Below are 115,343 nucleotides of genomic sequence, written 5' to 3' on the forward strand. Positions count from 1 at the left end.
TGGCGCAGGGTGAAATTTTGCTGCGCAATAGCGATACTGCCGGGCGCTTGCTGACGCGCCATGATGGCGTCGTACTGATTTCCCAGCAGGCCTTTTTAGCCATGGGGACCATTGCCGATGGCTTGCGTCTGGCGGCCCCACAAGCCAGTGATGAACAGCTGTGGCAAGCCTTGGAACAAGCCTGTGCAGCCGAATTTGTACGGACCCTGCCCGATGGTTTGCAAACGGCGCTGGGCGAGGGTGGTTTTGGCCTTTCCGGTGGTCAGATTCAGCGCTTGGCACTGGCCCGCCTGTTTTTGACAGACCCGCATGTGGTTTTGCTGGACGAACCCAGCTCCCGCCTGGATGCGGCGACCCGGGATCGTGTCATGCGCAATATTCTGCGCTTCTGTCAGGGGCGTTGTCTGGTCGTGGCCACGCATGACCAGCAACTGGCGGCCATGTGCTCGAACCAACTGCACATTGCCCAAGGAGTTCTGACGGCATGAAAGCGTGGTTTCGTCTCTTAGGTTCCAGCCTGCGCGCACGACGTGGGGCCGTATTGTTTACAGTTCTGCTGGCGATCAGCACGGTGGCCGCGGGTGTCGGCCTTTTGGGTGTGGCTGGTTGGTTTCTAAGCAGCGCTTTTCTGGCTACGTTGGGCATCGTATTCAATCTGTTTGGCCCTTCGGCCATGATTCGCGGCCTGTCTTTTTGGCGTATCGCTTCCCGGTATCTGGAGCGCGTCGTCGGTCATGCCCTGACGCTGGATTTGCAAGTACGCATTCGCAGCCTGGTTTTCGGACGCTTGAGCCGATTCAGTCAGTCTCGCTTGGCCCAGTTTCGGGATGGGGAGCTGGCTTCCAGCCTGACCTCTGACGTGGCTGTGCTGGATCTGGTGCTTTTGCTGATTTTGGTGCCGCTGACTACGGCTGTGGTGGCTGGTCTGGTGTTTAGCGCTGTGCTGCAAACCTGGCTGTCCTGGTGGGCCTGGCTGATTCTGGCTTGTTTGCTGATTGCCGCTTGTCTGATTCCGTATATTTGCGCCCGTGGCGCCAGCCGTGCAGCCCAGCAAGTCCATCAACTGGAAAACCGCCAGCGTGTTCTGGTGCATCAGGCCATCCGCGCCTATGCTGATATTCAGGTGTTTGCCGCTGCGGATGCCGTGCAGGAACAAGTGGACAAGCTGGGCCTGGAACTGGGGCAAGCCCGTTTGCGCAGTAATGGCTGGGGCATTGTCGGGCAGTTTTCCCAGCAGGTCTTGATGGGCTTGGCCTTGATGACCTGCCTGCTGGTTGGAGCGCAGCAGGTCAATCTGCAAGCCATGAGCGGCCCCTTGTGGGTGGGGCTGGTGCTGGCTTTGCTGGGCTTGTTCGAGATCATGGCACCCATGATGCGCGGTGCGTCCCGCTTGGGAGAGGTTCAGGCAGCCAGCAATCGTTTGCTGACAATTCTGGATGAGCCCGAGGAAACCGATCAGGCGCAAGGGCAGGCGATTGCGTTGGACAAGCCAGCCTCCCTCGAAATCACAGATCTGAATTTTGCCTACGGTTCACAGCCTGTATTGGAGCAGTTGTCGCTGCAAGTCCAAGCTGGCGAGCACATTGCTATTTTTGGCCCCAGTGGTTCCGGCAAGTCCACCTTGCTGGGTGTGCTGATGCGCTTGTTGCCTGTTTCGGGAAAGCAGTATCTGGTTGAGGGTAAAGCAGCCCAGCATTGGAGCCGCGCCAGCTGGTTTGATCATTGCGCCTTGCTGGCACAGGACTCGCCACTGTTTCTGGGTTCGGTGCGAGATAACCTTTTGCTGGCAGAACCGACAGCTTCAGAGCAACAAATCTGGCAGGTGCTTCACGACGCCCAACTGGACAGTGTGGTACGTGAATTACCCCAAGGGCTGGATACCTGGCTGGGTGAGGGGGGGCAGCAATTGTCCCTGGGGCAGCAGCGCCGCCTGTGTCTGGCACGTGTGCTGTTGTCGCCTGCCCATATCTGGTTTCTGGACGAGCCTACGGCCAGTCTGGATGGCCCGACCAGCCAGGCCTTGATGTGGGATATTCTGGCTGCAGCGCAAGGAAAAACCGTGATTATGGCAACCCACGATACCCGTTTGCTGCCTTTGGTCGATCGTGTTTACCAGTTTGAAGCGGGGCGCTTGCAGGACAAATCAAGCCTGGAAATAAATGCTTTAGAACCAAACTAAAAGGACGCTTCGGGTCAAGTCTGTAGCGTTTTTTGCCCAGCCGCGTCGTATTAGTACAACTTACGGGCACAAGCCGGGCGAGCCCTTGTTGCTGCTGCCCAATTGTGTACACTTGCAACGTATCCAAGTGCGCCCTTCGCGCCCGGATTTTCTGTTGTAGAAGCTTTGACATGCAAATTGATCCCACCCAGTACATCCGTCAAATCATTCGCAATGTGCCGGACTGGCCCAAGCCAGGGGTGACTTTCCGCGATATCACCACCGTCTTGCAGGACCCGCGCTCCTTCCGCGTTCTGATTGACCTTTTTGTCTACCGTTACATGGGACAAAAACTGGATCTGGTGGCGGGTGTGGATGCACGTGGCTTTATTGTGGGCTCGGTTCTGGCTTACGAGCTGAACTTGGGTTTTGTGCCTGTGCGCAAGAAAGGCAAGCTGCCTTTCAATACCGTGGCCGAAGAGTATTCCCTGGAATATGGCAATGCCAGCGTCGAGATGCACACGGACTCCGTGCGTCCTGGTCAGCGCGTCCTGCTGATTGACGACCTGATCGCGACCGGCGGCACCTTGCTGGCGGCGGCTCGTTTGCTGCAGCGCCTGGGTGCCAACGTGGTGGAAGCCGCCGCGATTATTGATCTGCCTGAACTGGGTGGATCCAAGGCCGTGACAGATTCCGGCTTGTCGGTTTACACCGTCTGTAGCTTTAACGAATCTGACCGCTAATTGCCAGGACCGGCGTATTGCCGGTTTGGTTTTGTAGCCTGAATCCCTGCCATGCCCGGAGCATCGCAGGGATTTTTCATGTCTGTCTGCTTGAGAGCGGGACTGGGGTACTGCCAGCCCCGCGCTTGGTAGTATTGCTTAGAAACGGACCTTCATGAACAGGGAGCCAGCATGGTCCTGATTGCGGCCAAACTGACCCTGGTAGTTCAGACCAAAAGAAGTGCTCTTGCCTGCTTTGAGCTCTGCGCCCAGCTCGGCAACAGCGGCATTCTTGGCAATAGGAGCACCGCTGATACGGAAGTTGCTGCCGGGCAGGGCGGCAAAGGCCAGTTCACGTTCGGGTGTGGTGTCGCCCAGGGCATGACGCCAGCCTAAACCGGCGCTCAAGGACAGCGTGGTTTTGGACAAGTCCAGTTCCGTGGTGCCGCGTAGACCCAGCGTGACAGTGCTCAGGTTCTGGCGCTGCGAGTCGCCACGCAAGGCGGCTTGACCGCCCGATTCACTAAAGGAGCCGTGACGCAGTTGATGCCAGTTCACGCTGGCATAGGGTTCCACGCTGGAGCGTGGGCTGACCGGCATGCGGTAGCCCAGTTGGGCAAAGGCCTGGATGCTGTGCGCTTTGTAATCAGCCTTCAGTGTTTCGCTTTGATGAATCGAAATCGAGCGTTCGCTGTCCAGGCTGTGGCGGGTGTAAGCACCACCTGCCAGCAGGTTCAGACTACCCGAACCCATTTCCCAAGCTTGTGTTCCATACAGGGCCGCGCTGTAGCTGTTGCTGCGTGAGGTCTGGCGACGATCATCCAGCTTGATACGGTTTTCCAGATAGCCCAAGGAGGCACCCATGCGCCAGCCTTGTTCGCCGATGGCTGTATCGCCACCCAGGAACAGACCACCGACTTTATGGCGTACATCCTGGCTGTTGTCGTCGCCGTCCAGATCACGTTGTTGATGGATGACCTCAGCCCAGAGCACTGCCTCTTTGCCTACGGTATTACGCGCGCTTGAAGCCTGTTTGCCCAAAGTACGGGGCAACAGATCTCCGTTGCTTAGCAGGGCGGAAGTCGTACCTGCATGGATCTGGCCTTGTAGCTGTTCCATATAGCCTGCCACGCTACCGGATTGGGCATTGAGTACCGTGTCATACAGCTCAGCCATAGCCGCAGGGGGCTGCGTTGAGCCAGCATCCAAGGCCTGTGCGACAGATTTCTGATTGCCTGTATGAGCAAAAGCGGCAAAGGGGATGTCATTGCGTTCGACCATCACGGACAGACTGGAGCCGTAAAGCAGTGTGGGTGACAAGAAGGCCATGTCATAAGCGATGCTGCTGTATTGCCCGGTCACGCCATTGGCCGCATCCAGGAAGGAATAAGCGATGTTCTGGCGAAAAGGGCCACCGGCCAGTTTCAGTGTGCCGTCGATATGGGCGGCACCACCTACTACTAAACGATCGGTGGCACCTGCAGGGCCAACTTCCAGCTCATGCACCGAACCGGCATGGGCAGTGTAGTCTCCGCTGACGGTCAGAGTGCCAACAGAATTACCTGGAGCCAGGGTGCCGTAGTTATCGACTTGAGCGACTGTACCGGCCCCCCCCAAGGTGCCTTCGCGTTCCACTGTGACCGCAGAAGCCAGCGTGCCATTGACGGCCAGACGGCCCCCGCTGACGGTGGTGTCACCGGTATAGCTGTTATTGCCCGTCAGCTCCAGGGAGCCGGAACCGCGCTTGTGCAGCCCACCCGTGCCACTGATGTCATTGGCGAAGGTGGAGTGGTAGCCCAGCGTATCGACGTCGAACAGACGAGTAAATTGTGCTGGCCCTTGCACGGCCTTGCCCACATTCATCAGACCCCAGCCGTAAATGCTGGGGTCTCCCAGAGGGGTGGCGGTGGTCAGCAGGGTTTGTTGCAGATGATAGGCGGTGAAGTAGGGGAACGCTTCCTTCACCAGCGCCGCACCGCCCGCGACGTGCGGGGAGGCCATGGAGGTGCCACTTTTATAAATATAGCCTCCATCCGAGTTGACGGAGTTAATGCCAGGGGCCCACTGCCCCCCTGGCGCGGTCAAACACCACTCGGCGGCAACACCACATTTATTGGCGTAGACGGCCAAGGAACCATCTTCCCCGACTGCCGTCACGGCCAGCCAGTTGTCTTTCAGTTCGGGAAACCAGTAGGGAGAGCCGGCCAGAAAATCAGGGTGGTCTTGAGACTCATTGCCGGTAGCAAATACCATCAGGGAGCCAGCCTGCGCACTGTTCTTGAAGGACTCAATGATCAGAGGTTGAGCCTCTAGGGCGCTTTGAGCTGAGCCATAGTCCACAATATGGCAGGGTGGGTTATAGGACCTTGAGCAGTCATTGAGCCCCAGACTGCTATTGATAATGGGCAGCTTGAACTGGGCGAGATAGTTCCAGCCATTAGAAAGCATTCGATCTTGAAAGGCCCTTATATCGTCTGGAGTCGGGGTAGTGTCGTCACCACCATCATCATCGTCGTCATCGTCATCAGTATTGATGCCGTAGGCAACCGCAAAAAGCTGGCTATTGAAGGCGACGCCGTGCATGCCTGCTTCGTCGCGTCTCGCACCAATGATTCCGGCAACATGGCTCCCGTGTCCGGCAGGGGGCTGAGTATCGACTCCTTGGCCATTGGCGTAGGGGGTATTGTTGGCAAAGTCAAAGCCCCCAGCAATGGCGCCGGCAAACTCAGGGTGATTTGCCTGAATGCCCGAGTCCAGATAACCGACCGTGACGCCTTTGCCGGTAAAGCCCAGCGAATAGGCTTTGGCTGCATTGATCATGTCCAGGCCGGGTTGACGCTTATATTCTTTGGTGCGCCATTGCTCCAGTGAGCTCTCGGAATCGGCATGGACGATGCCAGGTAAAGTCAGGCTTAACAAAGCCATCTGCACCAGCATAGAGGTGTTGCGTTTCTTGTTCGACATGTCTTATCTACTTGGATCTTCTAAGGAGGGTGGCCACTCGTTGTGAAAACCTGCCTTGGAGGTCCTCAAGGCATCTTTAATTTAACGACATAGCCGTTTAATCCGGCAGTTATGGGCTGCTGTATTGTTGAGGTCGTGTTCTTGTGGGCCCCTGCCATGCACGCGCATCGCAGGGATTTTTGATGGCCGTCTGTTATGCCTGCCGCGGGCTTGGCGGAACGCCAAGCCCGCCTCGGGGCCTTAAATCAGAAACGTACCTTCATGAATAGCGAGCCAGCATGGTCCTGATTGCGGCCAAACTGACCCTGGTAGTTCAGACCGAAGGATGTGCTCTTGCCGGCTTTCAGCTCTGCGCCCAATTCGGCCACAGCGGCGTTCTTGGCAATCGGCGCGCCGCTGATGCGGAAGTTGCTACCGGGCAAGGCGGCAAAGGCCAGTTCACGCTCGGGTGTGGTGTCACCCAGGGCATGACGCCAGCCTAAACCGGCACTCAAGGACAGCGTGGTTTTGGACAGATCCAGTTCCGTGGTGCCACGCAGACCCAGCGTCACGGTGCTCAGGTTCTGGCGTTGCGAGTCTCCGCGCAAGGCTGCCTGACCACCCGATTCGCTAAAGGAGCCGTGACGCAACTGGTGCCAGTTCACGCTGGCATAGGGCTCGACGCTGGAGCGAGGGCTGACGGGCATGCGGTAACCCAGTTGGGCAAAGGCCTGGATGCTGTGCGCTTTGTAATCAGCCTTCAGTGTTTCGTATTGGTGAACGGAGAGAGAACGCTCGCTGTCCAGGCTATGGCGGGTGTAAGCACCACCAGCCAGTAGATTCAGACTACCCGAACCCATTTCCCAAGCTTGCGTTCCGTACAGGGCGGCGCTGTAGCTGTTGCTGCGTGAGGTTTGACGGCGGTCATCCAGCTTGATGCGGTTTTCCAGGTAGCCCAGAGAGGCACCCATGCGCCAGCCTTGTTCGCCGATGGCGGTATCGCCACCCAGGAACAGGCCGCCCACCTTATGGCGTACATCCTGGCTGTTATCGTCACCGTCCAGATCACGTTGTTGGTGAATCACTTCGGCCCACAATACAGTGTCTTTACCCGTTGCATTGCGAGCGCTTGAGGCTTGTTTGCCTAAAGTGCGGGGCAAAAGATCCCCGTTGCTTAGCAGGGCGGAGGTCGTACCCGCATGGATTTGGCCTTGCAATTGCTCCATGTAGCCTGCGACCTGTCCGGACTGGGCATTGAGCATCGTGTCATATAGTTCAGCCATCGCGGCTGGTGGCTGGTCCGAGCCGGTATCCAGCGCGTTGGCCACGGCTTTCTGGTTCCCCGTATTGGCAAAGGTGGCAAACGGCGTGTCATTGCGCTTGATCATCAAGGACAGGCTGGGGCCATAAAGCAGTGTGGGCGACAGGAAAGCCATGTCATAAGTGATGTGACTGTATTGACCAGTCACACCATTAGCCGCATCCAGAAAGGAATAAGCCACATTCTGGCGGTAGGGGCCACCGGCCAGTTTCAGCGTGCCGTCGATATGGGCTGCACCGCCAACCACCAGACGATCTGTTGCGCCTGCGGGGCCCACTTCCAGTTCATGCACCGAACCGGCATGAGCGGTGTAGTCGCCGCTGACGGTCAAGGTGCCAACCGAATTACCTGGAGCCAGGGTGCCGTAGTTATCGACTTGAGCGACTGTACCGGCCCCCCCCAAGGTGCCTTCGCGTTCCACTGTGACCGCAGAAGCCAGCGTGCCATTAACGGCCAGGCGACCGCCGCTGATGGTGGTGCCACCGGTATAGCTGTTATTGCCCGTCAGCTCCAGGGAGCCGGAACCGCGCTTATGCAGGCCGCCGGTGCCACTGATGTCATTGGCGAAGGTGGAGTTGTAGCCTAGCGTGTCTACATCGAACAGGCGGGTGAATTGCCCGGGTCCTTGTACGGCCTTGCCTACATTCATAAGGCCCCAGCCAAAAACGCTGGGGTCGCCCAGGTCAGTGGCGGTGGTCAGCAAGGTCTGCTGCAGGTGATATGCCGTGAAGTAGGGGAAGGCTTCCTTCACTAGCGCCGCACCGCCCGCGACGTGGGGGGAGGCCATGGAGGTGCCGCTAAAGGCGACGTAGCCGCCAGAGGATTGGACCGAATTAATCCCTGGATTGTCGTCACCACCGGGGGCGGCCAGACACCACTCGGCTGCTACGCCGCACTTGTTCGCATAGGAGGCTAAAGATCCATCCTCGCCCAGGGCTGTCACGGCCAGCCAGTTATCTTTCAGTTCAGGAAACCAGTAGGGGGAGCCTGCCAGCAGGTCAGGGTGGTCCTGCGATTCATTGCCGGTGGCAAAGACCATCAGGGAGCCTGCGTCTACGCTGTTGTGGAAAGCCTCGATCGCCAGTGGCTGCCAATCCAGTACGCCTTCGGGCGAGCCATAGTCCAGGACATTGCAAGGTGGTGGGGAGCTGGCATCGTTGCAACCATTGACGCCCAGGCTGCTGTTGATGATGGGCAGTTTGAACTGTGCCAGATAGTTCCAGCCTCGGGAGGCAACGCGGTCGAATGCGGCGGCTTGGTCGCGTGGGTCCGGTTCATAAGGATCGTTGCCAAGCATGTCATCATCATCGTCTTCTCTCGCATCGTAGGCGACCGCAAAGAGCTGACTGTTGAAGGCGACACCGTGCATGCCTTTGCCGTCGCGACGTGCGCCAATAATGCCCGCAACGTGGCTGCCATGACCTGCTGGAGGATCGGCATCTATGCCTTGGCCGTTGGCATAGGGGGTATCCGTGTTGAAGTCAAAGCCACCCGCAATGGCACCCGCAAACTCCGGGTGTTTGGCTTCAATTCCAGAGTCCAGATAGCCGACCGTCACGCCCTTGCCCGTAAAGCCCAGCGCATACGCTTGGGCGGCGTTGATCATGTCCAGGCCAGGCTGGCGTTTGTATTCTTTAGTACGCCATTGCTCCAATGAGCTGTCTGCTTGCGCATGGGCAAGGCCAGGTAAAGTCAGGCTCAGCAAGGCCATCTGCACCAGCACATAGGTGTTGCGTTTCTTGTTCGACATTTCTTCCTCTCCTGGGTGTTTTTCTCTGTGTGGCGGCAATGTGTTGCGAGGTCGTGTTGTCGAGTCCTTGCGTGCCATTTAACGTCGTAGCTGTTGAATCTTATAGCGGCCAAATTTACGTTTTGTCATGCTTGGCGTTTGAAACACACGAAAACGGACGACTGCACCGGAAGGGCAAGGAGAAGGAGTGGCGATTTCTCTGGTGAGAAAGGCGTTTAATCAGTGATCTGTTTTCTTTGTCAGGAAATCAGTTAGTGACGAATTTGTTGCAGAGTCTGCAACATTTTGGGTGCAGGTCGAGGCTTGTAAGGGGCGAAGGCTTACCTGTTTGTCGTTGTATTAAGGTGCTTTGACGTGGTGAACGCTGGAGCACAGTTCCCGCGCTTCCAAGGCTTGCTGCGATTGCGAACTCGGGGACTTCAATTGGCCACAGGCTCTGCCAGCAAGGCACGCACTAGCTCAGGTTTCAAGGTTCGTGCCGCCGCAAACCCGGCAATATGGCGCACCCTGACCAGATCCAGAGCGAAGAAATGAAAGTCCGTAAAGCTGCTTAGAAACTCCATATCGGGAAAACGGGCGGTATAGGCTCGTTTGGCCTGTTCCCAGTCGGGCTGCTCGCGCTCCAGTTTGCGGGCCTGCATTTGGAAGGTGACGCGGGGTAGGTCATGGACAGCATCCTGGCCATGCTCGCTTTGGCTGACCATCAGGCTGGCATCGGGACGTTGCAGCAAATAACGGGTGTGAGCCGCCATTTCGCTGATGTGGATAATGATGCTGGCTTGTTCGGGGCAGATCGCAAAAGGGACGCGAGAGACGACCGGCAAGCCCTGATTGCTGAGTGTGCCCAAAGACGCAGTGCGTTCGCTGCGGAGCAGGGCCTGCAGGCTGTTTAGCAATGGATCATCAACAGACATAAAGACACCTATTCTGAAAAAGCTTCCATACTGCGGTTGGGACTTCATTCGTCCCCAAGGGAATTTCCTTGGGCTGCTCCGCAGAAAAATCTCCGCGCAGCCGCTTTGCTTTATTGCTATCCGGGCGGCGCTTCTGGGGGAGGGCCTGGCGATGAATAGCGATCACGCTGCGCTTTCTCCCCACCCAGGGGCATTTTTATCCTGGAGCAGTCCAGCGGTAAAAGACACCTGCTCACCCCTTACAAAACAGGCCGACATAAAGCCGGCCTGTTCAGGGGGAGTGATGCGTTTGGTTTACACCAGAACGCGCTCAATACCACCGTCGTTGGCACGGCGTACGTAGTCCGCCATCCAGTTCTCGCCCAGCATGTGCTTGGCCATTTCCACCACGATGTAATCCGCATCCATCTTGGTTTCGTCCTCGTAGCGGGACAAACCTTGCAGGCAGGACGGACAGGAGGTCAGCACTTTGACTTCGCCCTGGAAACCATCGGCACGGACGGTGTCCTGGTTCTTTTGCAGTTCTTCGTGCTTGCGGAAACGGATTTGCGTGGAAATATCCGGGCGCGACACCGCCAGCGTGCCCGACTCGCCACAGCAGCGGTCTGCCTTGATGGTGCTGTCGCCCACCAGGGATTTGACCGTTTTCATGGGGTCTTGCAGCTTCATGGGGCTGTGGCAAGGGTCGTGGTACATGTAGCGCACGCCTTGCACGTCTTCCAGCTTCAAGCCTTTTTCCAGCAGGTACTCGTGGATGTCGATCAGGCGGCAGCCAGGGAAGATCTTGTCGAATTCATAGCCTGCCAGCTGGTCGTAACAGGTACCACAGCTGACCACCACGGTTTTGATATCCAGGTAGTTCAAGGTGGTGGCCATGCGGTGGAAAAGCACGCGGTTGTCGGTGATGATCTTCTCGGCCTTGTCGCTTTGACCGCTGCCGCGCTGCGGGTAGCCACAGCACAGGTAGCCAGGAGGCAGAACCGTCTGCACGCCGACATGCCAGAGCATGGCTTGAGTAGCCAGACCCACTTGCGAGAACAGACGCTCCGAACCACAGCCGGGGAAGTAGAACACGGCTTCCGAATCCACGGAGGTGGCTTCAGGGTTACGGATGATAGGTACGTAATCCGAGTTCTCGATATCTAGCAATTTACGGGCAGTCTGCTTGGGCAGGCCGCCGGGCATCTTGCGGTTGATGAAGTGGATGACCTGTTCGCGGATTGGTGCCTTGCCGATGGTGGCAGGGGGAGCGCTGACCTGTTTGCGAGCAGGGGCAGCCAGCAGATTGTGCACCGCACGCTGGGCCTTGTAGCCCACTTCAATCATGGCGGTACGAGTGGCCTTGATGACGCGCGGGTCCTTGGCGTTCAGGAAGAACATGGCCGCAGCCGAGCCCGGATTGAAGGACTTCTTGCCCATGCGGTTCAGCAAGGAACGCATTTCCATGGACACATCGCCAAAGTCGATGTCCACCGGACAGGGGTTGTAGCACTTGTGGCACAGGGTGCAGTGGTCGCCTACGTCTTCAAACTCTTCCCAATGCTTCAGGCTGATCCCGCGACGTGTTTGCTCTTCGTACAGGAAGGCTTCGATCAGCAGGGAGGTGGCCAGGATCTTGTTGCGGGGCGAGTACAGCAGGTTGGCGCGTGGCACGTGGGTGGCACAGACCGGTTTGCACTTGCCGCAACGCAAGCAATCCTTGATGGCATGGGAGATGGAGCCGATTTCGCTGCGTTGCATGATCAGCGATTCGTGGCCCAGCAGGTTGAAGCTGGGGGTCCAGGCGCGGCTCAAGTCCGCACCGGGCATCAGCTTGCCAGCGTTGAAGTGGTTGTTCGGGTCCACTTCGCGCTTGTAGTTCTGGAAGGGATCCAGCTCTTCCTGCGTCAGGAACTCGTACTTGGTCAGGCCAATACCGTGCTCACCGGAAATCACGCCGTCCAGACCACGCGCGATTTGCATGATGCGGGCTACGGTGACATTGGCTTGTTGCAGCATGCCGTAGTCATCCGAGTTCACGGGGATGTTGGTGTGTACGTTACCGTCACCGGCGTGCATGTGCAGCGCCACAAACACACGGCTTTTCAGCACACGATCGTGAATGGCTTGCAGTTCGGTCAGCACGGCTGCGCAGTCGGCACCCGGGAAAATATGTTCCAGGTTTTCGCGGATCTCGCTCTTCCAGGAGGTGCGGATCGTGTGATCTTGCAGCAGCTGGAAAATCGAGGTGTTCGGGTCTTCTTGCAGACGGGCCTCGATCGCGGCGCTATCCAGCGGCACACCAATCTCGGCTAGCTCAGCTTGCGAGTCTTTCAGCGGCTTGTCCAGATTGTCCTGCAGCCACTGCCAGCGCTGGCGCACATCGCGCACGATCTGCAGGGCGTCGTGACGGCGCTCGTCCAGAATCTCTTCGCGAGTGTGCTCGGCGTCGTTGTGATCTTCGATCTTGCCCACGGGCAGATCGCCTTGCAGGAAGTCTTCCAGTTCACGGGTCAAGCGCAGCTTGTTGTCCGTGGACAGCTCAATATTGATGCGTTCGATTTCTTCGGTGTACTCACCCATGCGGCGCAGGGGGATCACCACGTCTTCGTTGATCTTGAAGGCGTTGGTATGGCGGGCAATGGCAGCGGTGCGGGAGCGGTCGGCCCAGAACTTCTTGCGGGCTTCAGCGCTGACGGCTACAAAACCTTCACCGGAGCGGCCATTGGCCAGACGCACCACTTCAGAGGCAGCTGTGGCCACGGCATCGGGATCGTCGCCCACGATGTCGCCAATCAGGACCATCTTGGGCAGGCCGTCGCGCTTGCTCTTGGTGGCATAGCCCACCGCACGCAGATAGCGTTCGTCCAGGTGTTCCAGACCGGCCAGAATGGCGCCGATGCGTTTGCCTTCGCCGTTCAGGTAGTCAATGACTTCCACAATGGAGGGCACGGCCTGCTTGGCCTGGCCGAAAAACTCCATACAGACGGTGCGTGTATGCGCCGGCATGCGGTGCAGCACCCAGCGGGCCTGCGTGATCAGGCCATCACAGCCTTCTTTCTGAATACCGGGCAAACCTGCCAGGAATTTGTCGGTAACGTCTTTACCCAGGCCTTCCTTGCGAAAGCGCCGACCCTCAATGTGCAGGGTTTCGCTGCGCAGCAACTGGGCACCAGGGGCGTAACGGCCATCAAACCATTTGACTTCAAAATGAGCCATTTCCACGTCGTGGATCTTGCCCATATTGTGTTCAAGGCGGGTGACTTCCAACCAGTTGCCTTGGGCATCGACCATGCGCCACCAGGCGAGGTTATCCAGTGCAGTACCCCACAGCACGGCTTTCTTGCCGCCTGCGTTCATGGCGATATTGCCGCCCACACAGGAGGCATCGGCCGAGGTCGGGTCTACCGCAAACACGGCACCGGCGGCTTCGGCGGCGTCAGCCACACGACGAGTTACCACGCCAGCACCCGTCAGAATGGTGGTGACGGGCTCGGACATGCCGGGCAACGTGGTTTGTTCAGGCTTGCCAATGGCATCCAGCTTTTCGGTGTTGATGACAACCGAGCGCCAGCTAAGTGGAATGGCACCGCCGGTGTAACCGGTACCACCCCCACGCGGGATGATGGTCAGCTTCAGTTCGATGCAGGCGCGCACCAGTGCGGCCATCTCGTTTTCGTGATCGGGGGTGAGCACGACAAAGGGATATTCCACACGCCAGTCGGTGGCGTCAGTGACGTGCGAGACGCGCGACAGGCCATCAAACTTGATGTTGTCCTTGGCGGTCAGGCGCGACAGGGAGCGCACAATTTTCTGACGCAACTCGCGGGTATCGGTAAATTCTTGTTCAAACGCGGCTACTGCACCCCGAGCAGCGTGCAACAGGCGCAGAACCTTGGCATCGCGATCGGGCACGGCGCTGTCGCGGCGCTGGTCAATCTCGTTCAAGCGATGGTTCAGGGCTTCGATCAGTTGATGCTGGCGCTTGGGATTGTCCAGCAGATCGTCCTGCAGATAGGGGTTGCGCTTGACGACCCAGATATCACCCAGCACTTCAAACAACATGCGTGCGGAGCGGCCGGTGCGGCGTTCGGAGCGTAGCTCGGACAGCTTTTCCCAGGCCTCTTCACCCAGCAGTCGCAGGATAATTTCCCGGTCTGAGTACGAAGTGTAGTTGTAGGGGATTTCACGCAGGCGCGGCGTGTCGTTGTTGCGTGCCTGGGCAGCCAGGTGCTTGCTTGCAATGGGGGCGTTCATGGCGATAGTTGGCAAGGCCCGTCAAGGGCGGCTCAGCGAGGAGCAGATAGGCAAAAGACAAGTGTATACGAATCGTAGCCGGGCTGCCCCCTTACTACAGGGCCAAGTCAGGGTTAAGGGGGCGTTTGCGGCCAGTTTGCTGCAAATTACCAACCCAATTTGGGGAAAATCCACAGCAGACCAGCGGTCATGGTGATATAGCGCGCCAGTTTTCCCACCGCCATGTAAAACACGCTGGGCCAAAATGGCAGGCGTAGCCAACCGGCTACGGCACACAGGGGGTCGCCTACCACGGGTAGCCAGGACAAGAGCAGGGCGGGCGGTCCCATGCGGGTCAGCCAGCGCTGCCCCAGCTCGTGCCAGCGGCCTGCTGCCTTGTTCTTGGGAGTTGCGCCGTCTTCTGTGTGTTGCGGGTGCTTTTCGCGCCAGGCTTCGTAGGCTTTCTCGGCGCCCAGACCCATGGCATAGCTGATGGCCCCACCTGCCGTATTACCCACAGTGGCAACCAGCACGGCGGGCCAGAACATATGTGGAGCCAGATTGATATAGGCGAATACGGCGGGTTCCGAACCCAGGGGGAGCAGGGTAGCCGAGACCAGGCTGATGATGAAAATGGCGCTCAAGCCCACTTCGGGCAGAGATAGGGCGGCCAAGAGCCACGAAATAAGATCAGAGATCCAGGCTTGCATAAGTAAAGTGGACGGGTTTTGTAGGGAATAATGGACGCCAGTTAGGGCATCCGCCTATGGTATTCTGTTTTTCTTTTCCGGTGAGCGGTCTCAGGCAGGGGCCTGCGGCTGGCCTTGGTGGCAAAACCGGTTGTTATTAAAAGCTGAGTCATGTCGAACGATTACCTAAAGCGCATTCTGACCTCGAAAGTGTACGATGTTGCCATCGAAACACCACTTGAACCCGCTCCCCAGGTATCGGCACGAATTAGTAACACGGTCCTGCTCAAGCGCGAAGACTATCAACCTGTTTTTAGCTTCAAGCTGCGCGGTGCCTATAACAAGATGGCCAATCTGTCGGCCGCGGAATTAAAACGGGGTGTATTGGCCGCTTCGGCGGGTAACCACGCGCAAGGCGTGGCCATGGCAGCGCGCAAGCTGGGTTGCCGTGCCGTTATCGTCATGCCAACCACCACCCCGCAAGTGAAAATTGATGGTGTGCGTAATCTGGGCGGCGAAGTGGTCCTGGTGGGCGAGAGCTATTCGGATTCCTACCAGCACGCTCTGGAACTGCAAAAGAACGAAGGCCTGACCTTTGTGCACCCTTTTGACGATCCTGATGTGATCGCCGGGCAGGGTACGGTGGCCATGGAAATTTTGCAGCAGCACCCCGGCCCAATTGAAGCGGTCTTTGTCGCTATTGGCGGTGGTGGTCTGGCAGCGGGCGTAGCCACATACATCAAGTCCTTGCGTCCTGAAATCAAAGTGATCGGCGTACAGACCGAAGATTCCTGTGCCATGGTGCGCAGTATCAAGGCCGGGCGTCGTGTGAATTTGTCGGACGTGGGCCTGTTCTCTGACGGTACTGCCGTCAAGCAGGTGGGCTCCGAAACTTTCCGTCTGGTGCGTCAGTATGTGGATGATTTTGTCATCGTGGATACGGACGCGATTTGTGCGGCTATCAAAGATGTGTTCCAGGATTCGCGTAGCGTGCTGGAACCGGCGGGTGCCCTGGCTTTGGCCGGTGCCAAGCGCTACGCCGCTCAAAACAAGCTCAAGAACAAGACCCTGATTGCGGTCACGTCCGGCGCGAACATGAATTTTGACCGTATGCGCATGGTGGCGGACCGTGCGGATGTGGGGCAGGCTCGTGAAGCTTTGTTCGCCCTGACGATCCCCGAGGCAAAAGGCAGCTTCCGCCGCCTGTGCGATGCCCTGGGCACTCGCTCGGTGACGGAGTTCAACTACCGCATGTCCAATCCTGAAAAGGCGCATGTCTTTGTGGGTATGTCGATTTCCTCGGAAGCGGAGATCGAAAAGCTGGAAGAGCGTTTCGTCAAGAAAGGCTTTGGTACCTTGAACCTGACGGGCAACGAACTGGCCAAGACCCATGTGCGTCATATGGTGGGTGGAGTGTCCAGCCAGGCTACGGACGAAGTCCTGCTGCGGTTCGAGTTTCCAGAGCGTCCTGGTGCCTTGCGTAAATTCTTGTCCAGCATGAATCAGGATTGGAATATCAGCTTGTTTCATTACCGTAATCAGGGCGATGACTACGGTCGTATTCTGATCGGAATCCAGGTGCCGCCTTCCGATAAAAAGGAATTCAAGGCTTTCCTGGGCAATCTGGGCTACCCGTACTGGGACGAAACGGATAACCCGGCTTACAAGCTGTTTTTGTAAGTCTATGGAGGGCGCACGGCATTCGCTGTCTTGCGTCAGACCAAATGAAAACACCTCGCTTTTCCAAGCGAGGTGTTTTTTATTGGGGCTTGAATGTGGTGGCTGTCGTTGGAGCCGTATTGAGCCTGGGAGCCAGGAGCAGTGGGTGTTTGTTCCTGAGTTCGTCATGGGGGATTGGTTCAAGCCGCCTTACTGCCTTTGTGGCCTGATGGGCCGTTTGGCCATACGAATGTGCGATAAGGCCAGATGCCCGTTAGTACGGTGGCGACTTAACAAGCTCTATGTCACACACTGTTTTAGAGCCTGCCGCAAAGGTTCCAGGCTGTCATTCAGACGTGCGAAAGCCTGTTCCTGACGGGCAGCCAGTGCATGGGCCTGTTCTACCGTCACCACTTCAAAACTCAGATTCTGACCGGGCAAGCGCTGGGCAACTTGAGCCAGATCCACGCTGATGACTTGTCCGATGCGTGGATAGCCGCCTGTAGTTTGCCGGTCTGCCATCAACACAATGGGCTGGCCATCGTTGGGGACTTGAATCGTGCCAAAGCAGGTGGGGGCGGACAGCAGTTCTTTTGGCGACTTGCGCTGCAAGGGCTGGCCTTCCAGGCGATAGCCCATGCGCTCTGACGCTGGGCTGATGCGGTAGCTTTGGCTTTGGAACAGTTCCAGTGACTCCTCGGTAAACAAATCAGCTTGATCCAGAATGACGCGCAGGCGTTCACGTGGGGCCAGGGCCAGGGCGGCGGGCATGTAAATGCGCAGCTCGTCGAGTTCGGCTTGCAGCTTGTTTAGCGCCGCTTCCTGATTGGGCAGTGGGTAGGCCAGTTGAATCTGGTCGCCTTTCTTCAAGGCGCGGCCTTCAAAACCACCCAGGCCAACGCGCATGTGGGTGCTTTGACTGCCCAGCAGGGATTCGACCTGAAAACCGCCGTAAACAGACAGGTAGCTACGGGCACCTTGGCCGGGTTTGGCGGACTGCATCGTCAGGGTTTGTCCGGCACGCGCCAGAGTAGGGCGCAGGACCGCCACGGGCTGGCCGTCCAGGCTGGCGTTCATGTCCGCACCCGTCAGGACAAACAGGGCGGGTTCTGCAAAGCGCAGGCTGGGGCCTTGCACCGTGATTTCCAGGCTGGCCAGATCCTGCTCTGCGGCATTGCCTGCCAGCAAATGGGCCAGTCGGTGGGCACGTTCGTCCATGGCACCGCTGGGCGAAACCCCCAGGTGCTGGTGTCCATAACGGCCTCGGTCTTGCAGGCTGCTCATCATGCCTGGTTTGAGGATATGCACCGTCATGCGGGTGTCCAGTGATCAAACTGCTCGTGAGGCAGAGGCACAAAGCGCACTTGGTCGCCGGGGGCGAGCAGGGCGGCGGGCGAGCGCCGGGCATCGAATAAATTAACCGGCGAGCGGCCAATCAGATGCCAGCCGCCGGGGGATTCGTTGGGGTAAATAATGGTTTGCTGGTTCGCAATGGCGACCGAGCCTTTGGGCAGCACGGTACGTGGTGTGGCGCGGCGCGGCACATTCAGTTGCTCGGGCAAGATGCCCATATAGGGAGCGCCGGGGGCAAAGCCCACCATGAATACCAGTTGCACCTGGCTGCTGTGCAGTTCGATGACTTGTTCCTGGCTTAGCCCCAATTGCTCGGCAATGGCAGGCAGGTCCGGACCGAAGAGGCCGCCGTAGCACACGGGAACATCTACCAGTGCGCCGGGAGCGGCCTGGTCCTGGCTGGCATCCAGCTCGGCCAGGGCTTGATGAACATAGTCGTGCAAACGAGCAAGCTGGTCGCTGCTGCCATCCGGGTAAAAGTGGATGGCGACTGCGGTAAAGCTGGGGACCAGATCACGGACACAGGCGGGGGCGTGGTCGCGCAGCAAGCGGGCGGCGCGAGTACAGCGCAAACCGGTGTCCAGAGAAAGCGTGCAGCTGAACTGCACTAGCAGACAGCGGTCGCCTTGCTCGTTAAGTTGCCAGGATTTGTGCATCTTTATTTGGCGAAAAGCGAATCCAGGCTATTGAAGGCCTTGAACTCCAAGGCGTTGCCCGAAGGGTCCATGAAGAACATGGTGGCCTGTTCGCCGGGCTCGCCCTTGAAACGGATATAAGGTTCGATAACGAATTTGGTGCCAGCGGCAACCAGCTTGTCAGCCAGGGTCTGCCAGGTGGGCATGTCCAGCACGACGCCAAAGTGGCGCACGGGCACATTATGGGCATCCACCGCGCTGGTGGCGTTGCTGCCACACTCTGAAGGGGCCAGATGAGCCACGATCTGGTGGCCGTAGAAGTTGAAGTCAATCCACTGATCCGAGGATCGGCCTTCGGGACAGCCCAGTGTCTGTCCGTAGAACTGGCGTGCAACGGCCAGATCATGGACCGGAAAAGCCAGGTGGAAAGGGCGCAGCTCGTTGGTATGGGACATGCTTGGCTCCTGTGCGGCATAAGGCCGCCAACGTGGTCTTCAGAGCCGTTTATTGTAGGGCCAATATGGCCCCACATGTTCTAGCTGTCCTGGAGTCGAACCCGGCTCTTGGGGAAACGCAACATAAACACGCTGCCCACACCCAGACGGCTCTGGATTTGCAGGTCGGCGTTATGTCGCACGATGATGTGTTTGGTGATGGCCAGGCCCAGACCCGTACCGCCAGTGGAGCGGGAACGGCCCTTGTCTACGCGGTAAAAGCGTTCGGTCAGGCGGGGAATATCCTGGGCGGCAATACCGATGCCCGTGTCTTGCACCGAATAACAGGCCTCACCATTGTCATTCAGATACCAGCGCACGGTGATGGTGCCATCCTTTGGGGTATAGCGCACCGCGTTGGTAATCAGGTTGGAGACAGCCGAGCTCAGTTCGGTTTCCATGCCCTGAATGGCAATGCGAGGGTCCAGATCTGTGACAAAGCTATGCTGGCCGCCAGAAATAGCCTCGCCTTGTTTCAGCGCGCTTTCAATCAACTGGCTGACCTGTACTGTCTCCCCTTCCACTGTGGGTGAGGATTCCAGCGTGGATAAGGTCAGCAAGTCGGACACAATCGACTGCATGTGGCGGGTCTGCTCCAGCATCATCTGCTCGTAGCGTTGACGCTGTTCCAAAGGCAAGCTTTCGGGCGGCATGTCCTGCAGAGTTTCCAGAAAACCCAGCAAGACGGTAAGTGGTGTGCGCAGTTCATGGGAGACATTGGCCACAAAGTCCTTGCGGGTGGTCTCCAGCATTTCCACCTGGGTGACATCACGCGTCACGATCAGGAACTGGCCCAGGCCATAAGGGGTTAATTGCAGCAGCAAGGAGCGCTCACGTCCGTCTTTGCTCAGATGCAGCAGCAAAGGTCCATCCCATTGAGGCTGACGGGCGTAACGAGAAAACTCGGGTTCGCGCAGGATATTGAAGATGCTGTGATGGCGGTCCGTGGCCAGATTCAGGCCTATGTGCTCACAGGCGGTCTGGTTGCACCATTGCAGTTCCATCTCCCCATTCAGGGTAATGGCACCGTCGGGCAGGGCCTCGGCGGCCATCATGATGCCGTCTACGTAACGATTCAGATCCTGAATTTCCTGGCGATCACGGCGCAGTTGGCGGTAGATGGGAGCCAGAATGGCATCCCAGGGGCCAACCGCGGGGGGCGGAGGATCATTCAGGTTGCGGGTCCAGCGTTCAACGCGGGAAAGCTGCAGGGTGCTGATGACAACCAGCAATAACAGGCCACCACAAAACAAGGCCAGACCGGTGAATGGCCCTAGCCACCAGCCGATCAAGCTGCCCAACAGGGCCCAGATAACAATAGACGTAAATATGCTGAACATGGGATCAGGCGGTCGGCGCCTTTTCCAGTGGGGAAAGGGCAAAACGATAGCCCGAGCCACGAATCGTTTCAATATGTTTGTCGTGTCCGCTAGGCTCCAGCGCCTTGCGCAAGCGACGAATGTGCACGTCTACCGTACGTTCTTCCACAAATACATGGTCGCCCCACACCTGGTCCAGCAACTGGGAGCGGGTGAATACGCGTTCGGTGTGTGTCATGAAGAAATGCAGCAGACGGAACTCGGTAGGCCCGATGGTCAGCGCCATGCCCTGGCTGGACAGACGGTGCGTGCTGGGGTCCAGCTGCAGGTTGCCAATGGAGATCACATCGTCAGTTAGCTGGGGAGCGCGGCGGCGCAACACGGCCTTGATGCGGGCAATCAGTTCTTTGGGCGAGAAAGGCTTGGTGATGTAATCGTCCGCACCGGCTTCCAGGCCATCGACCTTGTCCTGTTCCGAGCCTTTGGCGGTCAGCATGATGACCGGAATATGACGGGTACGTTCGTCCGAGCGCAGTTTGCGGGCCAGATTGATGCCCGAGGAGCCGGGCAGCATCCAGTCCACCAGAATCAAATCAGGCAGTTCCGCGCGAATGAGGATCTGGGCTTGTTCGGCATCGAAGGCGCGCAGCACTTTATGGCCGGCAAAAGACAGATTGACAGAGATCAGTTCCTGGATCGCAGGCTCATCTTCCACGACTAATATGCTTGTACTCATTGTTAGCTTCAGACTGGTCCGATAAAAAATAATAGAGGGTCAGGCTGGCTGTCTGTATTGTGCTTGGGCGCGGGGCCTGCTGTTGCCATCAGGCGGCTCAAGGGCAATACGGCAGGCGCTTCAAATCCCTGACTGCACGTAATAGCGCCATCATATGGCGTTAATGTTTCAGGTTTGTGAACGTGTAAAAAAGGGGAGCACTCAGCGAGCCGGATTTTCGTTTCTGTACCGGGAAATCTGCGTTACGATTATGCACTATGGAAAAACAGCGTCCTCAAACCTCCTCCGCCCAAAACGCCGATACGCACTTCGGTTTTCAAACCGTGGCCGAAAACGAAAAAGCGGGCAAAGTAGCCCAGGTTTTTCATTCGGTGGCTAACAACTACGACATTATGAACGATCTGATGTCGGGCGGCCTGCACCGTATCTGGAAAGCCTTCACGATCGGTCGCGCAGCAGTGCGTCCCGGCATGAAAGTGCTGGATATTGCCGCGGGTACGGGTGATTTGACCAAGACTTTTGCGCGTCAGGCTGGTGCGGACGGCGAGGTCTGGCATACTGATATCAATAGTTCCATGTTGCGCGTGGGGCGTGATCGTCTGCAGGACAAGGGCATCATCACGCCCGTTACGGTCTGTGATGCCGAGCACCTGCCTTTTCCTGACGGCTATTTTGATCGCGTCTCGGTGGCCTTTGGCTTGCGCAATATGACGCACAAGGATCGCGCACTGGCTGAAATGAAGCGGGTGTTGCGTCCGGGCGGCAAATTGCTGGTGCTGGAGTTTTCCCGCGTGGCCAAGCCTTTGCAGGCCCCTTATGACTGGTATTCCTTCAATATCCTGCCCCGTATTGGCAAGTTTGTGGCCAAGGACGAGGAAAGCTACCGCTATCTGGCTGAATCCATTCGCATGCACCCCGATCAGGAAACCCTGGCCGACATGATGCGTGAAGTGGGCCTGGAGCGCGTGCAGTATTTCAATCTGACAGCCGGCGTGGCCGCGCTGCACGAAGGCATCCGCCTGGATTGATGCCGGGTGTATCCTCTTTCTAATAACAGCGGCACCTTCAGGTGCCGTTCGTTTTTTGTCTGTAATGAACGGTAAAAAAAACATGGTGCATGAGAACTTGTCATGTTAATGTTCAGCTTATCGTAAGTTTTCTTGAATAATCGACTGGGATGGCATGGCCGGGGGCGTCAAAACCCTGTGTGTTAAACGCTTGTTCTGGTCAGGAGTTTGTGACTATGTCTGGACGGCTTTCTCGTTATTTCATGGCCGCTGTATTGGCTTTTAGCACCGGCGCCTTGCTGACCGTTTCTTATGATGCGGAAGCACGACGCATGGGTGGTGGCTCCAGTTTTGGCCGCCAATCCTCCAACATCACCAGCAACCGCTCGGCAGCGACGCCTCCTGCTGCAGCGAATAACGCGACTCGCTCGGCTACGCCTGCTGCGGGTGCCGCTGCTGCCGGTACGGCTGCGGCTGGTACCGCTGCCAAGTCGGGCATGTCCCGCTTCCTGGGCCCGATCGCCGGCATCGCCGCTGGTCTGGGTATTGCCGCCTTGCTGTCCAGCATGGGTCTGGGCGGTGCTTTCCTGGAAATGATGTCCAGCCTCTTGCTGATCGGTCTGGTGATCTTCGCCGTTTTGTTCATCGTGCGTCGTCTGCGTGGCTCGGCCGCTCGTCCTGCCATGCAACAGGCCGGTGGTCAGTCCATGATGCGCAATGCTGATCCTGCTCCCAGCCCATGGAAGCAGCCCCAAGCTGCGCCAGCCCCTATGCCTGCTGCCGCTCCAGCTGCCCAGCCTGCTGCTGCCGCCGCTGTTCCAGCGCCGCCAGTAGACGAAAGCTGGTTCATCCCCGGTGATTTCGACACGCCTACGTTCCTGGCCAATGCCAAGACCCAGTTCGTGGAAATCCAGAAACTGTGGGACAAGGGCGACGTGGAACAACTGCGTACCTTCCTGACCGACGACCTGCTCAAGGAAGCCGCTCCTCAAATCGCTCAGCGCCAAGGCGAGAACGTGACTCAAGTGGTACTGCTCAATGCAGAGCTGCTGGGTATCGAAAAAGTAGCCGACGGCCACCTGGCCAGCGTGCGCTACTCCGGTATGCTGCGTGAGGAAGTGGGTGCAGAGGCTTTCCGCTTTGAGGAAGTCTGGAATCTGTTCAAGGCCGACGGCGCAGGCTGGCTGCTGGCTGGTATTCAGCAGATCCCGGTTGACCCCAACGCTTGATCTCTATCTATACAGACAGCCGCCTTCTTACCCAGGCGGCTGTTCTGTTATGAGCGCTCCCGTTTCGCTGTGATCCCATCTGCCCGTGTTCCTGTCGCCCTGTACATCCGGCCGTGTCTGTGTCGGGTTAAACTGGCTGTTTTAATTGGACTGGTTTACTCGCCCCGGCAGTAGACTTGCATGGACATGCTTGGTATCCCTTCATTCCTAGAACCTGGCGCCGTGGGCGTGCGTTTGCTCAATGCCTTGCTTGATCGCGAGGATTGGGCGCGTGAGCGTTTGCGCAGCCATGCAGGTAAAACCGTGTCGCTGATTGTGGGCCGTTTGCAACTGGTCTACACCATCAGTTCTCAAGGAAAGCTGGAGCAGGGCCATCCTGCCGTCGTGCCGGATGTCACGTTGACACTGCCTCAGGACAAGCTGCCTGAACTGCCACAAATTCTTCAAGATGGCGATTTCAGTCGTGTCGCCCAGTTAATGCATGTGCAAGGCGAGGCCGGGCTGGCCAATCTGGTGTCGGACCTGGCGGCCAATCTGCGCTGGGATGCCGAACACGATCTGGCCAAAATCGTGGGTGATGTCATGGCGGTGCGCCTGTTCAGCGGGGCGCGCCGGGCCTTTTCCGGGTTGAGGGATCTGGGCCAGCGTCTGGCTGGTAATGCCAGCGAATACCTGACTGAAGAAAGCGCCTTGCTGGTTACCCGCCCCGAACTGGAACGGATGCGCGAGCAATCGGATGGTTTGGTCCAACGCCTGGACGAACTGGACCAGCGTTTGAACCGTCTTGACGCGCGTCGGCGGGAGTCCTGAGCATGTTCTCCTTGTGTCGTCTGCTGACCATTTTGCTGGTTGTATTCCGTTATCGCCTGGACGAGCTGGTGCTATCGAGCATCCGCCACCCTTGGGCATCACGTATGTTGCGCATTGTGCGCCTGGGTCGCAAACCCAAGCTGCCACGTGGCGTACGTTTACGGCTGGCCCTGGAAAGTCTGGGGCCCATCTTCGTTAAATTCGGCCAGGTGCTCTCCACTCGCCGGGATTTGATCCCGCTGGATATTGCCGAGCAACTGGCGTTGCTGCAGGACCGCGTGCCGCCATTCCCTTCGGAGGTGGCGGAAGCCACAATTCAGAAGGCCCTGGGTGCTTCGCCTTACGAGCTGTTCCAGAAGTTTGATCGCGAACCCATCGCTTCGGCGTCGATTGCGCAGGTTCACTTTGCCGAGCTGCACAATGGCCGCGAAGTGGCGGTGAAGGTATTGCGTCCCGGTATGCGTGAAGTCATCCATAAAGACTTGCGTCTGATGCGCGTGCTGGCTGCGTTCATGGAACGGCTGGGCCCGGATGCCCGTCGCCTGAAACCGCGCGAAGTGGTGGCCGAGTTCGACAAGTACCTGAACGACGAGCTGGACCTGATACGCGAAGCCTCCAACTGCAGTCAGCTACGCCGCAACTTCACCAAAGATGTAGAGCGTACCCAGCTGTTGATCGTGCCTGAAGTGCATTGGGACTATTGCGCCTCGACCGTGTTCACCATGGACCGCATGAAGGGCATCCCGGTCAACCAGATTGATCGCCTGCGCGCCGCCAATGTGGATTTGAAGGATCTGGCCCGCAAAGGGGTAGAAATTTTCTTCACCCAGGTGTTTACCGACGGTTTTTTCCATGCCGACATGCACCCCGGCAATATTTATGTCTCGGATGCACCGGAGAGCTTGGGCCGTTATATTGCCCTGGACTTTGGCATTGTGGGTTCGCTGTCCGAGTTCGACAAAAACTATCTGGCGCAAAACTTCCTGGCTTTTTTCCGGCGCGATTACCGCCGGGTGGCTCAATTGCACATCGAGTCCGGCTGGGTGCCACCTGAAACCCGTGAAGAGGAGCTGGAAGGCTCGGTACGCGCGGTATGTGAACCGTATTTTGATCGGCCCTTGTCCGAGATCTCCCTGGGGCAAGTGCTGTTGCGCCTGTTCCAGACCTCGCGCCGGTTCAATGTAGAAATTCAGCCGCAGCTGGTGCTGCTGCAGAAAACCCTTCTGAATGTGGAAGGGATGGGGCGGGACCTGGATCCGGAGCTGGATCTGTGGGATACCGCCAAACCTTATCTGGAAAAGTGGATGTACCAGCGTATTGGTCCATCGGGCTTTTATTCGCGTTTGAAACAGGAAGCAGGGCAGTGGGCCCAGATCATGCCGCAGCTTCCGCGTCTGGTGTATTCCGCTTTGAATAGGCCAGAGACAGGGCAGGCGTTGAACCAGGAACTCAAGCTGCTGCGCCAGTCGCAGCAGCAGACCAACCGATTATTGACTGCCGTATGTGCTGTATTGGCGGTTGCGGTCGGGGTGGCCATCTGGGCTTTGGTGGGGCGATAAGTGTGACGACCCCGCAACGCGTCAGTTTTTTTGTGGCTGACATATTTCTGATAACTGCAGGTTCTACGATAGACGCAGGTCCGCCAGCTGATTGCTAAGCTGGCGCTTTCCGGCGCCTTCCGGACGGTGAATGGCCGCCCTCAAGGAACCGCTTGATTCTTTTTAGGAATCGTTATGCTTTACCATGACTTATTTAAATCCATGGAAGCGGTGCGCTGGAATTTTGCGCATGACATACCGTGGGATGACTTTGATGGCAGCAAGCTTACAGACGAGCAAGCCTACACCATCAAAATGAACGCCATTACCGAGTGGGCAGCCTTGCCTGCTACCGAAATGTTCCTGCGTGACAATAAAGATGACAGCGATTTTTGCGCTTTTATGTCCGTGTGGTTCTTTGAAGAACAAAAGCACTCGCTGGTTCTGATCGAATACCTGCGCCGTTTCCGCCCCGAGCTGATGCCCACCGAAGAAGAACTGCACAAGGTGCGTTTTGACTTCGATCCGGCCCCGGCTATGGAAACGCTGATGCTGCACTTTTGCGGCGAAGTGCGCCTGAACCACTGGTACCGCCGTGCTGCCGACTGGCATACCGAGCCGGTGATCAAGGCCATCTACAAGATCGTGGCTCAGGACGAGGCTCGTCACGCCGGTGCTTACTTGCGCTACATGAAGCGTGCCCTGGTGCACAAGGGCCAGGAATTTGGCCTGCAAGCCCGTCTGGCTTTCTCCAAGATTGGCGTTCTGATGGCTTCGGCCCATCGCACCGCTCAGGCGCTGCATCCCACCAACTTGCACGTGAACAAAGCCATGTTCCCGGAAGATACCGTGCAGTCCAAGCTGCCATCGCCCGGTTGGCTGGAAAACTGGCTGGATACGCAGATTCGTTTCGACAAGGAATGGGAGCACAAGGTCAGCTCGCGCATCTTGCACAATATGTCGTTGCTGATGGGGAGCTCGTTCGAGACCGTGCAGGAATTGAACCGCTACCGCAAGGATCTGGCACGTCAGGTCGGCTCTGATTCGACGCTGGTGCAGGCTTGATATGAGCGCACGTTTCGAGGCCAAGGTGATGGGTCTGGATGCCTTGCGTGAAGCGGTGGAGCAGGGGCGCCTGGCGCGCCCGCTGGTCTTTACCAACGGTGTGTTTGATATTTTGCACCGTGGGCATGTCAGCTACCTGGACGAGGCTGCCCAATTGGGTGCCTCGCTGATTGTCGGTGTGAATACCGATGCCTCGGTGCGCCGTCTGAACAAGGGGCCGGAGCGCCCCATCAATCCCGAGCAGGATCGCGCTGCCTTGCTGGCTGCGCTGGCCTGCGTGGATGCGGTGGTCTTGTTTGACGAGGACACGCCCGAAGCCCTGATCGCGGCGCTGCGTCCGGACTTGATCGTGAAGGGCGGCGACTACGATATGGAAGCCTTGCCTGAAACGGCTTTAGTGCGTAGCTGGGGTGGCGATGCAGTCGCGATTCCCTTCGAGTTCCAGCGTTCCACGACAGCACTGGTCAAGAAGCTGCGCGACTAAAAGCACAGGACAAATTGATGTGTTGAATCCCGGCTTGGTCCGGGATTTTTTTGCTTCTAAGTCGTGAGCTCGAGGTTCTGCTGATGCCCAGGATTGCTTGGCGTTTGAGATATGCCGGGGCATTGGGCCCAAGCCAGACTGGGTTGCTGATGCCACTGTCAGTGCCCGGACCAGGTTTGATGTGACCCTCTTGCTTGATCGGGCTTGCTTGGCGTGTCTGTCTCAGAGGCAGATATTGAGCACATTTCGGAGATATTAAATCTGGCTGGAGAGGTCTCGCTTTAAAGGCCAGATTGCGGTGCCTAGTCTGTATTTCTTGCCAGCGCAGGCTTCAGGATGCCGGTTCAAGCAGATCGTTGACAGCACGCAGATCGTTTTCGTTCAAGGTGCCGCTGGCTGCTTTCAGGCGCAGGCTGTTCATCAGAACTTCGTAACGCGCTTGGGCCAAGCTACGTTGCGCTTCGTACAACTGCTGCTGGGCATTGAGTACATCGATGTTTACACGTACACCGACCTCGTAAGCCAGCTTGTTGGCCTCCAGGGCGTCCTGACTGGATTTGGTGGCTGCTTCCAGTGCCTGCACACGGACCAGGCCTGTGGTGACGCCAGAGAAGTACTGGCGCGTCTGCTGGATGGATTGCTGAATAGCGAACTGATGATCGTAGCGGGCCTGTTGCAGGCGCGAGCTTTGTTCGCGTACTTGCGAGCTGGTTTCACCACCACGGAAAATCGGGATGCTTAACTCCAGACCCAGAGCGCTGTTCAGCGAACGTGGGCCACCGCCCGCTTGGCCAAACAGAGTCTGGTCGCTACCGCTGCCGGTTTGGGCTTTCAGGGCCAGGGTGGGCTCGTGCAGGGCCTGGGTGCTTTTCAACTGCTCTTCGGCAGCACGGGCCTTGATATCAGCCAGTGCCACGGTCAAGCCGGATTGGCTGGACTGATCCAGCCAGTCTTGCAAATTCGCAGGCTGCGGGGCGGGAAGACGCAAAGGCTCACGCAGGCGCGCCAGCGTGTCATAACGCTCCAGCGTCAGCGCAGCCAGCTTGTCCTGAGCCACTTGCAGGGCATTTTCAGCCTGCAAGACGCCAGCCCGGGTCAGGTCCAGGCGCGATTTGGCTTCGTAGGTATCGGTAATCGTGGTGCCACCCAGCTGAAAGTTCTGATCAGCAGCACGCAATTGCTCGTCAATGGCGGCTTGCTGGGCTTTCAGGGTAGACAGCGTATCTTGCGCAGCCAGCACATCAAAATAGCTTTGGCTGACGCGCAGCATCAAATCTTGCCGATCCAGCGTCAGTTGAATATCCGCGCCCTGCGCCAGTAATTGGGCGCGTTCGTAACGGGCCCAGGCATTACGGTTGTACACGGGTTGGCTCAGCGTCAAGGTCCAGGCAGCTCGGTCACTGGAATGCTGATTGGACAGCTTGCTGGTTTGACGACGCTCCTGCAGTTCGGCTGTGCCGATGGCGCTGATCTGTGGCAACAGTTGTGCCCGGCTTTGGGGTACTTGTTCCTGATCGGCTTGATGCGCAGCTTGCGCAGCGCCAAACTGCGGTTCATGTGCCAGGGCCTGGTTCCAGGCCTGCAGCAGATCTTGCGACTGGGCGGTGCTACTTAAGGCAAGCAGTGAAAGCAATGCCAGGCGCAAGGGAGTCATGAACCGCATATGTGCTTAAAAGCGGAATTGCGAAACGGCGGTGCCGCGCAAAGGTTTGATCCAGGTATCGAACAGGGGGGTCGTCTCGAAGCTGGCCGCGCTGGTGCGAGTAATACGTACAGCCGTCATGACCGGGTTTTGACCGACCACTACAACCAGACGGCCGCCGATACAGAGCTGGTACTTCAAAGCATCAGGAATGGTGGGCACGGAGCCGGTGACCAGAATGGCGTCGTACTCGGTGGTGCCCCAGCCTGCGTGCGCGTCACCCACTTCAACCTTGACGTTGCGCACATTGTTGCGCTGCAGGTTTTCCTGGGCGAAAGCGGCCAGTTTGCTGTCAATTTCGATGGAGGTAACTTGTTGGGACAGGTGAGCCAGCAAAGCAGCCTGGTAGCCCGAGCCGGTACCAATTTCGAGCACACCGTCGCTAGGCTGCAGCAGCAGCTCTTGAGCCAGACGGGCTTCGACTTTGGGCGAGAGCATGGTCTCGTGCGTGTCCACGGCATTGATGATCAGTGGCAGCTCGGTGTCCGAAAAGGCCGAAGGGCGCAAGGACGAGGGAACAAAGCGTTCGCGCTGGACCTCGACCAATGCTTGCAGCACTTTTTCGTCGGATACGTTCCAGGGACGGATTTGTTGTTCCACCATGTAGTAACGGGCACGTTCGAGTTCAGACAGCGCAAAATGGTTCATAGCTTCCAGAAAACTAAAGGCTTGGCAAAGAGCCGATTATAAGCCAGCACATCGATAAAGATGCGCAGTTGGGCTTAGCAGGACGGCACCATTGCATGGAGCAAGGTGCTGGCGTTGTTGACGGCAATGGGCAAGAAGGTATCAAAATCCATGTGCGCTTCACTGTTGGCATTGTCTGAAATACTGCGTATGCAGACAAAAGGTACCTTGTTCAGATAGCACACCTGGGCAATGGCGCCACTTTCCATTTCGCAGGCTAAAGCGTTGAAGGTGGCGCTTAACCACTGTATTTTATCGTTACATGCGATGAATTGGTCGCCGGTAACAATTCGGCCCGTATGGACCTGGTGGCCTTCGATCTGCTGTGCGGCGGTTTGAGCCACGGTCAGCAGGGTGGGATCGGCGGGGAAATCGAAGGTATCCAGACGGAAAACCTGTCCCGGCGCCAGACCCAGGGCTTTCAGTTCCACATCGTGCTGGACCAGGGTATCGGCAATGACGATATCGCCCGGTCGGATGCTGGGTTCAACCGCACCCGCAATACCGATATTGATAATGCTGCCCACGGCAAATTCCGAGATCAGCATCTGGGTGCAGGCGGCGGCGTTGACCTTGCCCACGCCGCAAACCACGGCCACAACGGGCTTGCCCAGATAGCTGCCGCGATGAAAATCCATGCCGGCGCGCTGGATGGTCTGGGGCTCTTGCAAGCGCTCCAGCACAATCTCCAGTTCTTCGCGCATGGCGACAATAATTCCAAGTGTAGACATAAGACAGGGGCCTTCAAGCGGCCCGATCAAACGGCACGTATCAGGACGATGGCCACAGTTTATGGAAGTGATGCACCGGACCGTGTCCGCTGCCCACTGTCAGTTCACCCGAACGGGCAATGGCTTCGTACAAGTACTTTTTGGCAGCCAGAGCAGCGTCAGGCACATTGCTGTATTGGGGTAGCAGGGCGGCCAGCGCAGCCGACAAGGTGCAGCCGGTGCCGTGCGTATTGGCAGTATCAATACGTTTGGCGGGCATTTCGATCATCTTGTCGCCATCGTGCAGCAGGTCTATGCAGTCCGAACCGGGCAGGTGACCGCCTTTCAGGAAGACCCAGCGTTGATCGCTGTGATTCATCAGGCGACGCAGACGCTCGGCAGCCTGACGCATTTCCTTGACGGTTTCTACCGGGCGGGCGTCCAGCAGGACACCGGCTTCGGGCAGATTGGGCGTGATCATGGTGCACTGGGGCACTAACTGTTCACGCAGGGCATGGACGGCCGACTTTTCCAGCAGATGATCGCCGCTTTTGGCGATCATTACCGGGTCCAGCACCAGATGCCTGGGTTTGAAGTGAGCCATGCGCTCGGCCACCACGGTGGTGACGGCCTCCTGGCCCAACATGCCGATCTTGACACCGTCAATGCGCACATCGGCAAACAGCGTATCAATCTGCTGGCGCACAAAGTCGGCAGGAACCGGGCTGATACCGGTTACCCCTTGAGTATTTTGTGCCGTCAAAGCGGCAATCACAGCGGTGGCATAAGCACCCAGGGCGCTCATGGCTTTGACATCAGCCAGAATACCGGCGCCGCCGGAGGGGTCAACCCCGGCAATGGTCAGCGTGTTGGGAATCATGTCTCAATCAGGTACGGGAGTGAATCAGCCCTTCGGTGGGGGAGCTGGGGTCGGCATCGTAGTATTTGCGGGGCACACGGCCAGCCAGATAAGCCTGACGACCGGCTTGTACAGCCAGGTTCATGGCGCTGGCCATCATCACAGGCTGGCGGGCACCGGCAATGGCGGTGTTCATCAGGACACCATCACAGCCCAGTTCCATGGCAATAGCTGCATCCGAGGCTGTACCGACACCGGCATCGACCAGCACAGGCACCTTGCTCTGATCGATGATCAGGCGCAGGTTCCAGGGGTTGATGATGCCCATGCCCGAACCGATCAGGGAGGCCAAGGGCATGATGGCTACACAGCCAATATCTTCCAGCATACGGGCCTGGATAGGATCGTCGGCGCAATACACCATCACATCAAAGCCTTCATCCACCAGGGTTTTGGCGGCTTTCAAGGTTTCGGGCATATTGGGGAACAGATTGCCGGAGTCGCCCAGCACTTCCAGTTTGACCAGTTTGTGGCCGTCCAGCAGTTCGCGGGCCAGACGCAAGGTACGCACGGCGTCCTCGGCGGTATAGCAACCCGCGGTGTTGGGCAGCAGGGTGTATTTGGAGGGGGGCAGGTAATCGAGCAGATTGGGCTCGTTGGCGTTCTGGCCGATATTGGTGCGGCGAATGGCCACCGTCACAATTTCAGCGCCACTGGCTTCAATAGCCTGACGAGTTTCATCAAAATTTTTGTATTTACCGGTGCCTACCAATAGCCGGGATTGGTAGCTGGTTCCGGCCAGGATAAAGGGATCGTTGTTCACTGTTTGGGTCATGGTGGTGCTTTGTTGCGCATCCGTCTTTGTTGACGGATAAAGAATTGGTTTTTTGCTGGGCAAACACTGCAAGAATAATCCATTTGGCCGGTGCCCGCAGGAAAACCCGTATGCCGGCTTGCTGGTGTGCGGTAGGGATTTGGGCTCGGGCAGGGGGCTGGCCACGGATGCGAGCCTGATTGGCCTGTGGCTGTGGCAAATATATACCTTGGCATATTCGCCTTATGTTTAAGGCCATGCGCAAGGCCCCAATGCAGGCTGGCCCTGCCAGAGTTGCGATGCGAAAATTCTGTTGTTCCTCAAGAACGGGATTTTTCTTGAGGGATCCGTAGATTTCATCCGTTCTTGCTGTTTTATCGCTCGGACACAAGCCTCAGGTGCTGATGTACCTGGGGCTTGAGTTCGATTGGCATTGTTTGATTGTTAAAGGAGCACGTTCTTGGGCCCTGACCCTGAATCTGAAAGACGCACATTTGCGTTGCGCCCCGCGTTTCATGTCCGCATGAAACCCCATTGCGAATTGAGCACCGGCTCCAGGTTCCTCACGGTCTAAGACGTGTGGGGTGCTTCTGTGGCCGTGTGCCCAGGAGAATCTCATGCTGTTTTCCCGCCCTCACGATAGCTTGCAGCGCGCTTTGCGTATGGCTGTCGCCACTTACCGTCCTGTCGCCGTGTGCGACTTGCTGGCCTCGCACGGCACCCTGGCTTTTGCCCAGGCCTTGCCCGAGCTTTCGGCTCGTGTCCGCGCCGATGTTCTGGCCATGCTTCCCGCGTTTGATCGCAGTCAGGTCTACAACGCCATGCATACCGGCGTGCGAGTAGGGCATTTGGGTCGCCGCCGCACACATGGCCCGTCGCCCAGCCTGTTCACCCTGTTCCCGCACCGCTACGGCACGCAGGACTGGCTGCGTGAGTATCGCCAGCCCCAGCGCTCTTGAGCACTGGTCCCTACCCCTTTTCTGTTCAACCTGTCACAGCAGACCAGCCCATGCGGGGTTCGCACCGTCATGGACGGCTGCTGTGGCTTTCATTAACCCAAAAGAGTGCTATGCCACAAACCATTCCCTCTTCCTTGAGCAGCAAACCGTATCAGGACAACTCGCTGGCCGCCCAGGTCTGGACCCGCTCGGCGCGTCGCCCCAGTGTTGCACCGCTCAAGGGTCGCAAGCGTTGGTCGCGCTACGAGCGTCTGTCCTTTTCCATGCTGCTGTCTTCGTGGGGCATTTTGATTGTGGTGGTGAGCTGGCTGTTTTTCAGCAACTCGCACCTGGAAACCCGGACCAGTTCTACCTCCGGCTCGCATTCCAGCTTTTACATGGGTACCACGACGCCGTCGCCCGATGCGTCCAGCACCCAAGAGACCCGTTCTGATGGAGATCAACAATGACGGACCAAGGTAAAACGCCGCCGCTCTTTGGCAACGACGGCCAGCCCAATAACTGGATGCGCATCAGCATCCATGCCACCGAGCAGATCAGTGGCCTTCGTAAAAAGCTGGGCGTGGAAATTCCACAGACCTTGCAGAACAGTCCCACACAGGAAGGCCCCTTCAGCTTTGTGCCTGTGACGTTTCTGAACGTGGACAAGGGTCAGAAGAAAGCCAGCCGTGTGGTGTTCATCCTGAGCCGCGAAGCCTTGGTGTCCATTGAACCTGATCCCAGCCCCAAGCCACTGGCCCAGGCCCTGCAGCGCTTGCAGCGTGATGGTCGCGAGAACGACGCCTTTGAAAGCTTTGCGGTGATTTTGCAATCCATTAACGATGCCACCGATGAACTGTTGGACTCCCTGAGCCACGATCTGGGCAAGGTGCTGACTCAGACCAACGCCGTGCTCAACAGCCTGGAAACCAAGGACCGGGACTTTGGCGTCAGTGATGTGGTCTCCACCCAGATGGATTTGAGCGAAGTAGAAGAACTCTTGTCCGACTGCCTGGAAAGCCAATTGCAGCTGGCCATGGCTGCTCGTCATGCCCTGGCGCGTTTACCCACAGATCAGGAAAAACTGAAGCCTGTTTTTCATACCCTGATCGACGACATCGAGGCCGTGGAAAAGCAGGTGAACTTTGTGCACGACCGCGTCCGCCTTTTGCAGACCACCAACAATATGGCGCTGAACGTGAAGCAGAACCAGATTGTGAAAGTGTTCTCGGTGGTGACCGCCGTGTTCCTGCCCGCCATGCTGATTTCAACCTACTACAGCATGAACTTTGCCTATATGCCGATTCTGCAATGGGAGCACGCCGAGATAGTGGGGATTATTTCCACCGCCTTGTTCTCCATGTTGCCGCTGATCTATGTGAAACACCGGGGCTGGCTGCGCTAGAGCGCGCTGCCTTTGATACTTAAATGAATGGGAAGAATTTCGTATGTTGAACACACTGAAAAGCAGTACCGAGGTGGCAACGGCAGGCTCGGATAAATTACGCGGACTGGTCTGGAATGAAGACTTGAGCCTGCAGTCGGACTCCAACGCGGCCGTCCAGCAGCGCCGTCAGGCCATTGACCGGGCGCGTGCCAACCGCCCACGCACCGCGCATATCGAGCGCGAAATCATGATTGCGGTGGTGGTGCTGTACATCCTGATTCTGGGCAGTTTTGCCGGTCTGCATTTGTATGGCCACTACATGGTTTCCCCGGAAGCGGAACAGGTACAAAGCGAGGACTAAGCCATGACTGAAAAAAAACAGGGGGGCGCGGTGGTGTCCAGCCTGAGCGACAAGCGCGGGCAAAAAACGGCATGGTTGCAGCTGTCGGCCAGCCGGCACGATGAACTGGCCGAGGCGCAAGCCAAACTGGGCCTGGACCTGAGCGTCAAACGGGGCCGTGCTGCCGCGGAAGAAGCGGGCTTTATTCTGATTCCCGTGGAGATGGTGATACGTCAGGGCCAGCAGTACCGCGAAACCAGCCTGCTGTTCGCCTTGAGCAAGGACCGCCTGATCAGCGTGGAGCAGGACGTGCGGGTTGATACTTTGGAGCGAGTCAGCCAGCAGTTGAACGCCAGGGCAGAGGCCGGACAAGCTGCGCCCAGCCCCGCGTCAATTCTGTTCATGATCCTGCAGGCTCTGAACGACCAGGCTCGTGCCACGATTTCCGATATTGCCGGGCGTCTGGACGAGCGCAGCGATACGGTGGCGGCAGCCAGTGGCGGCTTTGATACCTCCGGCCGTCAGGCCGGGGTAGCGGATATTGCCAGTACCGCTATCGGTCTGGGTGAGGCCGAGGAACTGGTCGCCAAAACCGTGGAAGGGCAATTGATGCTGGCTCGCGCAGGTCGTTGGCTGCGTCGTACGCCCGGTGGCGAAAGCGCAGAGAACCTGTCCATGTTGCTCTCGGATATTCAAAGCTTGCGTCGCTATGCCCGCTTTCAGCACGACAAGATCCGCAACTTGCAGCAGTCCTTGATGACCACGCTGGATTTGAAGCAGAACCAGGTGATCAAGGTCTTTACAGTGGTTACTGCGGTGTTCTTGCCGCCTACGCTGATCGCGGCGTTTTACGGCCAGAACTTTGCCAATATGCCCGAGCTGGAAATTATCGGTGGCGAGTGGCTGGTTATGGGCATGACCGCCGTATTTGCCTTGGCTCCCTTGGCCTATGTAAAGCGTAAAGGGTGGATGCGATGACGGCCCGTTTCAAGGATATGGCTTCCTGGCGGCGCTTGCAGGCCCCTGACCGTCAGGCGCTGGAAGATCTGGGCAAGTTGTATCGCGTGGATTTGCTGCCACAAGCCCAGGCCAGCCTGGGGATGGCCACACGCATACGCTGTGTGCGAGTGAGTGACGAACAGATGCAGGTGTCTGACCTGATCTGGTGTTTGGGGCAGGACGATCAGCCTTTGTATACCGTGGAAACTGGCCATCGTCTGCTGCGTCCCGGCCAGGCTCTGGAGCGCTTGAGTGCCCAGGAAATGTCCTTGGCCAGCTCCCATGCCCTGGCTTTGACTTTGCTGTATCAATTGCTGGCGCAGACCTCGCAAGTGCTGGACCGTATTGATCAGGGCCTGAGTGTCTCGACCCTGTCCTTGCGCGGCTTTCTGTCCAATGTCGGCACGGACTATTCGCGCGGTGCCGAGGACATGATTGATCTGGACAGCCATATGGCAACCCTGCACAAACCGCTGTCTCATGTGATGCATTCCATTGACGATCTGGAGCAGGCCGCACAACGCTTGCGCCGCTGGGTGTATCAGGAAAAAAGCCTGGAGTTGAGCCGAGTGGACGAGCTGATTGCCGCCATTGAAGGCATGCAGCGCCGTGCGCATTTCGCCATTGAACGCCAGCGTTTTCATTGGCGTGCCGCCGGAGAGTCCGTGGCCATGAGCGACCTGAACGTGACCAAGGTCTTTACGGTGCTGTGGGCCTTGCTGGTGCCCGGTACAGCCTTGATCAACTGGTACGGTCAGAACTTCCATGTCATGCCCGAGTTATCTTGGGAGGGCACCATGTGGGTGCAGTTGGTGACCGTGTTGGTGTTGACGGCGGTACCGATCTGGACAATCAAGAAATCGGGCGCGTTGCGTTAAGGGGGAGTGCTGTGTGCTGGCCCGGTTAGGCGCTAACTCCTACCCGAATCAATTCGCGATTTTTGTCTTTCCACTGCGACGGTAAACACATCCTTAGCTTTTCAGAGCGGGGTGGCCGTCCCTGCACCAATGTGTAGAGGTACCCATGAATGCAAGCCGGTTTTTCCATCCCGATCACAGCGCCGTCGTACACCAGAGCCCGGTGCGTCTGGTACGCCGCGCCCACTGTGCGCTGAGCTACTACGACACCCGCAGCGTGCCACAAGTGTTGCAAGCCTTGAATACCCAGCGCCATGGCCTGGCCTTTGATGAAGTGTTGCGCCGTCTGATACAGAACGGCCCCAATCAAGTACGGGTACTGCGTTCCAGCCCTGCTGATCTGACCCAAGTGGTCCAGACCATGAAAAAACAAACCTGTCAGGTGCGCCGCGATTTGACCATGTACGATCTGGCACGGGATCACCAGTCCCGCGTGCCGGCTCGTATGCTCGTGACTGGCGATATCGTGCTGTTGTCTGCCGGTGATTACGTGCCGGCGGATCTGCGCTTGATCCATCAGGATCACCTGATTCTGAACCGCGCCATTTTGCAGGCCGCACCCGATACTTGCGCCATGGGCGACCGGGTTGTGGCCGGGACCGCACAAGGTGTGGTGGTGGCGACGGGTAATCAAACCTTGTTAGGAGTTCTGATGCGTGAACCTGTTCCTGTGGCCTGCGGCTGGCGTCGTGTGCTGGAGTGCAGTCCTTTTCAATTGAGCAAAGCCGCTTCTTTGGCAGCTGGCGTGGCCCTGTTTGGTCTTGCAGGAGCGCTGATGATGCCCAGCCACAGCCATGCTGAAACCTCGGTGCAGCTCTATGGCACTTTGGATGCCGGTTTGGGTTGGACTCGCGTGAGCGGCGAAGGCTCGCAGCGTGACGTGCTAAGTGGCGGGCAGACGGACTCGCTGTGGGGGATTCGAGGCCATGAGGATCTGGGCGATGGGCTGCGCGCCACCTTCAATCTGGAAAGCGGTATTGATCTGGCCACAGGCCGGGCCGAGGATTCCGGGCGTCTGTTCAACTATCAGGCCTGGCTGGGTCTGGGCAGTGATAACTGGGGCGAGCTGCGTTTTGGACGCCAGTACACCGTGGGCCAGGAATTTGTCTCTGCCATTGAAGTGGGTTCCTGGAAAGACTTTGGTATGGGCGCTTTGATGCGTGCCTCGGACAACTACCAGATCTCCAATCAGTTCAGCTGGCGCAGCCCGGAATGGGCGGGTATGCAGTTAGGCGCCAGCTATAGCGCGGATGTGGGCGAGCAGGGCCTGGGAGGGTCTCGCAGCAAACTCTATAGCCTCGCTTTGCGCTACGAGGACGGCCCCTGGCTGTTGGGGGCCAGTTACGAGAGCTTGAGTCGTGTCGAGTCCCATCGTCCTACGGCCTGGCAATTGGGTGCGAGCTATGACTTTGAGGTAGCCCGTCTTGCAGCTGGCTGGAGCCGTCAGAGCAATGGCTTTGTGGGCCTGAATGGTGATGATGGTCCTGCCCATCTGCAAAACAAGGGCTTGAAAGGCTTGGGCCCGGCGAAGTTCATCAACGGTGGCCGGCTGGACACCTGGTATGTGGGCACGGCGATTCCTGTAGGCAAGGGCGAGTTCCAGCTGCAATGGTCTTTGGGCCGTCCGAACTGGACCTGGGAGGATACCGATGAGCGCGCACGTCGCATTCAGGTGATGTCTGTGGGCTACGTGCATGCCTTGTCGCCCCGAACCAGCGTCTATGCCTTTGCGGCTCAAGGACGTCGCTTTGATATGGAAACGGCAGCCAGTGCCAGCGAACCGCGTAGCAGCCGTGTGGCTTTGGGTGTGACGCATCACTTCTAATGAAATGGCCGGTTTCCTGCACCTGAGTCCGTGTTCTCACTGGCCCTGGCGCAGGAAGGTCGGGCAGGGCTGAGTGCTTGTGGGGACGGCTCAGGAGACATATCCCTAAGTATAAATTTGATGTCTGCAAGGCGATGGAAAGTGTGTCAATGCCTGGCAGACAAGCCCACACTCAGATGCGAAAATACTGTTGGTGCAAAAACCGTTGCACCTTCTTTTTTAACTACTCACGTTTAAAAGTAAATGGACCCTGATCCTTCTTTATGGCTTTGTTCCTGTAAAGGACAAGCCTTCTTAATGACCAGTCAATTGGACACTGGACCACAAAGCGGGCCCCTCTGATGAGGTGAGCACTCTTTCTGGACCCCTGTGTCCGAAGGAGAATGCTATGTTCCGCCTCAACCTGTTTCGTTCCACCCCACACAACAACGCTCTGCAAGACGCTCTGCGCCTGGCCGCATCCCGCCAGCGTCAAGGCTACCTGCTGGAGCTGCTGCAAACCCACGGCGCTCGCGAGTTTGCTTACGCACTTAATGACCTGTCCGGTCGCACCATCGAAAACGCACTGTCCACACTGCCCACCGTGGAGCGCAGCCAAGTCCTCAAGCATCTGTCCCGTCGTGCCAAAGCCCGTCTGAACGATGTAGAAAGCTTTCGCTACCAGCCCACTCATGCCGTGCTGACACTGCCTTCTTTTGTGATGTAAGAGCTTGGCAGATGCCCCTGACATTCGGGGCGTACTCCGGCGCCGCGGCAATGATCTGTGCAGAGATCGTTGGGCGGGCATGGCTTTATAGCTATGCCCGCCTTTTTGATTGCAGCCTGAACGCACTTCTTTTTTTTACGGCCCTGCAGGGCGAACAGTTGTTTTCATCGATGATCTGTCGTGAGCAGACGACGCTTGCGACGCTCGCAATCAGAATCCCTGCCTTTTCATGTCATAATTTTGGAATGAGAATGATTATTGATTAGTTTGATCAGGGTCTATGGACTATTCGTCAGCGCCCATAGGGATGGGAGATTTCTATCAAGATCACCGTAGCTGGTTGTTGCGGTGGTTGCGCGCGCGTCTGCATTGCAGCTTTACGGCGGAAGATCTGGTGCAGGACACCTTTGTGCGTCTGCTGTTGGCCCCCTCTACCGTTCATCATTTACGTCATCCTCGTGCGTTTCTGGCTACCACGGCCAGAAGGCTGTTAATTGATCGCAGCCGACGCATGGCGGTTGAGCAAGCCTATCTGGAAGCCTTGGAGGCGACCTTGGCCGAAGGGGCGCAAGCACCCTCGGCAGAGCAGTGCGCCCAAACCCTGGAGGCGCTGGCCTTGTTGGCTCAGGCTCTGGACGAGTTGCCCGCGCGGGCTCGCATGGTGTTCCTGAGCTGCTATCTGGATGGGGAAACGCAATCAAGCGTGGCCAAGAGCTTGGGGGTTAGCGAACGCACTGTGCGTAATGATCTGGTGCAGGCTTTGCTCCATGTTCAGACCTTGATTCCAGCTTGAGCCCCATGTCCAACGAGGAGATAGAGCGACAGGCCGCCCAATGGGTTGTGCTCTTGTCTGATCCCGAACAATTCACCGAACAGGCCCAAGCCGAATTCATGGCCTGGCGTGCGCAGGACCCGCGTCACGAAGCGGCGGCTGCAGGTATGGAAGCGGTCTTGGGCAGAGTCAGAAAACTGGCGGTACAGGCCAATACCACCCCTGGCCGTAGTGCGCTGGATGCAGGATTGTCGGCGCGTCCCAAGCTGTTGCGTGATTGGCGTCAGGGCATGATGCTGCTGCTCTGGGCTGTGGTGTTTATCTTGCCGATTCTGGCCTTTGTATTGCCCTGGTCCAATCAGTCCGTACAGACCGCTGCCGGAGAATGGCGCAGTGTGGTGCTGGAGGATGGCACTCGTTTGGAGTTGGCCGGAGCATCAAAGGTCAAGATTTTGTATAGCAAGCAGTACCGGGATATTGAGCTGCTGGAAGGGCAGGTCCGGGTGGTGGTAGCCAAGCAGCCGGATCGACCCTTGCGGGTCTTGAGCAGCCAGGCGGTATCGCAAGCCTTGGGAACTGAATTTATTGTGCAGGAACAGCCGCAAGGCACGCTGTTGACGGTGCTATCTTCTCGGGTGCTGGTTTATCCGCGCCCCCAGGGCCCGCAAGCCGCTCGCGAGTTGGGGCCAGGCGATCAGGTGCAGATCAATGCGCAAGGCCTGGGGGCGAACCGCCAGACCGATGTAAGCCGTGTCATGCGCACTTGGGACCAGCGGCAGTTGCTTCTGGAGCATGTGCCTTTGACGCAGGCTCTGGAGCAGATCACCCGCCAGTACTCCGGCAAAACACAGATCAAGCCGCAAGGCATGGAAGGCTTGACGGTCAGCGCTGTCTTGCCTGCCGACAAGCCCTTGTCGGCTCTGGCTTTGCTAAAGGACTTGTATCCCCGATTGCAGGTGCAGAACATATCAGACCAGGGATTGATGATTAATTTCAGGCCTTGATTGCCGCTTTTTTGAGCTCGTGCGTCTTTAATAGATAGACCTTGCCAAAGAAGGAGAGATTTCATGGTCCCGAAGAATGCGCCGCCTTTGGCGCTTGTGAAGACGCCGTTCATGCCCAATACCTGCCGCCGCCTGCTGGGCTTGGCCTTTGTAGGGGCCTTGATGCTGAGCGTGGCGCCGGCTTCGGCCCAGACGACCCAAGCCTACGCGCTGGAGGCCGGGGATCTGGCCAGCCGCTTGAGCCAGTTCGCTCAACAGGCCGGGGTAGCGCTGGTGATGGATTCCTCCCGATTGCAAGGTTTGCGCGCTCCGCGCTTGCAGGGACAGTATTCCGTGCAGGAAGGCTTTGCCGCCTTGCTGGCTGGGCAGCCGTTTCAGGTGCAAAGCCGGGATCAGGGCTATGTCTTGATTGCCTTGCCCGATAGCGACACCTTGGCGGACGACGCCAGTGTGCAGTCTTTGGCCAGTATTGAAGTGCGTCGCAATGCGCTGGGCGACATTACCGAAGGTTCAGGCACGTATGCAGCGGGCACGATTGCCACGGCAACCCGCTTGCGTCTGACTCCGCGTCAGACGCCGCAGGCCATCAGCGTGACTACACGCAAGAAGATGGACGACTTCAACCTGACCAGTATTGATGACGTGGTGCGCCATACACCCGGCCTGAGCATCATTACTTATGACAGCGAGCGTACCGTTTACGAAGCACGCGGTTTTGGTGTCCAGAACTTCCAATATGATGGCATCCCTACCTTGCGCGATTCACCATACTCGGCAGGCCATTCGCTCACGGACACAGCGATTTACGATCGTGTCGAGGTATTGAAAGGCGCCTCCGGTTTGCTCACTGGCAGTGGGACCCCAGGCGCGACTATTAATATGATTCGTAAAAAGCCGACGCACGAGTTTCAGGGATATGCCAGTGCGGGCTTGGGCTCCTGGAACAATTACCGCAGTGAAGCGGATTTCTCCGGCCCTTTGAACGAGTCAGGTTCGCTACGTGGCCGTCTGGTTGGTGCCTATCAGGACAAAAAGAGCCATTTGGACCACTACCAGCGTCAGACTTTGGTGTTATACGGCATCGTTGAAGCAGACCTGACACCGGATACCCGCTTGACCCTGGGTGCAGATTTGCAGGACAACGATCCCAAAGGATCAACCTGGGGGGGCATCCCGATTTATGACGCGCAGGGCCACTTCAACGAGATGGACCGTTCCTTTAATAACGGTACGCGCTGGAGTCGCTGGAACCAGTACACCCGTTCGGCCTTTGCCACTTTGGAGCATGAGTTCGACAGTGGCTGGATGGCCAAGGTGCAGCTCAATCGCTTGGTCAATGGTTATGACTCTGAGCTGGCGGCTGCGGCCGCTGGTAACCCTGATCCTTTGACCGGAAAAGGTGTGTCGCTATGGTCCGGGCGCTACGTGGGCAAGACGGTCTCGAACACGGCGGACTTCTATGCGACCGGCCCCTTTGAACTGTTCGGACGCGAGCACGAGTTGGTGGTTGGGGGCGGCGTATCGCGCCGTCGCTGGACCAATGCGTCTTACGGTGAAAACAGTAATACCGATGTCTCGAATTACTACCAATGGGATGGCCGTTGGCCGCGCATGAACTGGAAGCACCTGGGCGACGATCGTGAAGTGACACGAGAAAATGGTTTGTACGTCAGCACGCGCCTGAACCTGCGTGATGACTTGAAGCTGCTGCTGGGTACACGTTATGCCAACTACAACAAGCTGGATATGCGCGAGACAGGTGTATGGGTGCCTTACTTTGGGGCTGTGTATGACCTGAACGACAACTTCTCGGTCTATGCCAGCTACACCAATATCTTCCAGCCCCAAGATTTGCAAGACGAGGGCGGTCGTACTCTGGATCCCTTGCGAGGCGATAACTACGAGGTCGGTGTCAAAGGCGAATTCATGGGCGGCCGTTTGACGTCCAGCCTGGCTTACTTCCAGCTGCGTCAGGATAACTTTGGCAAGGAAACGGGGGGGCGCACACCGTCGGGGGGTATCGCTTATGAGGCCACTCAAGGTGTGCGTACTCATCGCGTAGAACTGGAAGTGGCCGGTCAGTTAACGCCGCAATGGCAGATGCATGCAGGCTATGCCTACAAGCTGTCGCGCCGCGATGGTGAAAAGGTGTCGACCTTATCGCCTGAGCACCAGTTCAACATCTATACCACCTACGATTTCGAGGGCGACTTGAATGGCCTGACCTTGGGTGGCGGTGCACGTTGGCAAAGCAAGACCTGGGGGGATGTCAGTCGACCTGGATCGCCGGGTAAGGTGCGGCATACGGTCTCGGGGTACTGGCTGGTAGATGCGATGGCGCGCTATCGCTTCAACAAAAATTTGTCGGCCACTTTTACCGTCAATAACTTGTTCGACAAGCGCTATTACTCCATGTTCTCCTGGTACAGCACCTATACCTGGGGCGAACCGCGCAACATGATGCTGGCGGTGAAGTATCAGTTCTAAGCCGAAGTAGAAAACCGCTCAAGATACCTGGGCTCGATAGCGATCCAGTTGCTCGCATAGTTCGCGAGTAGCCTCTATCAGCCTGGGGCCGGGGCGGTACAGCGCATCCGGGTTCAGGTTCAGCAAGGCGTGGGGACTTAGCCCCAGATGCTTTTCCCAGAACAGGTGGCGGGCGCGCAGTTGGGCCGGATCACGGTAGGCCATGATGACCACTTGCGGGCGCTTGTGCAGCACGTCTTCCAGACTGATGGTGGGGGCGACGGCAGCATGGCGAGCGTAGATGTTTTGCGCTTTGCAGGTGGTCAGCACATCTTGAATCAATGGATCGCGCGCCAAGGTGTACAAAGGCTCGGAGCCGATTTCCAGAAACACGCTGACCGTCTCGCCCAAGCGGCTGTTCTGGCGCAGGGCGGCAATCTGATTGTCCAGCAAAGCAGCCATCGGCACGGCCACCTCCGCCGTATCCAGGCTGTCTCCTGCCAGACGGACAAAGGCGGGAATATCGTCCAGTTTTTCAGGGGCGGCAAAGATCAGGCTGATATGGGTTTGCTGTAGCTGGCGCTGTAATTCAGGGCCGATCTGGTTGGCTTGCCAGGCCCAGACCTGATCAGGCTTTAGCTCCAGCAGCCGTTCCGGGTTTACGCGCAAGGCGTCCCCAATGCGGGGCAAATCCTTGGCGGCAGGTGGGTAGTCACTGGAACTGTCTACGGCGATCAAATGATCTTGAGCACCGGCGGCAAACAGGATCTCAGTGATGTGAGGGGCCAGACTAATCGCGCGGGCTGGAGCGACAGTTTGTGGGGGTTGGACTGCTTGCCCTGTCGCGGCTTTTTGTACCGTTTTATCTTGCTGCTTGCTCTGTACTTCTTGAGTGCTTTGCTCTGTGCTTGTCTGTGTCTCGGGCTGTGCTTGAGTCTGCTCCTGTGACAGCAGCGGGTCTTGCTCCTGCGCTTGCGTCAAGATGGGCAATCCCAAAAGCAGGGCGAACAGGCAAAGCAAACCCCATAGCCCCAATCCGCTCCAGACAGAGCGCTTTGAGTGCTGAAGACGACAAGTCGCAGGCAAAGAGGGCATCGTGCGCCTTTAAGTAAATGGCGCGGCTCTTGTGCAGATCCGCGCCAGAATCAAGCGAAGCTGATTTTACTGATTACATGCGCCAGGCAAAGTTCAGGAACACGCTGGAGCCGGCGTTGTTATAGCCACGAGCCAAGGTGTAATCCTTGTCGAGCACATTGTTCCAACGCAGTTGGGCCTCCAGACTGGAGGTCAGAGGGTAGCTGGCGGTCAGGTTCAACAGGCCGTAGCTGCCCAGACGCTGTTCGTTCTTCGCATCTTCATAGCGATGGGAGGCGAACAGGTACTCTGCGCCGGTTTTCAGCTCACCAAACTTGTGCTCCACAGCCACTTTGTAGTTTTGCTTGGCACGGCGCACCAATTGCTTGTCGGTGTTTCTATCTTTTGGATCGGTGAAGTCAGCACTGGCGCTCAAAGTGGTGTCGCCCAGTTGCTTCATGGCCGTCAAAGTCAAGCCGGTGATACGCGCTTTTTCGGTGTTGCTGGTCGTGCACTCGAAGTTGGCGTCACACACATAAGGGTTGATCATGTCGCGGATGCGGTTCTGGTAGACCACCAAGCCCAGCTCAGTCGTATCGTCCGTGTAGCGGATATGGCCTTCGACGTTGCGGGATTTTTCCGGTTTCAGATCCGGGTTGCCTTGGAAGCCCCAGTTGTATGGCGAGTACAAGTCCGCGAACGTAGGTGCACGAAAGCCCGTGTTGGCGGCGACGCCTACTGTCCAGTTGCTGGTGATATCCAGGTCATAGCCCAGGCCACCCGTTACCTTGTTGCCATAGCCACTGATATTGTCGTTACGCACGCTGGCTTGCAGGTGGTGTTGATTGATATCGCCACGGTAAATCAGGGCAAAGGCATTGGTGTTGCGCTTGTCGTCCTTGTGTACGGTGGTGTGGGTCATGCGCTCTTCCAGACGCTCGGCCAGCAAGGAGACGGTATGGCCCTTCGCCACGGTCAGATCGTTTTGCCAGCTGTATTGGCGTTGCAGTGTGGAATAGCGAGAGCCAAAGGCGCGGTTTTCCACTGTTTCTTTGCTTAGCGAGGCACTCAGGCGGCTGGTCCACAACTCAGACAGCTTGTTGGTGCTGGTCAGGCCGTAGGCTTGCTGACGTGTTTGCGTGCTGGGGGTGCGGCGTTCGGACAGGCCGTTGTCGAATTGACCATCCATAAAGCTGTTGATGGCAGTCATGCCCAGGTGTTGGCCTTGTGCCCATTCATATCCCAGAGAACCGTTCAGTCCGTGCTGGGTGTAGCCATTTTTGTCCGGGTTGTAGCTGAAGGACAGCGGGTTGGTTGCGTTGAAACCATCGCTGGTGCCGTAGCTGGAAGCCAGGCTGTAGTCCCAGCCTTGGGTCGCACCTGAAAAACCGGCGCTGGCTTTGAAGGTGTCTTGCGAACCCAGGCCTACATTCCCCCATGCGCTCAAGGCACGGTCGCCGCCGCCTTTTTTGGTGATGATGTTCACCACACCACCAATGGCATCCGAGCCATAGAGGCTGCTGCCTGCGCCACGCACAATTTCAATGCGTTCGATCAGGGCGGGGTCAATCGCTTGCCAGTTCACCGAACCACTGGTGGAGCTGTTGATGCGCATCCCGTCGATCATGACGCGGGTATGTTGTGGATTGGTACCGCGCAGGTAAATGCCCGTTGTAGTCTGCGGGCCCCCACTGCTGTAAATCTCCACCCCAGGCTGACGTTGCAAAATTTCGGCCACACTGCTTTGACCCGCTTTCTGCAAGGTTTCCTGATCAATCACCGTCACGTCACCCACCACGTTTTTCAGTGGCTGAGCCATGCGGCTAGGGGTAACAACAATTTGATCCAGTTTGGCGACAGGGGCGGTTTGGGCCGTGGCGATCAAAGGCAGGGCGCCCGCCAGGGCGACCATCAAAGGTCTGATGGACAGTAGTGTCATGGAGATTCCTGTGAGATGTGCGTCCCCGCACATCAGTAAGCGAAGCCGCCCACCGTGGGACGGCCATGAATTCAGGGTCGAGAAGCAGGCTGGTGTCGGGCTTTGCGCGTAGCAGGTACCGTTGCGGGGGCAGCACGTTTGGCAGTTCCAGGGCGGAACCGCTCACGTTTCCCATTTGACTTTCCCAGGCCCAGGGCTGCATGGGCCGGAAAGCACCTCTTTCCGAGCGGAAAATGTTACATGCCGCTGGGGCAAAGGTTAAGTGTTTAGGGTGGATTCGCTGTACAAAGCGCTACAATTGTGGCGCCAATCCACCATTCTCGCGGCTCTTGCTGTCAGATGCCGTCAACGTCCCGTTTCGTGTTCCGGAGCTTTTAGTGTCCTATCCTGCTTTGCCTTATCCGATCTCTGCCTATACGCGTGGTACCGAGTTTGCGCGCCGTTTGGGGCAGCAAATTCTGATTCTGGATGGTGCAATGGGCACCATGATTCAGCGTTACAAATTGGGCGAGGCTGATTTCCGAGGCGAGCGCTTTGCGGAGCATCACAAGGATGTGAAGGGCAATAATGAATTGCTGTCGCTGGTGCGCCCTGACATCATCCGCGAAATTCACGAGAAATATCTGGCCGCCGGGGCCGATGTAATCAGTACCAATACCTTTGGTGCAACAGATATTGCCCAGGGCGACTACGATTTGCAGGGCATCAGCTATGACCTGAACCTGGCATCGGCCCAACTGGCCTGTCAGGCGCGCGATGCTTTCAGCAAACCTGAATGGCCGCGTTTTGTGGCCGGTGCTTTGGGCCCACAGCCCAAGACGGCTTCTATTTCTCCGGATGTTAATGACCCGGCCGCCCGAAACGTCACCTTTGAGCAACTGCGTGTGGCTTACACCGAACAGGTGCGTGCCTTGCTGGATGGTGGCGTCGATATTCTGCTGATCGAAACCGTCTTTGACACGTTGAATGCCAAGGCGGCTGTTTTTGCTCTGGAAACGGTCTTTGATGAACGCGGTGAACGCGTTCCGGTGATGGTGTCGGGCACGGTCACGGATGCCTCGGGCCGTATCTTGTCTGGCCAGACCGTGGAGGCCTTCTGGAACTCCATGCGTCATGCCCGTCCTATTACGATTGGCCTGAACTGTGCCTTGGGCGCTGCCTTGATGCGTCCCTACGTGGCCGAGCTGTCCAAGATTTGTGACACCTATGTGTGTGTCTACCCCAACGCTGGTTTGCCCAACCCCATGGCGGAGACCGGCTTTGACGAGACGCCTGCCGATACCTCCAGCCTGCTGCAAGAATTCACGCAAGCCGGTTTGGTGAATATGGTGGGTGGCTGCTGTGGCACAACGCCAGAGCACATTGCCGCCATTGCCGAGCTGTGCCGCAAGCTGCCTCCCCGCATTGTTCCTGAAGTTCCTGTCAAAACCCGTTTGTCGGGTCTGGAACCACTGAATATTGACGAAGAAACCCTGTTTGTGAACGTGGGTGAACGTACCAACGTCACGGGCAGCAAGGCTTTCTTGCGCCTGATTCAGCAAGAAAACTACGAAGAAGCCTTGTCGGTGGCCCGTCAGCAGGTGGAAAACGGTGCACAGATTATCGACATCAATATGGACGAAGGCATGCTGGACTCGGCAGCCTGTATGCATCGTTTCCTGAACATGATTGCCTCCGAGCCGGATATTGCCCGCGTGCCCATCATGATCGACAGCTCCAAGTGGGATGTGATCGAAACGGGTTTGCGTTGCGTTCAAGGCAAGGCCATCGTGAACTCCATTTCCATGAAAGAGGGCATTGAGCCGTTCCTGGAACATGCTCGTCTGTGTCGTAAATACGGTGCTGCCATTGTTGTGATGGCGTTTGACGAGCAAGGTCAGGCCGATAGTTACGAGCGTCGGGTAGAAATTTGCGAACGCGCCTACCGCTTGCTGGTTGATGAGGTTGGCTTCCCGCCAGAGGATATTATTTTCGACCCCAACGTCTTTGCTGTTGCAACCGGCATGGACGAACATGCGACTTACGGTCTGGACTTTATCCGCGGGGTAGGCTGGATTCACAAGAATCTGCCGCACGCACGCTTGTCGGGCGGTATTTCCAACGTCAGTTTCTCCTTCCGTGGCAACGAAGCCATGCGCGAGGCCATCCACACCGTCTTCCTGTACTACGCGATCCAGGAAGGCCTGACCATGGGTATTGTGAATGCTGGTCAGTTGGGTGTGTACGCCGATATCGAACCGCATCTGCGCGACTTGATCGAAGACGTGATCCTGAATCGGGCCGAGCCCAAAGGAAAAACCGATCCGGCTGACGAACGCACCCCCACTGAACGCCTGGTGGAAATGGCCGAGAGCGTCAAGGGCTCCGGCGCCAAGAAAGAGGAAGACCTGAGCTGGCGCGAAACTACGGTTGAGCAGCGTCTGATCCACTCTTTGGTGCATGGCATTACCAGCTTCATCGTGGAAGATACGGAAGAAGTTCGTCAGAAGATCGATGCCCAGGGTGGTCGCCCCATCAGCGTGATTGAAGGCCCCTTGATGGACGGCATGAACGTGGTGGGCGACCTGTTCGGTCAGGGCAAGATGTTTCTGCCGCAGGTGGTGAAATCTGCGCGTGTGATGAAGCAGGCCGTGGCCCACCTGATTCCCTTTATCGAAGAAGAAAAGCGCCAGATCGAGGCCGCAGGTGGTGATGTGCGCTCCAAAGGCCGCATGGTGATTGCCACGGTGAAGGGCGACGTCCATGACATTGGCAAGAACATTGTTTCCGTGGTGATGCAGTGCAATAACTTTGAAGTGGTCAATATGGGCGTGATGGTGCCTTGTGCCGAGATCCTCGCCAAGGCCAAAGAAGTGGAGGCCGATATCGTGGGCTTGTCCGGTCTGATCACTCCCAGCCTGGAAGAAATGGCCTATGTCGCCTCCGAGATGCAGCGCGACCCGTACTTCCGTGAGCGCAATATTCCTTTGATGATTGGCGGCGCAACCACCAGCCGCGTGCATACGGCGGTGAAGATCGCCCCGCATTACGACGGCCCGGTTATCTATACTCCGGACGCCAGCCGCTGCGTGGGTGTGGCTACCCAACTGGTGTCGGACAATGTGGAAGAGTTTTTGGCTGAAGTGCGCGAGGAATACGAGCAAGTGCGCCAGCGCCATGCCAATCGCAAAGCCACGCCTTTGATCTCGCTGGAAAAAGCGCGCGAAGACAAGCCTGCCATCGACTGGTCCACCTACGTGCCGCCACGCCCTAAATTCATTGGCCGCCGCACCTTCAAAAACTACGACTTGGCCGATATTGCCCAGTTCATCGATTGGACGCCGTTTTTCCAGACTTGGAGCTTGTTCGGCAAGTATCCGGCCATTCTGGAAGACAAGGTGGTGGGCGAGCAGGCCAAGACGCTGTTTGCCGAAGGGCAGGCCATGTTGAAGAAAGTCATTGAAGGTCGCTGGCTGACGGCAAACGGTGTGATTGCGTTCTACCCTGCCAATACCGTCAACGGCGAAGATATCGAGGTCTACTCGGACGAATCACGCAGCGAAGTCCTGTTCACCTGGCGCAACCTGCGCCAGCAAGGCGTCAAGCGTGAAGGCGTGGATAGCAAGTGTCTGGCTGACTACATTGCTCCGAAAGAAAGCGGCGTGGCCGATTACATCGGCATGTTTGCGGTTACTGGCGGGATTGGCGTGGACAAGCTGTCCGAGCGCTTCCAGGCTGCCGGCGACGATTACTCGGACTTGATGATCAAGGCACTGGGCGACCGTTTTGCCGAGGGCTTTGCCGAATGTCTGCATGCTCGCGTACGTACCGACTTGTGGGGCTATGTCACCGACGAGCGCCTGTCCAACGAAGAGCTGATCGACGAGAAGTACCAGGGCATTCGTCCTGCTCCCGGCTATCCGGCCTGCCCGGAGCACGTAGTCAAGCACGATATGTTCCGTGTCCTGCAGTGTGAAGACATCGAGATGTTCATCACCGACAGCTACGCCATGATTCCGGCTTCCAGTGTGTCGGGCTTCTACTTCAGCCACCCGCAGTCCAAGTACTTCAACGTGGGCAATATTGGTGAAGACCAGTTGCAAGACTATATCCAGCGCAGTGGTCGTACGGAAGAAGACGTACGCCGCACCTTGTCGGGCGTATTAGGCTGATATGGGAACGACGGGGCCAACAGGGGCTAATCCGAGCGGCGCCGAGAGCGCCTCTCAAACCCGGCGTCAGGCTTTGGGACGATTTTTGCGTAATGCACGCGAGCGTATCCAGCCTGTAGACCTGGGGCTGGCCCCCGGTGTGCGCCGTCGCACTCCTGGTTTGCGTCGCGAAGAAGTGGCGCAGCTGTGCGATATCAGCACCACCTGGTACACCTGGATCGAGCAGGGTCGCGACGTTACCGTGTCCCCCACGGTCTGCGCCCGCCTGGCAACGGTCCTGAAACTGGCCAGAGCCGAGCGCCACTATCTGTTTGAACTGGCTGATTGCGCCGATCCCGAGCATTGGCAGGGCGATATTCAACCCTTGCCGCAAGGCCTGAGCGCATGCGTCGATAGCATCTCCGCCCCGGCCTACATTCTGGACCGCAGCTGGAACGTACTGGCCCGCAACGAAGCTTTGCTGGGTTTGTTCGATGGCTGGCCCGACCGTAGCGAGCAGCCCAATCTGCTGCGTTATATCTTCCTGGACCCCGCAGCGCGGGAGCTGGTGGTGGACTGGGAGCAGCGCGCCAGCCGCGTCGTGGCCGAGTTCCGCGCTGACGTAGGCGCCCATGCGGACGAGGCCGATATACAGGCTTTGATCCAGGAGTTGGCGCAGCAAAGTCAGGTATTCGCTTTCTGGTGGGGACGCCAGACCGTGGTGGAGCGGGAGGGCGGCTTGCGGGATTTCCGGCACCCCAGCCAGGGAGTGCGCCGCTTTCAGCAATTTACCTTTCGCCTGGCGATACGGCCGGATTGCAAGCTGGTGATGTTGCTGGAGGATGAGGATAAGCCGGCGTAAGCGCAGCTTGAGCAAGACAGCAGCTTGAGCCGCTGCGTGCCTTGCTCCTTCAGTCTTGCTGGCCTACTTCTTCTGCAAAGACTCACCATCACTGACTGACAGCCGGGCAAAGGACAGGCTGGAGATGGCGGTAATAGCACCCAGAATCAAAAACGCCCAGATCGTATCCTGAGTCTCCACACTGCTGGCTCCGCGCAATGCCATACTGACATTCAGCGTTACCGCCGCACATGCTACCCCCAGACTGATAGCCAGTTGCTGCGCCATGGCAGCAAAACTGCTGGCCTGGCTCATGGCCTCAGAATCCAGGTCGGCGTAGGTCAGGGTGTTGACTGCGGTGAACTGCAGGGAGCGGAAAAAACCGCCTGCGGTCAGGACGGCAATCATGAGCCACATGGGCGTGGTGGCCTGGAACATGGCACACAGGGCGATGAACAGGCCCGTCAGCCAAGCGTTGACGATCAGGACTTTGCGAAAACCGTAACGCCGGATGATGGGTGGGGCCACCAGTTTCATGCCCAAGGCACCAATGGCACCGGTGAAGGTGATCAGGCCTGCTGATAATGCGCTCATGCCAAAGTTGGTTTGCAGCATGATGGCCAACAGGAAGGGCGCAGCGCCTAGCGAGAAACGACACAGATTGCCGCCCAGCACGGAAATGGCAAAGGTTTTGGTGCGCAGCAAGGACAAATCAATTATTGGGTAGGCAACTTGCCGGGAGTGCCAGACGTACCATGCGCCAGCGACCAGACCGGCCAGTGTCAGCCAGCCCAAGGTATCCCAGCCCAGGGTGCCATGGCCTACGTTCTCGAAGCTGGTCACCAGAGTGGCCAGACAGATGGCGCTCAAGATAAAGCCCAGCCAGTCCAGGGGCGGGCGCTCTGTGGGGTAGTCCTCGCGGATATAGCGCAGCACCAGGGCAATGCCCAGTATGCCAACGGGGATGTTGATCAGGAAAATCCAGTGCCAGCTGGCGTACGTGACTAAAAAACCACCCACGGGCGGGCCGATGATGGGGCCCAGCAAGGCAGGCAAGGTCAGCACCGCCATAGCGCTTAAAAGCTCATCTTTAGGGACGCGCCGCAGTAAGATAATGCGTCCCACCGGCACCATCATGGCTCCGGCCATGCCTTGTATCACGCGGGAAATGATCAGTTGTGACAGGGTCTGGGACAGGGCACATGCAACAGAACTGGCGGTAAAGAGTAGAATGGCGGCCAGGAACACCTTGCGAGCACCAAAGCGGTCTGCAGCCCATCCACTGATTGGAACGAATACCGCCACGGCCAGCAGGTAGCTGGTAATGATGGTATTCATGCGGATGACGCTGGTATCCAGCGACAAGGCCATCGTGGGCAGGGCAGTGGCTACAACCGTAGAGTCCAGCATTTGCATGAACAATGCACATCCCACAATGTAGGGAATAATGCGTATGGCTCGACGCTCTTGAGGGGACATGGTCGCCGGTTTGGCGGCTTCGGTCTGTTCAGATGCCATGCGGCGAACTCTCTGGTGTGCGGTGCAGTAAACTCAAACTTTTCTGTTATCCAATTTATTTAGGCGTACAGGTATTATGGCAAAGAATTTCGAATCCGAAATTACCCAGTTTCTTAAACAGTATAAAGAGCAGAACGCGGATACCGAAGCACGGCAGCGTGAAGGCCGTTATCGTCTGTGGGACAAGCAGATTGACCAGGAACTGCAAGACGGTTACAAGGCTGCTCGCACGCCTCAGAAACCTTACGTGTACTACGAAAACAACTAAATCTGTACACCTGCGCCTGTGACTGAGATCGCACAGCAGACTGTTGTGGATACGCCAGCTCCTCAGCCCGAGGATGTGCTGGCGCGTCTTTATGGTGAGCCGCTGTTTGCGATCCCTCAGGATCTGTATATTCCGCCTGATGCGCTGGAAGTATTTCTGGACGCCTTTGAAGGCCCGCTGGATCTGTTGCTGTATCTGATCCGCAAGCAAAACTTCAATGTGCTGGATATTCCGATGGCCCAGGTCACCGGGCAGTATCTGGCCTATGTGGAGCAGATCCGCGCCACCAATCTGGAGCTGGCGGGGGAGTATCTCTTGATGGCCGCGCTGCTGATCGAGATTAAATCCCGCATGTTGCTGCCAGTACGGCGCGCTGACACGGGCGAAGAGGTGGATGATCCGCGTGCCGAGCTGGTACGCCGGCTGCTGGAATACGAGCGCATGAAGGAAGGCGCGCGTCGTCTGGACGAGCTACCCTTGATGGGGCGCGATTATCTGCTGGCCAATGCCCAGGCCGAACTGGTTATTGAGGCCATTCCGCCGGAAGTGAATGCGGATGATTTGCGCGAGGCCTGGCTGGGCATCTTGAAGCGTGCCAAGCTCAATGCCAGTCACAAGATTACGCGTGAGCAGTTGTCGGTGCGCGATCACATGAGCCAGATTCTGCGACGTTTGCAGCATGTGCGCTTCATGGAGTTTACAGAGCTGTTTAATGAACGCCTGGATCAGGGTGATCCGGCGGCGGTGCTTGTCGTGCATTTTCTGGCGATGCTGGAATTGGCACGAGAGTCACTGCTTGAAATCACGCAGGCCGAGCCCTACGCTCCTATTTATTTGCGCCTGACTTATATTCGAGCGCAGGCCGATGGGCCTGATCTTATTCCGTAGCGGAGAATTTTTTGAAAGTCGTCCATAACATCCAAGAACTGCGCGATCAGCTCCAGGGCCAGACACGCGTGGCATTTGTTCCAACCATGGGGAATCTGCATCGAGCTCACCTGGACTTGATGAAGTTGGCTCGTCAGCATGGCGATCCGGTGGTGGCCAGTATTTTTGTGAACCGCCTGCAGTTTGGCCCTAACGAGGATTTTGATCGTTACCCGCGCACTTTGCAGGAAGATGCGGCCAAGATGGAGCAGGAGCGCGATGTGTATGTTTTGTTTGCTCCTTCGGAGCGCGAGATGTACCCCGAGCCACAGAGTTTTCGCGTCAGCCCGCCTGATCATTTGGGTCGCATTCTGGAAGGCCACTTCCGTCCCGACTTCTTTGAAGGTGTGTGTACGGTTGTGTTGAAGCTATTTTCCTGTGTGCAGCCGCGTGTGGCTGTATTTGGGAAGAAGGATTATCAGCAGTTGATGGTGGTGCGCCAGATGGTGCGTCAGTTCCAGTTGCCGGTAGAGATTCTGGCTCACGAGACGGTGCGGGAAGAGGATGGTTTGGCCATGTCTTCGCGTAATCGCTATTTGAGTCCCGAGGAACGCGCTCAGGCTCCGCAGATTTATTACGCACTGCAGGAAATGAATGAGCGTTTGCAGCAAGGTCAAAGCCGCGAGGAGATCGAGGCTTATGCGACCAAGAAGATGACGGATCTGGGCTGGAAGGTGGACTATATGGCCTTGCGTCGTCAGTCGGATTTGCTGGAACCGACGCCAGAGCAAATTGCAGCTGGTGAACCGTTGGTGGCATTGGCTGCTGCCAAATTGGGCGCGACGCGTTTGATCGACAACCTGGAAATGGTTAAAGCCTGATTTCTTGTGTTGTTTGGTGAGAAAAGCACAGTTTTTACTGTGCTTTTTTTATATCTGCGTGGTTTATTTTTGCAGTCTTTGTCTTTGTCTTTGTCTTTGTCTTTGTCTTTGCCTGGTTCTTTGATTGGGGTGGTGGCAGTTCAGGCCCATTCATGCCAGGGAGGGACTCAGTAAGACGCCACTCTGACGCGCAGCTCTGGGGGGCGGCTGACTACTTGCCGGTGCTGCGCACCGGTGCCCTTGTCGAGAGATAGCTACGGGCGCACCCTGAACTCACCCGGTACTTGGTCCCCCGGACCAAGTACAAGCGTCGGGTTCAAACAGCAGGGTGCTTGCATCCCTGCGCTATCTCCCGCCCGCGGCAAGCAGTCTGAATCGCCGCCCCCCAGAGCTGCGCGTCAGAGTGGCTCATGGCCGTGAATGCTCATCTCTGCTGGCAGTTTATGGGGCCGGGTTTGTTGTGTTGCGTTGTGGTGAGGTGTTTGACCGATCCGGGGGGGGGACCCAGGTGATTGTTGTGTTTCTTGGGGGGATGAGGCTGTAGCTTTGTCTGCGTTTATCCCCAATTTGAGGCGTAAAAAGATGGTTTTCCGACGCATTGAAAACCGTGTATCTATATTAGTCCTGTGACAAAAACATCCCGTACAAGTTAACAGTCGCGTAGTCCCTGCCTAAAATGACAAACTCTGTCTATGGTTGATTTTTCACATCGCAGGCGGCCTGTTCGCCTGGTACAGATATACGAGACTGACATGGTATTGAATAGTCATTTGCCCGCCTCTGTGCTGTTTGAAAGTTTGACTCCGCGCGAGCGCGACGTGCTGTCTTATATCGCCATCGGCAAGGCGAACAAGGTGATTGCGGCTGAATTGGCGATTTCCCAGCGTACGGTGGAGGCGCATCGGGCACGCGTTTTTCAGAAGTTACGCGTGCGCAATGCGGTTGAATTGACCCGCTTTGTGTTTAGCGAGCCGGGCTTGCGCGATGTGCTGCCGCCCAGCCTGGTGGGCAGCCTGTCTATGCCTTAGATTAGCGGCAGGCAGGAGTGGCCTGGCCGTCCAGCTCGCTGATCGGGTCGATGTCGGCTTGGCGAGTCAGGTGGCTCTCCAGCGTAGGGCGTTGCTGGTTAAAGGTGTGAATGCGCAGTACGTTGTTGTTCACAAAGCTCAGATCGGCCAAGGTCGAGTCGTTGTTGGCCAGCAAAGCGATGCGGGTAGGCTGTGTGCCGATAGGTACCCAGCAGCCGCTCATGCGGTGTTCTTCGCCAGCGCCCAGCGGGGTGGCACGCAAGCGCCATTGGCCAGCAGGAGCCAGGGTTACGCTGATTTTGTAGGGCTCACATGCGCCGCCTTGTGGTGGGCAGGACAGGGTGCCCAGAAAGGTTTTGGGCTCGGCCAGCTCTGGAACGCTACGGTCGACCATGGCGGCAGGCTGCTGGGCGCGGGCCGGTGTAATGGCGTGCAGGCCTTCCTGGTTACCGAAGCCTAAATTGATTTGCGAGGGGGCACGGGCGGTGCCGCTACCTTGCGCTTGGCGCAGGGCGTCTTTCTGGGTGGAGTCACGACCCTCGTTAGGGGTAGGCTGAACGGGTGCCTGGGCACATGCTGCCAGCAAAACGACCGAAAGCAAGGTAAGGGAACGCAGGGGGGAAATCTTGGTGAAAGACATGGCGGGCTTCCGTGGACTGGTTGATAGCTGAATTCTACGCTAGACCTGGGGCGGCGGGACAGTATCAGGTCTATTCAGGGTAGGAGGATTGGCGCGGGTACGTTACAGTTTTGTTTTTTATCCGTGGATTGCGCATGCTGACAATTGGGCTGACTGGTGGAATTGGATCGGGCAAAAGCCAGGTGGCCAATTTTTTTGCCTCTTGGGGGGCGGCTGTCGTGGATACGGATGTCATCGCGCATGAGTTGACCGCGCCCGGTGGTCTGGCCATTGAGCCGATTCGCGCTGCCTTTGGGGCACAGGCCTTGGCCGCGGATGGTTCCATGGACCGGGATTGGATGCGGGCCTGTGTATTTGCCGATCCTGATGCCCGTCATCGACTCGAGGCGATCATTCATCCCCTGATTTGGAACGTAACAAAAGCACAGACCTTGAAAGCGCAAGGATGTTATCTTGTTGTGGTTGTACCCTTGCTGGTGGAATCAGGACGATGGCGAGACCGTGTGGACCGGATTTGCGTTGTGGATTGTGATGAAGCGACCCAGATCGAGCGTGTTCAAAAGCGCAACGGGCTGGCAGTGGCCACAATTGAACGTATCATGGCAGCACAGGCGCAACGTCAGCAGCGCCTGGATGTGGCCGACGACGTGGTTCTGAATGACGGGCAGACGACTTTGCCCCTGTTGGAAGAGCGGGCGCGAGCAGTACACCAACGCTGGTGTGCCTTGACTGCCTGACAACACGACGTGTCTGACCCTCCAGTCGACAGAAAAAGGTTTTTAAACGCGTGACTCTATACGAATACCCCTGCAATGAGCGTGTCCGGGCTTTACTGAGAGTCGAATACTTGTTCGATAGGCTGTTTCATTTTTCGGCCAACCAGGATGCGTACTCGCATCAGATCGCTGTAGCGACTTTGTTTGATTTACTGGACATCTCGGATCGAACCGATTTGCGTTCTGCTGTTCTTCAAGACCTGGAGCGTCAGCGCGTGGCGCTGGCTGCGCTGCGTGAACACCCCGGTGTTCAGTTGCAGGCGCTGGACAAGATGATTGAACAAATTGTGCGCGCTTCTGCTGACCTCTCGGCCCAGGGACGGGTGGGGCAGGGCCTGCGTGAAAATGAATGGTTGGCCAGTTTGCGGGGCCGGGTTGCTGTGCCCGGTGGTACGTCGCAGGTGGACATGCCTTCTTATTATTCCTGGCAACAGCGCCCCGATGCCGATCGTGTCCAGGATTTGCGCCGTTGGTCCGAGTCTTTCCTGCCACTGTATCAAGGTCTGGCCTTGATTTTGCGCTTGCTGCGTCAGTCGGGTGACTCGGCAGACCAACTGGCCCGTGACGGTTCCTATCAAGAAATGCTGGCAGGCAAGACCTTCCAGTTGCTGCGGGTGTGGGTGGACGCCGGTGCGTGCATCTATCCGGAAATGAGCGCTAACCGCTACGTCATCTGGATACGCTTTGTGCAGCAAGATAATCAATTGAAACCGCAGGCCGTGACGGGGGATATCCCCTTCAGGCTGGCCCGTTGCAACTTCGGCTGAAAACGCTGTTCATATAAGGTTCAGACTGCCGCTTTTATACTTGCTGTGCCAGCGTGGTCTAGCAGGGATGCGGTTTTGTCAGCGCTTGTATCTCTTTATCGTTTGAAACTAATTGCTATCGTGTTTTGGCTGCATAATGCGTGTCGCCGTCACGATCGGTAGTGCTTAAACGCTGATTTAGACCGTGCATAGAGACAATCAAGTTTTAGCCGGGGAGTATTCATGTCGGAGTTGAACACAGGCAGAGGTCGGCGGTCCCGATCCTTCTATGTCTGGGTGGTGGTGGGGCTGCTGGTGACAGCAGGCCTCGTTTATTACGCCCTGTCTTCCCCTTCCAGCACGTCCACTCCCATGCGCGGGCCTCGCGGCATGATGGGGGCGACTAAAGTCCCGGTGCAGGTGTCCACGGTCAAGGAAGGCCTGATCGACCAAACGGTCAATGCGATTGCCACGGTCAAGCCTTTGCAAACAGTCGCCGTGCGCGGTGAAGTTGATGGTGTGCTCGAACGCATCCACTTCAAGGACGGCCAACGTGTGAAGGCCGGCGATTTGCTGGCCGAGATTGATCCGCGTACCTATCAGGTGCAACTGGATCAGGCGCGTGGCCAATTGGCGCAGAATCAGGCTCAGCTCAAAGGGGCGCAGCAGGAACTGGCTCGCCACCGCGTCCTGTTTCAACAGAATTCTATTGCTCGCCAGGCCTTGGAAACCAAGGAAACGGCCGTTCAGCAACTGCAGGCACAGATCAAATCCAATCAAGCAGAGGTGGCCCGTGCGCAGGTCCAGCTGGATCGCACTCGTATTACGGCGCCTTTGGATGGCCGCCTGGGTTTGCGCAAGCTGGATCAGGGCAATCTGGTGTCTGCCGGTAGTACTGATGGGATTGTCGTCATTACCCAGACGGATCCCATAGGCGTGGAGTTCTCCTTGCCGCAGAATCAATTGAGCAGCCTGCTGGAGGCCATGAAACAAAGCGAATCGCCTTTGCGGGTGTCCCTGATCGACAGCAAGGGACAGCTCTTGTCGGACAAGGGCCGTTTGCAGGCACTGGATAACCAGATCGACATCAATACCGGCACGCTGAAAGTGAAGGCCGAATTTGATAATGCCGATGAAACCTTGTTTGCTAATCAGTTTGTCAATTCCCGTGTCTTTTTGGGCCAGGAACAAGGCTTGCTGATCCCATCGCACGCGGTGCAACGGGGTTCGGTGGGCACGTATGTGTACACCCTGGATGCCGAGGACAAGGTCCATATCCAGGTGGTGGAATTGGGTACGGCCACGCTGGAATTGACCTTGATTAAAACCGGCCTGAAAGAGGGCGATCGTGTGGTGGTTGAAGGGACTGACCGTTTGCGTGAAGGCTCGGAGGTCGAGGTGATGCAGCAAGATGGTCAGGCCAAGGAAAAGCCTGCGCCCGATGATGCCGCCGACAAGCCAGAGCAAGGCAAACGTCCGGGTGAGGGTCGCCGTCCACGTCCTGCAAGCGAGTAAGCCGTGAGCATGTCGCGTATCTTTATCCTGCGCCCGGTGGCTACCACCTTGGCGATGGTGGCCTTGCTGGTGTCCGGCTTGCTGGCCTATCGCATGTTGCCCGTAGCCGCTTTGCCGCAGGTGGATTACCCCACTATTCAGGTGGTCACGCTCTATCCGGGCGCTAGCCCGGATGTAGTGGCGGCCTTGATCACTTCACCGCTGGAGCGGCGCTTCGGCAGCATGTCGGGCCTGTCGCAGATGATTTCGTCCAGCTCGGGCGGGGCATCGCGCATTACCTTGCAGTTTGATTTGGGCTTGCCACTGGATGTGGCCGAGCAAGAGGTGCAGGCGGCGATTAATGCCGCCTCCAATATGCTGCCCAATGATTTGCCTGCACCGCCTATCTATAACAAGGTCAATCCGGCTGATACCCCGGTTATTTCTTTGGCGGTGACTTCCCCCAATATGCCCCTGCACGAGGTGCGCGACCTGATTGATGTGCGGGTTGCACAAAAACTCTCGCAGGTGACGGGTGTCGGACTGGTCAGCATTGCGGGTGGTCAGGAACCAGCCATGCGCATTCAGGCTGATCCCAACGCCTTGGCCGTCCGCAATCTGACCTTAAGTCACCTGCGGCAGGCGGTGGTCGCGGCCAACGTGAACCAACCCAAAGGCAATCTGGATGGGCCTCAGCGTTCCACCAGCATCGGTGCCAATGAACAACTGAAAACGGTACAGGATTATGAAAATCTGATCGTCAGCTACAAGGACGGTGCTGCCGTGCGTCTGGGCGAACTGGCCAAGGTGGTGCGGGATGCGCAGGATGTGCGTCAGGCCGCCTGGATGGGGACTGTGCCTGCGATCTTGCTGAATATTCAGCGTCAGCCTGGCGCCAACGTCATTGATGTAGTGGACCAGATTCAAAGCCTGCTGCCCGAGATACGCCGTTCCTTGCCGGTCGGTGTGGATGTGGAAGTCGCCACGGACCGCACCCAGACCATTCGGGACTCGGTTGACCATGTGCAAAAGGAAATGATGCTGGCCATTGTGCTGGTGGTACTGGTGACTTTTGTGTTCCTGCGCACCTGGACGGCTACGCTGATTCCCAGCGTTGTCGTGCCTATCTCCCTGATCGCCACCTTTGCCATCATGCTGATGTGGGGATTCAGTATCAATAACCTGACCCTGATGGCCTTGACGGTTGCCACCGGCTTTGTGGTTGATGATGCGATCGTGATGATCGAGAACATCGCCCGCTATATCGAAAAGGGCGAAACCGCCTTGCAGGCCGCTTTGAAGGGCGCGGCGCAAATTGGCTTTACCCTGCTGTCACTGACCATCTCCCTGATCGCAGTGCTGATTCCGTTGCTGTTCATGAGTGATGTCATCGGCCGTTTGTTCCGTGAGTTTGCCATTACCCTGGCCGTCGCCATCCTGCTGTCCCTGTTCATTTCGCTGACGCTCACGCCCATGATGTGTGCGCGTATGCTCAAGTCCGAGGACGAGCGCCAGTATGGCCGTTTCACGACCTGGTTGGGCGATCAGATGGACCGCATCATTGCGGCTTACGACCGTGGCCTGATTGTGGTGCTGCGCCACCAGACGCTGACCTTGTGGGTAGCTCTGGGCACAGTGGTGTTGACGGGCCTGCTGTACGTGATCGTCCCCAAAGGCTTTTTCCCACAACAGGATACCGGCCTGATTCAGGCGATTACCCAAGGACCGCAAACCGCGTCGTTCCGCGCTATGGGGAATTTGCAGCAGCAAGCCGTTGCGATTGTGCTGGAAGATCCGGATGTGGAAGCCGTCACGTCCTTTATCGGGGTAGATGGCACGAACGCCACCTTGAACAATGGCCGTCTGCAAATTGCTTTGAAGCCCATTGGTTCAGGCCGGGCCAGCGCCAATGAAATCATGGCCAGGCTCGATGAGCGTCTGAAAGATATTCCCGGTTTGTCGGTTTACCAACAGTCCATTCAGGAGCTGACGGTAGACGATCAGATCAGCCGTAATGTGTACCAGATGGCCTTGTCGGACCCGGAAACAGAGGTGCTGACGACCTGGATGCCGCGTTGGCTGGATGCCGTCAACGCCTTGCCGCAGATTAAAGATGCATCCATGAGCCTGCAAAACGATGGCCTGCAAGTGCTGCTGGATATAGACCGGGATGCGGCAGCCCGTGTGGGCGTGACCAAGGCAAATATCGATGATGCACTGTACGACGCGTTCGGACAGCGTTTGATCTCCACGATCTACACGCAGTCTGCCCAGTACCGTGTCGTGCTGGAGGTCAAGGATCAATATCGCCAAGGCCCGCAGGATCTGGAAAATATTCATGTAATGACAGCGGCAGGTACACCTGTGCCGATTACTTCCCTGGCGCGCATTCAACTGGTTCCCACAACGCTATCGGTAGAGCGCTTGGGACAGTTCCCGTCCGTGAACGTGTCCTTTGACCTGGCTGATGGCTACTCCTTGTCCGACGCCATTGAAGCCATTGAAACCGTGCCCGACCAGATCGGTATGCCATCCTCGGTGGATACCCGCTACCTGGGTGCCGCCAAGGCCTTCCATGCCTCTTTGTCCAGCACGCTGTGGCTGATGTTGGCCGCCGTGCTGACCATGTACATCGTGCTGGGTGTTTTGTATGAAAGCTATATCCACCCCATCACCATTTTGTCGACCCTGCCTTCGGCTGCCATCGGGGCGTTGCTGGCCTTGCTGTTAGCCGGGCGGGATCTGGACATGGTGGGGGTGATCGGGATCATCCTGCTGATTGGTATCGTGAAAAAGAACGCCATCATGATGATCGACTTCGCCCTGGAGGCGCAGCGCGAGCAGGGCATGAAACCGCAAGAGGCCATTCATCAAGCCGCCTTGCTGCGTTTCCGCCCCATTTTGATGACGACTCTGGCGGCCTTGTTCAGTGCTATCCCTTTGATGCTGGCTACCGGCTCTGGCGCAGAGCTGCGCCAGCCCTTGGGACTGGTCATGGTGGGTGGGCTATTGGCTAGCCAAGTGCTGACCTTGTTCACGACTCCCGTGATCTATCTGTTTTTTGACCGCTTTACCCGTAATGGCGCCAAGTCGGTACGCGAGTCGACATGAAACGCTTGTTAGGGCTGTTTATCTTCCGGCCAGTGGGCTCCAGCCTGCTGGCACTGGCGATGGTCTTGGTGGGCGCATTGGCCTTGCGGCTCTTGCCCGTGGCGTCTTTGCCGGAAATGGATTTTCCGGTGATTGCGATTTCGGCCAATTTGCCCGGTGCCAGCCCTGAAACCATGGCTTCCAGTGTGGCCACGCCACTGGAGCAGGCTTTAGGTTCTATTGCCGGGGTGTCGGAAATGAGCTCTCGCAGCAGCGAGGGTTCCACCCAGATCATGCTGGTATTTGAACTGGACCGAGATATTGAAGGGGCTGCACGCGATGTGCAGGCCGCTATCAACCAGGCCCGGCCCATGTTGCCTTCGGGCATGTCCAGCGTGCCCACCTACGAGAAGGTCAACCCGTCGTCCATGCCTATCATGGTGCTGGCGCTGACCTCGCAGACGGCAAACAAGGCCCAGCTGTTTGATATGGCCAGCGGCATTGTGCAGCAGAAGCTGGCACAGATTCCGGGCGTGGGTTCGGTAGACGTGGGCGGTGGCTCCTTGCCAGCGGTACGGGTGGGATTGAATCCCAAGGCATTGGCCTCGGCTGGCATTGCGCTGGACGATGTGCGTTCGGTGATCAATAACGCCAACAGTTTGCGTCCTAATGGCTACCTGGAAAGTGAGCAGGGCCAGTGGCAGATCAACTCGGGCAAGCAGTACAACCAGGCACGGTTTTTTGACCCCTTGATTCTGAAGAATCAGGACGGGCAGGTTATCCGTTTGGGAGATGTGGCCAAGGTCGAGGACTCTGTTGAGAACATTCACAGCATGGGTTACTGGAATAACCAGGAAGCGGTGCTGTTGATTGTGCGTCGTCAGGCGGGCGCCAATATTATCGAGACGGTCAATACCATTCGTGAACGCCTGGCTGGTATCGAGGAAATGCTGCCCAGCCAGGCGCAATTGACAGTGGCTCAGGATCGTACGCCCAGTATTCGCGCCACGCTGGAAGAGGCTCAACTGACACTGATTATTGCGGTGGCCCTGGTGGTGCTGGTGGTCTTGCTGTTCCTGCGAAACTGGCGCGCTGCTTTAATTCCGGCCATTGCCGTTCCGGCGTCCTTGATCAGTACCTTTGCCTTCATGCATTTGTTCGGCTTTACGCTGAACACCATTTCCCTGATGGCCCTGATTGTCGCTACCGGATTTGTGGTGGATGACGCCATCGTGGTGCTGGAAAGCATTATGCGTTACCTGGAAAAAGGCTTGTCCCCTATGCGGGCAGCCTTGCGCGGGACGCGGGAGGTGGGCTTTACCGTCACAGCCATGAGCTTGTCGTTAGTGGCCGTGTTCATTCCCTTGTGGTTGATCGGGGGGCTGGCGGGGCGCTTGTTCATGGAGTTTGCCGTCACCTTGTGTACCGCCGTGCTGGTGTCCCTGGTGATCTCCTTGATGCTGACTCCCATGATGTCATCGCGCCTGCTGCGTCCTGGGCCGCAAGAGCATGAGTCCACCAACCCTATCAGCCGCTTTTTGGGCTGGATAGGCAGTGTCAGCTGGCGTGGCTACCGTCGTTCATTGGGGTGGGCGCTCAAGCACCATCGACTGATGTTGTTCTCCTTGTTCGTCACAATTGGCCTGAATGTGTACCTCTACGCCGTGGTGCCCAAGGGACTGTTCCCGCAGCAGGATACTGGCCAGTTGATGGGTTTTTTCCGGGTCGACAGGGGAACCTCCTTCCAGTCCATGGTGCCCAAGCTGGAATACTTCCGTTCCATCCTGAATCAGGACCCGGACATTCGTTCGGTGGCCGTGTTTGCCGGTGGCCGCAGTGGCAGCACTTCGTCCTTTATTCTGGTTGAACTCAAGCCTATGGACGAGCGCAAGGCCAGCACGACGGATATTGTGAATCGTCTGCGCGAGCCTTTATCTACCACGCCGGGGGCGCGCATGTTCATGGTGCCGCAGCAGGATATTCCGGTCGGTAGCGGGGGCGGTGGGCGCAGTGGCTCTTACGACTATTCCTTGCTGGGCAGTGATCTGGAGCTGTTGAAAACCTGGTTGCCCAAGGTTCAGCAAGCCATGGCTGAATTGCCAGAGCTGGTGGACGTGGACACTGGCACGGACGATAAGGCAGGCCTGGTCCAGCTGGAAATTGACCGCGATATGGCCACGCGCCTGGGCATTGATATGTCCATGGTGGCGGGGACCTTGAATAACTCCTTTTCCCAGCGTCAGGTTTCCACGATTTTTGGCCGCTTGAACCAGTATTACGTAGTCATGGAAGTGGAGCCGCGTTTTGCGCAGGATCTGGAGTCTCTGAAGGAAATCGAGGTCGTTGCCAAAGACGGCACCCGCGTTCCTTTGTCTGCCTTTACGCGCTTTACGACCGGCACCGCGCCGCGCAGCATTAACCATATGGGTTTGCTGGTGGCCGAGTCTGTGTCCTTCGGTTTGGCCGAAGGCGTCACCCTCAGTCAGGCAACGGCGGCCATTGAGCAGGCCATGGCTCGTATTCAGCTTCCTACACGCGAGATCCAGGCCGGGTTTGAAGGTAATACGGCGCAGATGCTCGATGCCCTGGCCAAGCAACCCATGATGTTCCTGGCCGCCTTGGTGGCTTTGTATATCGTGCTGGGGATGTTGTACGAGAGCTATATGCACCCGCTCACCATTCTGTCCACTTTGCCTTCGGCTGGGATTGGGGCATTGCTGGCCCTGATGATGACCAGTGGCGAGTTCAACCTGATTGCCATGATCGGGGTGTTCTTGCTGATTGGTATCGTCAAGAAGAACGCCATCATGATGGTGGATTACGCCTTGCAAATGGAGCGTGAGCGCGGCATGGGTTCGCGTGAAGCTATTTACGAAGCCTGCTTGGTGCGATTCCGCCCCATCATGATGACGACCTTGTCCGCCATTTTTGGTGCTATTCCTTTGATTCTGGCCTCCGGGCCGGGCGTGGAAATGCGCCAGCCCTTGGGCGTCACCATTGTGGGTGGTTTGGTGCTCAGTCAAATCCTGACCTTGTACACCACGCCGGTGGTTTATCTTTATCTGGATCGTTTGCGCCATCGCTTCATGCGCCGCAAGAACCAGACAACTTTGAATATATAAGCTGATATGCCTACTTCTAACGCCATGATTCTTCCGCGCTTCGCACTGGCTGGGATGGTGCTGCTCCTGTCCGCATGTGCTGTTGGCCCTGATTATCAGCGGCCCGAAGCGCCGGTGGGCGAGCACTTCAGGGAAGAGGTACGGTCCACGGCCTGGAAGCAGGCCGAACCGGCTGATTTGAAAGACCGCGGCCCCTGGTGGGAGAGCTTCAACGATGGCGTGCTCAACACCCTGATGCAAAGCCTGAACGAGCAGAACTTCACTTTGCAGCAGGCACAGGCACGCGTTCGTCAGGCGCAGGCCACCCTGTCCAACACGCGTTCGACCCAGTTCCCGCAAGTAGGCAGTTCGGTCGGCACGACAAGGCGTGGCAGTGGGTCGGGTGATACCAGCCAAAGCAGCAGCGCCTATGACGCCAGCATCACGGTGAATTGGGAAGTGGACTTGTGGGGGCGGATTCGCCGTCAGGTAGAAGCAGGTGATGCTGGCCTGCAAGCCAGTGCTGCGGATATGGCTGCTACACGCTTGAGCCTGCAGTCTCAATTGGCACAGACTTATTTGCAGTACCGCAGTGTGGAGTCCAGCGAGCGAGTGCTGGATGAAACCGTGGCCGCGTACGAGCGTTCTTTGCAAATCAATCAGAATCGCCTGGACGCCGGGTTTTCGGCACCGGGAGATGTGGCTGCAGCCTTAAGCCAGCTAGAGGGGGCTCGCACCCAGCGCTTGGCCTTGAATCGCGAGAAGGCCACCTACCTGCATGCGATGGCTGTGTTGGTAGGCCGCGCACCTTCCCAGTTTGAGGTGGTGCCTCATGCGCCCTGGCCTGTTGCTCCGGATATTCCGGTGGGTCTGCCATCCAGTTTGCTGGAACGTCGCCCCGATGTGGCCCGTGCCGAGCGTCGCATGGCGCAGGCCAATGCCCAGATTGGTGTGGCCAAGGCTGCCTGGTTTCCCAGTCTGAGCCTGAAGGCCAGTGGAGGGTTCAGCAGCAGTGATCTTAGCGAATGGCTGACGGCACCCGCGCGTGTCTGGTCCCTGGGCCCAGCCTTTGCCCTGACTTTGCTGGATTTTGGGGCACGCCGTGCGCAAGTCGAGCAGGCCGAGGCCAGCTATGACGAACAATTGGCTGCCTACCGTCAGACGGTGCTGGATGCGTTGAAGGAAGTGGAAGATGCCTTGTCTGAACGCAATGGCCTGGAGCTGGAGCAAGCCAGCCAGGCGCGTTCTCTGGCCGCGGCACGCGAATCCCTGCGGCTGACGCGCAATCAGTTTGATGCTGGTCTGGTGGATTTCCTGAGTCTGGCACAAACCCAGGCTACGGCGCTGTCGGCCGAGCGGCAGGCTTTGGACCTGGAGTCTCAACGCCTGCGGGCGGCGGTCAAACTGATGGTGGCCTTGGGCGGTGGCTGGGATGTGACGACAGGTCTGAATCCCGAAGAGTCTAAAGCGCTAGAAACTGATTCTGCCGCTAAAACAGAATAGGCCTGACCTGACCTGACCTGATTCGATTTGATCCGATCTGCTCTGATCCAAGTTTGGTTTGGCTTCTTGGCGCTGGTTTTAGCAGTTTCACCGTGCTCTCCGGCCTGGGGCTGGACCGGAGCTGTGCCCGTATGGACCAAGCAAAGATTGAACCACATCCCAAGCTTGGGGCTGCAGTTTGCTTGCTTGTAGTTCAATAGCGGCTCATTCCTTGCTTGATAGTGCGCGGAAACCGCCTCAGTCCTGGTCCATCCAGGCATACAGCCCGTCAACCCATTCCTCGCCGTCGGCCAAGCCCAGGGTGGCGTGGATCTCTTCAGCCCGCTGGTACAAGTCATCAAAATCAATTTGCGGCGGGTCAGCAAAGGCCAGGGCAACCAGATTGCCATCATGGGTTTCAGGTAACCAGACCACGGCCGGGAAACTCTCTTGCAGCGCATGCAGATTGCGCGCATGGACCAGTTCCGAGCCCAGCAAATTCACCGTTAACAGTCCTTGTGGCCCCAGAGCCTTGCGGCAGGCCTGATAGAAAGCTGCGCTTTCCAGGGCAGGGTGTTCGGCCTGGTCGGAGTACACATCAATTTGCAGCACATCCAGCTCGCCGTAGACGGCATCCAGATAGTCCAGCGCGTCTACCGTGTGCACGTTCAGGCGTTCGTCGTCGGGCGGCAGATTGAATAGCAGGCGACTGGCCTGCACCACTTCCGGGTTGATTTCCACGGCGTCGATGCGCGCCTGGGGGAAATGCTGGTAGCAAAAGCGCGTCAGGCTACCTGCGCCCAGGCCCAGTTGGGCAATACGGCGCGGATCGGTCTGGAACAAGGTCCAGATCATCATTTGACGAATGTAGTGCAGCTCTAGCTGATCGGGAGCATCCAGGCGCATCGCACCCTGCACCCAGGCAGAGCCCAGGTGCAGGTAGCGTACGCCTTCGTGTTCCGAAATAGTGACGTGTGGCGTCATGCCGGGTCGTTGTCCAGCATGTGGCGTATACCGGCAATACCGTGTGCACCGTGGTTGCGGGCGTCAGCCAAGGTCTTGGCCGATTGTCCGCCTATGGCAAACACAGGTAGTCCAGCCTGTTCCGCCAGGCTGGCGAAACGGGCCCAGCCCATGCCGGGATCGCCGGGATGGGAGGAGGTTTCCAGGACATGGCCCAGAACCAGAAAGTCCGCCTGGATTTTGCGGGCTATTTCAATATCACTTTCATTGTGCGTGGACATGCCGATCAGGCCTTTGCTGATTGCGGGAAATGTCGTCAGGGTGTCGTGGCATTTCGCGGACAGGGCTTGGGCGTCGCTGGCGCGCAAATGCACACCATCGGCATGGTCCCACCAGCTCTCGGGGTGCAGGCTATTGACCAGGCAGCGCGCTTGGTAGCGCTGGCACAGGTTCACAACTTGCAGGAACGCTTGGTGCAAATGGAATTCGGCATCGGGCCGGGCAGCCCAGGCTGGCTCACGAAACTGGACCAAGGCCGGGCCTTGTTGCAGGGCTTGTTCCAGTTGTTCCAGATAGGCGGGTAAGCGGGCCGGCTCGTCGATGTTGGTAATCAGATAGCGTTCGGGCAGTTGCAGCCATTTAAGCGGCGGTTCGGTAGCAGGCAGTACAGGGCCGACTTCCAAAGGACCTTTAGGGTTGACCCAGGCAAGCTCTTGGCCTTCCAGGCACTGGGGTTCGCCTTCCCATTCCCGCACCAGGCAGAAAGAGAGTTTGACGAAATTCTTGGGGTATTCGTGTGTATAGGTAACCCAGGGGTGTGCGTGGGTGGTTTCAATGCCGAGTTCTTCGCGCAGTTCCCGTACCAGCGCCTGTATGACGCTCTCGCCCGCCTCAATCTTGCCGCCTGGCAGTTCCCACCAGCCCGGCCAGGGTTTATCGGCTGGGCGTTTTCCCAGTAGCACTTGGCCGTGTTGGTTCAGTAAAACGCCAACGGCCACTTCCAACGTGGGTTTAGACATGTCTAGCGGTCCAATCTCTAGCAAATTGACGTGCTACCCGGCCGGAGCGAGAGCCACGTTCCAGAGCCCATTGCAAGGCTTCCATACGCGAGCTTTCAATGTGTTCTGCAGGGCAACCCAAAGCGCCAAGCCAGTAATACACAATGTCCAGGTAGTCGTCTTGTTTAAAGGGGTAAAACGACAACCATAGTCCAAAGCGCTCGGACAGGGATACCTTTTCTTCAACGGCTTCACCAGGGTGGATCTCGCCGTCTGCAGACGTGGAGGCACTCAGGTTCTCTTTCATGTACTCGGGCATCAGGTGACGTCGATTGGACGTGGCGTAGATCAGTACATTGTCGCCAGGGGAGGCCAGCGAGCCGTCCAGCACGGATTTAAGCGCCTTGTAACCGGCTTCACCTTCTTCAAAGGACAGGTCGTCGCTGAAGATGATGAAGTGTTCGGGGCGGGTGCTGATCAGGTCAATGATGTAGCCCAGGTCGCCCAGATCGGATTTGTCCACTTCGATCAGACGCAGGCCCTGATCGGCAAATTTGGCCAGCATGGCTTTGACCAGCGAGCTTTTGCCCGTACCGCGAGCACCTGTCATCAAGACGTTATTGGCCGGTTTGCCTGCCAGGAAATGGCGGGTGTTGCGCTCAATAATGCCCTTTTGGCGTTCGATATGATGCAGGTCTTCGGTCTGGATGGTGGCTACGTGCTGGACACCTTCAAGCCAGCCGCGCGAACCATTGGTACGCCAGCGAAAAGCAATGGAATCCCAGTTGATGGGGGGTGGAGCAGGGGGCAGCCAGGCTTCCAGTTGAGCGAGAACCCGCTCGGCCCGGCTGATCAGGGTACTAAGGTCTTGCGAACTCAAGACAGTCTCCGTTTCAGGTTGAAATGCTTATTATCGCTAATTTGGCCCCTTTTTCTGTGATCACTGTTGTGCTTGACGCGTAACAATAGGCCCAAAGCGATTCAAAATCGTATAATCATCAAGTTACGGTTGGCCGATAGCGGCCCCCTCCCTTACTCGTCCGGAATTCTGTTTTGAACCTGTCCACCCTGATTGAACCTATTGCCGACGACATGAAGGCTCTTGATGTCGTCATTCGTGAGCGCTTGAATTCGGATGTGGTGCTGATACGCACAATCGGCGAATACATCGTTAGTGCTGGCGGCAAGCGCATGCGTCCTGCGCTGCTGTTGCTGGTAGCCCGCGCGCTGGCTTATCAGGGGAGCACGCACCATCTGTTGGCAGGTGTGGTGGAGTTCATCCACACCGCCACCTTGCTGCACGACGATGTGGTCGATGAATCCGATATGCGACGCGGTCGCCACACGGCCAATGCGGTCTACGGTAATGCCGCCAGCGTGCTGGTTGGCGACTACCTGTACTCGCGCTCCTTCGAGATGATGGTGCAGTCGAACTCCATGCCGGCCATGGCCGTGCTGTCGGCAGCCACCACGGTGATCGCCGAAGGCGAGGTCTTGCAGCTGCTGAACGTACACGACCCGGACGTTTCCCTGGAACGTTATCTGCAAGTCGTACGCTACAAGACAGCCAAGCTGTTTGAAGCGGCGGCGCAAGTGGGGGCGATTGTGGCCGGTGCTTCGCCTGAAATGGAAGAAGCCATGGCCGCCTATGGCCGCCACCTGGGTACCGCCTTCCAATTGGTCGACGACGTGCTCGATTACACCGGTGATGCCCAGGCCTTGGGCAAGAACGTGGGTGACGATCTGCGCGAAGGCAAACCCACCATGCCACTGATCCGTGTCATGGAAGTTGGCACACCCGAGCAGGTTCAGCTGATCAAGTCGGCCATTGAAACCGGTGATGCGGATTTTGCCGCTGTTGCACAGGCTATCGAGCAAACCGATGCTTTGGCCTATACCCGTGAAGCGGCCAAGGCAGAAGCCCAGCTGGCTGTTCAGGCCTTGGCTGATGTTCCCGAGAGCGAATTCAAGCAGGTATTACTGAGCTTGTGCGCGTTTTCCATCGAGCGCGACCGCTAAGTCTCCAGCCTTTCTCAACCCGCCACATGGCGGGTTTTTTTGTAATAAAGCGGGCCGATTCAGGGAAATTGGCGTCATTAGGCGCCTGTTCATGTTATTTTTCTCGGTTTTACTACGCTGTTGGTGGTCATGCCTTTGTCCCACAAGGACGAAGTAGCGACGATAGACATGCCTATTTGAACAAATTGGTTTGAAGCCTCTGTCAGACACAAAGGTGCAGGCCCCTTATTCCAAAGATGTAAGGAACGGATAGATGAACATTCAGCTCGATATCGCGCAAACGGTAGGTTTGGCGGCTGTCTTTCTCGTGCTGGGAGAATATATAAAGAATCGCGTTGCTGTATTGGCCCGCTATTTCATTCCCAGCCCCATTATCGGCGGATTGATTTTTGCCCTGATTGCCTTGGTTGGACATCAGACCGGCTCGTTCAACTTTACGTTTAACGACGATATACGCAATTTCTTGCTGATGGCCTTTTTCACGACCATCGGTTTTTCAGCCAGCTTCGAGTTGCTGAAAAAGGGTGGTCTGGCCGTTGCTTTGTTCCTGGGCTGCGCGGTTGTCCTGATTATTTTGCAGAACGTGATGGGCGTGACCTTGGCGACCCTCATGGACGCTAACCCCTTGCTGGGTCTGGCCGCCGGTTCGATCTCCATGACGGGTGGCCACGGTACTTCTGCTGCCTTTGGCCCGATGTTGGAGAACGCCGGCGCTGTCGGTGCTTTGCCCGCTGCCATTGCGGCTTCGACCTGGGGGCTGGTGATGGGTTGTGTCATCGGCGGCCCCTTGGGCAAGCGCTTGATGAAAAAATACAATATCGACGGTCCTGCTCCACACCGTCGTCATCGTCGTCAGCATGAGGGTGCAGATGCGCCTCATGTGGTGGAAACCACGGTTAAGGAAACCGTTAAGGTTGACGATGGTGGCTTTGAAATGCCGGTTTACGCCGTAGTCCTGTTGTCCATCGCGATTGGGGTGGGCAGTGTCATCATTGAATGGTTGGGCGAGCGCGGCATTGTGTTGCCAGCCTACCTGGGCTCCATGCTGGTGGCAGCCATCATCCGTAATGTGATCGACTGGCGTCGTTATCGCTTGCCGGAAAAAGAGTTTGAAACCATGGGCAATGTGTCCCTGGCTTTCTTCCTGGTCATGGCGCTGATGGTGATGAAGCTGTGGGAGCTGGCTGAAGTAGCGGGCCCGCTGTTGATCATCCTGATCGCCCAGACGGTGCTGATGTTCTTCTTTGCCAGCTACGTGACTTTCAAGGTCATGGGCAAGGACTACGATGCTGTGGTGATGTCGGCTGGTCATTGTGGTTTTGGTATGGGCGCAACGCCTAACGCCATGGCGAATATGCAGGCCTTTACGGAAGACAATGGTCCATCACGCAAGGCCTTCTTTGTAATCCCGCTGGTGGGCTCCTTGTTCATCGACTTCTTCAATGCCGTGATCATTACCGGTTTTGTGAATTTTCTGACTTAAGTACCGAGAAGTGGGCGCAATCAGCAATATCGCGGCCCTTGTCAGACAGCCCCTTGGATCGATATCCGGTCCCAGGGGCTTTCTTTTTACCTGTGTTGTTGAATCGTGAATCTTGGATCGCTTCTATTTTTGAGTCCTTAAGGACTCTGTTTGCCTTGGCGCAAGGACGCCTGCAGGCGCTTGGGCTTCAATTGTGCTTGTCTTTAGGGAGTGCGCAATGCGAAGCCATGTAGTGGGATCCGTGCTGTTAGTGGCCATTCTGGCCGGATGTTCGTCTGGCGAGCCCAGCAATCCAGCGGGTTTGCCCGAGCTGGTTGAAGTGGCCGGTCCGGCGCGTGAAGTTATGCAGGCTGGTGAATACTTGCTGGATGGGCGTCTGATTGCATCCGACACGGTGATGTACGCTCCTGTTCCCACCTTGAAAGCCATGAAGTATCAGGTCAGTCAGTTTGAGTACGATCAGTGCGTTCGTGCCGAGCGTTGTAAAGCTGCCGATGCGGTGGGCCAAGGACAGGCCAAGAATATGCCGGTGGTCGGCGTCAGCTGGCAAGACGGCCAGGATTACGCCGCCTGGTTAAGTGAGCGCACCGGCAAGCAATTCCGTCTGCCGGATTACCTGGAGTGGAGCTATTTCGCAGACCAGAAAGTGCCTGAGTCGGCCCAAAGCGGTCTGGACGAAAACGAGCAAGCTGCCTTGTGGCTGCAGGAGTATCAGGAGAGCTACAAACGCAAGCAGGAACAGGAAGTTCCCTTGGCACCCTTGGGGCAGGGCGTTGCCAATGCTTATGGGGTGTTTGATGCGGGCGGGCAGGTGGCTGAATGGACCAATACCTGTCATGTCCGGGTACACCGTATCAGCATGCCACGCGCAGAGTCTCGCCTGGAAAACTGCGGTGTCCGTACCCTGGGGGGCGAGCACATTGCGGTGATGCCCGACTTTATCCGCGACCCAAAAACCGGGGCGTGTTCGGTGGGTGTGCCACCGCGTTACTTGGGTCTGCGTCTGGTCACTGAAGACTAAACCTGCGCTTAGCCGCGTTCCAGAACCGCTTGTGCAAACTTGTCCAGGTCCGCAATCGTAATTTGCTTGCGGCCTGCCAGAATCAAACCTTGATGATCCCAGCTGCTGACGACGCGGCTGGCCGTGTACAAGGTGGTCCCGGCCAGGTCGGCCAGATCTTGCCGGGTTACCGGAATACTCAAGGACGTCCCTTGTGCGCCGCTTTGACCCACCTGACGAATCAAGCGCAGCAGGCTGTGAGCCAGTCGCTGCTCCACTTCCAGACTATGAATTTCCAGCAGGCGATCATCGGCATCGCTCAGTCGTTGCGCGACCGTGTCTTGTGCAGAGCTGAGCAGGCAAGGAAAGCGTTGCGTCAGGCTGTCCCAGGACTTTTCAGGCCAGGCCAATGCGGCGCTGGTGGTTACGCTAATGGCGGTTGCCGGATAGTTGCGACGGCGCAGGGCAGGGGCAATGCCAATTACGTCGCCGGGCAAGGCAAAACGTACCAGGAGTTGTGAACCATTGGGCATGGTGCGTACGACTTTGATCAGGCCTTGCAGCAGAACAAAAAAGTGGTCGCTGCTTTGTTCCTGACGAAAGACCTGGCTGTCCTTGTCGTAGTGGATCAGGCGTCCCTCTTGCCACAGTTCGTTGATGCTGGTTGCGTCCAGCTGGGAGAAAACGGGCAGGCTGGCTAACAAGGAGGGGTAGGATATGTCAGTCATCACTTAAGCTTTCTGAGCGGGTTTTAAGCCCTAGTTTGCTGGCCAGCTTGTGCAGATTGCTGGGGTCTATGCCTAGCTGCCGGGCAGCCTGGCTCCAGTTACCGTCAGTCTCATCCAGAGCTTGCCGAATCAGCCGGCTTTGCAGCTGCTCAACGGACTGACGCAAGGATGGGCGAGGTGAGCCAATAGCCGTACTGGTCGCTGCGACAGGCTGGTGGGTAGAAGGTAACAAATTGAGATTATCGGCGCTAAGCGTAAATATTTGGTTACGATCTGGCGTATCGACCAGCAGGCGGATGGTTGCCCGACTGATTAAATGTTCTAGTTCGCGAACATTACCTGGCCAATGATAAGCCAGTAAAGCGGCTTCTGCATCGGGGGATAAGCGAATTCCGCGCAATCCCAAACGAGAACGGTTGGTTTCCAGAAAGTGGCCTGCCAGCAGCAGAATGTCCTGATGGCGCTCGCGCAGTGCGGGGATCGTGAGGGGGAAAACCGACAGACGGTGAAACAAGTCCGCCCGGAAACCACCTTGGGCGATCTGCTGGCTCAGATCACGGTTTGTGGCAGCAACCAGACGTACATTCAATTTGATGGGGTGGTCCGCCCCCAGGCGCTGAATCTCGCCGTTCTGCAAAGTACGCAGCAACTTGGCTTGTATCGTTAAAGACAACTCGCCTATTTCATCCAGAAACAGGGTGCCGCCCTGGGCCGCTTCAAAGCGCCCGGCCCGATTCTCATGGGCACCCGAGAATGCTCCCTTTACGTGCCCGAATAATTCGCTTTCTGCCAGAGACTCGGGCAGGGCAGCGCAGTTCACGTAGATCAAGGGTTTGTTGTGGCGTGGTGAGCGTTGGTGCAGGCGTTGTGCAAATAACTCCTTCCCCACGCCGGTTTCACCCAGCAAGAGCACAGGCAGCTCGGAGGTGGCCACCGTGTCCAGCAATTGAATGACCTCCAGCAGGGATTTGCTGTTGCCAATGATGGCGGCCGAGCTATTGCGCGACAGGTAATCGGGCGGCAAGGTGGAGAGCAGGCGCAAGCTGCGGTTTTCTTCTTCCAGCTCGCTGATGCGAATTGCGCTTTCCAACACCAGACACCAGTGCTTGAGTTCCACCAGCGTGGAGGCTGAAAACGCCCCTGGTCGCAAGGCATCCAGCGTCAGAATGCCCCAGGGCGTGCCCTGGACTTGCAAGGTAATTCCCACGCAATCATGCACCGGCAGGGGCTGGCCCAGCTTGTCATCAAGCAGGCCGTCATACGGGTCCGGCAGGGCACAGTTGGGTTCAAAGCGGGTCAGGCTGGGGGAGTTCAGGATCCGCGTCAGTCGGGGGTGATCTGCAATGACAAAGTGACGCCCCAGGGTGTCATGGCCCAGACCACTGGCCGCCACAATGCGCAGCACCGTGTCGTCCAGCTTCAGCAAACCCGCCGCATCACAGCCAAAGTGCCGTGCCAGCAAATGCACCATGCGCTGCAGGCGTAACGGCCCCGGAATCTCGGTGGCAAGGTCGGCAATCAAGAGATCTAGCATGGGTGAAAAATACCCTTATGGTGAAAAATACCCAGTTTTGTCGAGGTAGTTTATACCCAGGCTGACGGCAACCCTTTGATCTATGTCGTCCAGGACTTGGCACGGTCTTTGCTTTAGATGTTTTGTCATACATTTTTAAGGACTATGACATGGCCCCCGACTTAGCAGAACATCGCTACAAGGCGTGTACTTCGGTCCGTCCCCCGTTCCGGGGCCGTACCCAAACAGGTTTTGACCAGGTAACTGGGTCCTGCCAGGACTTGTTTGGATTGGGTCGTTTGATTCATCAGCGAGACGGAGAAGAAAATGCGTAGCTATAAAAAACTATGGTGGTCCCTGGTGGCAGTCACCATGGTCACCTTTGCCATCCTGGGATGGACTGGTGTGGAGGTGTATCGTCAGGCACCCCCCATGCCCGTCAAGGTAGTCACACCGGATGGCCGTGAATTTACCTCACAGGAACAGATACATCGTGGCCAGTCCGCCTGGCAAAGTACTGGCGGTATGCAGCTGGGCTCGATCTGGGGGCATGGGGCCTACCAGGCCCCGGACTGGAGCGCCGACTGGCTGCACCGGGAGGCTCTGGCCTGGCTGGATCTGGCCGCCCAGCAAACCTACTCGCTGAACTATGATCAGCTGACATCCAGTCAGCAGGCCACCTTGCGGCAGGAACTGCAGGACGAATACCGTCCTAACCGCATTGATGAAGCGACGGGCGTATTGCAGATCAGCGAACGTCGCGCCAAGGCCATCGACACCACTGCCCAGTATTACATCGACCTGTTTGGTGATGCGCCCGAGCTGAAATCCAGCCGCGAGAGCTTCGCCATGAAGGACAACACCTTGCCAGAGCTGCAGCGCCGTCAGGACATGACCCGCTTTTTCTTCTGGCTGTCCTGGGCCACGGTAACGGAGCGTCCTGGCACTACCGTCAGCTATACCAACAACTGGCCACATGAGCCCTTGGTGGATAACCATCCTTCCACGGCCAATATCGTCTGGTCCATTGTCAGTATCGTGCTCTTGCTGGCCGGTATTGGTTTGCTGGTCTGGATCTGGGCCTTTACGCACAAAGAAGAGGAAGCCCCTGTTGCACCGGCCACTGATCCGGTTCTGGCATTTCGCCTGACCCCTTCGCAGCGTGCCCTGAAAAAATATGCCTTCCTGACGGTTGCCCTGTTTGTCATCCAGGTCTTCCTGGGCGGCTTTACGGCGCACTACACGGTTGAAGGCCAGATGTTCTATGGCATAGACGTGTCGCAGTGGTTCCCTTACTCCTTGACCCGTACCTGGCATATTCAGGCAGCCCTTTTGTGGATTGCCAGTGGCTTCCTGACCGCTGGTCTGTTCCTTGTGCCATTGATTAATGGGGGCGAGGATCCGAAGTTCCAGCGTCTGGGTGTGGACGTTCTGTTCGGCGCTCTGGTTGTACTCTTTATTGGTTCTTTTGCCGGCAACTTCCTGGCCATCAAAAACATCCTGCCCCCCGAGCTGAACTTCTGGTTCGGTCACCAGGGTTATGAGTATCTGGATCTGGGCCGTTTCTGGCAGATCATCAAGTTCATTGGTCTGGCTTTCTGGCTCCTGCTGATGTTGCGTGGCATGTGGCCTGCCTTGCGTCGTGACAAGGGCGACAACCATTTATTGGTTCTGTTGACCATCTCTACCGTAGCCATTGGTCTGTTCTACGGTACCGGCTTGTTCTATGGCGAGCACACCAATATCACCATCATGGAGTACTGGCGCTGGTGGGTGGTTCACCTGTGGGTTGAGGGCTTCTTCGAGGTCTTTGCAACGGTTGCCATGGGCTTTATCTTCCTGACCTTGGGTCTGGTGTCCAAGCGTAGTGCCACGATTGCGGGTCTGGCAGCGGCCTCGCTGTTCCTGGTCGGTGGTGTGCCTGGTACTTTGCACCACCTGTACTTCTCGGGTACGACCACGCCGATCATGGCCATTGGTGCTTCCTTCAGCGCGTTGGAAGTGGTGCCTTTGATCATGTTGGGCTACGAAGCTTTCCATAACTGGAAGATGCAGAAACAAGCCAGCTGGATGAGTGATCTGCGTTGGCCCGTCATGTTCTTTGTGGCCGTGGCCTTCTGGAACATGCTGGGTGCTGGTGTGTTTGGCTTCCTGATCAACCCACCTATCTCGCTGTACTACATCCAGGGTTTGAACACCACGCCATTGCATGCTCACGCAGCCTTGTTCGGTGTGTATGGCTTCCTGTCTTTGGGCTTTGTCTTGCTGGTGGTGCGTTATATCTCGCCCGAGGTTCGTTACAACGATCGCCTGATGAGCTGGGGCTTCTGGACGCTGAACCTGGGTCTGGTGCTGATGATGTTCGTCAGCCTGCTGCCAGCCGGGATTATTCAGGCCTGGGCCAGCATCTCGGAAGGCATGTGGTATGCCCGCAGCGAAGAGTTCATGCAGCAGCCTATCCTGCAATCCCTGCGCTGGTGGCGTACCTTGGGTGACGTTGTGTTCATTGCCGGTGCATTGATTGTGTTCCAGCAGGTTTGGGTACGTATCATGGCTGGCCGTCGCGGTGCCGCTGCCAATGCTGCAGGTGCAGTAAAAGCATCGTGATCTTGTTTAAGGACGGTCTGTTTTTTCTGTGAGATTCCGTCTATGAAAAAAACCGCCTTCGGGCGGTTTTTTTTGTTGCTTATGCGAGATGCTTGCGCTGCAGCAAAGAGCGGGAAGTCTGATTGCGGTCCAATACATCCTGTAACTGTTAGATCTGAATAACATTTAATCAGCAGGCATCACGCCTGGATCAAACCGGAGGTAGTATGGAACGTCGTCATTTCTTGAAAAGTGCTGGCCTAGGTGTCGCCGCAGGAACGACTTTGCTGGCGGCTCAAGTACAAGCCCGCGAGACGGCTGCACCAAAAAAGAACGCGCCCTGGCTGGCCGCGCGTACAGAAGCCCAGATCGCCAAGCTGGAGCGGGTCAAGGTGGATCTGGTTGCGCCTCCTATGGTCCACAAGCACGAGCAGAAAGTAGGTCCCGAGCCTCGCGTGGTGGAGTTCCGCATGAGCATCGTGGAAAAAGAGATCGTGGTCGATCGCGATGGCACCACCATGCACGCCATGATGTTTGATGGCTCCATGCCCGGCCCCACCATGGTTGTGCATGAAGGCGACTACCTGGAGCTGACTCTGGTCAACCCGGCCAGCAACACTATGCCGCACAACATCGACTTTCACGCCTCGACTGGCGCGCTGGGCGGTGCCAAGTTGACCAACGTGAACCCCGGCGAACAAGCCACCTTGCGCTTCAAGGCCGACCGTACCGGTACGTTTGTGTACCACTGCGCACCCGAAGGCTCTGTAGCCTGGCACGTGGTCCAGGGCATGCACGGTACCGTCATGGTGCTGCCACGCGACGGCCTGAAGGATTCGGCGGGCAACTCGCTGCATTACGACCGTGTCTACACCATTGGCGAGTTTGACCTCTACATCCCTCGTGATGAAAAGGGCAACTTCAAAAAGTATGGTTCCTCGGCTGAAAGCTATGGCGACACCCTGGAAGCCATGCGTGGTCTGATCCCCAGCCACGTGGTGTTCAACGGCAAGGTCGGTGCCTTGATGGGCGACGGTGCCATGAAGGCCAACGTGGGTGAAACCGTGCTGTTCATTCACTCGCAGGCCAACCGCGACACCCGTCCTCACCTGATCGGTGGTCACGGTGACTGGGTTTGGGAACTGGGCAAGTTTGATGATCCACCTGCCAAGAACCTGGAAACCTGGTTCATTCGCGGCGGTTCGGCCGGTGTGGCGCTCTACACCTTCAAGCAGCCTGGTGTGTACGCCTATGTGAACCACAACCTGATCGAAGCCATGGAACTGGGCGCAGCAGGTCACGTTCTGGTCGAAGGCGAATGGAACGACGACTTGATGAAGCAAGTCAGCCCTCCCGGCCCGATCAAGGGCTAAGCAGGGTTGGCACCCGGTACGCGGAATTGAGGACCAGAAGCACTTATCAATTCCGCCGGGCTTCAAGGCAGTTATTGAATAGTGATTAGCTAGTGAAAACGCAAGAGGTTCGAACCATGAAAAACGGGCCTCTTGTACAGAAAACGAAGTATCAGCCAGGCATGCATTCATGCCGACTGTTTAAAGGGTAAACCCATGAGAACCTATCGCCCCGCCACCATGATGTACTCCGCAATGGCCGCTTTGTTTTTGCTGGCCGCCGCACCTGCAGCACATGCCAACTCGGACGAAGCTCTCAAGCTGTACAAGTCTTCGTGTATGGTCTGTCATGCATCGGGTATGGCCAATGCCCCTCGTTTGGGTGACAAGGCTCGTTGGGAGCCCCTGATCGCCCAAGGCGAAGACGCCTTGATGCAAGTTGTGCTGAACGGCAAGGGCGCCATGCCCCCACGCGGTGCAGCACCTAAAGCAACCGATGAACAATTGCGTAGCGTTGTGCGCTACATGATTGAAAAAGCCAGCTAAGGCGCTGGCTTTTTCAGGCTGGATTTACAGGCTCCAGTCGTAATCAACCGTCAGTGGCGCGTGGTCGCTGAAACGCTCTTCCTTATAGACCGTTGCGCTGCGCGCCTTGGCAGCAATACCTGGGGTGGCAATTTGATAATCAATGCGCCACCCCACATTTTTGGCCCAAGCCTGGCCGCGGTTGCTCCACCAGGTGTAGCACTCGTCCGTGGTATCGGGATGCAGGCTGCGGTACACATCCACCCAAGCCAGTTCGCCCAGCACTTTGCTCATCCAGGCGCGTTCTTCTGGCAGAAAACCGCTGTTTTTCAGATTGCCTTTCCAGTTCTTCAAATCGGCTTCGTGGTGCGCAATATTCCAGTCACCGCAAATAATGAACTCGCGGCCGGTATCGAGGTGTTCCTGCATCAAGCCATTAATCCATTGCTCAAAATGATCCAGAAAGCGGTACTTGGCGGTTTGACGCTCGTCGCCCGATGAACCCGAGGGCAGGTAGGCGCTGATCACACTAAGGTCGTTCCAGTCGGCGCGGATAATGCGGCCTTCAGCATCGAACTCTTCGCAGGCCATGCCTTCGGCCACGCTTTCTGCCTTGTGGTTCAGGTACAGGCCTACACCGCTATAGCCTTTTTTCTGAGCATGGTGGAAATGCCCGTGGTATTGACCGGGGTTGGTCAAATCGGGGGTCAGATCAGGCTCGCTGATCTTGATTTCCTGCATGCAGACAATATGAGGTTTCTGGGCTTCCAGCCAGGCGGGCAGGCCTTTACGAAAGGCGGCCCGAATACCGTTGACGTTTAACGAGGTGACGCGTAACACGTGGCAATTCTCCTTATAGCGTCAGCACTTTAACCCGTAACCTGCCTGGATGTCAGTGGCCGTCAGAGCTTGTTACGACGCTGAGCCGAAGCGGTAGCTGGACACGGTCAAGCCACCAAAGGCCTGGGTTTCGTGGTGGAAGCGATGCGCTGCGTCGCCACGCGCAGCACCAGCGGCCACCATGAGGGGAACCAGGTGATCTTCGCGGGGATGGGCAATACGTGCGGCCGGGGCCTGTTCCCAGTCCATCAAGGCCTGACGACGGGCGGCAGGGTCCTCCAGGCTCAGGCTTTGATGCAGCCAGGCATCAAACTGGGCAGAGGGCTGCACACCGCCAGGGCCCATATTGCGCAGGTTGTGATAGCTCAGACCGCTGCCAATAATCAGCACCTCTTCGTCTCGCAAAGGCGCAAGCGCCTCGCCCATGGCGTAGTGCAGGGCCGGGTCGTAGTTCGCGTGAATGGACAGTTGCACCATAGGCACTTTGGCTTGCGGATAGATCACATAAGCCGGTACGAATGCACCGTGGTCAAAGCCACGCTGCGAATCCAGATGAGTGGGCAGGCCAGCGCCTTCCAGCAAATTACAGACCTGTTGGGCCAGAGCAGGATCGCCTGGTGCAGGGTAGTGAATCTCGTACGTGTGGGATGGAAAGCCGTAATAGTCGTACACCATGCTCGGTTGTGCTGCGGCGGCAACCAGCAGATTGGCTTGTTGAGCTTCCCAGTGGGCGGAGACCATCAAGATCGCTTTGGGTGTGCGCCCCAATTGGCGTGGAATATCCTGCAAGGCAGCACGCAGCGGGGCGTACATGGTTTGCGCTTCAGGCATCCAGGGCCAGGGTCCGCCACCATGCGAGATGAAGTAGGTGGGCATTGTCATGATGATCTCCTGCCCCTGCCCTGATAGGGGCAGGGGATAAGGGGTTGGTTAAGGCGTCAGGCTTTGCCGCGGCCTGCGTCAATACTCCATGGGCCTGGGCCGGCAAAGGCCAGGTACAGGAAGGCAAAGCAGAACAGAACTGCCGCCTCACCGCCATTGAGGATAGGGGTTGCGAAGGTGCTGCCGCTGGCGTGGCCAATAAAGTAGGCGAAAGCGCACAGGCCCGAAGCGATAAAGGCCGCAAAACGAGAGAACAGACCAATCACCAGCAAGACACCCAGAACCAGTTCCAGAATGCCCGCAATGCCGTAAATGGAGCTGATTTGCAGGTTGGCAAACATGTCTACTTTGGGGAAACCCAGGATCTTGGCAGTACCGTGTGTCAGCAGGAGATAGCCTGTAACGATGCGCAGCAGGCTAAGGATGCGAGGAGTCCAGCTAGAGGTAAGGGCGCTCATGTATGTTCCTTTGGAAAGTTGACAGTATCGGTAAACGAAGCACTGGCCCGGCGTAGTGACAAAAGCTCTGTGTCAGGCATGACGTGATGACATCCTGGTGCTGGTCCCGCCCATTCAAGGCCCAGACAGGCACCGGGTTAGCGCTCGTTCAAGATTAATCAATTACTATCAGGAAATAAACAGGCCTCTTTTCATTAGTTACTTTCTTATTAGGAAAGCATGGATACGATTCAGAGTTTGCGGGTGTTCCGGGAAATCGTCGCAGCGGGCAGCTTTGCAGCGGCGGCGCAACGCTTGGATATGTCTGCGCCCATGGTCAGCAAGCACTTGGCCAATCTGGAAAAACAGCTGGGCGCCCGCTTGCTCCATCGCAGCAGCCGTCGTTTGAGCCTGACAGAGTTGGGGCAAACCTACTTTGATTATTGCTTGCAGGCACTCGATACCCTGGAGCGCGGACAGCAGGCATTGTCGGGTTCTGAGCATCAGCCCCAAGGTGTGTTGAGAGTGACGGCCCCCGTATGGTTTGCCAACCGCAAAGTGGCGCAGCTGTTGCAGGATTACCAAACGCGCTTTCCGGAAGTGACTCTGGACATGAGCCTGAGCAATCACAAAGTGGATTTAGTGGCGGAAGGTTTTGACCTGGCCTTGCGGGTGATGCGCGAGCCTGCGCCGCATCAGATTGCACGTCTTATTTGCCCCACGCCCTTTCATCTGGTGGCCAGCCCGGAGTTTGTGGCCCAGCACGGCATGCCGCGTAACTGTGCGGAGGTGATGCGTCTGCCGGCTATCAGCCCCAGTTATTTACAGCAGCCCAGTTTTGAATTTTTGGGGCCGGACGGGCCGGAGTCCTTGCGCCTGAATCCTTTCATGCGTTCGGATAACACCAATCTGACTTATTACAGTGCGTTGGGTGGAGCAGGGCTGGCCTATTTGCCGGAGTGGCTGGTGATGGATGATCTGGAAAGTGGTCGGCTGGTTCGCCTGTTGCCCGATTACACCGAAGAGCTGCAGCAGCTGCATGCCGTCTATGCCAGCCGTCGCTATTTGACACCTAAAGTGCGCAGTTTTATCGACTTCTTGCTGGAAGAACTGGCCGAACCTGCCAAGTGATGGCTCACATCACGCTAAAATGCTTTTCGTCTCTATCTTTTTCATACTCTGTCATGTCGGCTAATAACGATAATCGTCGCAATTTTGTGCGCTTTTCCCTGGAACAGGGAGTGCTGCGCTTTGGGGAATTCAAGGTCAAGTCTGGCCGTTTGAGCCCTTACTTCTTCAATGCCGGCCTGTTCAATACGGGACGTAGTGTGGGTCAGCTGGCCCGTTTCTATGCTCAGGCTTTGCTGGATTCGGGCGTGTCTTTTGACATGCTGTTTGGTCCCGCCTACAAGGGGATTCCTCTGGCTGCCGCAACCTCGATTGCCCTGGCTGAGCACCCGCAAATCGGTGAGCGTGATGTGCCTTTTGCTTTCAACCGCAAGGAAGCCAAAGACCACGGCGAAGGCGGCACCCTGGTGGGCGCTCCTTTGCAAGGCAAGGTCGTGATTATTGATGACGTGATCACAGCGGGTACGTCCGTGCGTGAATCCATGCAGATCATCAAGGCCGCAGGTGCAGAACCTGCCGCGGTGCTGATTGCTCTGGATCGCATGGAGCGCGCCGGTAACGATCAGGAACTGTCCGCGCATTCTGCAGTGCAGGAAGTGGAACAGACTTACGGTATTCCTGTGATCAGCATTGCCTCTTTGGCTGACATCATGGCGGTGCTGGCGGACGATACCACCTTGGCGGCTCATGCTCCTCAAGTGAAAGCCTACCGCGACCGCTACGGTGTCTGATCATCTGCGTTTGTTAAGCAGAGTTCAGCAGTAAAAAAACACCAGGCCTTGGCCTGGTGTTTTTGTATCCGTTAAGCGTAGAGTCCGGACTTAGGCGTCCAGCTTTTGCTTGAGCATTTCGTTGATCTGCTGCGGATTGGCCTTGCCCTTGGCAACCTTCATCACCTGACCGACCAAGGCGTTGAAGGCTTTTGGCTTGCCGGCACGGTGCTGCTCGACGATGCTGGGGTTGGCGGCCAGTACTTCGTCCACCATGGCCTCAATGGCACCTACGTCATTGATCTGCTTCAAGCCACGGGCGTCGATAATGGCGTCCACATCGCCATTGAGCTCGCCGTCCCACTGCGCCGCGAACACGTCACGGGCAATCTTGTTGGAGATGGTGCCGTCAGCAATACGGGCAATCAGCTGAGCCAATTGTGCTGGGCTGACTTTGGACTGCTCAATGCTCAGCTCTTCACGGTTCAAGGCAGCCGATAGTTCGCCCAGAATCCAGTTGGCGGCCAGTTTCGCGTTCGCCTTGGAGCCCGCCTGCAAGATGGCTTCGAAGAAGTCAGCCGTTGCACGATCTACCGTCAGTTGCGAGGCATCGTAACGGCTCAGTTCAAACTCTTGCTCGAAGCGAGCCAGTTTCTGGGCGGGCAGTTCAGGCATGTCCTGACGAACTTGCTCGATCCACTCTTCACTGATAAACAGAGGTGGCAGGTCAGGATCGGGGAAGTAGCGGTAATCGTGTGCGTCTTCCTTGCTGCGCATGCTGCGGGTCTCGTCACGGTCCGAGTCGTACAGGCGCGTTTCCTGGATGACTTTGCCACCGTCTTCGATCAGCTCGATCTGGCGGCGTGCTTCGTATTGAATGGCACGTTCCAGGAAGCGGAAGGAGTTGATGTTCTTCAGTTCGCAGCGAGTGCCAAATTCTTTCTGGCCTTTAGGGCGTACCGATACGTTGGCATCCACACGGAAAGAGCCTTCCTGCATATTGCCGTCGCAAATGCCCAGCCAGACTACCAGGCTGTGCAGGGCGCGTGCATAGCCCACGGCTTCAGCCGCCGAGCGCATTTCAGGTTCGGACACGATTTCCAGCAGCGGAGTGCCTGCGCGGTTCAAGTCGATCCCGGTGCTGGACTCGCCGTAAGGACCACGGAAGTTTTCATGCAGGGATTTACCGGCATCTTCTTCCAAGTGGGCGCGAGTCAGATTGATGGTTTTTTCTTCACCGTCCAGCATGAAGCTGACCGTACCGCCGCTGACGACAGGAATTTCCATCTGGCTGATCTGGTAGTTCTTGGGCAGATCCGGGTAGAAGTAGTTCTTGCGCTCGAACACGGAGCGCGGCGCAATGTGGCCGCCTACGGCCAGACCCAGGCGAATTGCCCGTTCGGCAGCGCCACGGTTAAAGACAGGCAGAGCGCCGGGCAAGGCCATATCGACTTCGTTGGCTTGCGTGTTGGGCAAGGCGCCAAAGCGAGTGCTGCTGCTGGAGAAGATTTTGGATTCGGTCGAGAGCTGGGTATGAGTTTCCAGCCCGATCACAATTTCCCATTCCATTATTGTTGTCCTGGTTGACGTTGATGCCAGTCGGTGACTTGCTGGAAGCGGTCGGCAAAGGCCAGCAACTGGCCTTCACGGAAGTAGTTGCCAATGATTTGCAGGCCGATGGGCAGGGGGCGCTCATCCTTGCTGAATCCGCAAGGAATGGACATGGCGGGCAGGCCGGCCAGGCTCACGCCCAGTGTGTAGACGTCGCCCAGCCAATCGGTGGTGGGATCCTCGATGGTGGCACCCAGCTTGCGGCCCAGAGCCGGTGTGACGGGGCCCAGGATCAGGTCGCACTGTTCAAAGACTTTCTGGAAGTCGTCCACAATCATGCGGCGCACGCGTTGGGCTTGCAGATAGTAGGCGTCGTAGTAGCCATGCGAGAGCACATAAGTGCCGACCAGGATGCGGCGTACCACTTCAGGGCCAAAGCCTTCCGAGCGCGAGCGCGAAATCATGCTGTTCAGATCGGTGTACTGGCTGGCGCGGTGGCCAAAGCGTACGCCGTCAAAGCGCGACAGGTTGGTGGAGGCCTCAGCGGGGCTGATGACGTAGTAAGTCGGGACAGATAGCTCTGTCAGGGGCAGTTGCACGGTGACGCGCTCTGCACCCAGGCTTTCGTAGGTTTTCAGGGCGGCTTCAATGGCGTCGGCAACGACCGGATCCAGGCCGGGGCCAAAGAACTGGGCGGGCACACCAATACGCAGGCCTTTCAGTGGCTGGCTGCCTTGGGCTTCTTGTTGAGCCTGTTGCTGTTCAAATTGCTGACGAATGCGCGCGCCGTTATTGGGCTGGTCGTCGCAAAACTCCAGGCTGGTGGCGTCTTGCGGGTCGAAACCACACATGTTCTCCAGCAAGTCCAGCAAGTCGCGTGCATTGCGAGCGATAGGGCCGGCCTGATCCAGGCTGGAGCCGTAGGCAATAATGCCGAAGCGGGAAATCGTGCCGTAGGTGGGCTTGATGCCGCTGACACCACACAGGGCGGCAGGCTGGCGAATCGAACCACCGGTATCGGTTGCAGTCGCACCCGCTACCAGGCCAGCAGCGACAGCGGCGGCAGAACCACCCGAGGAGCCACCGGGCACCATGGAGTGATCCCAAGGGTTGCGCACGGGGCCAAACACCGAGCTTTCGTTGCGCGAGCCCATGGCGAACTCGTCACAGTTCAGCTTGCCCAGCGAGACAGCACCGGCTGCCTGCAGCTTGGTCACGACCGTGGCGTCAAAGGGGCTGACGTAGCCTTCCAGCATTTTGCTGCAGGCGGTGGTCTGCCAATCCTTGGTGACAAACAAATCTTTGTGGGCGATAGGGATGCCGGTCAGTGGACCGGCCTTGCCTTGAGCAATCAGGGCGTCAGCGGCATCGGCCTGGGCCAGGGTCAGGGCAGCGTCCTGCTGCACGAAGGCATTGAGCTCTTTTTGACGGGCGCTGTTGTCCAGGGCTTGCTGGGCCAGCTCGCGGGCACTGACGGTTTTGTTTTGCAGAGCTTGGCGCAGCGCTGCAATAGTCGCGAATTCAGGGGTAAAAGACATGGTTTTGCTTTATTCGATGACCGTGGGCACCAGAAACAGGCCATCCTGCTCGGCGGGGGCGTTGCGCATCATGGCCTGGCGGCTTTCTACCGTTCCGGAAGGCAGGGCCTTGTCCTCGCGCAGACGCAGACTGATCTGCTGGCGGGCGGACAAAGGGTGGGCCATGGGCTCAACGCCTTGAGTATCAACGGTTTGCAAGGTCTGGATCAGGCCCAGGATGCGCGTCAAATCGTGCTCGACCTGGGAGGCTTGTTCAGCAGAAAGATCAAGGCGCGCCAGTTGCGCTATACGGGCAACATCCTGTTCAGTGATAGACATGTGGGTGGGTACTGGAAAATGAGTAATAAAAAAAAGCGGAAATCCGTCAGTTAGGGACAGTTTGGCACTTTTACAGCAAATGCGGGGGTTACAGAACTTAACTGACCATTAAAACAGTCCTAATGTAGAGCAATTATAAGTTATCATTGACCGTTTCCTTCCCAGGTATTTTTGAATTCGTTGCCTGGTTCTTGTGCCTGTCGTTTTACGCTTGAGTTCCGCGCCGAATTTACCTGCCTTTTCCCCAAACACTTTACACTTTGCGCGCCCATGTTCGGATTCCTACGCAGTTACTTTTCCAGCGATATGGCAATCGACCTCGGTACGGCCAATACCCTTATCTATGTACGCGGCAAGGGTATCGTACTGGATGAACCGTCCGTTGTAGCCATCCGCCATGAAGGTGGACCTAATGGTAAAAAAATCATTCAGGCCGTTGGGCAGGAGGCCAAGCAAATGCTGGGTCGGGTGCCTGGCAATATTGAAGCCATCCGGCCCATGAAGGATGGTGTGATCGCGGACTTTACGGTCACCGAGCAAATGCTCAAGCAGTTCATCCGCATGGTTCACCCACGCAGCATGTTTGCTCCCAGCCCACGCATTATCGTGTGTGTGCCTTGCGGCTCCACCCAGGTGGAACGCCGTGCCATCAAAGAATCTGCTCTGGGCGCTGGCGCCAGCAAGGTCTACCTGATTGAAGAGCCCATGGCGGCCGCGATCGGTGCAGGCCTGGCCGTGTCCGATGCCAGCGGCTCCATGGTGGTGGATATCGGTGGTGGTACAACCGAAGTGGCCGTGATTTCTTTAGGCGGTATGGTCTATAAAGGATCGGTTCGCGTCGGTGGCGACAAGTTTGACGAAGCCATTATTAATTACATCCGTCGCAATTACGGAATGCTAATTGGTGAACCTACGGCTGAATTGATCAAAAAAGAGATCGGTTCCGCATTCCCTGGCACTGAAATTCGCGAGATTGAAGTCAAGGGTCGTAATTTGTCCGAAGGGGTGCCACGCAGTTTCACGGTGTCGTCCAACGAGATTCTGGAATCGCTTACCGATCCCTTGAATCAAATCGTTTCCGCGGTTAAAACCGCTCTGGAACAAACTCCTCCAGAACTGGGTGCGGACATCACTGACAAGGGCATCGTCCTGACAGGTGGTGGTGCTCTGGTTCATGACCTGGACCGTCTGCTGCAAGAAGAGACCGGCTTGCCCGTCGTGGTGGCTGAAGATCCTCTGACCTGCGTGGTACGGGGTTGCGGTGAGGCTCTGGAACATCTGGAGCGTCTGGAGTCCGTATTCATTTACGATTGATCTTTGCTTGGCCTTCACGGCAGTGTCTGCCTGTGGGGGCAAGCGATCGAGTGCTTGAGTAATGCGAGAACAAGGCTCCATCCGGCTATTTAGGCGCGGCTCATCAGCTGAGCTGCGTCTGGCCGCTCTTTTGGTGCTGGCTGTGGGCTTGTTGATTACTGACGCTCGTTATGCTGTGCTCGAACCCGTGCGGCAGGCCGTGGCCACTGTGCTGTATCCCTTTCAGCGTGTCATGCTGGCCCCTCGTGATCTGGTTACTTATTTCAGCAGCTGGACCGACGCGGCCTCCACCGCCCGTTCCGAAAAAGAAGCCTTGCAACGCCAGCGTATCGAGCTGGCTCAGTTGTCTACCCATGCCGCCCAGCTGTCTGCTGAGAACGAGCAGCTGCGCCGTTTGCTGCAAGTGGCCGATACGGTTACCCAACCGTCTGTCGCGGTAGAGGTTCTGTACGAACCGCCTAATGGGTACGCCCGTCACCTGATCTTCAATAAAGGCTCGGCCAGCGGCATTCGACCCGGCATGCCGGTTATTGACGAAGGCGGCGTGGTTGGCCAGGTGGTGCGCGTCACGCGCTTTACCTCGGAAGCTGCGCTGATCACGGACGATAAAGTCTCGGTGCCGGTACAGGTGTTGCGCAATGGTCTGCGTTTGATTGCCTTCGGTGGCAACCCCGGTGGCAAAGTGGAAGTGCGTTTTCTGACGGCTGATGTGGATCTGGAGCCTAACGATACCTTGATCACCAGCGGTATCGGTGGCTTGTTCCCTGCCGGTCTGCCGGTGGGCATGGTCAGCAGTATCGAGCGCGATGATGCGTCCGGTTTTGCGCTGGCCTTGGTGACGCCTTTGTCGCACCCCGAGCGTTACCGCCATTTTCTGATTTTGCTGGTGCCCGAGAGCGAGCGCCCTCTTGAACAGGACGATGCCAATGATGCGACGCGCTGAGTCCTCGGACACCTCTGGCCGTAAAACCCGGTCCTCATCCTTGAGTAGTTTGCAGCCTATTGATAGCAGCCCGTTTTCGCGCGCTTCCAGTCCCTGGTTGGTGTGGGGCTCGATTCTGCTGATGTGGCTGGTTTCCATGCTGCCCTGGCGCCTGCTGCCCTTTGCGCCCGATCTGTTGATGCTGGTACTGGCCTTCTGGGCTGTACACGAGCCGCGCCGTGTTCCCATGTCACTGGCATTTATTGTGGGCATTCTGGTGGATGTGCACGATGGCAGTCTGCTGGGCGAGCATGCCCTAGCTTATATTCTGGTCGTGTACGGCGCATTGCTGCTGCGCAAGCGCATCCTGAACTTTGGCATGTGGACTCACTTCTTGCACATGGCAGTTGTCATGCTGCTGGCCCAGTTGATTGTGCGGGTTCTGCACGCCTGGCTGGTAGGGGAGTGGTCTGGCTGGGAGTGGGCCGGAGGCGCCTTGTTGACCGCCGCCCTGTGGCCGCTGGCCGATAGTGTGCTGTTCTTGCCGCAGCGACGTCTGGACGAGTCCGACTCCGGTTCGTCCTGACGGGTAGGGCGGCCATGTTTGAATTCAAAAAAACTTCGCATCAGTTGCGCCAGCGCATTCTGTTTCGCGCCTTGGTGGCGGCCGTTCTGGCCTGCGTACTGTTAGGGGTGCTGGGCGTGCGCTTGTGGTATTTGCAAGTGGTGCGCTACGAAGGCTTTGCCGCCCGAGCCGATCAAAACCGTATTGCTGTTATCCCGATTACCCCTCGTCGAGGCGAGATTCTGGACCGCAATGGCGAGGTGCTGGCCCGTAATTACCGGGACTACACCTTGTCGGCCGTACCCGCCAGTCTGGGCGAGCCGGTAGACGATATGCTGGATCGTGTCGGCGAACTGGTGGAGCTAAGTCCACGTGATCGTCGTCGATTCAAGCAAAACGTCGCGCAAAATAGTCGATATTCTGAAATCCTGTTGCGCAATAACCTGAGCGATGATGAAGCCGCCTGGTTTGCTGCCCATGCCTTCAAGTTCCCGGGCGTGACCTTGCAGGCTCGCTGGGTGCGCGAGTATCCGCAAGGCGAGGCGGCGGCGCACGTGCTGGGTTATGTGGGCCGTATTTCCGAGGGCGATCAGCAGCGCCTGGAAGAAACCGGGCAAACTGGTAACTACCGTGGCACGCAGGTCATTGGCAAAAAAGGGATCGAGAAAACCTGGGAAAAGACCCTGCACGGTCGCACAGGGATCGAGGAAGTGGAAGTGGCTGCTTCGGGCCGTCCAGTACGTACCTTGAGCCGGGTCGACCCCGTACCGGGTGCCAGCTTGCGTTTATCGCTGGACATTGGCCTGCAGAAAATGGCTGAAGCCCTGTTTGCAGGACGACGCGGTGCGCTGGTGGCGATCGAGCCCAGCACTGGCGAAGTGCTGGCTTTCGTGTCGGCCCCGTCTTTCGACCCGAACCTGTTTATTGACGGTATAGACGTAGAGAACTGGCGCAAGCTGAATGATTCGCCCGACCACCCGCTGATTAACCGCCCACTGTACGGCACCTATCCTATCGGTTCGACTTACAAGCCCTTTGTGGCCTTGGCTGCTTTGGAAACCGGCAAGCGCAAGGCGACGGACCGTATTTCTGACCCTGGTTACTTTGAGTTTGGTGGTCAGCGTTTCCGTAACGCAGGTGGCGCTGTGTATGGCTCTACCGACATGCACCGCGCCTTGGTGGTGTCCTCCGATACCTATTTCTACTCATTGGGCCCAGAAATTGGCGTTGATAATCTGCATGATTTCATGAAGCAGTTTGGCTTTGGCCAGCAGACGGGTATTGACCTGGATGGCGAGCGCCAAGGCATTCTGCCTTCTACTGAATGGAAACGTCAGGCCTACAAAAAACCGGCCCAACAGCGCTGGTATGCAGGGGAAAGCATTTCGGTGGCCGTGGGCCAGGGCTATAACTCGTTTACTGTGCTGCAACTGGCCCATGCGACTGCCGTGTTGGCCAGCAATGGCATTGTGCGGCCTCCGCATCTGGTCACCCAGACACTCAGCCCCCATGATCCGGAAATTGAACAGCCCGTGCGTATTGATGCCAAGCTGATCCCCCTGAAGCAGGCCAATGTGGATGTGGTCAAACGTGCTCTGGTGGATGTGGTGCGTTTGGGCACCGCCCGCCGGGCTTTTGCGGGTGCGGCGTATCAGGCCGCTGGCAAAACGGGGACGGCACAGGTTTTTAGCTTGCGCGGTGCCAAGTACAACGCCAACGCCATTGATGAGCGTTTGCGTGACCACGCCTTGTTCATGTCCTACGCCCCGGCAGAGAACCCCAAAATTGCTGTTGCCCTGATCGTGGAAAACGCAGGTTGGGGTGGGTCGGTTGCGGCACCGATTGTGCGCAAGGTCTTTGATTACTGGTTGGTGGAACGAGGGCAGATGCAATGAAGCGACTTTTGCAACTGGGCCTGAGAGCCGTCACCGCCTTTGATTGGCCTTTGCTGCTTTTGCTGGTGCTGATGGCTGCGCTGGGCATGACCGTCATGCATTCCGCTGTGGGCGGTACAGACTGGCGCTTTGCCGATCAGGTGCGTAATTTCCTGTTGGCCTTTGGTGTGATGTGGCTGGCCGCCCTGATTCCGCCTGCCTTGTGGATGAAGCTGGCTCCGGTGGTGTATTCGATCGGGGTCGTGTTGCTTTTGGGGGTGGAGTTCTTTGGCGAAACCAGCAAGGGCGCAACGCGCTGGCTGGACCTGGGGGTGGCACGTATTCAGCCCTCGGAAATGCTCAAAATTTCCGTGCCCTTGATGTTGGCCTGGTATTTCCACCGCTATCAGCGGCCCAAGATGAGCCTGCTGGACTTCATGGTGGCAGGCATCTTGCTGATGATTCCGTTCCTGCTGATCGTGCGTCAGCCGGATTTGGGTACGGCTTTGCTGGTGTTTGCGGCCGGTTTCTGCGTGATTTACTTTGCAGGCCTGTCCTTCAAGCTGATCGTACCCATTGTGGTGGTGCTGGTGCTGGGTATTAGCGCCTTGCTGTACTACGAAGACTATATCTGCGTACCAGACCTGGATTGGGTGGTGTTGCACGACTATCAAAAGCACCGTGTCTGCACCTTGCTGAACCCCGGTAGTGACCGTTTGGGCAGAGGGTTCCATACCATCCAGTCCATGATTGCGATCGGTTCTGGTGGTGTTTACGGCAAGGGCTACATGATGGGCACCCAGTCCCATCTGGATTTCGTGCCCGAGCGCACAACCGACTTTATTTTTGCAGTGTTTGCCGAAGAATTCGGTTTGTACGGCGGCATCATGCTGCTGGTGCTGTACGCCTTGTTGATCCTGCGCGGCTTGTCGATTGCTGCTGTGGCTCACACCCAATTCAGCCGTTTGCTGGCCGGTTCCATGTCCATGATGCTGTTCGTTTATGTGTTCGTGAACATAGGCATGGTGACGGGAATTTTGCCCGTGGTAGGCGTGCCTTTGCCGTTCCTGAGCTATGGCGGTACGGCCTTGATGACCTTGGGTGTAGCCTGCGGGATGCTGATGAGCATCAGCAACGATAAGCCAGCGCGGCCTGCATAGGCGCCGCTCCCCCCGGATTAGGCCGGGGATCTTGGCATCAGCTTAGCAGTAACTGTTCACTATCCTTGCTCTGGTACAAACCCAGCAGCAGCTTGCGTATGGGCGCAGGTAAAGCGGTCTGCTCCAGTGCTTCATGATCCTGCCATTGCTGGCCTGCCACTGGCTCAGCCAGTACAGATTCATCGACTTGCAGTAACCAAGGGGTGATGTGTAGCTTGAAGTGCGAGAACACATGCTGGAAAGAGGCCAGCGCGATAGCCTCCTTGTTAGACCAATGCAGTGCCGCCGTTTGCAGGCTGATGGCATCGTCAAACTGGGGCAGGGTGAGCAGACCACCCCAAATTCCCTTGTCAGGACGTTGTTCCAGCAAAACCTGGCCATTCAGTTCCAGAATCAGCACATGTGCATAGCGCTCATCCTGACGAATGCGTTCTTTGGGGCTGGGTAGCTCGGACTGTGCCTGATGCGTGTGGGCGTAGCAGTCGCTTTGCAGTGGACAGAGACTACAGGTGGGCTTGCTGCGGGTACAGCATTGCGAGCCCAGGTCCATCAGCCCTTGAGTGTAGGCCGCCATATCCAGGCTGGCGGGGGCAAGTTCCACGACCTCATCTGCCTTGGCCCACAAGGTGTTTTCCACGGCCTTTTTCTGCGTGGGCCCATAGATCCCGAAGTAGCGTGTGAACACGCGTTTCACGTTGCCGTCCATGATGGGGCTGCGTTCGCCAAAACAGAAGGCGGCGATGGCACAGGCGGTAGAGCGGCCAATGCCGGGTAAGGTCGCCAGATCTGTGGCATTAGCCGGAAAACGGCCGCCCCATGTCTCCATGACCTCGCGGGCACAGCGGTGCAAGTTACGGGCGCGGGCGTAGTAGCCCAACCCGGCCCAATAGGGCATGACTTCATCTTGCTCGGCCTCGGCCAAATCCTTGACGGTGGGGAAGCGTTCCAGAAAACGCTCGTAATAACCCAGTACGGTAGCGACCTGGGTTTGCTGCAACATGATTTCGGAAAGCCAGACGCGGTAAGGATCTTGCGTGTTCTGCCAAGGGAGGTGGTGGCGGCCGGAGGTTTTTTGCCAGGCCACCACTTTTTCGGCCAGATCTTGGGGACAGGGTTCAGGAAGTGACATCAATATTGGGTACTACGGGTAACAGACCAGCGTGCTGCCAGGGCGCCCAAAATGGCGACCAAAATAGCCGCTGTCAGCAACAGAGAAAATTCCGGCAGCCGGAGCGTCAACTGGACGCCATAGCTTTGGGCCAGACTGGATAAAGCTTTGTTCAGCGGGGTCAGTGCCAGCAAGGCCAGACCGCATGCCAGAGCGCTGGCCGTCAGGCCAGTTAGCGCGCCCATATACAGGAAGGGGCGGCGTACAAAGGCTTCGGTGGCGCCGACCAGACGGGCCACGGCAATTTCTTCACGCTGGTTCAGGGCTTGCAGACGGACGGTATTGAACACAGTGGCAATCACGACTACGCCCACGCCTGCCATCAGAATCCATAAGCCAATACGGATGAAGCTCAGAATTGCGGCCAGACGCTGCACCCATTCACTATCCAGCAGTACGCTATCCACGCCTTCGCGGCCTTGCAGGGTCTTGGCCAGGGTGTCAGCACGCGTTACCAGATCCGGTGTTTCATGCAGGGTCAGCACAATGGCGTGTGGCAAGGGGTTGCTGGGCAAGGCGCCCAAGGCATCTGTCCAGCTGGGGTTGCTTTGCAGTTGTTTGAGCGCCTGCTCCTTGCTGACCAGCCTGATCTGGGCCAGTTCAGTTTGAAACTCTTTGCCCACGGCCTGACTGAAGGCTTGCGCCTGTTCCAGCGTGCTGTTCTGCTTCATGAACACGGTCATTTCGGGCGAGGTCGGAATCTCGCGCACGACAGGTTGAGCGGCCAGCAAGATACTGGCTCCCAGAACGGGCACAGCCAGGGTCAAGGCGATGACCAGCAGGTTGGACAGGGAGGAGAAGGGTTGCACTTTCAGGCGGCGCAGGGCCACCAGAAAGGCGTATTGATGATGACGCAGCCAGGTTCTCATGCCAGCACTCCTGGGTGATCGGAAAAACGGCCGTCCTGAATCAGCAGGGTTCGACGTGCATAGCGTGCCATCAAATTCAGATCGTGCGAAGCAATCAAGGTGGTGACACCCACCCGGTTAAAGTCCATCAATACATCCATGATGCGTTTGGCGTTATCAGCGTCCAAATTGGCAGTGGGTTCGTCGGCAATCAAAATAGCCGGGCGATTCACAATAGCGCGGGCAATCGCCAGCCGTTGTTGTTCACCCCCCGACATTTCCACCGGCTTTAAATCTTCTTTGCCACGCAGGCCCACTTTTTCCATGGCGGCGCGGGCACGTGCCTGTGCCGTGCTGGGCTCCAGACCCATGACGGCCAGGGGCAGGAGTACATTGGCCAGGGCGCTGCGATCTTGCAGCAAGTGCGTATCTTGTAGAACCACACCCACCGCGCGTCGCAGATAGGGACGGGCGCGGGCCGGCAGCTTGTCCAGCCTGTGCCCATTGACCTGGACCGAGCCACGGCTAGGCAGCTCCAGGCCCCCGATCAGACGCAATAAAGTGGATTTACCTGCTCCCGAGGGGCCGGACACAAAAATGAATTCGCCGTCATCAATGCGAAAATTAATGTCGGCTAGAATATTTTTACTGCGGCCATACGATTTAAAAACGTGTTGGAACTCGATCATCGCGACGCACAATTAAAGAGGAATCTGCTTGAAAAGCCCCTATGGAATGACCGCCGGGGCTCGCATGAAAATGTCGGCGTAGGTAAAAGTATTAGTCAGATTGTTAGAGGGAAACCCCCGATTTGTGTTTGGACAGTCTGGCTCTACGATTGGACACCACAGCTTAGCTGCAATTGTAATCTGCATCCATTTACCAAAAGTAAACAGGAGGTGATATTCCATGACCTTAGTGAAAACCATTGCATGTAGTGTTGCGTTGATGGCCCTGGCCGCTAATGCACAGGCAGGTGAAACCCTGGACTCGGTGAAGAAGAAAGGCTTTGTTCAGTGCGGTGTCTCAACCGGTATTGCAGGATTCTCGCTGGCAGACAGTAAGGGTGTCTGGTCCGGCATTGACGTGGACATGTGCAGTGCGATCGCCGCTGCTGTTTTTGGGGATGCCAAAAAATACAAGGTTACGCCTTTGACCACTCAGCAGCGCTTTACCGCCCTGCAATCGGGTGAAGTCGATGTGCTGACCCGTAATACCACCGCGACGATCTCTCGCGATACGACCTTGGGTTTGGTCAGCACTGGCATTAACTACTATGACAGCCAGGGCGTGATGGTGAAAAAATCCCTGGGCGTGAAAAGCGCTAAAGAGCTGGATGGGGCCGCTGTGTGCGTACAGCCCGGCACCACGACCGAGCTGAACCTGGCGGACTGGTTCCGTGGTCAGGGTATCAAGTTCAACCCTGTGGTGATCAACAACCCTGAAGAAGCCATGCGCTCCTTTACCTCCGGTCGTTGCGACGGCTTTACCAGCGATAAATCCCAGTTGGCAGCCATGCGTGCCGCCCAGGCTACGCCGGATGAGTTCGACATCCTGCCCGAGGATTTTTCCAAAGAGCCGCTGGGCCCATTCGTGCGTCAGGGCGACGAGGACTGGTTCACCCTGGTGCGCTGGACTCTGAACGCCATGCTGGAGGCCGAAGAATATGGCATTACCAGCGCGAACGTGGATGAAAAGACCAAGAGCGATAACCCGAACATTCAGCGCATTCTGGGCGTGTCCGGCGAGCTGGGCAAAGGTCTGAAGCTGGATAACAAGTGGGCCTACAACATAATTAAACAGGTCGGCAACTACGGCGAAAGCTTCGAGCGCAATCTGGGTAAATCGACCGCCTTGAAGCTGGAGCGCGGTTTGAATGCGCAATGGCGTGACGGTGGTGTGATGTACGGCTGGCCAGTGCGTTAAGATTTCGGTCTTCGCTGTTTGTTCTTGCGTCTGGCTTCGGCCAGACGCGCGCCACCTCGCAGGGCTACGCGTAGTGCTGCATCCATGGGTTTTACGCTATGGCACAAAATACACCTGCCGCGCCAGCCCCCCCTAAACGGCGCCTGTCCTGGAATGATCCGTTCACACGCGGCATTATTTACCAGGTGCTGATTTTGGGTGTGCTTGGCTTTTGTGTGTGGTATCTGGTCTCCAATACCTTGCACAACCTGGCTGTTCGCAATATTTCTACAGGCTTTGATTTCCTGAATCGAGAGGCTGGCTTTGCCATTGGCGAGTCGGCGCTGGCTTATAAGCCCTCGGATACGTATGGGCGGGCCATTCTGGTCGGTCTGGTCAATACGCTGAAAGTGGCGGTGATCGGCATTATTGCTGCCACCGTGTTTGGCACCTTGCTGGGCATTGCACGCTTGTCCAAGAACTGGCTGGTCTCCCGGCTGGCGGGCTTGTACGTGGAAGTGATGCGTAACGTGCCTTTGCTGCTGCAACTGTTCTTCTGGTACGCCCTGATTACCGAGACCTTGCCCGGACCGCGGCAGGCTTTGAATCCGCTGGGCGGCGTATTTTTATCGAATCGTGGTTTGAAGCTGCCCACCCTGCAGGGCGATGGCATGGACTGGATCTTCATGGGTCTGGGCCTGGCGGTGGTGCTGTGGGTCTTGATGGCGCACTGGGCGCGTCGTCGTCTGGAAAAAACGGGCCGTCCTTTCCCCACCATTCGCTTTGGCATTTTGCTGCTGGTTCTGATGCCGGTTCTGGCCTTGCTGATCAGCCCCGAACCCTTGGCGCTGGATGTGCCCCGTCTGCAAGGTTTCAACTTTGTCGGGGGCGTGACCTTATCGCCTGAGTTTGCCGCCTTGCTGGCCGGTTTGATTACCTATACCTCGGCCTTTGTGGCGGAAGTGGTGCGTTCCGGTATTCAGGCCGTGGGCAAAGGACAATGGGAAGCGGCGCAGGCACTGGGTCTGTCCCGTGGCCGCATGATGCGTCTGGTGGTTCTGCCCCAGGCTCTGCGCGTGATTGTGCCTCCCATGACCAGCCAGTACCTGAACCTGACTAAAAACAGTTCCTTGGCCGTGGCCATTGGCTACCCCGATATTGTGTCTGTGGTGAACACCACCTTGAACCAGACAGGGCAGGCGATTGAAGGCATTTTGATCATCATGGCGGCTTACCTGACGGTCAGCTTGTCGATTTCGATCTTCATGAACTGGTACAACAACCGAATTGCTTTGGTGGAGCGCTAAATGAGTCATACGCCTACATCCACCCTAAGCGGGCCACCGCCACTGCAGCGGGGCACCCTGGGTTGGCTGCGCCAGAACCTGTTTTCCTCTCCCTTGAACGCCATTTTGACGGTGTTGTCGGCCTGGCTGCTTTTGATGACTGTGCCAGCCATGATCGATTGGCTGTTCATCAAGGCCAATTTCGATGCGCAAACCGCGCAGGATTGTCGGGCCAGTGCGGGTGCGTGCTGGGCTTTCATTCGTGAAAAGCACCGTCTGATCCTGTTTGGCATCTATCCCTATGACGAGCAATGGCGACCCTTGTTGGCCTCCATCCTGCTGACCTTGCTGATCGTGTGCAGCTGCGTGCGCTGGTTCTGGAAACCCTGGCTGCCTGTGATGTGGCTGGTTGGCCTGACCGTTGTGGGTATTTTGATGTGGGGCGGTGTGCTGGGCCTGAGCTATGTGGAAAACAGCCTGTGGGGCGGTTTGCCGCTGACCTTGATTCTGGCTACCTTCGGCATCGCGTTCGCCTTTCCTTTGGGCTTGTTGCTGGCCTTGGGACGTACCTCGCGCTTGCCGGCCGTCAAGGCAGTGTGCGTGGTTTACATCGAACTGATTCGTGGCGTGCCGCTGATCAGCTTGCTGTTCATGTCCTCGGTAATGCTGCCTTTGTTCATGCCCGAGGGCTTTAACATCGACAAGCTGCTGCGTGCTCAGATCGCCATCATTTTGTTTGCGGCGGCGTACATCGCGGAAACCGTGCGGGGCGGCTTGCAGGCCATTCCCAAGGGACAGTATGAAGGCGCGGCTTCGCTGGGCTTGAGCTACTGGCGCACCATGCGTCAGATCATCTTGCCGCAGGCGCTCAAGATCGTGATCCCGCCACTGGTAGGCATTTTCATTTCCCTGTTCAAGGACACCTCCCTGGTCGTGATTATCGGTATTTTCGATTTGACCCAGGCGGCCAAAGTGGCCCTGGCCGATGCGGCCTGGCGCGGCTTTAGCCGGGAAGCCTATCTGTTCATCGCACTGATTTATTTTGTGTTCTGCTACTCCATCTCTCGCTACAGTCGTTCGCTGGAGCGACGTTTGCAAACGGGTTATGAACGCTGACACAGGTAGCAAAGCCTTGGTTAAGACCTATTGCTTTGCTGGCCAGACAAGGAGTTTTGCATGGCAGACGCCATTATTCAGCTAAAGAACGTCAATAAATGGTACGGGCAGTTCCATGTGCTGCGCGATATCAATCTGGATGTGGCCCCCGGCGAGCGCATCGTTATTTGTGGGCCTTCGGGTTCGGGCAAGTCCACCCTGATCCGCTGCATCAATCGCCTGGAAGAGCATCAGAAAGGGCAGATCATTGTGTCCGGTGAAGAGCTCACCAACGATGTGCGTCAGGTCGAGGCTATTCGGCGAGACGTGGGCATGGTGTTTCAGCACTTCAATCTGTTTCCTCACCTGACCGTGATGGAAAACCTGACTTTGGGGCCGATGTGGGTTCGTCGCAAGACCAAGGCCCAGGCTCAGGAGCTGGCCATGAAGTATCTGGAGCGTGTACGTATTCCAGAGCAGGCCAACAAGTATCCCGGACAGCTCTCTGGCGGACAGCAACAGCGGGTGGCCATTGCGCGTTCCTTGTGCATGGAGCCTAAAATCATGCTGTTTGACGAGCCTACCTCGGCGCTGGACCCGGAAATGGTCAAGGAAGTGCTGGAAGTGATGGTCGAGCTGGCCCATACCGGCATGACGATGTTGTGCGTGACCCACGAGATGGGTTTTGCGCGTAAAGTGGCTGATCGGGTCATTTTTATGGATCAGGGCGAAATCATCGAGCAAAATACGCCTGATGAGTTCTTTGACTCGCCACGCAGTGAAAGAACGCGTGAGTTCTTAAGCCAGATCATTCATTAAGGATCAGTGGCTGCTCTGTATGGGCTGCCTTGTGCAGCCCATATGCATTTTTATTTCAAGGAAAAAAAGTGATGTTTCGAGTCTGTAAGTGGCTGCTGGCTGTCTCTGGTGTTGCGGCTGTCATGGCCGCCCCGGCTGTAATGGCGGAGGATGCTTATCCTTCCAAACCTATCCAGTTCGTGGTGCCTTATCCACCGGGTGGCCCTTTGGACAGCATGGCTCGCTTGCTGGCTGAACGCGTCAAAGGCGACCTGGGCACGGTTGTGGTGGAGAACAAGTCGGGTGCGGGTGGCAATATCGGTGCCAGCATTGTGGCCAAGGCCGCTCCGGACGGCTATACCCTGATGATGGGGGCGGTGGCGATCAACTCCATCAACCCCTGGCTGTACAAGACCGTGCCTTTTGACCCGGTCGAGAGCTTTGCGCCTATCGCCCTGGTTGCCTCGGTGCCTAACATCCTGATCGTGAACAAAGAGTTTGCCGAACAAAACAAGATTGCTTCGGTGCAGGATCTGATCAGCTACGCCAAAGAGCATCCCGGTCAAATGAACTTTGCTTCGGGCGGTAATGGCAGTGCGGGTCATCTGGCCGGTGAGGTCCTGAACACCCGTGCCGAGATCAATTCCGTGCATGTGCCTTACGCCGGTGCCAACCCTGCCAAAACGGCCTTGCTGGCAGGCCAAGTGCATTTCATGTTCGACAACCTGGCTTCGGCAGCGCCGTTGATCAAGGCAGATACCGTCAAGGCCCTGGCTGTGACGACTCTGGAGCGTTCCAGCTTCCTGCCTGATGTTCCCACCATGGAGCAGGCTGGCGTGAAGCCTTTTGATCTGGGCACCTGGTTTGGAGTGTTTGCTACGGGCGGTACACCACAGCCTGTGCTGGACAAGCTGCATGCCGCTTACTCCAAGGCTTTGATGGACCCGGCCGTGCGTGAAGCACTGGCTACCATGGGCTCGGATGTGCAGCCTGGTACCATGGCTGAATTCAGCGAGCTTGTCAGCAATGATCTGAAGAAGTACAAAGAAGTCGTTGCCGACTCGGGTGCCGAGTTGTTCTAAGCTTTCAAGTACTTAGCCCCCAGGCAATCAGTGACTGCAGTTTGTGTGGTCGCTGGCAAGATCAAGAATTGTTAAAGAAGGCAGTGAAGTCTGTTTTGAAGTACCTGCTTGCGGTGCCTCTTGCTAGTATTGGAGGCATTCAGGCGGTCCTGGTACTTAATTTGAGATTACGGAGCCAATAATGACAATTTCCATTCGTTCTGCAAAATTAGCAGCATGTGCTGGTGCTCTTTCCCTTTTGGCCGCTTGCGGCACGATGGACAATATGAGCACAGGTGGTCGTACCGCAGTGGGTGCGGGTGGCGGCGCTGCTGTGGGGGCTGGTCTTGGGGCTTTGATTGGTGATAGCAGCAAGGCCGCCATGATTGGTGCAGGTATCGGTGCACTGGCTGGTGGTATTGCAGCGTACAACTGGTCTGGCATTAAAAAGGATGTTCAGCAGTCTGGCGCAACTGGCCTGGGTGTGGATGTGACCGAAATGCCCGATGGCAGCTTGCGGGTCAATATTCCTAGCAGTGTGTCGTTTGATACCGGCCATTATCAGTTAAAGCCTGCTTTGCTGCCTGTTCTGGATAGTGTGGCTCGCGCCATGAATCAGCATCCAGAGCTGCGTGCCAAGGCTGTCGGTCATACCGATAGCACCGGGTCGGCACAGACCAATCAAACTTTGTCGGTTAACCGCGCAAGCGCTGTGACGAATTACCTGACGCAGCAAGGTGTGGGACAAGGTCGTTTGATGGTAGAAGGCCGTGGCCCGAACGCTCCTATTGGGGATAATGCGACGGCTGAAGGCCGTGCCATGAACCGCCGCGTGGAGTTGTATTTGTACGCTCCGCAGAAGTAAGTCTCTGCTTGCCGCCTTAAGGTGTGCTGACAAAAGGCCCGGTTTTTTAACCGGGCTTTTTTTTGTTTGATCGGGGAGTGAGGGCATGGTTTGAGGGCAGCATGTTCTGTCAGTTGTCAGTTGTCAGTTGTCAGTTATTAGTTGTGAACTGCTGATTGGTGGTTATCTGTTGTCGTTGATGGCATTAACGTTACTTGAGAGGGGCAGGGCTGATTATTGAGTAGAACGCAGTGATGAGCACGCCCTTGGGGGCGGTGGGCACCCGGAGGGGCTTGAGCACTTGCCGGTGCTGCGCACCGGTCCCCTTGTCGAGGGCATCATCCGGGCGCACTCTGAACTCGCGGGGTGGTTCGTCCCCCGGACGAACCACAAGCGTCCCGCTCAAACAGCAGAGTGCTTGCACCCCGGATCATGCCCCCGCCTGCGGCAAGTACTCTGAATCGCCCCTCCGGGTCCCCACCGCCCCCAAGGGCTCATACCGTGGCTATTCAAGCAATCATGTATTGAGGGTCTGGGTCTGGGTCTGGGTCTGGGTCTGAGATTTGGGATTTCGGATCTTGGGTCTGAGGTTTGACGTCTGAGGAGAGAGGTCGGAGGTGAAAGGTCTCAGGTGATAGGTGATAGGTCAGAGGTCAGAGATTCGACGCAGACCAGGAAAGTGCCACACGCCATTCAAGGATGCAGTTTGAACCGTCCAGAAAAAACGATTGTGAGCCAGTTGAGCCTAGCTTCAGGGTGTCCGGGCGGTTCAGAGGGTTTGCCGCGGTCGGGAGATAGCGTAGGGGTGCAAGCATCCTGCTGTTTGAGCCGGACGCTTGTACTTGGTCCGGGGGACCAAGTACCCGGCGAGTTCAGGATGCGCCCGTAGCTATCTCCTGACAAGGGCACCGGTGCGCAGCACCGGCAAACCCTCAGCCCGGACACCCTGAAGCTAGGCTTAACTGGCGTCTTCAGCAACGATCTCTTCTGACTGTTAAACCTCGCTTTCCAATAAATGAAATGACGAAGCCCCCAAAAAGAAAAAGCCCCAGGCAGAAATAATCCACCCAGGGCTTCAACCTATCAAGGCCTGATCAAACAAAGATCATGTTCACACCAGGCCCGCATTCAACACAGCATCAAGCCTCCTGATACAGCTTGCTGCCCTGTTGAACAAACTGCACTGACATTTCCTTCATCCCCTGATCCACAGCGGACTGTTCATCCAGACCGTTAGCCTTGGCATAGTCCCGTACATCCTGTGAAATCTTCATGCTGCAGAACTTGGGGCCACACATGGAGCAGAAGTGCGCCACTTTCATCGCGTCTTTCGGCAAAGTCTCGTCGTGGAACTCACGCGCTGTATCCGGGTCCAGACCCAGATTGAATTGATCATCCCAGCGGAATTCAAAGCGCGCCTTGGACAAGGCATTGTCCCGGAAGGCCGCCGAAGGATGCCCCTTGGCCAAGTCCGCGGCATGTGCTGCGATCTTGTAAGTGATGATGCCGTCCTTCACGTCCTTCTTGTTCGGCAAGCCCAGATGCTCCTTGGGCGTCACATAGCACAGCATCGCCGTACCTTGCCAGGCAATCATCGCTGCACCCAAACCGGAAGTGATGTGATCGTAGCCCGGCGCAATGTCCGTTGCCAAAGGCCCCAAGGTGTAGAAGGGGGCCTCATGACAGTGCTCCAGCTGCAACTGCATGTTCTCTGGAATCAAATGCAAAGGCACATGACCAGGACCTTCAATCATGACTTGAACATCATGCTTCCACGCTACCTGGGTCAACTCGCCCAGGGTACGCAGTTCCGCGAATTGTGCCTGATCATTAGCGTCATAGCCCGAGCCGGGGCGCAAGCCATCGCCTAGCGAGAAAGCCACGTCGTACTGCTTCATGATCTCGCAGATGTCCTCGAAATGCTCGTACAGGAAGCTTTCGCGGTGTTGCGCCAGACACCACTTTGCCATGATGGAACCACCGCGCGAAACAATGCCTGTCATGCGGCTGGCCGTCATGGGAATAAAGGGCAAGCGCACACCGGCATGAATGGTGAAATAGTCCACGCCTTGCTCGGCCTGCTCAATCAAGGTGTCGCGGAAAATATCCCAAGTCAGATCTTCGGCAATGCCGCCGACCTTTTCCAGGGCCTGGTAAATAGGCACCGTACCGACAGGAACCGGCGAGTTGCGAATAATCCATTCGCGCGTCTCATGGATATTCTTGCCCGTGGACAAATCCATGATGGTGTCCGCACCCCAGCGAATCGCCCAGGTCATTTTTTCGACCTCTTCGCCAATGGTGGAGCCCAGGGCGGAGTTACCGATATTGGCGTTGATCTTCACCAGGAAATTGCGGCCAATAATCATGGGCTCGGTTTCCGGGTGGTTGATATTGGCGGGCAAAATGGCTCGGCCACGCGCAATCTCATCACGAACAAACTCGGGGGTGACCGTGGTGGGCAAGCTGGCACCGAAACCTTGACCAGGGTGTACCTTGGTCAGGCGACGAGCCATCTCTTCACCTTGCGGACCGCTGGCGCGCAAGCTTTCAATGTATTGCTCGCGTCGCAGATTTTCCCGAATCGCCACAAACTCCATTTCGGGAGTGATGATGCCGCGCCGTGCGTAATGCATTTGCGTGACATTGGCTCCCGAAATGCTGCGTCGAGGCTGACGCTTCAACTCGAAGCGTAACGTGTCCAGTTCCGGGTCGGCCTGGCGGGCTTGACCGTACTGGCTATTGAGTCCTGCCATCAACTCGGTGTCCTTGCGCTCGCTGATCCAGGCTTGGCGTAGCGGGGGCAGGCCTTTGCGAATATCGATCTGCACCGAGGGGTCTGTGTAGGGACCGCTGGTGTCATAAACGCTTAAGGGAGGATTCGGCTCGGCGCCGAAGTGGCTGGGCGTATCAGCCAGGGAGATTTCCCGAAAAGGCACACGCAGATCAGGCCGTGAGCCGGTTTGATAGATCTTTCGGGAGTTGGGTAAGGGCTGGATCGCAGCCGGGTCTACGCTGGCCGCTGTGGCCGTAAAAGAAGGGGTTTTGCTTGTCATTGCAGCTCCAAAGAAATGGTGGAGCCGATATAGGAAGAAGTGCCGTGCAGGCATTGCACCTGTGGCACACGCTCCCAGCATCGGCATTATCCGTACTGGTACGAGGGTTTATCTCAACCCGCCAAATGGCGAGTACCCCTGCGTGCTGACAAGTATAGGTATCTTGGAGCTGCTTGTGGACGTATAAGGCTTATTTTCTTTTCATACCGTTGAGCAGATGACGGATGGTTTGATCCAGATGGTCACGCTCTTTGGGTGGCAAAGCCACAATCTCGTCCACGGAAAAGCGGTTGAAGGGCCAGGTCACAATCGGTGGGCCTTCGCCGGAGTCTTGCAAGGTGGTGGCATGGGCTGCACTCAGCTCCATATTGCCCAGCCCGTTTTTCAGCCATTGAGCACTGATATTCAGGGCTTTGGCCAGATCCAGAATTTCGCGCGCGTCACGCCGCGTACCACTCTCGTAATTGGAGATGGCGCTTTGACTGAGGTTGCACAGACGAGCCAGCTCGGCTTGAGAAAAGCCGCGTTGCAGGCGGGCGTGGCGGAGGCGATCAGAGAAGTGTTTCACAGTACAGATTGTTCATGGAACGCCCTGCACGATGGTTTTGAGTAAAAATGTCGTATGTGATAAAAATGTCTGGCTTAACCGGCTGAATGAAACGAAGAGAAGCTTAAGATGGGGGCAGCACCAGATTTGTCGGGTTCAAGCCTGTGCTTAAAGCTTGAATGTCAGGGGTGTTTAACAAGGCAGGCGGTATAGGTGGGTAGAACGTACGGTGCCTAGCGTTTTTTCATGCCGTCCAGTAAATGACGCAAAGTGCGATCGAGCAAATCACGTTCGCCATCTGCCAAAGCAACCACTTCATCGACGGAAAACAGACGGAAAGGCCAGGTAACAATGGGAGGACCATCCAGGGGTTCGGACAATGTGTAGCTGTCCTGCGTGAACTCCATCGTGCCGATACCCTTGCGCAACCACAAAGCGCTGACATTCAAGGCTCTGCTCAACTCCAGAATTTCACGTGCATCCCGACGAGTGCCATTTTCATAATTGGAGATGGCGCTCTGGGTCAATCCGCATAGACGTGCCAAATCTGCCTGAGAAAGACCGCGATGTTGACGTGCGTGGCGAAGGCGTTCGGAGAAATGTTTCACACAACAGATTGTTGATGTAAAGCCAAACACGATGGTTTTAATTAAAAATCACAGTCGTGATTTATACTGTCCGGCATAGTCATCAGATGTCATTATAGTTAAGGTATCAACTATGTCGGTTGCAAATGAAATTGCTGGCGGTCCTGTTGTTCTGTACCTGGCCACGGCTATCCCTGATCGAAACTTACTAGAACAACAAATTCAGGCTCTGGCAGAACGGGGTTATCGTCTTATTTTTTGCCCGGATGCGACGGCTTTGCTACAGTTGGCCCAAACGCGGGGCCGTTACGCCGGTTCGATATGTATTGCCTGGTTGGGCGGGGCCTTGGCGGAAATCTGCTCGGCGGCCGTGCGCTTACGTATGCTGTGTCCGCAAATTGGAATCCTGATGCAGTCTGATGCGACGGACTCGGCCATGCTGCAAGCCTTGCATAGCGGCGGAGATCAGTTTTGCCCCAGGGATGCGTCTTTGGAGTTGCTGGCAGCCAGTTTGCACAGCTTGCAGCGGCGCATGATGCAGATGCCCATCATTCCTGAACCGTCTCAGCCCCAGGAGTGGGTGCTGGATCAGGAGGGCTGGGCCTTGATATCGCCTGTCGGGATCTCGTTTAGCCTGACCAGCACGGAGCGCGCCTTCATCGTCCGCTTGCTGCGCGAAGAGGATCGCCGGGCCAGTCATTACGAGTTGATGCGGGCTGTGGCTAGTAAAACGGATGTAATCAGCAATCCACCCGGTGCTTCGCATATCAACCGCCTGGGCGTTCTGGTCAGCCGTATGAGACGCAAATTCAACCAGGGAGGCACGGTTCTGCCTATCCGCTCGATTCATAACTGGGGCTATATGTTCGCTGCTAATTGCCAGTTGCTGGCCTAGTCAGGATGTCATCAGGGCAGGGCAGTTGAAAAAGGCCCTGTCGGTTATACCGGCAGAGCCTTTGTTCATGCTGTGGGGGGCAGGGCTTAGTAGTAGCGCTGCACCGACAAGTCGTCTGCACGGATGGCAGGCTCCTTGTTGCTGATCAGATCAGCCAGCAATTGTGCACTGCCGGTAGCCAAGGTCCATCCCAGCGTACCGTGGCCGGTGTTCAGGAACAGATTGGAGTAGCGGCTACGCCCCACAATTGGGGTGCTGTCCGGCGTCTTGGGACGCAGGCCGGTCCAGAAATGCAGATCTGCATCGCTTTGGTAGCTGCCGGGGAACAGATCATTCAGGACCATCAGCAAGGTCTGTTCACGGCGGGGATTCAGGCGCTTGTTAAAGCCGACGACCTCGGCCATGCCGCCCACGCGAATGCGATTATCAAAGCGGGTCAGGGCGATCTTGTAGCTTTCATCCAGCAACGTGGACTGAGGCGCACGCGAGGCATCCGCAATTGTGGCGGTAATGGAGTAGCCCTTCAATGGGTAGACCGGGATGGCCTGCAGGTCTTTCATCAAACCCGTAGACCAGGAGCCCAAGGCCACCACGTAGGCATCGGCAGTCAACAGGCCATCGGAGCTTTGGACGCCGCTGATCTGCGTGCCGTTGCTGTGAATGCGCTGAATGTTCTGGTTCCAGCGGAATTCCACGCCTTCCTTCTCGGCCAATTCGCTAAGGCGGCGGGTGAACATCTGGCAGTCGCCGGTTTCATCTTCCGGGAAGCGCAAGCCACCGCTTAGTTTGTGCTCTACGTGGCGCAGAGCCGGCTCAATCGTGTGCAATTCGGAGGCGGACAGCAGCTCGTAGGGCACGCCAGCTTCTTTCAGGACCTCGATGTCGGCGGCAATGCCGTCCAGCTGCTTTTGCGTACGGAAAAGCTGCAAGGTGCCTTGGGCACGGTGCTCGAATTGAATGTCGGTCTGGGCGCGCAACTCGGCCATGCAGTGGCGGCTGTATTCAGCCAGACGCACCATGCGTTCTTTATTGATGGCGTAGCGGTCTGCTGTGCAGTTGCGCCACATGGCCAGCAGCCACTTGATTTGTGTCAGCGTGCCATCGGGGCGAATCGTCAGGGCCGGATGCTCGTCGAACATCCACTTGATGGCTTTGCGCGGGATACCCGGCGCAGCCCAAGGGCAGGCATAGCCAAAGGACAACTGACCGGCGTTGGCAAAACTGGTTTCCAGAGCGGGCCCAGCCATGCGGTCGATGACCGTTACGCTGTGTCCTTGGCGGGCAAGATAATAAGCGCTGGTTACGCCTTCTACGCCAGCACCTAGCACGAGGATCTTCATACGGTTCCTTGGGCGCATCGCCCGAAAGGGAAAGTGTTGCAATCAGGCGCGCAAAAACCGCGCGCACTGTCGCAATTCGATACGTTTTATCCGTCTATTTCAACAGGCGGGCAGGGTAGGGGTCAAGGATTAGTCCTGATCCGGTGCACTGCGTGGGAACACCATATTGTTACGGTGTATCAGCTCTGTATCGTGTTCGCTGCCCAGCAATTCATTGATCAGGTGGCTGGGTTGGCCCATGATGCGGCGGGTGTCGTCCGAGGAGTAGTTGATCAGACCACGGGCGTATTCCACGCCATGCTTGTCCACGCAGGCCACCACGTCGCCACGGTCAAATTCGCCTTCTACATGGGTGACACCGACGGGCAGCAGGCTCTTGTGACCGTCTACCAGCGCACGTACAGCGCCTTCGTCCAGCGATACGCGACCACGCACACGCAACTGGTCGACCAGCCAGCGTTGGCGGGCCGAGCGTACGGGCAGGGTGGCACGCAGCTCGGTGCCGATGCGCTCACCTTGCGCCAGGCGGGACAGGACTTGCTGTTCGCGGCCAGAGGCAATAATGGTGTGGCCACCGCTTTGCGCAGCGCGTTTGGCGGCCAGGATTTTGGTGATCATGCCGCCGGTGCCGATATTGCTGCCCGAGCCGCCTGCCATGGCTTCCAGCGTCGGATCGCCCGCCTGTCCCAGCGAGATGAACTGTGCATCAGGATTGCTGCGCGGGTCGGCACTGTAAAGGCCAGCCTGGTCGGTCAGGATAATCAGGGTTTCGGCTTCGATCAGGTTGGTGACTAGTGCGCCCAATGTATCGTTGTCGCCCACGCGGATTTCATCCGTGACCACCGTGTCGTTCTCGTTCACGATGGGGACTACACCCAGGTCCAGCAAGGTGTTGATGGTGCCTCGTGCATTCAGGTAGCGATGGCGGTCGGCCAGATCTTCATGGGTCAGCAGAATCTGAGCGGTGCGCACACCATGGCGGGCAAAAGCCACTTCATAGGCTTGAATCAAGCCCATCTGGCCGACGGCCGCCGCCGCTTGCAACTCATTCATGGCCTTCGGTCGGCGCGGCCAGCCCAGGCGGGCCATGCCTTCGGCAATGGCACCGCTGGAAACCAGCACCAATTGCTTGCCTTGGGCATGCAGTTGAGCAATCTGGGTAGCCCATTGCTCTACGGCATCCAGGTCAATCCCTTTGCCCTCGTTGGTGACCAGGGAGGAACCTACTTTAATAACCAATCGGCGCGATTGCGCAACGGCCGATTCAGAATGAGAAGAGTGCTGCATGACGAGTTCAGAAATCCATCGCTTGGCGTGTAAATAGAGAAAATGCCAGGAGTAGGGCGGTTGGCTTAACCGCGTCTTCCGGGCATTTTGGGGTTCAGTCCTGGAGTCTAGATCCTGGACCTGTGTAGCACGATCAGTCTGGGGCAAACCTCTCGTCGTAAATATGGGTGCCGTCGGCAATATCTTGCTCGATATGCTCTTTGCGGCTTTCTTCATCCAGCCAGGATTGCAGCTGATAGACCAGATCCTGTGTACCGACACCGGTCAGGGCGGAGATACCAAAGACCGGGCCTTCCCAGTTCAGCTCTTTGAGCAGGCGGGCTTTCAGGTCTTCCGGGTCCGAGACCATGTCCAGCTTGTTCAGAACCAGCCAGCGTGGCTTGGCGTACAGCTCTTCGCTGTACAGACGCAGTTCTTCAACAATGGCACGGGCCTCTGCAGCCACTTTGGCTACAACATCCTCGTCCGGGTCCAGGCTGGATACGTCCAGCAAATGCAGCAAGATACGGGTGCGAGTCAGGTGGCGCAGGAACAAGTGTCCCAGGCCGGCACCTTCGGAAGCGCCCTCGATCAGGCCAGGAATATCGGCCACTACAAAGCTGTGGGCTTCGGACGAACGCACCACACCCAGGTTGGGGTGCAGGGTGGTGAAGGGGTAATCCGCAATGCGCGGCTTGGCGTTGGAAATGCGGGTGATCAGCGTGGATTTACCGGCGTTGGGCATACCCAGCAGACCGACATCAGCCAGCACCTTCAGTTCCAGACGCAGCTTGCGATGCTCGCCTTCCTTGCCGTAGGTAAATTGACGCGGGGCACGGTTCACACTGGATTTGAAGTGCAGGTTACCCAAACCACCGGCGCCGCCTTGGGCCAGGGTTATTTTTTCGCCATGACGCTTCATGTCAAACAGCTGCTCGCCGGTTTCTGCGTCAAAAATCATGGTGCCAACGGGCACACGCAGGGTGATGTCCTCGCCACCCGCGCCATATTGGTCGGACCCACGGCCGTTTTCGCCGTTGCGAGCGCGGTGCAGGCGGGCGTAGCGGTAGTCGATCAAGGTGTTGACGTTACGGTCGGCCTCGGCATAAATGCTGCCACCGCGTCCACCGTCGCCGCCATTGGGGCCACCTTTTTCAATAAATTTTTCTCGGCGGAAACTGGCAGCGCCGTTTCCACCTTTGCCTGCGACCACTTCAATGGTCGCTTCGTCTACGAATTTCATGGTGATGAGTGCTGTATAGGTCCAGGGGCCGCAGAACCGTATGGGCTGCTGGTCTGGGAGCAGACCATTTTAAACAAAAACCCCAATTGCTTAGTGTATAGGAGATTGGCTTATCTGCCGGTATGTGCCGTGATAGTGGCCGATTTTTAATCTCTTGCTGTGGCCGTAGGGAGACTGGCTAAGCCGGGTGGGCGGGTTTGGGCGATGGCGGGTTGGCCATGCATAAAAAAAGCCCTGCCTAGGGCGGCAGGGCTTTTTCGCAGCGAGTACGCTTTGATCGGGTGGCTTATTCGCCAGCAACGACCGAAACGGTACGCTTGTTCAGAGCACCAGTGATGGAAAATTTAACTTTGCCATCGACCAGGGAGAACAGGGTGTGGTCTTTGCCAATGCCCACGTTCACGCCGGGGTGAAACTGAGTGCCGCGCTGACGAACAATGATGCCGCCAGCCGAAATTACCTGACCGCCGTAGACTTTAACGCCCAGACGTTTGGCCTGTGAGTCACGGCCGTTCCGCGTAGAGCCGCCGCCTTTCTTCTGTGCCATTTCTTTAGCTCCTAGATGAAGAAAATACCAAATTCGCTTTTAGCAACAACTTAGGCGTTGATCGCTTCGATGCGGATTTCGGTGTAGTTTTGACGATGGCCTTGCGTTTTGCGGTAGTGCTTGCGACGGCGCATTTTGAAAATCTTGATTTTGTCGTGACGGCCTTGCGCAAGAACAGTAGCCTTGACCACAGCGCCAGCAACGAAAGGAGCACCGATTTGCAGTGCTTCACCTTCGCCGACGGACAGAACCTGGTCAAGCGAAATTTCTTGCCCAATGTCTGCCGGTATCTGTTCTATTTTGAGTTTTTGGCCAGCAGTAATGCGATATTGCTTACCGCCGGTTTTTATAACCGCGTACATAGGGAATCCCTTAAAGAGTCAAACAGGCATCGCGTAAAAGGCCAATAACAGCCCGCTGTAATGCCATCTAACATAAAAAAATCTTGACACGCAAAATGCCAAGCAAAAAATAATAGGGCAAAAAGGCTTTGCTGTCAATGGCTTGGGCCTTCTCCTGTCTGTATTTTGCATCCAATCCTTTCGTTTTTCACTGGGTAGGCAGGGGAGGCCCCTTGTCTTGGGGTCGTAAAGAACGTGTGAGGGGACCTGCCTCGCCCAGAACAGGGTATATCGCTAATTTGTTACATTTCTCCTCAATCTGTGGCCTTTGAGTGGCTCGCCTTCCGCTACGGTAGAGCTGTTGCGTTCACAGAAGCGTAAGTCATTTATTTTTCGGACCTACTAAGGGGAAACGTATGAATAAGGACACGATCGAAGGCAAATGGAAACAACTGGCCGGTAAAGCCCGCAGCGTCTGGGGCGAAATTACGGATGATGAGTGGGCCAAGGTGAAAGGGGATGCCACGCAATTGGCCGGTCTGGTGCAAGAGCGCTATGGCCGTACCCGCGAAGAGGCGGAGCGCGAGGTTAAAGACTTCTACGACAAGTACGACCGTTAGCGGGTGGGAACCTTTTTTTGTCTGTAGGTATTTCATGAGCTGTCGTTGAGATGGCCCGTCAGACAAGGTGCTGTCCCTGTACGTACTGATGATGAGGAGAATCGTATGCTTTACTACGCCGTAATCTTTTTTATTGTAGCTATCGTGGCTGCTGTGCTGGGTTTTGGTGGCATTGCCGCTGGTGCTGCTTCGATTGCCAAGATCCTGTTTGTCGTGTTCCTGATTCTGGCGGTGCTCTCGCTGGTCAAGGGCATGGGCAAGAAATAGAACAAGCCCGCCAGTGGCGGGCTTGTCCGTAAGGAAAAACCGTCTCCACCGATTGGGTGGAGGCGGTTTTTTTTATCAGGAGCGGTAGTCCGCGTTGATAGTGACGTACTCGTGCGAGAAGTCGCAGGTGTAAACCGTTTCGCTGTGTTGGCCACGGCCCAGAGAAACACGTACCAGAATTTCGGCTTCCTGCATGACGCGCTGGCCATCTTCTTCCTGGTAATCGGGGTTGCGGCCACCGTCCACGGCCACCAGCACATCTCCTAGCCACAGACGCAATTTGCTCACGTCCAGATCGCTAATGCCGGCGTAGCCAATGGCGCACAGAATACGGCCCAGGTTCGGGTCGGAGGCAAAGAAGGCTGTTTTCACCAGAGGTGAGTGAGCGATGGCGTAAGCCACTTTCAGAGCTTCTTCGCTGGAACCGGCGTCATCAACCTGAATGGTCATGAACTTGGTGGCGCCTTCGGCGTCACGCACAATTTTCTGGGCCAGTTCGCGCGAGGCGTCGACCAGGGCATCCAGCAAGGTGTTGTAGTTCGGGTCTGCAATCGACTCTACCGTGACACCGCTTTGGCCGGTTGCCATGATGATGAAGGAGTCGTTGGTGGAGGTGTCGCCATCAACCGTAATGCGGTTGAAAGAGCGGTCCGCTGCCAGACGGCACATATCGCGCAGCAGTTCGGGAGCAATACCGGCGTCCGTAGCCAGGTAACCCAGCATGGTGGCCATATTGGGGCGAATCATGCCCGCGCCCTTGCTGATGCCGGTCAGTGTGATGGTTTTACCCGACAACTGGATTTGACGAGACACGATTTTGGGTTGCGTGTCGGTGGTCATGATGCTGTGAGCAGCATTGAACCAGTTGTTGTCGGCCAGATCGCTCACCGCCGCAGGCAGAGCGCCCAGCAGGCGATCCATGGGCAGAGGCTCCAGAATCACGCCGGTGGAAAAGGGCAACACTTGCTGGGGCAGGATGTTCAGCAGGCGCGCGGTTTCCGTGCAGGTTTGCTGTGCTTTTTCCAAACCAGCCTGACCTGTGCCAGCGTTGGCATTGCCGGTGTTGATGACCAGGGCGCGGATGCCATCGTGCGTAGCCAAGTGCGCTTCGCACACTTGTACTGGAGCAGCACGGAAACGGTTGGTGGTGAACACACCGGCCACGCTGGTGCCGGGGGCCAATTCAAACACGGTCAGGTCGCGTCGGTTGGCCTTGCGAATACCGGCTTCGGCAATACCGATTTTGACACCGGCAACGGGGTGAATATCAGATTCAGAGGGAATGAACAGATTGACGGCCATGACGCGATCCGAAAAACAATGTTAAAGGCGGCTCAAAGCAGTAATGATACTTGCTTTGAGCCGCCTGAGCATATCTTTGGTCGCGCCGGAGCGCTTAGCTTTCGCGAGCAGCCATGGCCACGTTGTTGCGAGTGATCAGCTTGAGTTCGCCCAGGGCTTCAAACAGGTTGACGCGTGCTTTTTCCGACAGGTTGGCAAACATCTCCTGTAGCCACTGCTCGTGGGAGGCCGCCATTTTCTTGAACTGGCGCTTGCCCTTGGGTGTCAGGCGGATCAGGGAGCTGCGACGGTCGGTGAGCACCTTGATGCGTTCGACCAAACCTTCTTTTTCCAGCTGATCGGTAATGCCCGTGATATTGCCGTTGGTGACCATCAGGTGACGGGACAGCTCGCTCATTTTCATGCCAGCGGGCTGACGCTGCAATTGAGCCATCAGGTCAAAACGGGGCAGTGTGGTCGTGTGCTCGGTACGCAGGCGACTGCGAATTTCGCCTTCAACCAGATTGGTGCAGGCCATCAAGCGCAGCCACAGGCGGGTGTCGAAGTGGTCGTCGCTATGGGCACGGCTTTCCAAGTCGGGAGCGGCATCGGCGACGGCGGAAGCGGGGATATCGTTCATGATCATAGATAGCTTGCCTTAATGGTGCATGTCCAAAATGTTTAGCTTTGAAGGACGCAGACCGCAGCCATGAGCAAGCTGGGTTAGCTTGGTGGGTATCTTAGGGGCTGGTTCGAAGTTTGACATTGCGACAGATCAAAGTAAATTCGTTTTTAAGCTTAAATTAATCAACTTGATAGAAAGCACCGGCAAAGCAGGCAAAGCATTGGGTAAGGAAATGCAAACTCTTGTCTGCTATTTACTTTTAGGGCCACGGCTTT

General features: G+C 57.0%; 99 protein-coding genes and 2 riboswitches (1 of these 101 only partly in view). Of the genes, 56 read left to right on the forward strand and 43 right to left on the reverse strand.

The features are described from left to right. From cydD to M2Q46_RS14735, 3 genes are all read left to right on the forward strand, one after another. Positions 1–488, forward strand: partial view of a thiol reductant ABC exporter subunit CydD gene (gene cydD, locus M2Q46_RS14725; RefSeq protein WP_239054707.1) — the final stretch only. Its footprint begins 1,213 nt before the window's first position; the window shows 488 of its 1,701 coding nt (coding positions 1,214–1,701); the start codon falls outside the window, past its left edge; its stop codon occupies positions 486–488. Next, positions 485–2,179, forward strand: a complete 1,695-nt coding sequence (cydC, locus tag M2Q46_RS14730; RefSeq protein ID WP_302357557.1) for a thiol reductant ABC exporter subunit CydC — start codon at positions 485–487, stop codon at positions 2,177–2,179. Before cydD ends, cydC begins: the two co-directional genes overlap by 4 nt. A 170-nt stretch (positions 2,180–2,349) precedes the next feature. Next, positions 2,350–2,901 carry an adenine phosphoribosyltransferase gene (locus M2Q46_RS14735; RefSeq protein ID WP_009458676.1) on the forward strand — a complete coding sequence of 184 codons (552 nt, stop codon included), beginning with the start codon at positions 2,350–2,352 and terminating at the stop codon, positions 2,899–2,901. A 138-nt stretch (positions 2,902–3,039) separates the two neighbouring features. Here M2Q46_RS14735 and M2Q46_RS14740 read toward each other — a convergent pair whose 3' ends face one another. The 5 genes from M2Q46_RS14740 to M2Q46_RS14760 all read right to left on the reverse strand — a co-directional run bounded on the left by M2Q46_RS14740 (position 3,040) and on the right by M2Q46_RS14760 (position 14,733). Next, positions 3,040–5,844 (reverse strand): autotransporter domain-containing protein, encoded by a 2,805-nt coding sequence (locus M2Q46_RS14740; RefSeq protein ID WP_302357558.1) that lies wholly within the window; start codon positions 5,842–5,844, stop codon positions 3,040–3,042. Positions 5,845–6,089: 245 nt separating this feature from the next. Further along, entirely contained in the window at positions 6,090–8,894 is a 2,805-nt protein-coding gene (locus M2Q46_RS14745; protein ID WP_302357559.1) for an autotransporter domain-containing protein, read from the reverse strand. 419 nt (positions 8,895–9,313) lie between these two features. Beyond that, positions 9,314–9,808 carry a HugZ family protein gene (locus M2Q46_RS14750; RefSeq protein WP_252605557.1) on the reverse strand — a complete coding sequence of 165 codons (495 nt, stop codon included), beginning with the start codon at positions 9,806–9,808 and terminating at the stop codon, positions 9,314–9,316. A gap of 294 nt (positions 9,809–10,102) precedes the next feature. After that, complete coding sequence (locus M2Q46_RS14755; RefSeq protein ID WP_203145422.1) at positions 10,103–14,044, reverse strand: DUF3683 domain-containing protein; 3,942 nt, start codon at positions 14,042–14,044, stop codon at positions 10,103–10,105. Positions 14,045–14,190: 146 nt separating this feature from the next. Further along, positions 14,191–14,733, reverse strand: coding sequence for a YqaA family protein (locus M2Q46_RS14760; RefSeq protein WP_035270318.1), 543 nt, complete (start codon positions 14,731–14,733; stop codon positions 14,191–14,193). A 150-nt stretch (positions 14,734–14,883) separates the two neighbouring features. Between M2Q46_RS14760 and ilvA the strand changes: the two genes are divergently transcribed. Continuing rightward, on the forward strand, positions 14,884–16,392 hold the full coding sequence (gene ilvA / locus M2Q46_RS14765) for a threonine ammonia-lyase, biosynthetic (protein ID WP_268378806.1): 1,509 nt from the start codon (positions 14,884–14,886) through the stop codon (positions 16,390–16,392). Between the two features lie 279 nt (positions 16,393–16,671). Here the strand turns inward: ilvA and M2Q46_RS14770 are convergent, their stop codons facing one another. The 5 genes from M2Q46_RS14770 to phoB all read right to left on the reverse strand — a co-directional run bounded on the left by M2Q46_RS14770 (position 16,672) and on the right by phoB (position 20,908). Next, complete coding sequence (locus M2Q46_RS14770) at positions 16,672–17,685, reverse strand: biotin-dependent carboxyltransferase family protein (RefSeq protein WP_302357562.1); 1,014 nt, start codon at positions 17,683–17,685, stop codon at positions 16,672–16,674. Continuing rightward, positions 17,682–18,380, reverse strand: coding sequence for a 5-oxoprolinase subunit PxpB (gene pxpB, locus M2Q46_RS14775; RefSeq protein WP_302357563.1), 699 nt, complete (start codon positions 18,378–18,380; stop codon positions 17,682–17,684). The genes M2Q46_RS14770 and pxpB overlap by 4 nt, the downstream gene beginning before the upstream one ends. 2 nt (positions 18,381–18,382) lie before the next feature. Beyond that, positions 18,383–18,814, reverse strand: coding sequence for a VOC family protein (locus tag M2Q46_RS14780; protein WP_022983640.1), 432 nt, complete (start codon positions 18,812–18,814; stop codon positions 18,383–18,385). A gap of 80 nt (positions 18,815–18,894) precedes the next feature. Beyond that, on the reverse strand, positions 18,895–20,193 hold the full coding sequence (gene phoR, locus M2Q46_RS14785; protein WP_009458690.1) for a phosphate regulon sensor histidine kinase PhoR: 1,299 nt from the start codon (positions 20,191–20,193) through the stop codon (positions 18,895–18,897). A gap of 4 nt (positions 20,194–20,197) precedes the next feature. After that, positions 20,198–20,908, reverse strand: a complete 711-nt coding sequence (phoB, locus tag M2Q46_RS14790) for a phosphate regulon transcriptional regulator PhoB (RefSeq protein ID WP_035270329.1) — start codon at positions 20,906–20,908, stop codon at positions 20,198–20,200. Positions 20,909–21,165: 257 nt separating this feature from the next. Between phoB and ubiE the strand changes: the two genes are divergently transcribed. The 6 genes from ubiE (at position 21,166) to rfaE2 (ending at position 27,041) form a co-directional block, all read left to right on the forward strand. Further along, positions 21,166–21,936: a bifunctional demethylmenaquinone methyltransferase/2-methoxy-6-polyprenyl-1,4-benzoquinol methylase UbiE gene (ubiE, locus tag M2Q46_RS14795; RefSeq protein ID WP_026484476.1), complete on the forward strand. Its 771-nt coding sequence runs from the start codon at positions 21,166–21,168 to the stop codon at positions 21,934–21,936. 215 nt (positions 21,937–22,151) lie between these two features. After that, complete coding sequence (locus tag M2Q46_RS14800; protein ID WP_026484475.1) at positions 22,152–23,144, forward strand: Tim44 domain-containing protein; 993 nt, start codon at positions 22,152–22,154, stop codon at positions 23,142–23,144. Positions 23,145–23,324: 180 nt separating this feature from the next. After that, complete coding sequence (locus M2Q46_RS14805; protein WP_302357564.1) at positions 23,325–23,954, forward strand: SCP2 domain-containing protein; 630 nt, start codon at positions 23,325–23,327, stop codon at positions 23,952–23,954. 2 nt (positions 23,955–23,956) lie between these two features. Then, the gene (ubiB, locus tag M2Q46_RS14810; protein ID WP_302357565.1) at positions 23,957–25,513 is read left to right on the forward strand and encodes a ubiquinone biosynthesis regulatory protein kinase UbiB; all 1,557 of its coding nucleotides are present in this window, start codon (positions 23,957–23,959) and stop codon (positions 25,511–25,513) included. A 174-nt stretch (positions 25,514–25,687) separates the two neighbouring features. Next, a complete protein-coding gene (locus tag M2Q46_RS14815; RefSeq protein ID WP_026484472.1) occupies positions 25,688–26,557 on the forward strand; it encodes a ferritin in 870 nt (289 codons plus the stop codon). A gap of 1 nt (position 26,558) precedes the next feature. Then, positions 26,559–27,041 carry a D-glycero-beta-D-manno-heptose 1-phosphate adenylyltransferase gene (gene rfaE2 / locus M2Q46_RS14820; protein ID WP_009458698.1) on the forward strand — a complete coding sequence of 161 codons (483 nt, stop codon included), beginning with the start codon at positions 26,559–26,561 and terminating at the stop codon, positions 27,039–27,041. 331 nt (positions 27,042–27,372) lie between these two features. On the opposite strand, the gene M2Q46_RS14825 is transcribed toward rfaE2, so the two are convergent. From M2Q46_RS14825 to M2Q46_RS14845, 5 genes are all read right to left on the reverse strand, one after another. Continuing rightward, positions 27,373–28,695 (reverse strand): TolC family outer membrane protein, encoded by a 1,323-nt coding sequence (locus tag M2Q46_RS14825; protein ID WP_088452020.1) that lies wholly within the window; start codon positions 28,693–28,695, stop codon positions 27,373–27,375. 15 nt (positions 28,696–28,710) lie between these two features. Continuing rightward, positions 28,711–29,391 carry a protein-L-isoaspartate O-methyltransferase gene (locus M2Q46_RS14830; protein WP_035270341.1) on the reverse strand — a complete coding sequence of 227 codons (681 nt, stop codon included), beginning with the start codon at positions 29,389–29,391 and terminating at the stop codon, positions 28,711–28,713. A 74-nt stretch (positions 29,392–29,465) separates the two neighbouring features. Beyond that, positions 29,466–30,161, reverse strand: a complete 696-nt coding sequence (locus M2Q46_RS14835) for a 5'-methylthioadenosine/adenosylhomocysteine nucleosidase (protein WP_302357567.1) — start codon at positions 30,159–30,161, stop codon at positions 29,466–29,468. A 40-nt stretch (positions 30,162–30,201) separates the two neighbouring features. Continuing rightward, positions 30,202–31,020, reverse strand: coding sequence for a bifunctional hydroxymethylpyrimidine kinase/phosphomethylpyrimidine kinase (gene thiD, locus M2Q46_RS14840; RefSeq protein ID WP_022983636.1), 819 nt, complete (start codon positions 31,018–31,020; stop codon positions 30,202–30,204). 7 nt (positions 31,021–31,027) lie between these two features. Beyond that, positions 31,028–31,834 (reverse strand): thiazole synthase, encoded by an 807-nt coding sequence (locus M2Q46_RS14845; RefSeq protein ID WP_302357568.1) that lies wholly within the window; start codon positions 31,832–31,834, stop codon positions 31,028–31,030. A 596-nt stretch (positions 31,835–32,430) separates the two neighbouring features. Here M2Q46_RS14845 and M2Q46_RS14850 point away from each other — a divergent pair. The 12 genes from M2Q46_RS14850 (at position 32,431) to M2Q46_RS14905 (ending at position 43,188) form a co-directional block, all read left to right on the forward strand. Further along, on the forward strand, positions 32,431–32,772 hold the full coding sequence (locus tag M2Q46_RS14850) for a hypothetical protein (RefSeq protein ID WP_052159301.1): 342 nt from the start codon (positions 32,431–32,433) through the stop codon (positions 32,770–32,772). Between the two features lie 110 nt (positions 32,773–32,882). Then, entirely contained in the window at positions 32,883–33,221 is a 339-nt protein-coding gene (locus M2Q46_RS14855; protein WP_179136473.1) for a hypothetical protein, read from the forward strand. After that, on the forward strand, positions 33,218–34,156 hold the full coding sequence (locus tag M2Q46_RS14860; RefSeq protein ID WP_302357570.1) for a CorA family divalent cation transporter: 939 nt from the start codon (positions 33,218–33,220) through the stop codon (positions 34,154–34,156). The genes M2Q46_RS14855 and M2Q46_RS14860 overlap by 4 nt, the downstream gene beginning before the upstream one ends. 43 nt (positions 34,157–34,199) lie before the next feature. Further along, positions 34,200–34,499 carry a hypothetical protein gene (locus M2Q46_RS14865; RefSeq protein WP_009458709.1) on the forward strand — a complete coding sequence of 100 codons (300 nt, stop codon included), beginning with the start codon at positions 34,200–34,202 and terminating at the stop codon, positions 34,497–34,499. Between the two features lie 3 nt (positions 34,500–34,502). Next, positions 34,503–35,456, forward strand: coding sequence for a CorA family divalent cation transporter (locus M2Q46_RS14870; protein WP_115634437.1), 954 nt, complete (start codon positions 34,503–34,505; stop codon positions 35,454–35,456). Continuing rightward, complete coding sequence (locus M2Q46_RS14875; RefSeq protein ID WP_009458713.1) at positions 35,453–36,355, forward strand: CorA family divalent cation transporter; 903 nt, start codon at positions 35,453–35,455, stop codon at positions 36,353–36,355. The genes M2Q46_RS14870 and M2Q46_RS14875 overlap by 4 nt, the downstream gene beginning before the upstream one ends. A gap of 145 nt (positions 36,356–36,500) precedes the next feature. Then, entirely contained in the window at positions 36,501–38,219 is a 1,719-nt protein-coding gene (locus M2Q46_RS14880; RefSeq protein WP_302357572.1) for a porin, read from the forward strand. Positions 38,220–38,607: 388 nt separating this feature from the next. After that, on the forward strand, positions 38,608–38,925 hold the full coding sequence (locus tag M2Q46_RS14885; protein ID WP_302357574.1) for a hypothetical protein: 318 nt from the start codon (positions 38,608–38,610) through the stop codon (positions 38,923–38,925). A gap of 11 nt (positions 38,926–38,936) precedes the next feature. Continuing rightward, entirely contained in the window at positions 38,937–39,191 is a 255-nt protein-coding gene (locus M2Q46_RS14890; protein ID WP_226349186.1) for a hypothetical protein, read from the forward strand. A gap of 14 nt (positions 39,192–39,205) precedes the next feature. After that, the gene (locus M2Q46_RS14895) at positions 39,206–39,718 is read left to right on the forward strand and encodes a sigma-70 family RNA polymerase sigma factor (RefSeq protein WP_035270353.1); all 513 of its coding nucleotides are present in this window, start codon (positions 39,206–39,208) and stop codon (positions 39,716–39,718) included. A 5-nt stretch (positions 39,719–39,723) separates the two neighbouring features. Next, positions 39,724–40,701 (forward strand): FecR domain-containing protein, encoded by a 978-nt coding sequence (locus M2Q46_RS14900; protein ID WP_226349187.1) that lies wholly within the window; start codon positions 39,724–39,726, stop codon positions 40,699–40,701. 63 nt (positions 40,702–40,764) lie between these two features. Next, positions 40,765–43,188: a TonB-dependent siderophore receptor gene (locus tag M2Q46_RS14905; protein ID WP_302357578.1), complete on the forward strand. Its 2,424-nt coding sequence runs from the start codon at positions 40,765–40,767 to the stop codon at positions 43,186–43,188. An 18-nt stretch (positions 43,189–43,206) separates the two neighbouring features. Here M2Q46_RS14905 and M2Q46_RS14910 read toward each other — a convergent pair whose 3' ends face one another. After that, positions 43,207–44,148: an ABC transporter substrate-binding protein gene (locus tag M2Q46_RS14910; RefSeq protein WP_302357580.1), complete on the reverse strand. Its 942-nt coding sequence runs from the start codon at positions 44,146–44,148 to the stop codon at positions 43,207–43,209. Positions 44,149–44,335: 187 nt separating this feature from the next. Next, complete coding sequence (locus M2Q46_RS14915; protein ID WP_251196793.1) at positions 44,336–46,180, reverse strand: TonB-dependent receptor; 1,845 nt, start codon at positions 46,178–46,180, stop codon at positions 44,336–44,338. 69 nt (positions 46,181–46,249) lie between these two features. Then, a riboswitch (cobalamin riboswitch) is annotated at positions 46,250–46,415 on the reverse strand. Positions 46,416–46,557: 142 nt separating this feature from the next. On the opposite strand from M2Q46_RS14915, the gene metH reads away from it, so the two are divergent. Together metH and M2Q46_RS14925 are read left to right on the forward strand one after the other, a co-directional pair. After that, entirely contained in the window at positions 46,558–50,331 is a 3,774-nt protein-coding gene (gene metH, locus M2Q46_RS14920) for a methionine synthase (protein ID WP_251196794.1), read from the forward strand. Between the two features lies 1 nt (position 50,332). Continuing rightward, complete coding sequence (locus M2Q46_RS14925; protein ID WP_251196795.1) at positions 50,333–51,172, forward strand: helix-turn-helix transcriptional regulator; 840 nt, start codon at positions 50,333–50,335, stop codon at positions 51,170–51,172. 63 nt (positions 51,173–51,235) lie between these two features. Here M2Q46_RS14925 and M2Q46_RS14930 read toward each other — a convergent pair whose 3' ends face one another. Then, positions 51,236–52,669 carry a DHA2 family efflux MFS transporter permease subunit gene (locus M2Q46_RS14930; protein ID WP_239054687.1) on the reverse strand — a complete coding sequence of 478 codons (1,434 nt, stop codon included), beginning with the start codon at positions 52,667–52,669 and terminating at the stop codon, positions 51,236–51,238. 76 nt (positions 52,670–52,745) lie between these two features. Between M2Q46_RS14930 and M2Q46_RS14935 the strand changes: the two genes are divergently transcribed. The 4 genes from M2Q46_RS14935 (at position 52,746) to M2Q46_RS14950 (ending at position 55,713) form a co-directional block, all read left to right on the forward strand. Next, on the forward strand, positions 52,746–52,937 hold the full coding sequence (locus M2Q46_RS14935; protein ID WP_009458738.1) for a DUF3460 family protein: 192 nt from the start codon (positions 52,746–52,748) through the stop codon (positions 52,935–52,937). A 45-nt stretch (positions 52,938–52,982) separates the two neighbouring features. Further along, a complete protein-coding gene (locus M2Q46_RS14940; protein WP_009458739.1) occupies positions 52,983–53,825 on the forward strand; it encodes a ScpA family protein in 843 nt (280 codons plus the stop codon). 11 nt (positions 53,826–53,836) lie between these two features. Continuing rightward, positions 53,837–54,685 carry a pantoate--beta-alanine ligase gene (gene panC / locus M2Q46_RS14945; RefSeq protein ID WP_009458740.1) on the forward strand — a complete coding sequence of 283 codons (849 nt, stop codon included), beginning with the start codon at positions 53,837–53,839 and terminating at the stop codon, positions 54,683–54,685. A gap of 752 nt (positions 54,686–55,437) precedes the next feature. Beyond that, the gene (locus tag M2Q46_RS14950; RefSeq protein WP_035270375.1) at positions 55,438–55,713 is read left to right on the forward strand and encodes a response regulator transcription factor; all 276 of its coding nucleotides are present in this window, start codon (positions 55,438–55,440) and stop codon (positions 55,711–55,713) included. A 1-nt stretch (position 55,714) separates the two neighbouring features. Here the strand turns inward: M2Q46_RS14950 and M2Q46_RS14955 are convergent, their stop codons facing one another. Continuing rightward, on the reverse strand, positions 55,715–56,353 hold the full coding sequence (locus M2Q46_RS14955; RefSeq protein ID WP_009458742.1) for a hypothetical protein: 639 nt from the start codon (positions 56,351–56,353) through the stop codon (positions 55,715–55,717). Positions 56,354–56,487: 134 nt separating this feature from the next. On the opposite strand from M2Q46_RS14955, the gene coaE reads away from it, so the two are divergent. The 6 genes from coaE to M2Q46_RS14985 all read left to right on the forward strand — a co-directional run bounded on the left by coaE (position 56,488) and on the right by M2Q46_RS14985 (position 67,063). After that, the gene (gene coaE, locus M2Q46_RS14960; protein ID WP_009458744.1) at positions 56,488–57,090 is read left to right on the forward strand and encodes a dephospho-CoA kinase; all 603 of its coding nucleotides are present in this window, start codon (positions 56,488–56,490) and stop codon (positions 57,088–57,090) included. 50 nt (positions 57,091–57,140) lie between these two features. Further along, positions 57,141–57,896 carry a cell division protein ZapD gene (zapD, locus tag M2Q46_RS14965; protein WP_026484449.1) on the forward strand — a complete coding sequence of 252 codons (756 nt, stop codon included), beginning with the start codon at positions 57,141–57,143 and terminating at the stop codon, positions 57,894–57,896. A gap of 222 nt (positions 57,897–58,118) precedes the next feature. After that, positions 58,119–59,390, forward strand: a complete 1,272-nt coding sequence (locus M2Q46_RS14970) for an efflux RND transporter periplasmic adaptor subunit (RefSeq protein ID WP_302357584.1) — start codon at positions 58,119–58,121, stop codon at positions 59,388–59,390. Between the two features lie 3 nt (positions 59,391–59,393). After that, the gene (locus M2Q46_RS14975) at positions 59,394–62,480 is read left to right on the forward strand and encodes a multidrug efflux RND transporter permease subunit (RefSeq protein WP_302357585.1); all 3,087 of its coding nucleotides are present in this window, start codon (positions 59,394–59,396) and stop codon (positions 62,478–62,480) included. Beyond that, positions 62,477–65,581: an efflux RND transporter permease subunit gene (locus M2Q46_RS14980; protein WP_035270387.1), complete on the forward strand. Its 3,105-nt coding sequence runs from the start codon at positions 62,477–62,479 to the stop codon at positions 65,579–65,581. Before M2Q46_RS14975 ends, M2Q46_RS14980 begins: the two co-directional genes overlap by 4 nt. A gap of 6 nt (positions 65,582–65,587) precedes the next feature. Then, positions 65,588–67,063: an efflux transporter outer membrane subunit gene (locus M2Q46_RS14985; RefSeq protein ID WP_254002289.1), complete on the forward strand. Its 1,476-nt coding sequence runs from the start codon at positions 65,588–65,590 to the stop codon at positions 67,061–67,063. Positions 67,064–67,300: 237 nt separating this feature from the next. On the opposite strand, the gene M2Q46_RS14990 is transcribed toward M2Q46_RS14985, so the two are convergent. The 3 genes from M2Q46_RS14990 to M2Q46_RS15000 are packed head-to-tail and all read right to left on the reverse strand — an operon-like array spanning position 67,301 to position 69,883. Beyond that, the gene (locus M2Q46_RS14990) at positions 67,301–68,026 is read right to left on the reverse strand and encodes a hypothetical protein (RefSeq protein ID WP_022983621.1); all 726 of its coding nucleotides are present in this window, start codon (positions 68,024–68,026) and stop codon (positions 67,301–67,303) included. Beyond that, positions 68,023–69,024: a Nudix family hydrolase gene (locus M2Q46_RS14995; protein ID WP_083054679.1), complete on the reverse strand. Its 1,002-nt coding sequence runs from the start codon at positions 69,022–69,024 to the stop codon at positions 68,023–68,025. Before M2Q46_RS14995 ends, M2Q46_RS14990 begins: the two co-directional genes overlap by 4 nt. Continuing rightward, the gene (locus M2Q46_RS15000) at positions 69,017–69,883 is read right to left on the reverse strand and encodes an ATP-binding protein (protein ID WP_009458756.1); all 867 of its coding nucleotides are present in this window, start codon (positions 69,881–69,883) and stop codon (positions 69,017–69,019) included. The genes M2Q46_RS14995 and M2Q46_RS15000 overlap by 8 nt, the downstream gene beginning before the upstream one ends. A gap of 173 nt (positions 69,884–70,056) precedes the next feature. Here M2Q46_RS15000 and ispB point away from each other — a divergent pair, with 173 nt between their 5' ends. The 3 genes from ispB to M2Q46_RS15015 all read left to right on the forward strand — a co-directional run bounded on the left by ispB (position 70,057) and on the right by M2Q46_RS15015 (position 73,526). Continuing rightward, entirely contained in the window at positions 70,057–71,022 is a 966-nt protein-coding gene (gene ispB, locus M2Q46_RS15005; protein ID WP_009458758.1) for an octaprenyl diphosphate synthase, read from the forward strand. 253 nt (positions 71,023–71,275) lie between these two features. Then, positions 71,276–72,505, forward strand: coding sequence for a sodium/glutamate symporter (gene gltS, locus M2Q46_RS15010; protein WP_035270394.1), 1,230 nt, complete (start codon positions 71,276–71,278; stop codon positions 72,503–72,505). Positions 72,506–72,722: 217 nt separating this feature from the next. Beyond that, entirely contained in the window at positions 72,723–73,526 is an 804-nt protein-coding gene (locus tag M2Q46_RS15015) for an SUMF1/EgtB/PvdO family nonheme iron enzyme (RefSeq protein ID WP_052159303.1), read from the forward strand. An 8-nt stretch (positions 73,527–73,534) separates the two neighbouring features. Here M2Q46_RS15015 and M2Q46_RS15020 read toward each other — a convergent pair whose 3' ends face one another. Further along, positions 73,535–74,233 (reverse strand): Crp/Fnr family transcriptional regulator, encoded by a 699-nt coding sequence (locus M2Q46_RS15020; RefSeq protein WP_060186649.1) that lies wholly within the window; start codon positions 74,231–74,233, stop codon positions 73,535–73,537. Then, positions 74,226–75,767, reverse strand: a complete 1,542-nt coding sequence (gene norR / locus M2Q46_RS15025; protein ID WP_203145436.1) for a nitric oxide reductase transcriptional regulator NorR — start codon at positions 75,765–75,767, stop codon at positions 74,226–74,228. The genes M2Q46_RS15020 and norR overlap by 8 nt, the downstream gene beginning before the upstream one ends. Before the next feature lie 306 nt (positions 75,768–76,073). Here norR and M2Q46_RS15030 point away from each other — a divergent pair, with 306 nt between their 5' ends. The 3 genes from M2Q46_RS15030 to M2Q46_RS15040 all read left to right on the forward strand — a co-directional run bounded on the left by M2Q46_RS15030 (position 76,074) and on the right by M2Q46_RS15040 (position 80,230). Then, entirely contained in the window at positions 76,074–78,353 is a 2,280-nt protein-coding gene (locus M2Q46_RS15030; RefSeq protein WP_026484439.1) for a nitric-oxide reductase large subunit, read from the forward strand. 206 nt (positions 78,354–78,559) lie between these two features. Continuing rightward, the gene (nirK, locus tag M2Q46_RS15035) at positions 78,560–79,705 is read left to right on the forward strand and encodes a copper-containing nitrite reductase (RefSeq protein WP_009458792.1); all 1,146 of its coding nucleotides are present in this window, start codon (positions 78,560–78,562) and stop codon (positions 79,703–79,705) included. Positions 79,706–79,900: 195 nt separating this feature from the next. Further along, complete coding sequence (locus tag M2Q46_RS15040) at positions 79,901–80,230, forward strand: cytochrome c5 family protein (RefSeq protein ID WP_035270399.1); 330 nt, start codon at positions 79,901–79,903, stop codon at positions 80,228–80,230. Positions 80,231–80,254: 24 nt separating this feature from the next. Here M2Q46_RS15040 and M2Q46_RS15045 read toward each other — a convergent pair whose 3' ends face one another. From M2Q46_RS15045 to M2Q46_RS15055, 3 genes are all read right to left on the reverse strand, one after another. Next, positions 80,255–81,049 carry an exodeoxyribonuclease III gene (locus M2Q46_RS15045; RefSeq protein WP_088452074.1) on the reverse strand — a complete coding sequence of 265 codons (795 nt, stop codon included), beginning with the start codon at positions 81,047–81,049 and terminating at the stop codon, positions 80,255–80,257. Positions 81,050–81,121: 72 nt separating this feature from the next. Next, positions 81,122–81,931, reverse strand: coding sequence for a class III extradiol ring-cleavage dioxygenase (locus M2Q46_RS15050; protein ID WP_060186651.1), 810 nt, complete (start codon positions 81,929–81,931; stop codon positions 81,122–81,124). 56 nt (positions 81,932–81,987) lie between these two features. Continuing rightward, positions 81,988–82,389 (reverse strand): DoxX family protein, encoded by a 402-nt coding sequence (locus M2Q46_RS15055; protein WP_026484436.1) that lies wholly within the window; start codon positions 82,387–82,389, stop codon positions 81,988–81,990. A gap of 219 nt (positions 82,390–82,608) precedes the next feature. Here M2Q46_RS15055 and M2Q46_RS15060 point away from each other — a divergent pair, with 219 nt between their 5' ends. Further along, entirely contained in the window at positions 82,609–83,499 is an 891-nt protein-coding gene (locus tag M2Q46_RS15060; protein WP_035270402.1) for a LysR family transcriptional regulator, read from the forward strand. Positions 83,500–83,552: 53 nt separating this feature from the next. Next, positions 83,553–84,227: an orotate phosphoribosyltransferase gene (gene pyrE, locus M2Q46_RS15065; protein WP_009460379.1), complete on the forward strand. Its 675-nt coding sequence runs from the start codon at positions 83,553–83,555 to the stop codon at positions 84,225–84,227. Between the two features lie 90 nt (positions 84,228–84,317). Here pyrE and gatB read toward each other — a convergent pair whose 3' ends face one another. Genes gatB through gatC form a run of 3 tightly spaced genes read right to left on the reverse strand, consistent with a single transcriptional unit; the run spans position 84,318 to position 87,613 of the window. Beyond that, a complete protein-coding gene (gene gatB / locus M2Q46_RS15070; RefSeq protein WP_022983608.1) occupies positions 84,318–85,775 on the reverse strand; it encodes an Asp-tRNA(Asn)/Glu-tRNA(Gln) amidotransferase subunit GatB in 1,458 nt (485 codons plus the stop codon). Next, the gene (gatA, locus tag M2Q46_RS15075) at positions 85,775–87,295 is read right to left on the reverse strand and encodes an Asp-tRNA(Asn)/Glu-tRNA(Gln) amidotransferase subunit GatA (protein WP_035270405.1); all 1,521 of its coding nucleotides are present in this window, start codon (positions 87,293–87,295) and stop codon (positions 85,775–85,777) included. The genes gatB and gatA overlap by 1 nt, the downstream gene beginning before the upstream one ends. Before the next feature lie 9 nt (positions 87,296–87,304). Then, on the reverse strand, positions 87,305–87,613 hold the full coding sequence (gene gatC / locus M2Q46_RS15080) for an Asp-tRNA(Asn)/Glu-tRNA(Gln) amidotransferase subunit GatC (protein WP_003801948.1): 309 nt from the start codon (positions 87,611–87,613) through the stop codon (positions 87,305–87,307). Between the two features lie 270 nt (positions 87,614–87,883). Here gatC and M2Q46_RS15085 point away from each other — a divergent pair, with 270 nt between their 5' ends. From M2Q46_RS15085 to rodA, 5 genes are all read left to right on the forward strand, one after another. Further along, the gene (locus M2Q46_RS15085; RefSeq protein WP_003801946.1) at positions 87,884–88,927 is read left to right on the forward strand and encodes a rod shape-determining protein; all 1,044 of its coding nucleotides are present in this window, start codon (positions 87,884–87,886) and stop codon (positions 88,925–88,927) included. Positions 88,928–88,988: 61 nt separating this feature from the next. After that, entirely contained in the window at positions 88,989–89,870 is an 882-nt protein-coding gene (gene mreC, locus M2Q46_RS15090; RefSeq protein WP_009460381.1) for a rod shape-determining protein MreC, read from the forward strand. Further along, positions 89,854–90,435 (forward strand): rod shape-determining protein MreD, encoded by a 582-nt coding sequence (gene mreD, locus M2Q46_RS15095; protein WP_080748006.1) that lies wholly within the window; start codon positions 89,854–89,856, stop codon positions 90,433–90,435. Before mreC ends, mreD begins: the two co-directional genes overlap by 17 nt. Positions 90,436–90,449: 14 nt before the next feature. Then, positions 90,450–92,309: a penicillin-binding protein 2 gene (mrdA, locus tag M2Q46_RS15100; RefSeq protein ID WP_035270408.1), complete on the forward strand. Its 1,860-nt coding sequence runs from the start codon at positions 90,450–90,452 to the stop codon at positions 92,307–92,309. Further along, on the forward strand, positions 92,306–93,448 hold the full coding sequence (rodA, locus tag M2Q46_RS15105; RefSeq protein ID WP_035270410.1) for a rod shape-determining protein RodA: 1,143 nt from the start codon (positions 92,306–92,308) through the stop codon (positions 93,446–93,448). The genes mrdA and rodA overlap by 4 nt, the downstream gene beginning before the upstream one ends. Positions 93,449–93,485: 37 nt before the next feature. Here the strand turns inward: rodA and mutY are convergent, their stop codons facing one another. Genes mutY through M2Q46_RS15120 form a run of 3 tightly spaced genes read right to left on the reverse strand, consistent with a single transcriptional unit; the run spans position 93,486 to position 96,153 of the window. After that, the gene (gene mutY, locus M2Q46_RS15110; protein WP_060186653.1) at positions 93,486–94,577 is read right to left on the reverse strand and encodes an A/G-specific adenine glycosylase; all 1,092 of its coding nucleotides are present in this window, start codon (positions 94,575–94,577) and stop codon (positions 93,486–93,488) included. Then, entirely contained in the window at positions 94,577–95,485 is a 909-nt protein-coding gene (locus M2Q46_RS15115; protein WP_060186654.1) for an ABC transporter permease, read from the reverse strand. The genes mutY and M2Q46_RS15115 overlap by 1 nt, the downstream gene beginning before the upstream one ends. Further along, entirely contained in the window at positions 95,482–96,153 is a 672-nt protein-coding gene (locus M2Q46_RS15120; RefSeq protein WP_009460544.1) for a cell division ATP-binding protein FtsE, read from the reverse strand. The genes M2Q46_RS15115 and M2Q46_RS15120 overlap by 4 nt, the downstream gene beginning before the upstream one ends. 220 nt (positions 96,154–96,373) lie before the next feature. Here M2Q46_RS15120 and M2Q46_RS15125 point away from each other — a divergent pair, with 220 nt between their 5' ends. The 6 genes from M2Q46_RS15125 to M2Q46_RS15150 all read left to right on the forward strand — a co-directional run bounded on the left by M2Q46_RS15125 (position 96,374) and on the right by M2Q46_RS15150 (position 102,474). Further along, positions 96,374–97,390: an amino acid ABC transporter substrate-binding protein gene (locus tag M2Q46_RS15125; RefSeq protein WP_035270417.1), complete on the forward strand. Its 1,017-nt coding sequence runs from the start codon at positions 96,374–96,376 to the stop codon at positions 97,388–97,390. 98 nt (positions 97,391–97,488) lie between these two features. After that, the gene (locus M2Q46_RS15130) at positions 97,489–98,676 is read left to right on the forward strand and encodes an amino acid ABC transporter permease (RefSeq protein ID WP_022983606.1); all 1,188 of its coding nucleotides are present in this window, start codon (positions 97,489–97,491) and stop codon (positions 98,674–98,676) included. Further along, the gene (locus tag M2Q46_RS15135; protein ID WP_254002283.1) at positions 98,677–99,771 is read left to right on the forward strand and encodes an amino acid ABC transporter permease; all 1,095 of its coding nucleotides are present in this window, start codon (positions 98,677–98,679) and stop codon (positions 99,769–99,771) included. 60 nt (positions 99,772–99,831) lie between these two features. Continuing rightward, positions 99,832–100,569 (forward strand): amino acid ABC transporter ATP-binding protein, encoded by a 738-nt coding sequence (locus tag M2Q46_RS15140; RefSeq protein WP_060186656.1) that lies wholly within the window; start codon positions 99,832–99,834, stop codon positions 100,567–100,569. A 71-nt stretch (positions 100,570–100,640) separates the two neighbouring features. Further along, positions 100,641–101,630 (forward strand): tripartite tricarboxylate transporter substrate binding protein, encoded by a 990-nt coding sequence (locus tag M2Q46_RS15145; protein WP_026484425.1) that lies wholly within the window; start codon positions 100,641–100,643, stop codon positions 101,628–101,630. Positions 101,631–101,895: 265 nt separating this feature from the next. Next, the gene (locus tag M2Q46_RS15150) at positions 101,896–102,474 is read left to right on the forward strand and encodes an OmpA family protein (RefSeq protein WP_088453170.1); all 579 of its coding nucleotides are present in this window, start codon (positions 101,896–101,898) and stop codon (positions 102,472–102,474) included. A 1,118-nt stretch (positions 102,475–103,592) separates the two neighbouring features. On the opposite strand, the gene thiC is transcribed toward M2Q46_RS15150, so the two are convergent. From thiC to M2Q46_RS15165, 3 genes are all read right to left on the reverse strand, one after another. Continuing rightward, positions 103,593–105,509, reverse strand: a complete 1,917-nt coding sequence (gene thiC / locus M2Q46_RS15155) for a phosphomethylpyrimidine synthase ThiC (protein WP_302357587.1) — start codon at positions 105,507–105,509, stop codon at positions 103,593–103,595. Positions 105,510–105,564: 55 nt separating this feature from the next. Then, a riboswitch (TPP riboswitch) is annotated at positions 105,565–105,659 on the reverse strand. A gap of 40 nt (positions 105,660–105,699) precedes the next feature. Continuing rightward, the gene (locus M2Q46_RS15160; RefSeq protein WP_022983604.1) at positions 105,700–106,077 is read right to left on the reverse strand and encodes a helix-turn-helix domain-containing protein; all 378 of its coding nucleotides are present in this window, start codon (positions 106,075–106,077) and stop codon (positions 105,700–105,702) included. A 212-nt stretch (positions 106,078–106,289) separates the two neighbouring features. Further along, positions 106,290–106,664 (reverse strand): helix-turn-helix domain-containing protein, encoded by a 375-nt coding sequence (locus M2Q46_RS15165; protein WP_022983603.1) that lies wholly within the window; start codon positions 106,662–106,664, stop codon positions 106,290–106,292. Positions 106,665–106,776: 112 nt separating this feature from the next. On the opposite strand from M2Q46_RS15165, the gene M2Q46_RS15170 reads away from it, so the two are divergent. Continuing rightward, positions 106,777–107,538 carry a helix-turn-helix domain-containing protein gene (locus tag M2Q46_RS15170; RefSeq protein ID WP_035270428.1) on the forward strand — a complete coding sequence of 254 codons (762 nt, stop codon included), beginning with the start codon at positions 106,777–106,779 and terminating at the stop codon, positions 107,536–107,538. Between the two features lie 86 nt (positions 107,539–107,624). Here the strand turns inward: M2Q46_RS15170 and M2Q46_RS15175 are convergent, their stop codons facing one another. From M2Q46_RS15175 to rplU, 5 genes are all read right to left on the reverse strand, one after another. Further along, a complete protein-coding gene (locus tag M2Q46_RS15175; protein ID WP_009460560.1) occupies positions 107,625–108,878 on the reverse strand; it encodes a D-amino acid dehydrogenase in 1,254 nt (417 codons plus the stop codon). Positions 108,879–109,007: 129 nt separating this feature from the next. Continuing rightward, positions 109,008–110,165, reverse strand: coding sequence for a glutamate 5-kinase (gene proB / locus M2Q46_RS15180; protein WP_026484420.1), 1,158 nt, complete (start codon positions 110,163–110,165; stop codon positions 109,008–109,010). Between the two features lie 133 nt (positions 110,166–110,298). Beyond that, positions 110,299–111,387 (reverse strand): GTPase ObgE, encoded by a 1,089-nt coding sequence (obgE, locus tag M2Q46_RS15185; protein WP_009460564.1) that lies wholly within the window; start codon positions 111,385–111,387, stop codon positions 110,299–110,301. A gap of 286 nt (positions 111,388–111,673) precedes the next feature. Beyond that, on the reverse strand, positions 111,674–111,934 hold the full coding sequence (rpmA, locus tag M2Q46_RS15190; RefSeq protein WP_009460566.1) for a 50S ribosomal protein L27: 261 nt from the start codon (positions 111,932–111,934) through the stop codon (positions 111,674–111,676). A gap of 50 nt (positions 111,935–111,984) precedes the next feature. Next, complete coding sequence (gene rplU, locus M2Q46_RS15195) at positions 111,985–112,296, reverse strand: 50S ribosomal protein L21 (protein WP_003801901.1); 312 nt, start codon at positions 112,294–112,296, stop codon at positions 111,985–111,987. Between the two features lie 395 nt (positions 112,297–112,691). Between rplU and M2Q46_RS15200 the strand changes: the two genes are divergently transcribed. Together M2Q46_RS15200 and M2Q46_RS15205 are read left to right on the forward strand one after the other, a co-directional pair. After that, entirely contained in the window at positions 112,692–112,895 is a 204-nt protein-coding gene (locus tag M2Q46_RS15200; protein WP_009460568.1) for a CsbD family protein, read from the forward strand. A 105-nt stretch (positions 112,896–113,000) separates the two neighbouring features. Continuing rightward, the gene (locus tag M2Q46_RS15205; RefSeq protein ID WP_009460570.1) at positions 113,001–113,162 is read left to right on the forward strand and encodes a DUF1328 domain-containing protein; all 162 of its coding nucleotides are present in this window, start codon (positions 113,001–113,003) and stop codon (positions 113,160–113,162) included. A 75-nt stretch (positions 113,163–113,237) separates the two neighbouring features. On the opposite strand, the gene argJ is transcribed toward M2Q46_RS15205, so the two are convergent. Continuing rightward, a complete protein-coding gene (gene argJ / locus M2Q46_RS15210; RefSeq protein ID WP_083054666.1) occupies positions 113,238–114,464 on the reverse strand; it encodes a bifunctional glutamate N-acetyltransferase/amino-acid acetyltransferase ArgJ in 1,227 nt (408 codons plus the stop codon). A 94-nt stretch (positions 114,465–114,558) separates the two neighbouring features. Then, positions 114,559–115,089, reverse strand: a complete 531-nt coding sequence (locus M2Q46_RS15215; RefSeq protein ID WP_009460574.1) for a MarR family winged helix-turn-helix transcriptional regulator — start codon at positions 115,087–115,089, stop codon at positions 114,559–114,561. Positions 115,090–115,343 lie beyond the last annotated feature (254 nt).

This window comes from Alcaligenes sp. YSL9, from assembly GCF_030515105.1.
GTDB lineage: Bacteria > Pseudomonadota > Gammaproteobacteria > Burkholderiales > Burkholderiaceae_B > Alcaligenes > Alcaligenes phenolicus.

Excerpts from the sequence above, each read along its gene's own strand:
- cydC (WP_302357557.1), top strand. The coding sequence starts at position 485 with ATGAAAGCGTGGTTTCGTCTCTTAGGTTCCAGCCTGCGCGCACGACGT.
- M2Q46_RS14735 (WP_009458676.1), top strand. The coding sequence starts at position 2,350 with ATGCAAATTGATCCCACCCAGTACATCCGTCAAATCATTCGCAATGTG.
- M2Q46_RS14740 (WP_302357558.1), bottom strand. The coding sequence starts at position 5,844 with ATGTCGAACAAGAAACGCAACACCTCTATGCTGGTGCAGATGGCTTTG.
- M2Q46_RS14745 (WP_302357559.1), bottom strand. The coding sequence starts at position 8,894 with ATGTCGAACAAGAAACGCAACACCTATGTGCTGGTGCAGATGGCCTTG.
- M2Q46_RS14750 (WP_252605557.1), bottom strand. The coding sequence starts at position 9,808 with ATGTCTGTTGATGATCCATTGCTAAACAGCCTGCAGGCCCTGCTCCGC.
- M2Q46_RS14755 (WP_203145422.1), bottom strand. The coding sequence starts at position 14,044 with ATGAACGCCCCCATTGCAAGCAAGCACCTGGCTGCCCAGGCACGCAAC.
- M2Q46_RS14760 (WP_035270318.1), bottom strand. The coding sequence starts at position 14,733 with ATGCAAGCCTGGATCTCTGATCTTATTTCGTGGCTCTTGGCCGCCCTA.
- ilvA (WP_268378806.1), top strand. The coding sequence starts at position 14,884 with ATGTCGAACGATTACCTAAAGCGCATTCTGACCTCGAAAGTGTACGAT.
- M2Q46_RS14770 (WP_302357562.1), bottom strand. The coding sequence starts at position 17,685 with ATGACGGTGCATATCCTCAAACCAGGCATGATGAGCAGCCTGCAAGAC.
- pxpB (WP_302357563.1), bottom strand. The coding sequence starts at position 18,380 with ATGCACAAATCCTGGCAACTTAACGAGCAAGGCGACCGCTGTCTGCTA.
- M2Q46_RS14780 (WP_022983640.1), bottom strand. The coding sequence starts at position 18,814 with ATGTCCCATACCAACGAGCTGCGCCCTTTCCACCTGGCTTTTCCGGTC.
- phoR (WP_009458690.1), bottom strand. The coding sequence starts at position 20,193 with ATGTTCAGCATATTTACGTCTATTGTTATCTGGGCCCTGTTGGGCAGC.
- phoB (WP_035270329.1), bottom strand. The coding sequence starts at position 20,908 with ATGAGTACAAGCATATTAGTCGTGGAAGATGAGCCTGCGATCCAGGAA.
- ubiE (WP_026484476.1), top strand. The coding sequence starts at position 21,166 with ATGGAAAAACAGCGTCCTCAAACCTCCTCCGCCCAAAACGCCGATACG.
- M2Q46_RS14800 (WP_026484475.1), top strand. The coding sequence starts at position 22,152 with ATGTCTGGACGGCTTTCTCGTTATTTCATGGCCGCTGTATTGGCTTTT.
- M2Q46_RS14805 (WP_302357564.1), top strand. The coding sequence starts at position 23,325 with ATGGACATGCTTGGTATCCCTTCATTCCTAGAACCTGGCGCCGTGGGC.
- ubiB (WP_302357565.1), top strand. The coding sequence starts at position 23,957 with ATGTTCTCCTTGTGTCGTCTGCTGACCATTTTGCTGGTTGTATTCCGT.
- M2Q46_RS14815 (WP_026484472.1), top strand. The coding sequence starts at position 25,688 with ATGCTTTACCATGACTTATTTAAATCCATGGAAGCGGTGCGCTGGAAT.
- rfaE2 (WP_009458698.1), top strand. The coding sequence starts at position 26,559 with ATGAGCGCACGTTTCGAGGCCAAGGTGATGGGTCTGGATGCCTTGCGT.
- M2Q46_RS14825 (WP_088452020.1), bottom strand. The coding sequence starts at position 28,695 with ATGACTCCCTTGCGCCTGGCATTGCTTTCACTGCTTGCCTTAAGTAGC.
- M2Q46_RS14830 (WP_035270341.1), bottom strand. The coding sequence starts at position 29,391 with ATGAACCATTTTGCGCTGTCTGAACTCGAACGTGCCCGTTACTACATG.
- M2Q46_RS14835 (WP_302357567.1), bottom strand. The coding sequence starts at position 30,161 with ATGTCTACACTTGGAATTATTGTCGCCATGCGCGAAGAACTGGAGATT.
- thiD (WP_022983636.1), bottom strand. The coding sequence starts at position 31,020 with ATGATTCCCAACACGCTGACCATTGCCGGGGTTGACCCCTCCGGCGGC.
- M2Q46_RS14845 (WP_302357568.1), bottom strand. The coding sequence starts at position 31,834 with ATGACCCAAACAGTGAACAACGATCCCTTTATCCTGGCCGGAACCAGC.
- M2Q46_RS14850 (WP_052159301.1), top strand. The coding sequence starts at position 32,431 with ATGCTGTTTTCCCGCCCTCACGATAGCTTGCAGCGCGCTTTGCGTATG.
- M2Q46_RS14855 (WP_179136473.1), top strand. The coding sequence starts at position 32,883 with ATGCCACAAACCATTCCCTCTTCCTTGAGCAGCAAACCGTATCAGGAC.
- M2Q46_RS14860 (WP_302357570.1), top strand. The coding sequence starts at position 33,218 with ATGACGGACCAAGGTAAAACGCCGCCGCTCTTTGGCAACGACGGCCAG.
- M2Q46_RS14865 (WP_009458709.1), top strand. The coding sequence starts at position 34,200 with ATGTTGAACACACTGAAAAGCAGTACCGAGGTGGCAACGGCAGGCTCG.
- M2Q46_RS14870 (WP_115634437.1), top strand. The coding sequence starts at position 34,503 with ATGACTGAAAAAAAACAGGGGGGCGCGGTGGTGTCCAGCCTGAGCGAC.
- M2Q46_RS14875 (WP_009458713.1), top strand. The coding sequence starts at position 35,453 with ATGACGGCCCGTTTCAAGGATATGGCTTCCTGGCGGCGCTTGCAGGCC.
- M2Q46_RS14880 (WP_302357572.1), top strand. The coding sequence starts at position 36,501 with ATGAATGCAAGCCGGTTTTTCCATCCCGATCACAGCGCCGTCGTACAC.
- M2Q46_RS14885 (WP_302357574.1), top strand. The coding sequence starts at position 38,608 with ATGTTCCGCCTCAACCTGTTTCGTTCCACCCCACACAACAACGCTCTG.
- M2Q46_RS14890 (WP_226349186.1), top strand. The coding sequence starts at position 38,937 with ATGCCCCTGACATTCGGGGCGTACTCCGGCGCCGCGGCAATGATCTGT.
- M2Q46_RS14895 (WP_035270353.1), top strand. The coding sequence starts at position 39,206 with ATGGACTATTCGTCAGCGCCCATAGGGATGGGAGATTTCTATCAAGAT.
- M2Q46_RS14900 (WP_226349187.1), top strand. The coding sequence starts at position 39,724 with ATGTCCAACGAGGAGATAGAGCGACAGGCCGCCCAATGGGTTGTGCTC.
- M2Q46_RS14905 (WP_302357578.1), top strand. The coding sequence starts at position 40,765 with ATGGTCCCGAAGAATGCGCCGCCTTTGGCGCTTGTGAAGACGCCGTTC.
- M2Q46_RS14915 (WP_251196793.1), bottom strand. The coding sequence starts at position 46,180 with ATGACACTACTGTCCATCAGACCTTTGATGGTCGCCCTGGCGGGCGCC.
- M2Q46_RS14925 (WP_251196795.1), top strand. The coding sequence starts at position 50,333 with ATGGGAACGACGGGGCCAACAGGGGCTAATCCGAGCGGCGCCGAGAGC.
- M2Q46_RS14930 (WP_239054687.1), bottom strand. The coding sequence starts at position 52,669 with ATGGCATCTGAACAGACCGAAGCCGCCAAACCGGCGACCATGTCCCCT.
- M2Q46_RS14935 (WP_009458738.1), top strand. The coding sequence starts at position 52,746 with ATGGCAAAGAATTTCGAATCCGAAATTACCCAGTTTCTTAAACAGTAT.
- M2Q46_RS14950 (WP_035270375.1), top strand. The coding sequence starts at position 55,438 with ATGGTATTGAATAGTCATTTGCCCGCCTCTGTGCTGTTTGAAAGTTTG.
- M2Q46_RS14955 (WP_009458742.1), bottom strand. The coding sequence starts at position 56,353 with ATGTCTTTCACCAAGATTTCCCCCCTGCGTTCCCTTACCTTGCTTTCG.
- coaE (WP_009458744.1), top strand. The coding sequence starts at position 56,488 with ATGCTGACAATTGGGCTGACTGGTGGAATTGGATCGGGCAAAAGCCAG.
- M2Q46_RS14970 (WP_302357584.1), top strand. The coding sequence starts at position 58,119 with ATGTCGGAGTTGAACACAGGCAGAGGTCGGCGGTCCCGATCCTTCTAT.
- M2Q46_RS14980 (WP_035270387.1), top strand. The coding sequence starts at position 62,477 with ATGAAACGCTTGTTAGGGCTGTTTATCTTCCGGCCAGTGGGCTCCAGC.
- M2Q46_RS14985 (WP_254002289.1), top strand. The coding sequence starts at position 65,588 with ATGCCTACTTCTAACGCCATGATTCTTCCGCGCTTCGCACTGGCTGGG.
- M2Q46_RS14990 (WP_022983621.1), bottom strand. The coding sequence starts at position 68,026 with ATGACGCCACACGTCACTATTTCGGAACACGAAGGCGTACGCTACCTG.
- M2Q46_RS14995 (WP_083054679.1), bottom strand. The coding sequence starts at position 69,024 with ATGTCTAAACCCACGTTGGAAGTGGCCGTTGGCGTTTTACTGAACCAA.
- gltS (WP_035270394.1), top strand. The coding sequence starts at position 71,276 with ATGAACATTCAGCTCGATATCGCGCAAACGGTAGGTTTGGCGGCTGTC.
- M2Q46_RS15015 (WP_052159303.1), top strand. The coding sequence starts at position 72,723 with ATGCGAAGCCATGTAGTGGGATCCGTGCTGTTAGTGGCCATTCTGGCC.
- M2Q46_RS15020 (WP_060186649.1), bottom strand. The coding sequence starts at position 74,233 with ATGACTGACATATCCTACCCCTCCTTGTTAGCCAGCCTGCCCGTTTTC.
- norR (WP_203145436.1), bottom strand. The coding sequence starts at position 75,767 with ATGCTAGATCTCTTGATTGCCGACCTTGCCACCGAGATTCCGGGGCCG.
- M2Q46_RS15030 (WP_026484439.1), top strand. The coding sequence starts at position 76,074 with ATGCGTAGCTATAAAAAACTATGGTGGTCCCTGGTGGCAGTCACCATG.
- nirK (WP_009458792.1), top strand. The coding sequence starts at position 78,560 with ATGGAACGTCGTCATTTCTTGAAAAGTGCTGGCCTAGGTGTCGCCGCA.
- M2Q46_RS15040 (WP_035270399.1), top strand. The coding sequence starts at position 79,901 with ATGAGAACCTATCGCCCCGCCACCATGATGTACTCCGCAATGGCCGCT.
- M2Q46_RS15050 (WP_060186651.1), bottom strand. The coding sequence starts at position 81,931 with ATGACAATGCCCACCTACTTCATCTCGCATGGTGGCGGACCCTGGCCC.
- M2Q46_RS15055 (WP_026484436.1), bottom strand. The coding sequence starts at position 82,389 with ATGAGCGCCCTTACCTCTAGCTGGACTCCTCGCATCCTTAGCCTGCTG.
- M2Q46_RS15060 (WP_035270402.1), top strand. The coding sequence starts at position 82,609 with ATGGATACGATTCAGAGTTTGCGGGTGTTCCGGGAAATCGTCGCAGCG.
- pyrE (WP_009460379.1), top strand. The coding sequence starts at position 83,553 with ATGTCGGCTAATAACGATAATCGTCGCAATTTTGTGCGCTTTTCCCTG.
- gatB (WP_022983608.1), bottom strand. The coding sequence starts at position 85,775 with ATGGAATGGGAAATTGTGATCGGGCTGGAAACTCATACCCAGCTCTCG.
- gatA (WP_035270405.1), bottom strand. The coding sequence starts at position 87,295 with ATGTCTTTTACCCCTGAATTCGCGACTATTGCAGCGCTGCGCCAAGCT.
- gatC (WP_003801948.1), bottom strand. The coding sequence starts at position 87,613 with ATGTCTATCACTGAACAGGATGTTGCCCGTATAGCGCAACTGGCGCGC.
- M2Q46_RS15085 (WP_003801946.1), top strand. The coding sequence starts at position 87,884 with ATGTTCGGATTCCTACGCAGTTACTTTTCCAGCGATATGGCAATCGAC.
- mreC (WP_009460381.1), top strand. The coding sequence starts at position 88,989 with ATGCGAGAACAAGGCTCCATCCGGCTATTTAGGCGCGGCTCATCAGCT.
- mreD (WP_080748006.1), top strand. The coding sequence starts at position 89,854 with ATGATGCGACGCGCTGAGTCCTCGGACACCTCTGGCCGTAAAACCCGG.
- mrdA (WP_035270408.1), top strand. The coding sequence starts at position 90,450 with ATGTTTGAATTCAAAAAAACTTCGCATCAGTTGCGCCAGCGCATTCTG.
- rodA (WP_035270410.1), top strand. The coding sequence starts at position 92,306 with ATGAAGCGACTTTTGCAACTGGGCCTGAGAGCCGTCACCGCCTTTGAT.
- mutY (WP_060186653.1), bottom strand. The coding sequence starts at position 94,577 with ATGTCACTTCCTGAACCCTGTCCCCAAGATCTGGCCGAAAAAGTGGTG.
- M2Q46_RS15115 (WP_060186654.1), bottom strand. The coding sequence starts at position 95,485 with ATGAGAACCTGGCTGCGTCATCATCAATACGCCTTTCTGGTGGCCCTG.
- M2Q46_RS15120 (WP_009460544.1), bottom strand. The coding sequence starts at position 96,153 with ATGATCGAGTTCCAACACGTTTTTAAATCGTATGGCCGCAGTAAAAAT.
- M2Q46_RS15125 (WP_035270417.1), top strand. The coding sequence starts at position 96,374 with ATGACCTTAGTGAAAACCATTGCATGTAGTGTTGCGTTGATGGCCCTG.
- M2Q46_RS15130 (WP_022983606.1), top strand. The coding sequence starts at position 97,489 with ATGGCACAAAATACACCTGCCGCGCCAGCCCCCCCTAAACGGCGCCTG.
- M2Q46_RS15135 (WP_254002283.1), top strand. The coding sequence starts at position 98,677 with ATGAGTCATACGCCTACATCCACCCTAAGCGGGCCACCGCCACTGCAG.
- M2Q46_RS15140 (WP_060186656.1), top strand. The coding sequence starts at position 99,832 with ATGGCAGACGCCATTATTCAGCTAAAGAACGTCAATAAATGGTACGGG.
- M2Q46_RS15145 (WP_026484425.1), top strand. The coding sequence starts at position 100,641 with ATGTTTCGAGTCTGTAAGTGGCTGCTGGCTGTCTCTGGTGTTGCGGCT.
- M2Q46_RS15150 (WP_088453170.1), top strand. The coding sequence starts at position 101,896 with ATGAGCACAGGTGGTCGTACCGCAGTGGGTGCGGGTGGCGGCGCTGCT.
- thiC (WP_302357587.1), bottom strand. The coding sequence starts at position 105,509 with ATGACAAGCAAAACCCCTTCTTTTACGGCCACAGCGGCCAGCGTAGAC.
- M2Q46_RS15170 (WP_035270428.1), top strand. The coding sequence starts at position 106,777 with ATGTCGGTTGCAAATGAAATTGCTGGCGGTCCTGTTGTTCTGTACCTG.
- M2Q46_RS15175 (WP_009460560.1), bottom strand. The coding sequence starts at position 108,878 with ATGAAGATCCTCGTGCTAGGTGCTGGCGTAGAAGGCGTAACCAGCGCT.
- proB (WP_026484420.1), bottom strand. The coding sequence starts at position 110,165 with ATGCAGCACTCTTCTCATTCTGAATCGGCCGTTGCGCAATCGCGCCGA.
- obgE (WP_009460564.1), bottom strand. The coding sequence starts at position 111,387 with ATGAAATTCGTAGACGAAGCGACCATTGAAGTGGTCGCAGGCAAAGGT.
- rpmA (WP_009460566.1), bottom strand. The coding sequence starts at position 111,934 with ATGGCACAGAAGAAAGGCGGCGGCTCTACGCGGAACGGCCGTGACTCA.
- rplU (WP_003801901.1), bottom strand. The coding sequence starts at position 112,296 with ATGTACGCGGTTATAAAAACCGGCGGTAAGCAATATCGCATTACTGCT.
- M2Q46_RS15200 (WP_009460568.1), top strand. The coding sequence starts at position 112,692 with ATGAATAAGGACACGATCGAAGGCAAATGGAAACAACTGGCCGGTAAA.
- M2Q46_RS15205 (WP_009460570.1), top strand. The coding sequence starts at position 113,001 with ATGCTTTACTACGCCGTAATCTTTTTTATTGTAGCTATCGTGGCTGCT.
- argJ (WP_083054666.1), bottom strand. The coding sequence starts at position 114,464 with ATGGCCGTCAATCTGTTCATTCCCTCTGAATCTGATATTCACCCCGTT.
- M2Q46_RS15215 (WP_009460574.1), bottom strand. The coding sequence starts at position 115,089 with ATGATCATGAACGATATCCCCGCTTCCGCCGTCGCCGATGCCGCTCCC.